The organism is Collinsella tanakaei, from assembly GCF_030373545.1.
GTDB classification, from domain to species: Bacteria; Actinomycetota; Coriobacteriia; order Coriobacteriales; family Coriobacteriaceae; genus Collinsella; species Collinsella tanakaei_C.
In genome coordinates, this window is the sequence record NZ_JAUDCO010000007.1 from 1 (window position 1) to 100618 (window position 100618).

The window sequence follows — 100618 nt, forward strand, 5'->3', positions numbered from 1 at the left end:
CCCGGCGCCGACGACGCCGCGCCGCAGCCTAAAAGCCGTCGCGGCCTGATCGTCGGCATCGTCGTGGGCATCATCGCCATCATCGTCGCCGCGGTGATCGCCGCATCGTTCTTCCTCGGCCAGCCCACCACCGTGGCATACGGCCAGGACGACCCCGTGCCCGTCTCGCTGACCACGCGCATCCGGCCGCAGGGCGTCGGCGGCACGCCGCTCACCACCTATACCGTCTCCCTCGTCAAGCCCGATGCCACCGGCGACGAGGCCGATCTCTCGTCTGCCGCCACCACGCCCTACAAGATCCGCGTCGACGGCGACGGCGGCTTCAGCATGGCCGACTTCGGCGACGTGCCCGACAGCAGCTATACGCTCGTCATCGTCGACGAGAGCGATGACGGCGGCGACATTCCGCGTGAGCTGCCCGTCGACTACGGCGAGGACAACCCCGAGGCCGCCGACGAGATCGTCGTCGCGCCGCCCGCCGATGAGGATTCCGATGGGGATTCCGATGAACAACCCCCGAGCGCCTACGAGCTGTACTGGGACAAGTGCCAAGAGTATCTCGATGCCTATGGCGAGCCGAACTGGATCAGCGCAAAGGATGGGTCGTATATGATGACCGGCCTTTGCGTCGCACAGCTCATCGATTTCGACGGCGATGGCACCGAGGAGCTCGCGCTTGTCTACAACACGCTCGACGACTTCGTGCCCAACACCGTCAACGGCTATCTCGACCAGCAGATGGATGGGTTTATCGTCGAAATCTGGGCATACCGCGACGGCCAGATCGAGCTCGTCTACAACGAGGCCGGCAGCCTGGAGACCGCCAACGGCGGCACCACCTGGTTTACCGTATACAGCAAGGACGGCGAGGTTCCGGCCATGCGCACCGACGTCTTCAACGCCTCGACCATCGAGGGGGCGTCGAACATGAACAGCGAGACCACCACGTACTACGAGTACGACGGCTCTACCTTCGCCCCTGCGCTCACGCTCGATTACCTCATATCGGAAGGGGGCGTGCAGACCTACATCGACGGAAAGCCGTCGGCGCCCGATGACGCGACAGCCGCCGCCGAGCCCTACAGCACGCGCGTCGTTCAGCAGGTGCTCTACTCGCTTTCCATGGGCGGCGGCTCGCTCGACGGGGACTTCGATGCGGTGCGCGCCGCCACGCAGGCAACGCTCGACACCCTTGAGCAGGCCGCCTCGGGAGAGGACGTCGAGACGCCTGCCGAACCGTCCTATTCGATCGAAATCCATGAGGAGGCAGCACCACTCGCCAGCTCGCAGGGTGCAGGCGCCGAGTTCACCACGGATGTCATCTGGCGCTACTCCCAGATCGTCGTCAGCGGCGGCGAGGCCCCGGCGGGCATCGCCAAGATCAACGATGCCCTGCGCACGATGGTCGAGGACGCGCGCACCTTGGCAGAGGCCTGGACGATCGAGTCCGGCGACATACAGGACCAGGGATATACCGCCGACATCGTGTCGATCGAAGACGGCATCGTGTCCGTGCGCACGGACACCTACGGATTCGCAGGCGGCGCGCACGGCACGGAGTTCATCAAGGGCATCTTCTATGACCTGGAAACCGGCGAGGAGCTTTCGGCACCTGAGGCCCTGGGCATCGACGATGCCGAGCTGAAAAACCTCGCCGCCGACGGCATCCGGGCGTTTTTCTCGCGCGCGCCGAGCGACCTGCTCACCACGGACGCCGACGTTGAGGATGCCATCGCATCCATCACGCAAAACGCCGAGAGCTGGCGCTACTACCGCTGCGAGGACGGCATTGCGTTCGTGACGATCGAAGGCGAGCTCGGCTCCGTCGCATTCGGCAGCCACGAGATCGTCATCCAGGGCGCAGACGGCGTATCGGTGGGCAGCGAGACCGATTTCGGGACGTCGCTCGCCTGATCGGAGACGCTTCGGGCAGGAGCGAACCGTTCGTTTTCGCGCCGGTGGTCACGCGTGCACGTTTACTGTCAGATTGAACCTCCCAGGCCCCTCGGAAGCGCCCGATTCGGGCCCCTCCGAGGGGCCATTGCGTAGCCTGCCGGAAACCGGATGTCCGCCGCGCATCGTTTCCGCAGGATTCGTCTCACCCGAAACGGCAGCAGGCGCCCCGAAGGGACGTCCGCCTTGCAGGAATCGTCCTCTCGTGACCACAACGCGCATCACGAACGAGCAAGGCCGCCCAAAAGGCGGCCTTGTCATCATTTGGACGTCGTCTTTTTCGTCGTCGACTTCTTCTTCGTCGTCTTGGCGGCCGTCTTCTTGGCGCCAGACCCCTTGCGCGCGCCCGCGCGGCCGCGGGTCGTCTTCTTCTCCTTGCTGGGGCAATCCATGTTCACGCAGATGCGCCAAGGACCGCGAGCCGTCTGGACCACGACGATGGGCGCGCCGCAGTGCTCGCAGACCTCACCGGTCGCCTCGAGCTTGCCGCGACCGGGCAGCGGATAGGAGACGCCGCACTCCTCGTAGTTGGTGCAGCGGATAAAGCGCTTGCCGCTGCGCTCGGACTTGTGCGCGATGAGGTCGCCGTGGCGCCCCGCCTCGGCGCACACCGAGCACTCCCCCACCTTGAGGTCGGGCTCGTAGTTGGTGGGGCATTTGGGGTTGACGCAGACCTCGTAGGCCTTCTGCCGAAACGGCTGGCACTTGATGCGTGGCGCGCCGCACTCGGGACAAACGGCCGCCTCGCCCTCGAGCGGGCTCACGCGCACGCCGGAGGGGACCGGATAGGTCACGTCGCAGTCCGGCCAGCCCATGCAGCCGATGAAGCTGCCGCGGGTCTTGGCGCTCGTCTTCATGACGAGGTCCTTGCCGCACTTGGGGCAGGTGCCGACCTTGGCGTCAGCGGTCACGGCGTCCGAGATGGCCTCGCCCAGGTCGTCCTTGTGCTCGATCAGCGCGTCGAGCATGCCGGCGAGCAGCGCACGCGAATGGTAGACCACCTGCTCTTGGGTATCGGTGCCCTCGGCCACGTGCGTCATGTCCTCTTCGAGCTCGCTCGTCATATCCGGCGTGGTGATGCGCGGCGCGAACTCGTGCAGGGCGTCGATGATGGCCATGCCCAGCTGGCTCGGCTCGATGGGGCCGCTCGGCGTGCCCTTGAAGTACTTCACCGCGTACAGGCGCTCGATGATGCTCGCGCGCGTGGACTTGGTGCCGAGGCCGCGCTTCTCCATCTCCTGAACGAGCTTGCCCTGGGAATAGCGCGCCGGCGGCTCGGTCTGCTTGGCCTCGAGCTGCATGTCGCGCACGTCGACGGTTTCGCCGGTCTCGAGCGCCGGCAGCTGCTCGTCCTTCTTGAGGCCGAAGGGGTACACGGCGCGAAAGCCCGGCACCTTGAGTACGTCGCCGGAAGCCACGAAGGGCTCGCCCGCGACGTCGATCTCGATCTTGGTGCCCTCGATGACGGCGGGGTCGGACAGCGTCGCCAGGAAGCGGCGGGCGATGAGGTTGTAGAGCTTCCACTGCGCGGGCTCGAGCTTTGTGGGGTCGGCCGCCGCCGTGGGATAGATGGGCGGATGGTCGGTCGTCTCGGTCTTGCCGCGCGTGGCGGTGAGCTTCTCGCGGGACAGCAGCTCGCGGCAGGCGGGCGCGTACTGCGGGACGGACGAGATGGCCTTCACGGTGGCGCGCAGGTCGAGCGAGCGCGGGTAGACGGTGTTGTCCACGCGCGGGTAGGAGATGAGGCCGTCCATGTAGAGGGACTCGGCGATGCGCATGGTGCGCGCGGGGCTGATGCCCTCGGCGGCGGCGGCCGCCTGCAGCGAGGTGGTGTTGAACGGCGTGGGCGGGCGCTGGGTGCGGCTCTTCTTCACGACTTCGGTGACCGTGCCGGTCGTCGCGTTCTCTACGTGGGAAAACGCCGTAGCTGCCGCGGCCTGGTCGGTGAAGCGTCCCTGCGCGTGGGAGATCTTGAAGGCCTCCTCGTCGCCGGCGCCTGCGGGACGCGCCTCGCCGGAGATGATCCAGTAGTCCTCGGGGACGAAGGCCAGACGCTCGCGCTCGCGCTCCACCACGAGCGCCAGGGTCGGCGTCTGCACGCGGCCGGCAGAGCGCACGTTGCCGAAGCCGCCGAACTTGGCCATGGTGAGGTAGCGCGTGAGCGCCGCGCCCCAGATGAGGTCGATGTACTGGCGGGACTCGCCGGCGTCGGCCAGGTTCTGGTCGAGCTCCACGAGGTTGGTGAAGGCATGGTCGATCTCGGCCTTGGTGAAGGCGGAGTAGCGAGCACGCGACACGGGCACGTCGGGCGCCACGTCGCGCACCATGGCCAGGGCGTCCGAGCCGATGAGCTCGCCCTCGCGGTCGAAGTCGGTGCCGATCACGACGGAGTCCGCCTTCTTAGCGAGGTTCTTGAGCGCGCGGATGATCTCCTTCTCGGCGGGCAGCTTCTCGATGGGCGCCCACACGAGATAGGGCAGGCTCGGCACCTTCCATCCCTTGATATCGATGCCGTCCTTGAGGAAGGGCTTGCGCTTGGACTCGTAGGGCGGGCGAGCCAGGCCGTCGGGCACGTCGGCGGGCAGCATCTCGCCCTCCTGGCTCACGGCATACCAGCCGAGCTTCTTGTCAAACTTGAGCTCGGTGGGAAAATCGGGCGCCAGGATGTGGCCGCGCAGACCGATGGTGACCCACTCCTCGCCATCCACGGTGAAGCGGTAGACGGGCGTGTTGTAGACCTTGTCGGCCTTCGGTTTTCCGACGCTGCACAGCAGACGCGCAATCTGCTGGGCGGCGTCGTTCTTCTCGGTGATGACGAGCTTCAAGGCGGCTCCTTACGTATATATGTGCGTCCGCGCGGCGTGCACGGACGGCAAAGTCGTGTACCGCAACGTACCACAAGTGAGCCGCGAGCGCGAATTATTCGCAATGTGCAACGAAGCCGCGCGCCCCGTGGAGCATGACGTCTGACGCATCTTCTCGGCAGCGTGGGCCGGGCCGCACCGTCCCTATTTCCCCATCTGCGCGGCGAGCCACGTCACCCATTCGTCCATGCCGGTGCCGCGTGCCGCGCTGATGGAGAAGCGCGGCGCTGCGGGATTCAGGTCGTCGAGCACGCGCGCGTAGCCAGCCATATCGAAATCGAAGGCAGGGGCGACGTCGATCTTGTTGAGCAGCAGCGCACCGGCATGCTGGAAGATACCCGGGTATTTGAGAGGCTTGTCGTCGCCCTCGGGGACGGACAGGATCATGACGGCGAGGTTCTCGCCCAGATCGAAATCGACGGGGCACACGAGGTTGCCCACGTTCTCGATGAAGATCACGTCGATCGCGTCGAGGCCCACGCCGGCGTCGAGGGCGTCGATTGCCTGCGAGATCATGTTGCCCTCCAGGTGGCACAGGCCGCCCGTGTTGATCTGGATGGCCGGCATGCCGGCCTGCTTCATCTTGACGGCGTCCACGTCGCTCGCGATGTCGCCCTCGATGACAGCGCAGCGCAGGCCGAAGCGGTCACGCAGCAGCTCGTTGGTGGCGAGGATGGTCGAGCTCTTGCCCGAACCGGGGCTCGACAGCACGTTGATCACGTAGGTTCCCGTGCGCGCGAAGCGCTCGCGCAGCTCGGCGGCCAGGCGCTCGTTGCGCGACAGGATCGAGCTGCCGATCTCGATCGTCTTTTCTGCCATAAGGTCCTCCACTCCGCAACGCGTTGCCGACAAGTTTGCACCTGGCACCATCTTGTCGCGCCAGGTGCAACCTTGTCGCTCAGGCGCCATCTTCGATCTCCATCGACACGATGTCCATCTCGCGCCCCGTGATAAGCACGGTGTCGGCGCTCCCGCACGCAGGACAGCGCAGATGGAAGCGGTCGTGCTCGAACTCCTCGCCGCAGTCGAGGCACACGCTGCTCGGATGCACGTAGGCGACCTCCATCGTCGCCTCGACGCACAGCGGGTCGTCCTCGCGCAGCACGTCCCAGGCGAATTCCATGGTCTCGGGATTGACCTCGGCCATGTCGCCGATGCGCAGCGAAACGGAAACGACGCGCGAAGCCCCCGCCTCGCGCGCCGTCTTGCCTACCGTCTCGAGTATGCCGGAAACCAGGCCCAGCTCATGCATGGTCGCTAGTCATCGTCCTCGTCGTCGGACAAAAACGACAGGCGGCTCTCCGTCAGGCCCTTCTTGCCCTCGCGCGCCACGATCACGAAGCGCGTGATGGCAAGCGCGATCTCGTAGAGCGACAGCATCGCCGCATACATGAAGATGAGCGTCACGGGGCTCGCATCCGGCGTGATGGAGGCGGACACCACGAGCATGATCACGTAGATGTAGCGCCAGGCGGCACGGAAGCTCGCGTAGGGCACGATGTGGAACACGGCGAGGTAGAACACGATGAGCGGCAGCTCGAAGGCCACGCCGAAGCCGATCATGAGCAGAAGCTCGATGTTGATGTAGTCCTCGAGGTTCGGGGCGATCTGGCCGATCGTCAACGACTCGCCGATGAGCCACTCAAAGCCCGCGGGGATGATCACGAAGTAGCTGAACAGCGCACCGAGGAAAAACAGGCCGACGGCGGCGAGCACCGTGGGCACGACCCACTTGCGCTCGTTGGGCTTGAGCGCCGGCAGGAAAAACGCCAGGATCTGCCAGACGATCATGGGCGTGCACATGACGATCGCCACCTTGATGGCGATGTTGAAGCGCAGCGCGAAACCGCCCAGCGAGGTGAAGATGTAGAAGTCCGTGCCCTCGGGAAGCTTCGGCAGGATGGGGTCCTTCAGGATGTCGACGAGCACCGGGGTGGCGAAATACATGACCACGGTCGCGATGAGCACCGACACGATGATGATGGTCAGGCGGCGGCGCAGCTCGCCGATATGGTCCATGAGCGGCATGCGCGCGGGTCCGATGGGCATTACTGCTCACCCCCTTCCGCATCGACGGCAACCGAGGCCTCATCGGTCTTGGCAGCGCGATGCTTGCGCGGGCGGCGCGCGTAGAGATCCTCGGTCGTGATCTCGACGGGCTCGTCGTCCTGAGGCTCGGCGGAAGCTTCGGCGGCGGCGGGCTCGGACGCCACGGCGGGCTCGGAAGCTGCCTGCTCGGCGCTTGCCTCGGACGCAGCCTCAACCGGCTGCTGCTCGCCCTCGGCGTCCGCGGCCTCGGCGGCCTCCTTCTGCGCCTTCTCGGCGGCCAGACGCGCACGGCGCTCGGCGAAGGTCTCCTTGCGGCGAGGCGCGGCCGGGGCGGCTTCGCCCTCGGCGATATCGGCATCCTCGTCGTCGACGGCGATATCCGCATCCTCGTCGTCAGCGGCCGCGACGCCCTTCTTGGGCGCGTTCGCGGCTGCGGCCATGGGATCGACGACCTCGGTCTGGACGACGTTGGTCAGCTTCTCCTGCGTCTCGCGGAACTGACGCAGGGCGCGCCCGATCGTGCGGCCCATCTGGGGCAGCTTGTCGGGGCCAAAGAGCAGAAAGGCGAACACGAGGATGATCACCAGCTCTGTTCCGCCGATACTTGGCACGGGTACCTCCCGAAGATCACAAAAAGCGGGCCCGGCGGTCAGCCGGGCGCATACGGTCTATGCACAACTGCAGAAGTATACCGCGCAGGAGCGCGCGCGGGCGCGCCCTGCGCGAAATGCGCATGCAATCGCTGGCGGCGCCTGCGCGGCGCCCGATTCTATGCTGCGGTGATACCGATCTCGGCGTCGACCCCAAGAAGCTGCGCCACGCGCATCACGTTGGGCTGTGCGTTGATGACCTCGAAGCCCTTCTGGCGCTCAGCGGCGTGGTGCGCCGCGCCGACAAGCACGCCGATGCCCGTCGAGTCGATGTAGGACACGTTGGCAAAGTCGAGCGTGAGCTTGGAGGTCGGCTGCTCAAGGGCAAGGTCGATGATGTCGCGCAGGGCGTCGACGTTGGAGATGTCGACCTCGCCCGCCACCGACACGAGGTAGCGCTCGGGCGTAGGCGTTGTAGTGATACCGAGTTCCATAACGGGGCTCTCCTTATTCGTTCGCGTGCCGCATCCGCGGCGTCTGTGAGCGCACCCGCGCAGGCGCGCTCCTAGGCGCGCTGCTCGCGGGCAAGCTCGGCAGATACCAGTTTGACAGCCAACACGAGCACGTCAAGCGCCGCCGCGAGCTCGTCCACACTCGGATAGGTCGGGGCGATGCGGATGTTGGTGTCGTGCGGGTCGTTGCCGCCGGGCCACGTGGCACCGGCCGGCGTCAGCTTGACACCCATCTCGGCGCACAGGGCGCCCACGCGCTTGGCCGAGCCTTCGGGTCCGTCAAGCGACACGAAGTAGCCGCCGTGCGGGTGGGACCAGGTGCCGCAGCCCGTTCCGGCAAGCCCCACCTCGAGCTTCTCCTCGACGCACGCGAAGCGAGGACGCAGGAACTCGGCATGCTTGCGCATGTGCTCGCGCACCGCGTCGAGCGTCGGCAAGAAGCGCGTATGCATGAGCTGGTTGAGCTTGTTGGCGCTGATGAGTCCCACCTTGAGGGTGCTGGCGACCTCGGCGACGTTGGCCGGGCTCGAGCCGAAAAACGCGATGCCCGCGCCCGGGAACGTGATCTTGGAGGTGGAGGCGACACCCAGGATGCGGTCCTCGTTGCCGGCCTCGCGCGCGTAGTCGAACACGTTGGCGAGCTGATCGGGCGTGTCGGTGAAGTCGTGCACGGCGTAGGCGTTATCCCACACGATGCGGAAGTCCGGCGCGGCCTTCATGGTCGCCAGGCGGCGCACCGTCTCGTCGGAATAGGTGACGCCGGTGGGGTTGGAGTACTTGGGAACGCAGAACATGCCCTTGATGGAGTCATCGGCCGCGCACAGGCGCTCGACCTCGTCCATGTCCGGACCGGTCTCGGTCATGCGCACCGGGACGTTCTCGATGCCTAAGTCCTGCGTGATGCCGAAGTGACGGTCGTAGCCGGGCGCGGGGCACAGGAACTTGACGTGCTCGAGCTTGCTCCACGGGGTGTAGCCGGGCACGCCCTTCTCCCAGTAGTGGATGAGGACGGACTGCATGATGTTCAGGCTCGACGAGCCAAGCACGATGGTCTGCTCGGCCGGCACGCCGAGAAACTCGCCGGCCAGGCGGCGCGCCGACGGGATGCCCTCGAAGCAACCGTAGTTGGAGCAGTCGACACCCTCGTCGGTGAGGTCCGCGTCGCTGTTCAGCAGGTCGAGCATGGGGCGCGAGATGTCGACCTGACCGGGCGACGGCTTGCCGCGCGCCATATCGAGCGCGAGATGCTTCGCCTTGACGGCCTCGACCTGCGCGGTGAGGTCGGCGATGGCGGCATCGAGCTCCTCTGTTTCCATCTGCTGGTAGATCGTTTGCATAGCGGCCCTCTTCCCTTCAAGCGATGCGCGGCGTTTTCGCAGCATAGAGGCGATTGCCGGCGCTTCGCGTATCCACATGCTGCATAAGTATACCCATGCGTGTGTTTCGACTGTGTATCCGCGCGTTGGGTTTTTCGAACCGGGATGCCACGACGGCGCCAAGGCGCCCGCGCCGCCGAAATGACGGGTGCGGCCGCGCGCAATCCGCTAGACTGGTCATCTGAACGCGAACGCATGCGAAGGAGGATGTGCCGTCATGAGACTCGGATCGTTTCAGGCAGAGGAATTCGGCGACCTGCAGCGCCTGGTGGACGGCATGTTCGTCGGACGCGAGACCGTCGACCGGCTTGACCTCGTAGTCCAGGCGGAGATCTTGGACCTTGCGCCCGACCTGATGGAGATCGTGGGGCTGCTGCCTCCGGGCGCCTACGATCGGCGGCGCCTGTGCGACCAGCTCAACTCGGCGCTCGCCGCCCACGGATGGGGCAGCACCTACGGGACCGTCGAGTAGGCGAGCTCATCCCATCTCCGACGACGACTCTTTTGGGAGCAATCATGGACGAAGATCGACAGCGCGAAATCGAGGAGGCCGTCCAGGCGGCCGACGAGGCGCTCGAGCACCTGTATCGCGCACGCGACCTCCTGCATTCGGCGCGCAACTGGGGCGCGTTCGACATCTTTGCCGGCGGGTTCATCTCGTCGCTCGTAAAACGCGGCAAGATGAGCGACGCCCAGGACGAACTCGACGACGCGCGCGGCGCCCTCGCCCGCCTATCGCGCGAGCTGCGCGACATCGACGGCATCGGCGGTCTCGACCTTGCCGGTGGCGGGCTTTCATTTGCCGCGGACGTCTTTTTCGACAACGCGTTTTTCGACCTGTACGTCCAAGGGCAGATCGATGACGCCCGCTACCACGTCAACCGGGCCATCAAGCAGGTCGAGGACGTTCGCGGCCAGCTGCTGGCCGCCAGCTAGACAGCGCGCGGTGCTATCGAGCTGGCGGTGGAGCCACCTCCTTGGCAGCCCAGCTCACGAAGTGTGTGTTTCATTTCGAATCTGGCAGATAGCCCGATGGGGCACGCGCGCTGTACCTGCGCATCTTCCAAGCAGAAGCGCGCCTTTACTCGGACATTCCAAAACGAAGCACTCACTTCGTGAACCCCGTTGTTGGTACATATGTTTTATATGTACCAGATATTGTTATACAGTATCCGTCCGGTGAGAAAACCCCACCGGGCGGATACCATCCCCCTGCAGGAAACAGATTGCCGAGCAGCGCCGGCGTGTCCGCCAAGCCGCTATCACCTCTGCGCCGCAGTCCCCTTGTCTCGGCATGCCAGCGCCATGAACGCCAGGCCGATCACCGCCGCCGAAACCGATCCGGCCAGGATGGCCGTCTTTGCGGCCAGCAGCTCGGCGGGGATCTCGGTGAACGCGAGGCCGGCAATCAAGATGGACATCGTGAAACCGATGCCGCCCAGAATGCCCATGCCGACGATATGCGGCCAGCGGACGCCTGCGGGCAGCTCGGCAAGATGGGCCTTCACCATGATGAAGGTCATGCCCGCGATACCGATGGGCTTGCCGAGCAGCATGCCGAAGTACACGCCGAGGGCGACGGGATCGAACAGCAGCGTCGCCGGCTCCACACCCACCAGTCGCACCTGCGCGTTGACGAAGGCGAAGATGGGCAGGATCACGAAGTTCACGGGCGTGGAGATGGCGTGCTCCAAGCGCTGCAGCGGCGGCGTCACGCGATGCATGACGCGCTCGACGCCCGCGACCGCGTGCGTGAAGCGGTGCTGGCCCAGAATATGCATATCGTCGTCGAAGCGGTCATCGAGCTCGGGGAGCTTGGCCTGCAGCCACTCCACCAGACCGCCCGCGTCGATGTCCGAGCGCGCCGGGATGGTGAACGCCAAGATCACGCCGGCGAGCGTGGCATGCACGCCCGACTGGTACAGGCAGAACCACAGCACCAGGCCGAGCAGCATATAGGGCGCCAGACGGAAGTGCCGACGTACATTGAGCAGAACAAGCAGACCCGTCACGACCGCGGCGGCACCGAGCCAGAACATGCTCGGCGCATGCCCGTAGAACAGGGCGATCGCCACGATGGCGAGCAGGTCGTCGGCGATAGCGAGCGTCGAGAAGAACACCTTGAGGGCGGCGGGCACGCGGTTGCCCAAAAGCGACATCACGCCCAGGGCAAAGGCGATGTCGGTCGCCATCGGAATCGCCCAGCCGTAGACCGCTCCCCCGCGGTTCACGAACGCGTAGATCGACGCCGGCACGATGACGCCGCCCACCGCGGCGAGCATGGGCAGCATCGCCTGACGCGGCTTCCGCAGCTGCCCGACGGTCATCTCGTATTTGAGCTCGGTGCCGACGAGCAAAAAGAAGATCGCCATGAGGAAGTCGTTGACGAACAGCTCGAAGCTGAACGAGAACTCCCACCCGGCGATGCCGATCGACACCGGCAGGGCGAACCACTCGTGCAGCGCATAGTACGCATCGGTGTTCGCGCAGATCACCGCGGCGACGGCGGCGAGGATCATCACGCAGGCGGAGATGGTGCCGTTGGAGGCGATTCGGTCGAGCACGCTGCGGCGCTCGATGCGCAGGCGCTGCTCATCGCTCATGAGCGGCACCGGTATGCTCGGAGCATCCAGGGCAAGCGCCTTGCGCTCGACCGCCTTGGCCGTCCGCTGGTTGTGCATGCGCTTACGCTTTGTCATGTCAGCTCCGATCCTTTCTGCACCAAGCGTCCTTCTCACAAAACCGCGGGCGCCGCATCCGACGTCCCGCGGTTCGTAATAAATTATTATTGACTCTCAAGCCCTCATGCGGCAGTTCTTTGGGAACGCGCGGCAAAAGCGGGCAAGCGATCTGTAGGCTCCGGGGAAGCCCCGAATACAGCATCCCCTACCCGTGATAAAAACCCACCGATTTAATAGGCGATAACATGGAACATCCACGGGTCGTGCGCAGGTTCTGCACAGGGCGTTTCACAACAGCGCCCGGCGCTCGCGGGCCCATCGCCACGCCCCCCTCCGCTTTGTTGACGGCGCGACCACAGCACATTGACGGGCCGGCTTCGGCGGGGTATCCTTCACGTCAGAGTACGCAGCGCGTACGAAGGGGCGCACCACCTCGGGTGCGGTGTCCCTTCGTGCGCGCTTTTTTGTTGGCTCGACGCCCCGCTCTTGCAGCGGAGGCGCGGTGGCCGCGGGTGCGTGCTCTTGGCTGGCGACGATTCCGTAACGAGAGGAGGTCCCATGGCACGGGTGAACGGCAAGGAGGATCCGTCGGTCGACGGCCTTACGCTGGCGCAGCTGCTCGACCGGATGGACTTTGAGGGCACGCGCGTGGCGTGCGAGCTCAACGGCGACATCGTGCCGCGCGCGCAGTTTGCCGAACGCACGCTGCGCGCCGACGATGCGCTGGAGATCGTACGGTTTGTGGGAGGCGGCTGATGGACGAGGGCAGCGTGCGCGCCGGAGCGGCAGACCCCCTTGCGGCGCGCATCGGAACGGCGGCGCGCGAGCGCCTGCGCGCGGCCTGCGTAGGCATCGCCGGCGCCGGCGGGCTGGGGTCGAACATCGCGGTCATGCTGGCGCGCAGCGGCATCGGCGCCCTGCGCATCGTGGACTTCGACGCGGTCGATGCGAGCAACCTCAACCGCCAGCATTACTTCCGGCAGCACGTGGGCATGCCCAAGGTCGAGGCGCTAGCCGATCAACTGCGCGCCATCGACCCGAAGATCGTCGTGGACGCCCGGTGCGAACGCGTGACGGCGGCCAACGCACGCGCGCTCTTTGCCGGCTGCCCCCTTGTATGCGAGGCGTTCGACGCCCCGGAGGCCAAGGCGCTCCTGGTCGAGGAGCTTCTCGCCCAGCCTGACGGCCCGGTGGTCATCGCCGGCAACGGCATGGCGGGCCTGGGGCCGGCGGCGGAAATCGTCACACGCCGGATGGGCCGACGGCTTTACCTCTGCGGCGATGGAAGGTCGGACGTGGGCGCGGGCCAGGTGCTCTACGCGCCGCGCGTGGCGCTGTGCGCCGCCCAGCAGGCGCTTCTCGCCCTGCGCCTCATCATGGAAGAGGAAGCACCGGAGGGCTAGGGCGCGTTCCCTCGTCCCTATCGCACGTAACGCAACGACCCTCTGCGCCCCGTCCCAGCGATGGAACAGGCGCGGCAAGGGTCCCAGAAAAGAGAGGAGCATCATCAATGTCAGATCATACGCAAACCGCCTGCCAGGCCCCGGAGGCGGATACCTGGCTGCTGGGCGGCAAGGAGTTCAGCTCGCGCTTCATCCTGGGTTCGGGCAAGTTCAGGCTGGACCTGGTCCGCGCGGCCGTCGAGGACGCCGGCGCCGAGATCGTGACCTTGGCCGTGCGGCGCGCCAACACCGGCCAGGAAGGCAACATCCTGGACGCCATCCCGGACGGCGTGACCCTGCTGCCCAACACGTCGGGCGCCCGCACCGCCAAGGAAGCCGTGCGCATCGCCCGCCTGGCGCGCGAGCTGGGTTGCGGCGACCTCGTCAAGGTGGAGGTCATCCGCGACACCAAATACCTGCTGCCGGATAACGCCGAGACCGTCCGCGCCACCGAGCTCCTCGCCGACGAGGGCTTCACCGTGCTGCCCTACATGTACCCCGACCTCAACGTGGCGCGCGATCTGGTCTCCGCCGGCGCCGCCGCGGTCATGCCGCTAGGCGCGCCCATCGGGTCCAACAAGGGCCTAGTCACACGGGATTTCATCCGCATCCTCATCGAGGAGATCGATCTGCCGGTGATCGTGGACGCCGGGATCGGCCGGCCGTCGCAGGCGTGCGAAGCCATGGAGATGGGCGCCACGGCGGTCATGGCCAACACGGCAGTGGCCACCGCCGGAGACATCCGCCTTATGGCTCGCGCCTTCGGCCAAGCGGTGGAGGCCGGTCGCGCAGCGTACCGGGCCGGCCTGGGCCGCGTGCTGGACACAGGCGAGGCGTCGTCCCCGCTGACCGGTTTTCTTGAGGAAGAGGGGCGGTAGCCATGGCGGACAAGACCGAGCAGGGCGAGAAGGACGCATCGGGCACCGTTCCCGAAAACGCCGCCGCGGCCCTGGCCGCCGGCGACCTCACCACGGCCGACCTTCCGCGCGAAGCGGTGGGCACGCGCGCGTACCGCCTCGCACTGCTGTCCCAGGAGGCGCTCGACGCGGCCATTCACACGGATCGCGCCCTCGATCCGCTCACGTTCCTGCCGGACATGGACGTGCTGGGCGGCGGCATGTTCGACCGGGTGCTCGATGCCGCCGAGACGTACGATCCGAGCGCCGTGACCGACGCCGACGTACGCCGCGTGCTGGCCGAGAACACGGTGGGGCCGGAGGACTTCGGCGTGCTTCTCGCCCCCGCAGCAGAACCGTATCTGGAGCAGATGGCCGTACGCGCCCAGCGCGAGCGCGCGCGGTGGTTTGGCACCAACGTGCAGTTCTTCACGCCCCTCTACATCGCCAACTACTGCGAGAACCGCTGCGTGTACTGCGGTTTCAACTGCGCAAGCGACATCCGCCGCGCGCAGCTGAACGAGGCCGAGATCATAGCGGAGCTCGACGCCGTCGCGGCCACGGGCCAGGAGGAGATCCTGCTGCTCACCGGCGAGGACCCGCAGCGCAGCAGCGTGGACTATATCGCACGCGCCTGCGAGCTCGCGGCGGAGCGCTTCCGCACGGTGGGCGTGGAGGTCTACCCCGCCAACGTGGCGGACTACGCGCGCCTGCGCGCCGCCGGCGTCGACTACGTCACCGTGTTCCAAGAGACCTACGATCCCGTGCGCTACGGCAAGCTCCATCTGCGCGGCCGCAAGCGCATCATGCCGTACCGCTTCGAGGCGCAGGAGCGCGCGCTGCGCGGCGGCATGCGCGGCGTGGCGTTTGCGCCGCTGCTGGGCCTAGCCGACTTCCGCCGCGATGCCCTGGCCTGCGGCCTGCACGCATGGGAGATCCAGCGCGCCTACCCCGCGGCCGAGATCAGCTTCTCGTGCCCGCGCATGCGCCCGGCCAAGGGCGGTGTCGTTCCGCATGCGCCGCACGTGAGCGAGCGCCAGCTCATGCAGGTCATCTGCGCGTACCGCATCTTCATGCCGTTTGCGGGACTCACGGTGTCCTCGCGCGAAAGCGCGCGGTTCCGTGACCACGCGGCCGTCATCACGGCCACCAAGGTATCGGCAGGCGTGTCGACGGGCGTGGGCGAGCACACCCACCAGGCCGACGAGGGCGACGATCAGTTTGAGATAGCGGACACCCGCGACCTCCCCACCATGTGCGCCGCCATGCGACGGATGGGTCTGGAGCCGGTGATGAACGACCACGTGCTGGTGTAGCCGCCGCGCCCGCCCGCAGGCGATGCGCCGATCAACGAAAACTCAGAGAGGAGCGCCATGGTTGACGAGCATATCGTATCCGGTCGATCAATGGAGGTGAGGGCCGTCGGTGCCGCGGGGACGACCGGGGCGGCCAGTCCTGCCGCCATGCAGACGTCCGCCCCGGCTGCCGCCGGCGCTGGAACGGCACCCGCTGGCGCACCGAGCCTTGCCGTGCTCTTCTCATCCGGACAATTCGCTCGCGTGGCGATAACGGATCGGCTCAACTGCACACGCCCGCTTCCCGATCAGGTGGAGCGGCTGGCCGGCAAGGTCGACGCACTGGTCCTGCGCGAGAAGGACCTGGCGCCAGACGCCTACGAGCGCTTGGCGCGCGACGTGCGCGCAGCCTGCGAGCGCGCGCACGTCGCCTTCATCGCCCACTCCTTTGTCGAGCCCGCCCGGCGCGCGGGCGCTCGGAGCCTGCACCTGCCGCTGCCCGTGCTGGCGCGCACGGGCCGCCCGGCGGGCTTTGAGCTGGTGGGCACCAACGTTCACGAGCTGGACGAGGTCGTCGGCGCGGAGGCCCTGGGCGCAGACTACCTCATTGCCAGCCCTGTCTTCGCCCCGTCGTGCAAGCCGCTGCCCGGGCGCGGCCTGGATTTCCTCAACGCGGTTATCGCCCGGGCCCATGTTCCGGTGCTCGGACTGGGCGGCGTCACCGACACCACCGAGCAACAGATCCGCCAGACCAAGGCCGCAGGAGCCTGCCGCATGTCGGGCTACATGCGCCTCTGACGAGGCTTATGCAGGAGGCCGCCTGCATGCGGAGCTATCGCCGCGGCATACGCGATCGGCACGCATCGTTATTCTCAATGTAAACAGGGTATGACCCGCCGATTGCCGTTCAAAGAGGGCGAAGCGACCCTTGGAAAGAGGACGGCAGGCGCGGGCGCTTCATCGGGGATCTCGAATTGATGCCGGCCCCGGGAATAAGGCTGGATTCGCCGCCGGCGGTCGCAGGGGCGCCCAGCTTGTCTTCCGGCACCGTTGCGCGCAGCCGGAAGACAATGCCCGGCACCGCATCACGCGGCGTCGGGCATTGAAGAGACAGCTTGCGATCAGGCTACTCGGCGGCGGCGAGGATCGGCGCGGCCACCTGCTTCTTGCGGGAGAGCACGCCGGGCATCCACACGCCCTCGGGCACGTCGTCGATGCCGAGACCCTTCTGGGCGACATCGGTCTTGCCCTCGAAGAGCACCTGGGAGCCCTCCTCCATGATGTCGGTCAGGCACAGCACGATGCCGTCGGCGCCCTTGGAGACCTGGTAGGCGCGCATGGCCTCGCGGATCTCGGGGATCATGCCGAGCGCACGGGTCTTGTCGACGGTCTCGTACTGGCCGATGAGCAGCTTGTCGGCGCCGACCTCGAACTGCTTGATGTCGTTGCCGACCATCTGCTCGGCCGTGAAGGAGCCGGACGGACGGGTGAGGAAGACCTCCATGCCGAACTTGACCGGGTCGACGCCGAGCTGCTCGCCGAGGCGGGCGGCGACAGCGCGGTCGACATCGGTCGTGGTGGGGCTCTTGAGCATGAGGGTGTCGGTCATCATGGCCGAAAGCAGAAGCTTCGCCTGGATATCGGTAGGCTGCTGGCCGAGCACGTCGAACAGCTTGGCGACGATGCAGCAGGAGGAGCCCCAGGGCAGGGCGACGATGTGCAGCGGCGCAGCGGTGGTGAAGCCGCCGAAGCGATGGTGATCGACCACGCCGACGATCTGCGCGCCCTCGAGCCCGGCGACGGACTGGCCGGCCTCGTTGTGGTCGGTGAGGACAACCTGCTGGCCCTCCTCGACGGACTCGAGCAGGCGGGGCTCGGCAACGCCGGCGTCAGCCAGCAGCTTGGCGGACTCGGCCGGCAGCGGGCCCAGGCAGCAGGCCTCGTAGGTATCGCCGTTGTAGCTGACCTGATTCAGCAGCTGGGTGAGGACCACGGCGCTCATGATGGCGTCGTTGTCGGGATTCTGGTGTCCGAAGACAAGCACGTTGCTCATGGAAATCCTCCAAGGTGCGAAGTGGTTTGCAAACATACCTATCCTAGCACGGCACACCGCCGATGGAATCGAAGCGACAAGTCGGTGCCGGGTTCAACCTTGCGAGTTGGTGCCGGGCGACAAGATGGTGCCAGGTTCAAACGTGTCGCAACATTGTGCCTCCGGGTTTGTCTCACGAAGCGTCCTCTATCTGAGACAAACCCGTGGGCACAATTTCTCGGCCACGGAACAGCCATGGGAACGGGCGCCCCGCGTCAGTTGAAGGTGTTCACCCGGCGCCATTCGCGCGGACACAGTCCGAAGGAACCCTTGAAGGCGCGCGAAAAATGCAGCTGGTTGGGATAGCCCACCGCCCGACCGACCTCGCCCACGGACAGGGCGGTCAGCTTGAGCAGCTGCGCCGCCTTGGTCATGCGGTAGTCGATGAGGTACTGCTGCGGCGACTTGTCGGTGGCGCTCTTGAAGATCTTGCCGAAGTAGCTGCGGTTGAGTCCGGTCTGGCGTGCGACGTCCTCCACGGTGATCCCGTTTTGGTAGTTCTGCTCGATATAGGTCATGGCCTCGCGGATATAGAGGTCCTGCAGCTTGTTCGTCGTCATGGAGCGCTGCGTGAGCACCGAGCGCAGCAAGTAGTCCAAAAACAGGTAGGTGTGCCCTATGAGCTGAAACGCCGAGGCGTCCTGATGGTCCACCAAAAACCGCATCTCCTGCTCCATGGCGTCGCGCAGCTCGACTTTATCGGTGCGATACACCGGCGAGGACTCGGCAAGCCCCACAAGCGACAGCGACTCCTTGACGCGGATCCCGTCGAACTCCACCCAGATGTACTCCCAGGGATCGTCCATATCCGCATAGTAAGTATTCGTCTGGCCGGGGAAGATCATGAAGCCCTCCCCCTGTCCCAAACGATACGTCGTCTGCTTGCCCGTCTCGTCCGTGGCGACGAGCGTGCCGGAGCCGGCGATGATGTAGTGGAACAGGTAGTGGCTCCTGCGAAACGGGCCGAACGCATGCCCCGGCGTGCACACCTCGCGCCCGTACTGATAGGGCATGAGGTCGATGTACTTTCCCCTGGAAAACGTCGAGGAGACGATCTCGTGTGCCGGCATGGACAACCTCCGAAACCCGAATTATCGCAATGTGCCGCTTCGATGTGCGCGTATGTGCAACCTGATATTAGTTTATGCGTTTTTTTACACCCTTATTGGTATATCTATATACATATTTGAGACTTTTCGTCAAAATAGCAGGTAGATAGCTATATGCGCAGGTATTTACTACTATTCGTACAGGATAAAGAAAACCGTTACCGGATCATTCCGCACCGCTGACCGAAGATAGCATGTAATATCGACCCATTGACGATGCACTTTACCTGCTTAATCGCGCATCATGTCAGCTTACATATCCTCATAGATTCTTTTGTACGCATATTGGCAACTTACTATTAAACCCGCAGTACGAACGGCCCGCATGTGAAAAACGGCAGCAGGCGGGCATACAGGAAGGGGTTTCAAGCAATGGCAGAACTCTCTCTTGAACACGTGGGAAAGAAATACCCGAACGGTTATGAGGGCGTTAAGGACTTCAACCTCGAGATCGCCGACAAGGAGTTCATCATCTTCGTCGGCCCCTCGGGTTGCGGCAAGTCCACGACCCTGCGCATGATCGCGGGCCTGGAGGACATCACCTCAGGCACCCTCAAGATCGACGGCCGTGTGGTCAACGACGTCGAGCCCAAGGACCGCGACATCGCGATGGTGTTCCAGAACTACGCGCTCTACCCGCACATGACCGTCTACGACAACATGGCCTTCCCGATGAAGCTGCGCAAGGCCAGCCCCGACGAGATCGACCGCGCCGTCCGCGAGGCCGCGCGCATCCTCGACCTCGAGAAGCTGCTCGACCGCAAGCCCTCCGCGCTTTCCGGCGGCCAGCGCCAGCGCGTCGCCATGGGCCGCGCCATCTGCCGCGCCCCGAAGGTCTACCTCATGGACGAGCCGCTGTCCAACCTCGACGCCAAGCTCCGCGTCCAGATGCGCGCCGAGATCTCCAAGCTCCATGACCGCCTGGGCGCCACCATCATCTACGTCACGCACGACCAGACCGAGGCCATGACGCTCGGCACGCGCATCGTCGTCATGAAGGACGGCGTCATGCAGCAGGTCGACACCCCGACTAAGCTCTACTCCGAGCCCTGCAACCTGTTCGTCGCCGGCTTCATCGGCAGCCCGCAGATGAACTTCATCGACGCCACCGTGGGAGAGGCCGCCGGCAAGGTCACCCTCACCTTCGGCGCCAACACCATCACCCTGCCCGACGCCAAGGGCAAGGCGCTCAAGGACCAGGGATATGTGGGCAAGGTCATCGTGCTCGGCATCCGCCCGGAGGACGTCGTCGACTCGAATGAGCATCCCGCCGACCGCAACCTGTCCGAGACCATCGACGCGACGGTCACCGTCTACGAGCTGCTGGGCTCCGAGGCCATGATCTATGCCGACGTCGACGGCGGCGCCATCTCGAGCCACGTCTCGTCCACCAACCCCGCTCGCGTCGGCTCCCGCATCAAGGTCGCGTTCGATCTGGACAAGATCCATGCCTTCGACAAGCAGTCCGAACTCGCCATCGTTCACTAGTCGCAAAGGAAGGCACCCGATATGCTGAACAAGCCTATTTCACGCCGCTCGCTTCTGGGGCTCGGCGCTGCGGGAGCGGCAACGCTGCTGTTCTCCGGCTGCGCCTCCGAGCGCGCCGACGGCAAGATCGAGGTGGAGATCGTCAGCTACAAGCAGGAGGCCGTGAGCATCTTCGAGCACCTCATGGAGGAGTTCAACGCCACCCACGACGACATCTACCTCAACATCACGAGCCCCGCTGACGCCGTGACCATCATGAAGACGCGCTTCGTGCGCGAGAACTACCCCGACGTCATCGGCATCGGCGGCGACGCCGACTACGCCAGCTTCGTGGACTCGAGCATCCTTGCCGACGTGTCCGACTACGAGGGCATGGCCAACGTGCAGGACGCCTACAAGGACATCCTGAAGAGCGTGACCTACATCCCCATGGATGGCATCTACGGCGTGCCGTATGTGGCCAACGCCGCCGGCATGCTCTACAACAAGGATATGTTCGAGGAGAAGGGCTGGACCATCCCCGAGACCTGGGACGAGATGATCGATCTCTTCGACGAGATCAAGGCCGAGGGCGAGGTCCTGCCCATCTACCTGGGCTACCTCGATACCTGGACCATCCTGTCGCCGTGGAACTCCATCACCATCAACATGGTGCCCGCCGACCACTGCCGCCAGGTGAACGCCGGCACGGCGAAATTCGCCGACTTCTACCGCAAGCCCGCCGAGCGCATGCTGCAGTTGCTCGACTACGCCGAGGACGGCCCGTTCGCCTACAGCTACAACGACGCCTGCACCGCCTTCGCGCGCGGCCAGGCGGCCATGTACCCCTGCGGCTCGTTCGCCGTGCCGCAGATTCTGTCGGTGAACCCCGACATGAACATCGGCATGTTCGCCATGCCCTCGGCCGACAACCCCGACGACCGCATCGTCGTCTCCGGCGTCGACCTGCAGTGGTGCGTGGCCGAGACCTGCGAGCACAAGGACGCCGTCTACGAGGTCCTCTCCTTCCTGAACGAGCAGGAAAACGTGCAGACCTACATCGACGACCAGCGCGCGCTGCCCTGCTCCGAGGGCGACTATGAGCTCGACCCGCTGTTCGACGACATCAAGACGTTTTTGGACGCCGGTCAGGTCCTCGACTACCTCGACCATTCCTACCAGTCCTCCATGGCCTGCGACGCCCAGCTTCAGACGATGCTGCTCAACGGCGACATCGACGCCTTCCTGGAGAAGTGGGACACCGACTGGCAGCGCTACAACCGCAACGTCATCCGCAAGGTACAGGAATACGAGAGCCAGCAGTAAGGAGGACGCGCTATGGCAAGTACGGCCGCAATCGGGTCGAACCGCAGGAAGACCTTCATGGCGATTCTGATCCCGGTCCTGGTGCTTTTCTGCGCATTCAATACGTTCCCGCTCATCACGGGCTTTTTGTACAGCTTCACCGACTCCAAGGGCTACGGCGCCTTCAACATCGTCGGCATCCAGAACTACATCGATATGTTCAGCGATACCCGTATCCTGAACTCCTACCTGTTCACGTTCAAGGTGGCCATCGTCGCCACGCTCGCCACGAACGTCATCTCGCTCATGCTGGCCATCGGCCTTTCGAGCAAGATCAAGTTCAAAAGCGCGCTGCGCGGCGTCTACTTCGTGCCCCGCATCCTGGGCGCCCTGGTCGTCGGTTACGTGTTCAGCTACTTCTTCACCTACATCGTACCGGCCATCACCGGCGGCGAGTCCATCCTCGCCAGCACCGAGTGGGCCTGGGTGGCCATCGTGATCGTCGTCGTGTGGCAGGCCTGCGCGCAGACCACGATCATCTACATCACCGGCCTGTCATCGGTGCCCGAGGACGTCTACGAGGCCGGCGCGCTCGACGGCGCCACCGGCTGGGACAAGTTCCGCTACATCACGTTCCCGCTCATCATGCCGAGCGTCACCACCAACATGGTGCTCGTGATGAAGGACATGCTGATGGTCTTCGACCAGATCGTCTCGATGACCTCCGGCGGCCCTGCCCAGTCCACCGAGTCGATCTCCTACCTCATCTACAACAACGGCCTGTCCGGCGGCCAGTTTGGCTACCAGTGCGCCAACGCGGTGATCTTCTTCATCCTCATCGCCGTGGTCTCCATCCTGCAGACCAAGTTCTTGAACAGTAAGGAGGAGCAGCTCTAATGGCTAAAGACAAAGTTAAAGAGCGGGTGAACTGGCCCGTCACCATCCTGCTCATCATCGGCCTCATCACCATCATCTTCCCGCTGTACATGGCGGTCGTCATCGCCTTCAAGGACCCCTCCGAGATGACGAACGACATCGCCGGCATCCTGTCGCTGCCGAGCTCCTGGAGCCTCGACAACTTCATCCAGGCCATCCAGGTCACCGACTTCTTCCATTCGTTCATGAACTCGCTGATCATCACCGTCGTGGCTGTCGTGGCGTCCATCCTGGTCCACAGCCTCGCCGCCTATGCGATCGGCCGCAACATGGACCACAGCCGCGTCTTCAAGGCGTCCTACTACTTCATCATCGCCGGCATGTACGTGCCCTTCGCGATCCTGATGATGCCGCTCGTCAAGCAGACCGCCGTGATGCACCTGGACAACATGGTCGGCGTCATGCTCCTCTACATCGTGTTCTACATGCCCATGAACATGATGCTCTACACCGGCTACCTGCGTAACATCCCCATCGCGCTCGAGGAGGCCGCGCGCATGGACGGCGCCTCCACCTGGAGCACCTATTGGAAGGTCATCTTCCCGCTCATGAAGCCCATGCACGCCACCGTCGCCGTCATCACCGGCCTGGCCGTGTGGAACGACGTCATGACGCCGCTCGTCATCATGGGAGGCCAGGGCGTGAACACCCTGCCGCTCGCGCAGATGAACTTCCAGACCGCGTTCTCCACCAACTACAACCTGGCGTTCGCCTCCTACCTGCTCGCCATGCTCCCGATGATCATCTTCTACATCATCGCGCAGAAGCAGATTATCGGCGGCGTTACCAACGGTGCGGTCAAATAGCGCTTATGCGACATGACCTGCACATAATGCGACATATGCATAGCAAATGTAGCTTATAACCCCTTCGCCTTGGGTCCCGTTCGCGGGACCCAAGTGCCGTAAAATACCAGCCGCGCGGCTCCGATGTCGCGCGATCCCGAACCCAACCAGAAGGAATCGAGCGAGAACGATGCCCATTCTCTTCGACGAAACCACCCGCACCTTCACGCTGCACACGCGCAACACGACCTATCAGATGCAGGCGGACCGATTCGGCTACCTGCTGCACCTGTACTTCGGCGCCCGCGCCGACGGCACGATGGATTACCTGCTCACCTATGCCGACCGCAGCGGATGCTGCGCGAGCCCGCACGAGGCCAAGACGCGCACGTACTCGCTGGACGTCCTGCCCCAGGAGTTTCCCTTCCAGGGCAACGGCGACCTGCGCAGCCCCGTGTTCGTCATGCGCGACGGCGAGGGCGCGTTCGGATGCGACCTGCGCTATGCGCGCCACGAGATCCGCGCAGGCAAGTACGACCTGCCCGGCTTGCCCGCCGTCTACGCCGACGCCACCGCCGACGGGGCGCAGACCCTGTCGGTGACGCTCGCCGATGCGCGCTGCGGCGTCGAGGTCGAGCTGCTGTACGGCGTGCTGCCCGAGCTCGACATCATCACGCGCGCGGCGATCGTGCGCAACACGGGAGCACAGCGCGTGGTCGTCGAGAAGCTGCAGACCGCCTGCCTCGATTTCGTCCACGGCGACTTCGACGTCATGACCTTCAACGGCCAGCACTGCATGGAGCGCAAGCTCGACCGCCACGAGGTGCGTCCGGGGTCGTTTAGCGTCGGCAGCCGCCGCGGCCAGTCCTCGCACCAGTACAACCCGTTCATGATCGTGTGCGACCGCGACGCGACGGAGACGGCGGGCCGCGCCTGGTCCCTGTCGTTCGTGTACAGCGGCAACTTCAAGGCCGAGGTCGAGCAGACCCAATACCAGCAGGTCCGCATGCAGATGGGCCTGTCCGACGAGCTGTTCTCCTACCCGCTCGCGCCCGGCGAGCAGATCGTGGCACCCGAGGTCATCATGACCTACTCGGATCGCGGTCTTGAGCGCATCTCGCACAACCTGCATCGCTGCATCCGCACGCACGTGTGCCGCGGCGCCTGGCGCGATCGCCCGCGCCCGATTCTGGTCAACAGCTGGGAGGCGCACTACTTCGACTTCACCGGCGACGAGCTGGTGCGCCTCGCCTCCAAGGCCGCCGAGCTCGGCATGGACATGCTCGTCATGGACGACGGCTGGTTTGCCGAGCGCAAGGACGACTACCGTTCGCTCGGCGACTGGACCGTCAACGAGGAGAAGCTCGGCGGCACGCTGGGCAAGCTCATCGAGCGCATCAACGCCCTGGGCATCAAGTTTGGCATCTGGGTAGAGCCCGAGATGGTCAACGAGGACTCCCGGCTCTTCCGCGAGCATCCCGACTGGGCGCTTGCCGTGCCGGGCAAGCAGCCCGCGCTCGGGCGCGACCAGCTCGTGCTCGATTTCTCCCGCGCCGAGGTGCGCGACAACGTGTTCGAGCAGATCTGTCGCGTGCTCGACCAGGGCAACATCGAGTACCTCAAGTGGGACTTCAACCGCAGCCTCGTCGACATCTACTCGCATGCGACCGCCGATCAGGGCCGCGTCGTCTACGATTACTACCTTGGCCTGTACGACGTGCTCGAGCGCCTGGTCCAGCGCTACCCCAACCTGCTCATCGAGGGCTGCGCTGCCGGCGGCGGACGCTTTGACGCCGGCATGCTGCACTACACGCCCCAGATCTGGACGAGCGACAACACCGACGGGCACGACCGCATGACCATCCAGTACGGCACGTCGTTCGGCTATCCGTGCTCCACCATGGGAGCGCACGTCTCGGCCTGCCCCAACGAGGTCAACGGCCGCACCGTGTCGCTGTCGGCGCGCGGCCTTATCGCCATGGCGGGCGGCGGCTTCGGCTATGAGCTCGACCTGCTCGAGCTGCCCGAGCGCGCCTGCGAGCTCATCCGCGAGCAGATCGAGCGCTACCGCGGCATGGAGCGCATCGTGCGCGAGGGTCTGTATTACCGTCTGAGCGATCCTGCGACCGCAGACCTGTACGCGTGGGAGTTCGCCGCCGAAGACGGCTCGGAGGCCGTCGTGAACGTCGTGGTCGCGCGCGCCGAGGGCTACGGCGAGGCCAAGTACGTCGTGCCCCGCGGCCTGGACCGCACCGCGCGCTACCGCGAGGTCAACTCCGGCGTCGTGTACCCCGCAGCCGCGCTTATGGACATGGGCCTGCCCCTGCCCGTCGGCTCGGCGCTCTACATGGCCCGCAGCTACCACTTCGAGCGCGTGGACGAATAGACCGACATGGCGCGCGCCCCGAAGGGCGGGACGCCACATTGTGCCCCCGGGTTTGTCTCACGAAGCGACCTCTATCTGAGACAAACCCGTGGGCACAAGTTGGGGCCGGGTTCAAACGTGTCGCGACACGTTTGAACCCGGCCCCCTTCTGTCGCAACAAAGCGCTCCGTGTCGGGGCATCGAACACGGAGCGCGATGGAGAGAGGGATATGCGAATCGATCAGAGCGCGTCGATGAAGCGCTCCTGCGCCGCGCGGCCGGCTTCGTCCCACTTGAACACGCCGGCGTCGGCGAGCACGTGCCCGAAGACATCGCTCACGCCGTCACGGATGACCTGATCGGCGGTATCGGCGGTGATGTCGGGATGCGCCTCGGCGAGCTCGAGGGCCCATGCGGCGTGCGACGCCGTCAACGGGTCGGCCTCGAGCTCGGCGGCAAGCGCCGCATCGTCAGCGGCGCCTGCGTGGGCCAGCAGATGCTCGCGCACGGCGGCCAGCTCGTCCACCAGGCGGGGCGGCAGGATGGCCAGGCCCATGACCTCGATGAGACCGATGTTCTCCTTCTTGATGTGGTGCCACTGCGCGTGCGGGTGGAACACGCCCAGCGGATGCTCGTCGGTCGTGATGTTGCAGCGCAGCGCCAGGTAGAGCACGTAGGAACCGTCGACCTTGCAGGCCACCGGCGTGATGGTGTTGTGGCGCACCGTCTGACCGTCCTCGGACGTCTCGGCAACGACGCCGACGGCGGCGTCCGAGTAGCCGCGCCACACGTCGAGCACGTGCGCCGCCGCGTCGAGCAGCTGCTCACGGTCGGCGCTCGTCAGGCGCAGCACGCTCATGGGCCAGCGCACGACCTCGCAGGCAACGCGGTCGTAGCCCGGGATCGCAAACGCGCTCGCCGCAGGCGCCTTCATCATGGGGAAGACGTGCCGCCCGCCCTGGAAGTGGTCGTGCGACAGAATCGACCCGCCCACGATCGGCAGATCGGCGTTGGACCCCACGAAGTAGTGGCCGAACAGGTCGACGAAGTCGAGCAGGCGCGCCATGTTCTCGCGGTCGACGTGCATGAGGCGATGCTCGGCGCTCATGGCGATGCAGTGCTCGTTGAAGTACGCATACGGGCTGTACTGCAGGCCCCAGTGCTCGCCTCCCAGCGTGATGGGCAGGATGCGCAGGTTCTGGCGGGCCGGATGGTCACCGTGGGCGTCGTCGACACCGCGGCCCGGATAACCCTCGTTTTCCATGCAGAGCTGGCAGGCGGGATAGACGTCGCCCGTTGCCTTGGCGGCACCGGCCGCCGCGATGGCCTTGGGGTCCTTTTCGGGCTTGGAGAGGTTGATGGTGATCTCGAGCTCGCCCCACTCGGTGGGAGACGTCCAGGCGATGTTCCGGGCGATGGCGGCCTTGCGCACGTAGCGGCTGTCGCAGCTCATCCGGTAGAACCAGTCGGTCGCCGCCGTCGCGCCGTACGCGCGGTACAGGCTCGCAAAGGTACGCTCCACCTCGGAGGGACGGGGCATCAGGATGTTCATGACGCGCGTGGCGATGCGATCGGCCCCCGATGGCGTATCCTGCTCGCATCCGTTGGCGACACCGGCCGCCGCGATCCGTCCGATTACGCCCTCCAGGTCAAAGTCGGCGTCACCGGGAGCGGCGGCGACGGGACTGTCGACATCCAGATGGGACGTGGGCGACGTCGCGTACGCGGCGGCAAGGTAGACCTGCGCATCGGGTGCGGCCGGACCCTTGGCGCCGATCGCCTCGAGCACCGCGTTGTGCGCCCACACCGCATCGCAGGGGTGCAGCAGGCCGCAGCGCACGGCGTAGCGGACGAGCTGCTCGATGTCGGCGGCGAGCGCCGTCGCGTCGTAGGTCGTCTCTACAGCCATGCCGCATACGCCCCCTCGGACGCGATGCGATAGGTGCGGCAGTTGCCCTCGCCCAGCCATGCATCCATGCCGGACACGAAGCGGTCGACCATGTCGAGCGGCACGAAGGCCTGGATGGACCCGCCGAACCCGCCGCCGTGGATGCGGACGGCGCCGGCATCGCCCAGCAGGTGCTCGGCGAGCGCGAGGGCGACCATCGCGGGCTGGTCGTTGCCGCCGCACGAAACGTTTTGCAGGTACATGCCCGAGCTCGCGCCGGAGCGGCGGGTGAGGTCGAGGAAGGTGTCGATATCGCCGGCACAAAGGGCGTTCCAGCGGTCGATGACCAGGCGGTTCTCGATGTAGTAGTGCAGCGCGCGCAGCACGGGGCGGTCGCCCAGCTTGGCGCGCAGATCGACCACGCGCTCGTCAAACGCCTCGACCGGCACGTCGCACAGGCGGGTCTCGCCAAACTCGGCAGCCACCGCCTGCATCTCGCCGGGCACGGCGGCGTAGTCGGCCGTGCTCACGCTGTGGTCGGTGCCCATGTAGGCCAGGCACAGCGCATAGCCCTTGTCGGCAAAATCGAAGTCGAGCTTCTCGGAGACCGGGTGCGCCGGATCGGAGAAATCGATGTGCGCGATACCGCCGAGCGCCTCGGACAGCTGATCCATAAGGCCGCAGGGCTTGCCGAAGTAGATGTTCTCGGCGCGCTGAGCGGACTGGGCCATGGCGGTCGGGGTCACGGGGTCGCCGGGCCACAGCGTCTCCATCACGCGGCCCACGGCGAGCTCGAGCGCGGCGGACGACGAAAGACCGCTGCCGCCGGGGATGTCGCTTTTCATGACGAGATCGAAACCGGCAACCTCGCGTCCGGTCGCCGCGAGCTCGGCAGCCATGCCGCGCACGAGGCCGGCGGTGCTCACCTGCTCCTCGGGGCGCGGAGACACGTCGGACAGGTCGATCTCGAAGGGCTCGTACCCCTCGCTCGCGACGCGGACGCTCGTCGTGCCGTTAAGCGCGGCGACACCCTCGATCGCGACGTCGAGGGCGCCCGCGACCACATGGCCGCCCTCATGGTCGGTGTGGTTGCCGGCGATCTCGCTCCGAGCCGGAGCGTGTACGTACGCCAGCTCGCGTCCTGCGCCGAATTGCTCGGCGAAACGGTCGAGAAGCTTGGGATCGGGCGTGCTCATGGCTGGACTCCCTTCCTGCGGGCGAAGGGCCGCAAGCGGGCTCTCCGCGTCCTCGCGATGCCGCGCAGACGCATGCCCCCGCCCACGCGACCCACCTCGTGTTTCCCATTGTGCGGAAATGTGAGGTTTTGTTATATCGTCTCCTCGACTGTAGCATAGCGCCAACCCGCAGACCCGCATGGTTTTCCCGCTCTTTATAGCGATTGGCGCAGATGAACATCTGGCGTTTGCCAAAACGGTAGACTTATCAATCTACCTGCATTTATAGAAATGTCATCCAGATTCAGCGCACCGAGATTCGAACATTTTGCCACCCCCCCATCTGATTGAACGTGAGCACGGCGTGAAGCGGAGCCGCTTGCAGCGCGAAACCGACCGTTCATCCTCATATTGACCGACTATGTTCAATCATGTTCAAATATGTACGAGGTGATCGAACATGCTCAAGGCACAGCGACAGGAACAGATCGTCCGGCGTCTCGCCCAAGAGGGCACCGAGTCGGTGGGATCGATCGCATCGGCGCTCGGCGTATCCGAGATGACCATCCGTCGCGACCTTGAGGAGCTCTCCGAACGCAAGATGGTCGAGCGCGTCTACGGCGGCGCGCGCCTCCCCCGCACGCTCGCCGACACGTTCGGCGCCGACGGCATCCCCGTTCCGCGCGAGTACAGCCACGCCGAGAAGCGCCATCTGCACATGGAGGAGAAACGCCGCATCGCCCAGCGCGCCGTGCGCCTGATCGATGCGCACGACACCATCTTCCTGGGCGCCGGCACCACGGCCGAGCAGATGGCCGACTGCCTGCCCGCCGTCCCGCTGCGCATCGTCACCAACAGCCTGTCCATCTTCAAGCGACTCGAGCACGACGCCAACGTGGAGCTCTACCTTGTCGGCGGCCTCTATCGCCGGCAGACCGGCTGCTTCGTCGGCGGCATGGCCGAGGACGCCGTCGCCCCGCTCGGCATCGACAAGGCCTTCATCGGCACCAACGGCGTGGCGACCGGCTCGCTGTTCACCGCCGATATCGACGAGGGACGCCTGCAGCGCCTGGTGCTCGACAAGGCCCATCGGCGCTACGCCATCGCCGACGCCAGCAAGATCGGCCGCCGCGACTTCTACGCGTTCTTCCGCCTGATCGACCTATGCGCCCTGATCTGCAGCGGCGAGATCGACCCCGCCCACCGAGCCGAAATCGAGCAGCAGGTCGACATCATCGAGGCCTGATGCCCTAGCCGACCGTCGGCACCAAGAACGGCTCGCGGTCGCGGATGCGCTCATCGGGAACGTCGAAGATGTAGCCGCCGCATGCGTTTATCACGACCGTCCCGCACGGATGGATGAGCGTTCGCGCGACGCGGCCGTAGTTTAAGTGCACGTGCCCGTGAAGCAGGTAGGCGGGGCGCAGCTTGTCCACGTAGTAGTCGAAGCACGCAAAACCCCGATGCGGCAGGTCGTCCAGGTCGCCATAGCCGCGCATCGGCGCGTGCGTGACCATGATGTCCACCCCGCCCGTGGCGCGGGCGAGCAGCGCCAGCTTGCCGGTACGCGCGCGCATCTGCTTCTCGGTGAAGCCGAAGACGCGGTCGTTGTACCTCATCGATCCCCCGACCCCCATGATGCGGATGCCGTGGAAATCGCACAGCTGCCCCTCGATCGAGATGCATCCCTGGGGCGGGCGCCGCTCGTAGTCGGCATCGTGGTTGCCCCACACGTAGAGCAGCGGCACGTTGGCCAGGGTCACCACGTGCTCGAGATAGGTCGCCGGCAGGTCGCCGCAGGATATGATGAGCTCCACGCCCTCCAGGCGCGCACGGTCGTAGCGGTCCGTGAGCCACGACTCCTCGACGTCGGAGATCGCAAGGATCTTCATCGCACGGTCCCGCGGCGCGCCGCCGCGATCGGGTCGATCGGGATGACACCGCTGACCGAGACCTCGTCGAGCGCGCGCTCGGTCAGCTCGCGCTCCTCGGGCAGGCGGCCGACGATGTTTTGGTTGAGCCAGGCCATGCGGGCGATCTCGTCGCTCGACAGCCGCTGCGACCCGCGCGGCTGCACGAGACCCGTCTGGCTGACGAGCTCATCGGCGAACGGATGGGTATGCCCGCCGAGCATGCTCTGCTTGAAGATCTCGACCAGGCTGCGCTGGCGCGCCGGGACGACGTCGGCCACGTGCACGTCCATGACGCCCGACGACAGGCCCCACCAGTAGTTGAGGGCCTTGTCCCGCAGCTCATCGCCCTCGCGGCGCCACGAGTCGTCCCGGATGGAGCGGATGATGCGCTCGTAGTAGCGACCCCACCCCCACACCGGCTCCGCGAGGTGCACATGGGTGCCGTCATGCTCCACCATGTACAGCCCCCAGTCCTCGTCGGGTCGCTGGGGACTGGGCACGTCGCGTGCGCAGACGATGTGGACGTCGGTCTCGGCGAGCTCGCGACGCCAGTCGTAGTCCTTGGCGGAGTACCACTTCAGGTAGACGGTCGCATGGGGATCGATGGTCTGGACACCCACGGCAAACGCGTTGATGCCCGCCACCGTGCCATATACGGGAGAGTCGGCGACGTAGCCCACGCGATGGTTGTCCGACAGGCTCGCCGCGAGCACGCCCAACAGAAACTTGACCTCGTAGGTCTTGGTCGCAAACGTGCGCACGGCGCTATGCGAGAGGCTCACCGAGCAGTTGAGTACCTTGAGCTGCGGATAGGCGACAGCGGCACGCAGCGCTTGGGGCATCTGCGTGGGCACGTTGGTCACCACGAGCGCGTCACCTGCCGCCGCCGCGGCCTTGACGGCGGCATCGAAGGCGGCATCGTCTTTGCAGTCGAAAAACGCCGTCGTCTCCACCATGCCGCCGAACGCCCGCTCCAGCTGGTGCCTCCCCTGCTCGTGCGCGACCGCCCAGCCCGATGTCTCGGGGCTGCGCTCGTAGATGAACGCGATGCGCAGCGGCTTGGCGGGACGGGTCTTTTTGTACAGCCCCTTGAGGTCGGACAGGATCGAGCCGCGTTCCGGCTCGGACGGATGCTCGAGATAGGCGATGGGTTCCGCGCTCGCCGCCACCCGCAGCTCACCCCAGATGCGGGCAAGCCGGTCGGCGATCTCGGCGGGAGAGCCGCATACCGCCAGCTCGTAGCCGTACAGCCTCACGTAGATGAGGAACGCCTCGCCGGCGGTCAGGTCGAGCGCCTCGCCGTTGCGTGCGGCAAAGGCGACAGAGAAGCTCGCGAACGCGGAGTCGAGCGTCCGGACATCATCGTCGGGCCAGGGCGTTTCCAGATCGTGCCCCGCCAGCAGCGCGAGGCGCTCGTAGGAGCCCTCCTGCGCCATATCGATGCCGTAGATGGGGGCGACGCGGTAGAAGCGCAGGAATTCCTGGTAAATGCGCCATTCCTTCGAATCGGCGGGCATGGGCAGCACGCGCGTGACGGACGCGGTGATGGTCGGCGCGCCCACGAACCGCGAGACGGAGACGCGCTTGTTGCCCTCCTGCACGTAGAAGCGCTGAAGGTACTCGTACACGATAATCGGCTCGCGGATGCCCTCGGCGCGCTGCGAATCGATCAGCGCGCTCCACTTGGCGGCAAACTCGGAATCCTCTTCGAGCAGCGGCATGAAGTCGCGCGAGAAGGAGTTCTGGCGACCCTGCGTGCGCGTGCCGGCGATCAGGGCCAAGTCGATCTCGCGAACCCCCAAGGGCACCTCGCCCTGATAACCGCGGTCCTTGAGGATGTCGCTGAGCGCGACGGGATACGGATAGCGGCCGGACGCCACATCGCGCTGAACCTGGCGCTGGCCGAGCTTTCTCGCCTTGCGGTAGTCTTCGATCATGGGGCTTCCTCTCGCCGCGCGCCGAGCGCGCACACGTTTTGCCCCATTATCCGTCCCTCGGCGCATGCGCGGCGCGGGCGCGGGCAGGCCGACAGAACTCCTGCGCATCTCATATCAAAATGATAGGGAAACCCTGCGAAAACCTATCCTTGTGGGTTATTTCCCGTGACCCTATGCGCGGCGCGCAAGGCGCGCGTGGAGCACGCCGACGAGCGCGGCGACGAGCGCGGGCACAATCCAGCCCAGGCCCATGTCAGCCAGCGGCAGGGCGTCGAGGGGAAGCGCGGCGGCCGGAGCGAAGGCGTCGCGCAGGGCGCACACCACGCTCACGACCGCGGTGACCCCGACCGTCCAGGGCCAAACCTGACGCGCGCGATCGCAGGCGCTGTGGAGCATCCCCATGACGACGAGCACGATCGCCACCGGATACAGCGCCCCCAGCAGCGGAACGGAGAACGCAAGGATCGCATCGAGGCCGAAGTTCGAGACGACGCACGAGAAGACGGCGAAGGCGAGCGCGCACCAGCGGTACGGCAGCGCCGGGATCTCCTGCGAGAAATACGTGCCGCAGCAGCTGATGAGGCCGATGCAGACGTTCAGGCACGCCAGCAGGAAGATGGCGGCCACCACGATCGTGCCCACCGCACCGAAATGCGCCGTCGCCGATGCCGTCAGCACGGCGGCGCCATTGGTGGCACCGGCGGCGATCTGCGTCGCGCTCACGCCCACGTACGTCAGACCGCAGTAGATGAGCACCATGAGCACGCCCGCGATGACGCCCGCGCCCGAGATGGCGCGCGCGAGCGGACCGGGTTCGGATACGCCCATCTCGCGGATGTTCGTGGCGATGACGATGCCGAACGTGAGGGAGGCGAGCAGGTCCATGGTCTGGTAGCCCGTCAGGAATCCCTGCACCGCCGCCACGCCGTCGTAGGGCGCCTGGGGAGAAGGCGGCTGGGGCGCACCCGTGACAAGCGCGGCGCCGGTCACGACGACGATGAGGGCGATAAGCGCAGGGCCCGTCACGCGTCCTAGCAGGCGCGTAAGGCGCCCAGGATGCATGGCGAGCAGGTACGCAAGCGCGAAGAACGCCACGGAGAAGGCGAGGCGCGCCGTCTCGAGCGAAATGCCCGCCGGAATCAGCGGAGCGAGCATCTCAAAAGCCGTCGACGAGGTGCGCGGGATGGCAAGACAGGGGCCGATCGCCAGATACACCGCAGCGACGAAGATCGTGGCGAACAGCGGGTGCACGCGGCCGGCGAGCTCGCGCACCGTTCCGGCGAGCGCGACCGCGATGATGCCCAGCACGGGAAGGCCGATACCGGCGACCAGAAAGCCCGCGGCTGCCGGCACGGTGCTCGTACCGGCCTGCAGGCCCAGCAGCGGTGGAATGATCAGGTTGCCCGCCCCGAAGAACATCGAGAACAGCGTGATGCCCACGAGCAGCATCTGTCGCGGATTCAAAGCCTGCTTAGCCATATCGCTCCTTACGAAGAGCCGTCCCGTGCCCCGGGACAACGCGGGTCCGCCCCCGGCGGAGGGCGGACCCGCTTGATGTTGCAGCATATGCACTATGCGCCAAGCGCCGCCCGCACGCAAGGGGTCGACGCGTCAGCGGACCTAGGACTTCTTGAGCGTGTAGTGATCGGTGAACTGATCGTTCCACGTGTTCTCGAAGACGCTCTCCGCATCGATCTCGATGCGCGCGCCATAGGAATAGTCCTCCATGCGGCCCGTAAGGTTTATGCAGGACTCCTCATAGGCGCCCTCGATGTCAAGGCGGACCCCGAACGTGTCCTCCTCCATGTCCCACGTCGCCGTGACGTCGTTGAAGGTGAGCACCTGATCGCCTTCGACGGTATCGGCGTCGGAATCAAGCCCGTCATGGCCGTGATAGACGAGCTTGACGTCGAACTTCATCTGGCCCGTCGTGTCGTTCACGCTTTTCAAGGTGAGCTCGATGGGCTGGTCGGCGGCGGCATAGCAATTGGCGGAACCGTACGTCGCCTCCGTCTTGCTCAGCTCGCCCGTCCAGGTTCCCACAAACGTCTGGGGACGCGAGAGATCGGGCTCCTCATCCGCTGCGGCATCGGCGACCGCGGCGGCATTGCGCTCGGCGTCCTCGTCGGTTCCCACGGTGACGCCCTCGCGCTCGGTCTCGCTATCGGCCTGGGACGCCTCGTCCTGCTGCTTCTCGGCCTCTTCGCTGAGCTCGTCGATGCGGGTGTTGAGCTCTTGGATCTGCTGGTTCATGAGGTACCACACGCCGCCCGCCGTACCGCCCACGAGCACGGCGGCCACGAGCACGGCGGCGATGACCTTGGGCGCCGCGGATTTGCCGGCGGCGCGACGCGCGTCCTTGTACGCCTGCTTGGCCTGCTTCAGATCCGCATTCGCACGAGCGCGGGTATCGGTCCCGAAGCCGTCGGCAGCGGGCTGAGGCTGGGGCTGGACCGGCGCGGACTGCGCGTAGCCGTACGAAGCGGCAGCTGCCTGGTCATGCGGAGCCTGAACGGGCGGTTGAGCGACGGTGCGGTCGACGGGTGCCGGGGCGAGCGAAGCGCCGCACGTCGTGCAGAACTTGGCGTTATCGGCGAGCGCGGCACCGCAGTGGGGGCAATTCATATTCGAGCCTTCCTCTAGCGAACGCAGCGGAAACACCCGCCGCGCCCCTCTCGAATCGATACCGCCCGAGGGGAACGGGCGCAGCTCAATCATACTCGCACCCGAGTGCAGCCATGTTGCACAACTCGGACATCGGCGCGCGCGGTGCGAATATGAAGGCACGCGTCGGCGGCCGACGGCCGGCTTTTCGCACCTTGCGCAACACCGCGGGGAGCACGGCGTCTATCATGCATAGCAAGACATCGGCGCCGCGCAGCGCACGAAGCAACGGAGGACGGCATGCTGAGCGATCGCGACATCGAAAACATCCCCGCGACGTCGGACGACGCGGCGCAGAGCACGCCCCCTGCGGACGATACCCCCTGCACCGTCGTCACCTTCGACACGTTCGACACCGCGTTTCCCGTTCAGACGGGCAGCGAGAGCCAGACGCGGCGTCGTTTCATGACCCTGCTCGTGCCCGAAGACGGCGAGCGCGCCAGCGGAGCGATGGGATACGTGTGCCGCGCGCGCAACGTGCGCGGCGAGCAGTTTGCCCTGAAGCGTCTGCGCAACGTGACCGCCGGAGGAACCTGGGACAACGAGCGCATCACCGCGGGACGCATCGCCGCGTTTCGCGAGGAGTACCGCAACCAGCTCGTCCTATCCCACCTCAAGGGCTTCCCCGGCCTGTACGGATACGGCACGATCGATGGCTCGCCCGCCATCCTCATGGAATGGGTCGAGGGCAAGACGCTCAGATCCGTGCGCCACGCGCTCGAAACCGAGCAGGGCCCGCACGGACCCCGCGTTCCCGCGCGCACGGTCGCCGCGCTCGGCATCGCCGTACTCGACGTGCTGTCCGTCGTCGAGCATCTCGACCAACGGCTCGTGCACCGCGACATCTCGCCCAACAACATCATGCTGCGCACCCGCGAGCTGAGCATCGAGCAGCAGGCGGAAAGCGGCGCCTTCGACGTCTGCCTCATCGATTTCGGCAGCTCGCGCCTGGTGGATCCGGGCGGCGGAAGCACCTTCACCATGGTCACCGACGTCTGGCGCAACGGCACGCCCGAATATGCCGCGCCCGAGATGCTCACGCACGACATCCCCGGCCTCGACGAGCTGCGCGCCTCGCCCTCCATCGATATCTATGCCCTGTGCAGCGTGCTGTTCGAGCTCTACGCCGGCCACACGCCGTTTCGCGTCTCCCAGCGCACGGGCATTTCGCCCTACCTTGTCAAGAAGGATGCCACGCCCGAGCTTCCCGACCTGCGCCGCGTTGCCGACGCCGGCCTCATGAACGCCATCGTGGCGGGCATCAGGCCCGCTCAGGCCGACCGCATCGGTGCCGCCGAGCTGCGAGACCGTCTCGCCGCATGGCTCGAACAACAGGCGCGGTCCGACGGAAGGGCAAGCAGCGAAAGTACCACCGCGCCGGTCGTCGTCGGTGACGGAGCGGCCCCCGACGCCGCGGTCGCCGCCGCGCGCGCCCTCGCGCTTGCCGCTGAGGCGTCGCGGGGCGCCGCACACTGGGAGGCGGCCGAGGACGGGCAGACGGCACCGGCCGCAACGCACGCGCCGGTCCCGAGTCGCCCCGCACCTGCACCGGCCGCAGCACCTCCATCCGCGTCGATGTATACGACGCCGGCGCCGCAACCGGGTACCGGGGCCGTCTACGGCGGTGCCGCCCAACCGACCGGTGCCGACCGGCACCAGCACGCGGTTTCGAACGCGCCTGTCGCCGCGGGCGGCGGACGACCGGTGTCGCGGCGCGTCTTTACCGGCTGCGGCGTCGCCCTTGCCGCCGGCCTGCTGTGCGCGGGCGTCGGCTGGGGTGTCACCCAGGTCCTCTCGGGCATGAGCGGCACGTCTGAATCCCACGACGACGCCGATGCGCCCGATACGGACGACAGCGAGCAGCAGGCGGTCGAGCCTGTCGTCGCAACCGATACCGGCGGCGCGCTGTTCGCCGCCCAGGATGCCGACAGCAAGCTGTGGGGCTTCGTCAACACGGACGGCGCCTGGATCGTCAAGCCGACCTTCGACAAGGAACCCGGGCCGTTCGTCTCCGATCTCGCCTACGCCTTCGATCCCGAGAACGGCTACCTCGGCTATATCGACCGGACGGGCGCATGGGTGATCGAGCCCACCCTTGCGGGTGCCGGAACGTTCGTCAACGGCCTTGCCGCCGCTCGCGAACGCACCTCTCAGCTGTGGGGCTATATCGATACGAACGGAACCTGGGTCATCAGCCAACAGTTTGCCGACGCCGGCGACTTCTTCGATGGCCTCGCGCCGGCCAAGCAGCCCGAGGCGCTTGCCGACGACGACCGCGTGCGCTACGGGCAGCTCTGGGGATACATCGACACCGCAGGCGAATGGGCAATCGACCCGCAGTTCAGCGAGGCGGGCCCCTACACGGCCGACGGCGTGGCCGCCGTCGCGCGCACGATGTCGTCATGGGGCTTTATCGACCGCGCGGGCAACGAGGCGTTCAGCGGCACTTGGAACCGCGCTGACGCCTTCACCGAGGGGCTCGGTGCGGTCATGGACGGCACGACGGAGCTCTGGGGCTACGTCGACGATCGCGGCAGCGAGGTCATCGAGCCCCGCTTTGTCGAGATCGGCCCCTTCAGCGATGGGATCGCCCCCGCCGAGGACGCCGATTCCAACCTGTGGGGCTTCATCGGAGTCGACGGGCAATGGACCGCGGAGCCGACGTTTGCGCGCCTGGGATCGCTTCGCGACGGCGTCGCACCGGCCTGCGATGCCGACTCCAGTCTCTGCGGCCTGGTCGACGCAGAGGGCACCTGGGTCGTCAAGGCGCAGTTTGCCGACATCGCGTTCGATGCGACCGCACTGGTCTATAAGGACAGCGAAGCCTAGCAGACGACGAGGGATACCGAAAGGGGGTGCAGCAAGCTGCGCATTCCCCTTACCGCACCCCCAAGCCAAGCTTCGCGCCGCTACTCCGCCAGCTCGAGCACGAGGAAGCGCGTCGACGCCCCGAGCACGAGCACGTCGCCGGGCAGGATCTCGCAGGGTTCAGGGCGCCATCCTGCGCCACGGCGCCGCCGCGGCGGCTCGATGACGCGCGTGCCCCGGTCGTCGCCGGACACCACGGCGGTTCCGTTGGTCGAGTCCAGCCCCTGGGCGTACCAATGTCCTCCTTCGCGCCAAATGCACAGATGGCGCCGCGAGACGTCGTTCTCGACATCCACGATCGCATCGCCGTCCGCGGCGAGCGAGCCGATCACCGTGCCCTCGGCGCTACACGACAGCGGGTGCACCGCCCCCGTCATCTTGCCGCCCACCACGCGGGCGAGCCCGAGTCTCATGTCGGCCTGCTCGATCGGGCGCTCCCCCAGCCCGAGCTCCACCGTCTGCGTCGAAAAGCCGCTGCCGAGCTTCTCGATCGCGAAGCGCTCGGCAAGCTCCACGGCGCGCACCGGGTCGCCCAGGCATGCGGTCGCCATGAACAGCAGCACATAGAGCGTGCAGCGGCTCTGCTCGCTCGCAAGGCGCACCGAGGAGATGCGGTCGAGCGCGTTGGCGTACAGGGTGTCGTTAATGCCCCACGCGCGCAGCACGGCGCAAAACTCGCCGGCCGTCTCGCGCGCGTAGTGCTCCTCGATCCGTATGCGCGCGCCCGTACCCAAGCGGGCCACCATGCGCCCCGATACGGCCTGGGCCGACACGTCGAAGGGCACGAAGAACGTCGCGGGCAGATACCCCGGATCGGCGTGCACGATCTCACGCGACAAAAACGTGCGCTCGTCGGCGCGGTCGCGCGGCGAGACGCCCTCGAGGATGGGACGGTCGGTGAGCACAATGCGCGCCACATCGCGGTTGCTCAGCCCGGCAAAGCACTTGAGGTCGGCGAACATATACGAACTCGGCGTTGCGGTCTCCACGGCGCGCCCCCTGTTTCTCCTCGTCATGCGGATTTCCCATCCGATTATACGGCCGACAGCGTTGCCCATGCGCCACAGACGCCCTGTCCGCGACATGCGGCGCGCACCCGGCCGCCCCGTCGTGCCATGAAAAAGCGGGCGCGCGCCCCGAAAGAGCGCACGCCCGCCTGGCGTTGCAGCGACACGGTGCCTTACAGCTCGCGTCCCGGATAGTGGCAGTTCACGAAGTGGCCGGGCTTGACCTCCATGGTGGGAGGCACCTCCGCCGAGCACTTCTCCGTCGCATGCGGGCAGCGCGTGTGGAACGGGCAGCCGCTCGGGATGTTCGTGGGGCTCGGCAGGTCGCCCTCGATGAGGACGTGCTTCTTCTCGATCGTGGGATCGGGCACGGGCACCGCCGACAGCAGGGCCTGGGTGTAGGGATGCTGCGGGTTGGAGTACAGCTCCTCGTTGGGAGCGACCTCCATCATGGTGCCCAGGTACATGACGCCGATGCGGTCCGAGATCATCTCGACGACGGCGAGGTCGTGCGAGATGAACAGGTACGTCAGGTTGTAGCGCTCCTGCACGTCGCGCAGAAGGTTCAAGACCTGGGCCTGAATGGACACGTCGAGCGCCGAGACGGGCTCGTCGGCCATGATGAGCTTGGGGTTGACCGACAGCGCGCGGGCGATGCCGATACGCTGGCGCTGGCCGCCGGAGAACTCGTGCGGGTAGCGCTCGCCGTGGGTGGCGGGCAGGCCGACGACCTCGAGGAGCTCGTGGACGCGCTTCAGGCGCTCGCCGGGGCTCATGTTCGTGTGGACCAGCAGGGGCTCGGCGATGATGTCCTGAACCCTCATGCGCGGGTTCAGCGAGCCGTACGGATCCTGGAAGACCATCTGCATCTCGGAGCGCAGCGGGCGCATCTCCTTGGTGGAGATCTTCGCGATGTCCTTGCCCTCGAAGATGATCTCGCCGGAATCGGGCGTGATCAGACGGTCGATCAGGCGGCTCGTGGTGGACTTGCCGCAGCCCGACTCGCCCACGAGCGAGAAGGTCTCGCCGGGCATGATGTCGAAGCTGACGTTGTTGACGGCGTGGACCCACTTCTTGGGCTTACCGAAAAACGTCTTGCCCACGGGGAAGCGCTTGCTCAGGTTCCTGACGGACAGCAGGGGCTCAGTTGCGGTAGCAGCCATCGCTTACGCCCCCTTTCGTGCGTTGGTGTGGAACGGGCAGGCGGCGTAGTGGTTCTCGCTCACCTTGTGGAGCTCCGGCAGCGCCTCGCTGCACGAAGGCTGCGCGTACTTGCAGCGCGGCGCGAAACGGCAGCCCGCGGGCATGGCCGCGAGGTCAGGCACGGAGCCCGGAATGGACGGCAGGCGATGCACGCGGCTGCCGAGCTTGGGCACCGACTCGATCAGGCCCTGGGTATAGGGGTGCTGCGGGTTGGCGAACAGCTCCTTGACCGGGGCCTCCTCGACGATGTTGCCCGCGTACATGACGATGACGCGGCTGCAGGTCTCGGCGACGACGCCCAGGTCGTGGGTGATCATGAGGATGCCCGTGTTGCGCTTGTTGCGGATGTCCTCCATGAGCGCCAGGATCTGCGCCTGGATCGTCACGTCGAGCGCCGTCGTGGGCTCGTCGGCGATGAGCAGCTTGGGCTCGCAGGACATGGCCATGGCGATCATGACGCGCTGGCACATGCCGCCGGACAGCTCGTGCGGGTAGTTGCGCAGCGTCATCTCGGGCTCGGGGATGCCAACGAGCTTGAGCGCGGCCACGCAGCGCTGGTGGAGCTCGTCTTTGGAGAGCTCCTTGTTGTGCAGCGAAATGGCCTCGATGAGCTGGTTCTCGATACGCATGATGGGATCGAGGGCGCTCATGGGCTCCTGGAAGATCATCGAGATCTCGTTGCCGCGGATGGACTGCATCTCGGACTCGGAAAGCTCGAGGATGTGCTTGCCGCCGAAGGAGATGTCACCGGTGATGCGCGTGGACAGCTTGTTGTGCAGACGCATGATGGACATCGAGGTGACGGACTTGCCGCAGCCCGACTCGCCCACCAGACCGACGATCTCGCCCGCGTCGACGTGGAAGGACACGCCGTTGACGGCGGTGATCCAATCCTTCTTTCCGCGCTTGAATTCTGTTCTGAGGTCCTTGACCTCAAGCAAGGTTTCAGCCATGAGGACCTCCGACTAGTTGAGCTTAGGATCGAGCGTGTCGCGCAGGCCGTCGCCGAACAGGTTGAAGGCCAGCACGGTCAGGAAGATCACCAGACCGGGGAACAGGACGAGGTGCGGAGCGATGGCCAGGTAGTTGCGGCCCTGCGACAGGATGGCGCCCCACTCGGCCTGGGTGACGTTGGCGCCGAAGCCCAGGAACGACAGGGAGGACGCCGACAGGATGGCGCCGCCCACGTTCATCGTGAAGTTGACGATGAGCGCCTGCATGGTGCCGGGGAAGATGTGCACGAACATCGTGCGCGCCGGCGTGCAGCCGATGGACTGCGAGACCTCGACGTACAGCTCGCCGCGGACCTCGAGCACCGCGCCGCGGATGATGCGCGCGAACGAGGGCACCGTGAACACGGCCAGGCCGATCATGATGTTGGTGATGCCCGGGCCGATGATGGCCACGATGGCGATGGCGAGCAGAATCGACGGGAACGCGAACATGACGTCGCAGATGCGCATGATGATCGAGTCGATGATGCCGCCGAAGAAGCCCGCGATCAGGCCGAGGACGACGCCGCCGGCCGTACCGAGGATCGACGCGGTGAGCGCCGTGCCGAGCGACAGCTGGGTGCCGGCGAGGATGCGCGAGAAGACGTCGCGGCCGAACTCGTCAGTGCCCCAGATATGGCGCGCGGACGGACCGGCGAGGATGGCGCTGTAGTCATAGGCGTTGGGATCATACGGGACGATCGACGGGCCGATGACCGCCATGATGAGGATGAACACGATGAACGCGAAGCCGAGCACCGCGGTCTTGCGGCGCAGGAACTTCTTGATGAACTGCACCGTGGGGTTTTGCGCCTGGGGCAGCTCCTCCGCCGTGGTGGCGGCAGCAGTTTGCTTGGTATCAGCCATGGTCGCCTCCTATTCGTATCTCACGCGCGGGTTGATGACGGCGTAGAGGATGTCGGCAAGCAGGTTGATCACCATGTACTCAAACGAGAAGAACAGGATGAGCGCCTGCACGACCTCGTAGTCGCGGAAACCGATGGAGTCGACCAACAGACGGCCCATGCCCGGAATCGAGAACACGCTCTCGACCACGACGGAGCCGGCGATGAGGGCGCCGATCTGCAGGGCGGTCACGGTGATGATGTCGATCGAGGAGTTCTTGAAGGCGTGGACCATGATGACGCGCGGCTCGGGCAGGCCCTTGGCGCGCGCGGTGCGGATGTAGTCCTTGCCCAGGTTCTCGATCATGGACGAACGGGTCACGCGGGCGAGAATGGCCATGATGCCCGCGCCCATGGCAACCGAGGGCAGGACGTAGCCGCGCCAGTCCTCAAGGCCGCCGGTCGGGAAGATGCCCAGGTTGACCGAGAAGATCTGCATGAGCTGCAGGCCGAGCCAGAAGTTGGGCAGCGAGATGCCGGCGATGGCGATGAGCATGCCGAGCAGGTCGAGGGCGCGACCGCGGTTGATGGAGGCGATGACGCCGATGATGATGCCCAGGATGACCGACCAGGTGATCGAGCAGATCGTCAGGTAGATCGTAATCGGCAGACGCGGGGCGAGCAGGTCGGCCACCGACGTGTTGTTGGTGAACGAGTGACCCAGGTCGCCCTGGAAGATGCCGGTGATCCACTGGATGTACTGCGGCACGAGCGGCTGGTCGAGGCCGAGCTCGCGACGGATGTTCTCGATCTCGCCAATCGTCGCGGTGGGGCCGCCGATCTGGCGCGCCGGGTCACCCGGAATCAGGCGAACGAACATGAAGATGATGATGGAGATGACAATCAAGAGCGGAATCATGCTCAAGACGCGCTTAACGGCGTATTTCCCCATGTAGCTCCCTCCCTTTCTGTCTTAACCGAGGTGATACGAGGGCTGCCAGCCCCCGCGGCGCGGAAGCTGGCAGCCGACAAACATCCTCGATGTAGGACTCAGGACGTGTGCAAGTTACTAGACGTTCAGCGTCGCGTGGATGACGTCGATGCCCTGCGCCACGTACTTGATGCCGTTGAGGTAAGCCTTGTAGGACAGGAGGGTGTTGTCGCTGGCGAGGAACAGCCAGGGGCACTCTTCCCAAGCGATGTCCTGGCACTTGCCGTAGTGCTCGTTCTGCTCCTCCTCGGTGGGCGCGGCGTTGCCGGCCTCGAGCTCGGAGTCGAACTCGTCGTTCTTCCAGAAGGCGGTGTTGTAGCCGGTCGGCGGCACCATGGCGCTGGAGAGCAGCGAGCGCAGGAAGCCGTCGGGGTCGGACTGCGACCAGTTGACGTACCACATCTGGAGCTCGGTGGTGTCCTCGGGCTCAGCGGCGATCTCGGCGTTGGTGGCAGCCTCGTTGGGCAGGACGTTCACCGTGACGCCGATCTTCTCGAGCTGCTGCATGACGAACGTGGCGCCCTTAGTCTCCTGCGTGGAGTTGTCGCAGATGATGGAGACCTCGAAGCCGTCGGCGTAGCCGGCCTCCTCGAGCAGGCTCTTGGCCTTGTCGATGTCGGTGTCGTACGGCGTCTGCGCCTTGTAGCCGGGAACGAGCTCGGGCAGGCAGGAGGTCGCAGGCGTGGCGGCGCCGGAGTACATGACGTTGACGTACTCGTCCTGGTTGAACGCATAGTTCAGGGCCTGGCGCACGCGGACGTCGGACAGCGGCTCGTAGTTGGTGTTGAGCGTGACGTAGCGCATGGTCGTCGAGGGGATCGAGATCATGTTGATGTCGCCGGCGGAGCGCACCGTGGCGACCTGGTCGGTCGGCATCGGGTAGATGGCCGTGGCCTCACCGGTCTGCAGGGCGGCGATACGGGAACCGGCCTCGGGCACGACGCGGAAGTCGATGCGGTCGATGGAGGGAGCCTCGCCCCAGTAATCCTCGTTACGGACGATGGAGACGTGGTCGCCCTGCGCGTACTCCTCGAGGACGTACGGGCCGGAACCCGCGGACTTCTTGGAGTAATCCCAGCTGGAGTCGGCCAGCGCCTTCGGGGAGATCAGGTAGAACTGCGTGATGGAGTTCATGAACGGCGCATACGGGTTCGGCAGGTGGAACTCGACGGTGTACTCATCGACGGCCGTGCAGGCATCGACGCGCGTGTTCTCGGTGTTCTCGTCGATGGTCTCGATGAACATACGACGACGACGCCAGTTGTTCTCGGGGTTGATGGCGGCCTCGTAGTTGGCCACGACGGCCTCGGCGTTCAGCGGCTCGCCGTCGGTGAAGGTGATGCCCTCGTTCAGGTGGAACGTGTAGGTGCAGGCATCCTCGGAGACCTTGTAGTCCTTGGCGGCACGCGCCTTGTACTCGTAGTTCTCGTCGAGATCGTACAGGGAGTCATAGATGTAGTACACGACGTTGCCAGAGTTGCCGTCGGACCAATCCATGGGGTGCATCTCCTGGAACTCGCCCTCGAAGGCCAGGATGCACTCGTTCTTGGGAGCCTTGCCGTCGGTCTTGGTGGCCTTGACGACGAAGCCGTCGGCGTCGGCCGTGATGGTCTCGACGTTCGACTCGCCGGAGCCGGCAGGCGCGCTACCGGTGGTCTCGCCACCGCCGCCGCAGCCAGCCAGACCAAGGCCGGCAACCGTCGCAGCGGCAGCAGCGGTCGCGCCAACGAACCCGCGACGGGTAACGCTGGAGGCGGTCCAGTTCTTGCTCTGTTTGTCCATATCAGACACCCCTTCCGCACCTCTCTTGTTCAAGAAATGGCGCATTTGATGTATTGGCACCAAAAGCACGAGCGCGCCGCAGTGATGCGGAGCGAAACGGCTATACTACGTGCCCGCCAGAACATAGTAACGCTTAATCGAGCGATAGCGCGATAGACGCCAAAGCGGCCATACCGTTCAGGCACCTGAAATCGACCGTTCACGGCGCGGAAATAATGAATTTCCTGCATACGGCCACAACGGTCACAACAGCAGATGTGGAGGAAACGTTGGCATACCAATTTGACCGCGCCCGCTACAACGAGCGCATGAAGTGGTACCTGCACGACCGCTTCGGGCTGTTCATCCACTTCGGTCTGTACGCCATTCCCGCACGCGGCGAGTGGGTGCGCAGCACCGAGGAGATGCCCGAGGACCAGTACCTGCCGTTCTTTGACGAATTCGACCCGTATGCCTTCGACGCCCGCGCCTGGGCGCGCGCCGCGAAGCGCGCCGGCATGCGCTACGCGGTGCTCACCTCCAAGCATCACGACGGGTTCTGCCTGTACGACACCGCCACCACCGACTTCAAGTCGACCAACACGCCGTTCGGCCGCGACATCGTCGCCGAGTTTCTGGACGCCTTCCGCGCCGAGGGCATCCGCGTGGGCCTGTACTACTCCATCATCGACTGGCACCACCCCGACTTCCCGCAGTACGGCGACCGTCAGGCCCCGCTGCGCAACGATCCGGTCGCCGGCTCCAACGAGCAGCGCGTGTTCGACCGCTACCTCGACTACATGCACGAGCAGGTGCGCGAGATCTGCACCAACTACGGCAAGCTCGATCTGCTGTGGTTCGACTTCGCCTACGACGACCTGCGCGGCGAGGCGTGGCGCGCCACCGAGCTCATGAATATGGTCCGCGAGCTCCAGCCCGACGTGATCGTCGACAACCGCCTCGAGTGCTCCGGCGAGGGCTTCGGCTCGCTCGCCTCCGGCAACCCGACCCCCTATCACGGCGACTTCGTGACGCCCGAGCGCATCCTGCCGCCCCACGGCCTGTTTGACGCCAACGGCGAGCCGCTCGCCTGGGAAGCCTGCATCACGATGAACGACAACTGGGGCTACTGCGCGACCGACACCAACTACAAGCCCGCGCCGCTGCTCATCCACAAGCTCGTCGAGTGCGTTTCCAAGGGCGGCAACATGATCTTGAACGTCGGTCCCGACGCGACCGGCCGCTTCCCCGACCAGTCGCTCGCGATCCTCGACGAGATCGGCCGCTGGATGGAGCGCAACGGCGCGTCCATCTACGGCTGCGGGCGCGCCGCCGGCGGCCCCATCGAGGTCGAGCGCCCCGAATACGGCCGCATCACCCGCTGCGGCAACACCTATTACTACCACCTGTACGAAAACGCCCTCGGCCCCGTGCCGCTGCTCGGCATCCCCAAGGACCGCATTGCCAAGATGCGCCTTTTGCGCGACGGCACCGAGGTGCGCCTCTCGACCAGCTGGGTGCACAGCGACTACCCCGACGTCGCCTTCGCCGACCTTGGCCCTTCGCCCGTGCTGCCCGACCCCGTGGACACCGTGCTTGCCGTGACGATCAAGGAGGACTGACGCGGTATGCCTTTGCTTTCTGAATCCCTGCACGCCTACGCCGACCGCCGACTTGCGGCGCGCCAGGAGCTGCTCGCCCCGCTGGCCGGCGACATCAAGGTCGCGCTCGAGTCGCTCGACGACCGCTGCGAGCAGACGCTGCTCAAGCTCTATCTGGGGACGCTGCCGCTGACCGATGTGTTCGATACGGACCTCGACGTGCTCGTGTCCTACGCGCGCCAGGCCCGCGAGCTGCGCGCGTCGAGCCCGTGGTGCAAGGATGTCCCGGAGCGCGTCTTCGTGCATTACGTCGCCTGCCCGCGCGTGAACAACGAGCCGCTCACCGACGCCTGGCCCGTCTTCCGTGCCGCCCTCGCCGAGCGCGTCGCCGACCTCGACGCCGACCGCGCCATCCTCGAGACGAACTACTGGTGCGCCGAGACCGCGACCTATCAGGCCTCCGACGGCCGCACGCTCGGCCCGCTCGGCGTGCTCGCCTCGGGCGACGGCCGCTGCGGCGAGGAGTCCACCTACCTGGTGTGCGCGCTGCGCTCCTTGGGTATCCCGGCCCGCCAGATCTACACGCCCTGGTGGGCGCACTGCGACGACAACCACGCCTGGGTCGAGGCCTACGCCGACGGCACCTGGTATTACCTTGGCGCCTGCGAGCCCGAGGAGGCGCTCGACCGCGGCTGGTTCACGGCGGCGTCGGGTCGTGCGATGCTCGTGCACACGCGCCTGTTCGGCGACTACGGCTGTGACTTCGAGGGCGATCGCCACCTGCTGTCCCGCGAGGGTAACCAGGTCATCGTGAACCTCACCGGCGCCTACGCCCCCACCACGCTGCTCACCGTCTCGGTGCGCGACGCCGCGGGCTCGCCCGTCCAGGGCGCCTCGGTGCGCCTGCGCCTAGTGAACGAGGCCTCCTGGCGCGACATCGCCCACCTGACGAGCGATGCGAACGGCACCGCCGAAATCGTGGTCGGCAAGGGCACGCTGCGCATCGTCGCCACCACCGCCGACGGCATGGCGGAGCAGATCATCGACACGACCTCGTGCTCCGCGGTTGAGCTCACCTTGGGCGACACCGTCACCGGCGACACGGAGTGGGTCGACTTCGATGTCCACGCCCCCGTTGACCATCCGGCCCCCTGCGGGCATCTGACGCCCGAGCAGGCCGAGATCGGACGCGTCCGCAAGCGCGAGGCCGACCGCATGCGCACCGAGCGCGTCGCGGGCAACGTCGAGCGCGCCCGCGAGCTCGCCCGTACGACCGGCCACGGCGAGGACGCGTGCCTGCCCTTCTTCGAGCAGGCCTTCGCCAACGCCGGCGAGGTCGCCCGCTTCCTTTCTGCCGACGACGGCGCCGACCGCGCCGCGCTGCTCGGCACGCTCACGTCCAAGGACTTCCGCGATCTTGACGCCGACGTGCTCGAGGACCACATCCTCGGCGCCCGCGCCGTCCGCGACGGCGCGCTTGCTTATCTCGCCCGCGAAGGCGTCACCGATGCGGAGGCCGCGCAGGACCTCTACGTGCGCTACGTCCTGTGCCCGCGCGCCCACTTCGAGCACCTCTCCGCCTACCGCGGCTTCATCCGCTCCTTCTTTGACGCCGAGCAGGCCGCAGCCTTTACCGCCGACCCGATGGCCGTGTGGACCTACATCTGCGACACCATGTCGTTCGACTCCGTCGAGAACGTCAAGAAGCTCGTGGGCACCCCGCGCGGCGCGCTGCTGTCCCGCCAGGCCAGCGCCGTCACGCGCCGCTCCCTGTTCGTCGCCATCTGCCGCAGCTTCGGCATCCCGGCGCGCATCAACCCCATCGACGCCGGCATCGAGTTCTTCGCGCACGGGGAGTTCGTCCCCGTCGAGCACGAGGAGCGCGGCGCCCTCGTCGCCTTCGCGAGCGATGCCGACCCCGCGCCCGGCTACTTCCAGGCGTGGAGCGTTGCGCGCTACCTGCGCTTCACTGCCGTCAGCGGCAAGGGGGCGCAGGGCTTCAAGGTGCTCGACTTCTGGGGCAAGGCGCCCTTCGAGGACGGCATCTGCCGCCTCAAGATGCCCTATGGCGAGTATCGCCTGACCACCGCCGTCCGCCTGCCCAACGGCGACGTTCAGGCCTCCGAGCGCGCTTTCGCGGTCGTCGAGGGCGCTGAGAGCGAGCCCATCGAGCTCAAGCTGCGCGAGCCGAATGTCTCCGAGATGCTCGCCGACATCGCGCTCGACGCGTTTGCCGTGCGCGACGAGGCCAGCGCCGCCGTGGACCCTGCCCGCATCGCCCTCGCGGGTGATAGCGATGCGCACCCCGTCATCGTGGCGTTCCTCGAGCCCGGTATGGAACCGACCGAGCACCTGCTCAACGAGATGCGCGAGCAGGCCGACCGCCTCGCCGCGGCGCGCGTGCCCGTCGTGCTCGTCGTGCGCGACGCCGATGCGCTGGCCGACCCGACGCTCGCGCGCACCCTGCCTCAGCTCAGCAACGTCACCGTCGCCTACGACGACTTCTCCGAGCTGCCCGAGCGCCTCGCGCGCCGCATGTTCGCCAACCCCGAGAAGCTGCCGCTCTCCATCCTCGCCGAGGCGGGCGCCGACGGTGCGCTCACCGGCCGCTATGCGGTGGGCGGCTACAACGTGGGCAGCGTCGATCTGATGCTCAAGCTCATCGCGCTCGCCAAGTAAGCGCGCACGGCTCACCTTCGCCGATGCGGTAAGCGGCCGCGGATCCCTTGCGATCCGCGGCCGCTTTTCTTGTGCCGCAAACGGACCCTTGTTCAAAAGAGACCCGATCTTTTGGGGCACATTCATGCACGAGGCCCGGTCGCGCCGATCGCGCGGCCGGGCCCCATCGCATCTTATGGGGTAAATCGGGTCCCTACGCCTCCATCAGGCCGGCGTAGGCGGCGCCGATAAGGCCGGCGTCGTTGCCGAGCGAGGCGATCTCGATCGGGGTATCGGCGCAGACGGACAGCGTGTAGTACTTGAAGCGCTCGACGAGCTTGTCCAGGAACAGGTCGCCCGCAGCGGACAGGCCGCCGCCGAGCACGATGGCCTCGGGGTCGACCGTGCAGGCCAGATTGGCGAGCGCCAGGCCGAGGTACTCGACCATGGTGTCGACGGCCGCGGCGGCAGCCTCGTCGCCCGCCTGATAGGCGCCGAACACGCTCTTGGAGTCGGAGGGGCCGGAGAGCTCGACCGGCTGGGTGCCGCGCTTCTCGCACTCCATCTTGTAGGAGTTCACCACGCCGGTCGCCGAGGCGTACTGCTCGAGACAGCCGCGACGGCCGCAGCCGCAGACGCGCTCCTCGGCCGGGTTCACGCAGGTGTGGCCGACCTCGCCGCCCGCGCCGTTGGCACCGCCGATGACCTTGCCGTCGATGACCACGCCGGCGCCGATGCCCGTGCCGAGCGTGACGAGGGCCATGCTGCGATGGCCGAGCGCCGAGCCGCGCCACATCTCGCCGAGGGCAGCCGCGTTCGCGTCGTTGACGAACGTCACGGCAGCACCTTCGAAGGCAGCCTTGAGCGCAGCGCCCAGACCGGGCAGGTCGAGCGATGCGTTGGCGATCAGCTTGACGTTGCCGTCATCGGGCACGGGGCAGGGCACGGCCAGGCCGATGCCCTTGAGGACGACGTCGCCGTCCTGGGCGTCCAGCAGGCTCTTGATGCCATCGATGACCGCGGCGTAGCCCGCCTCGTCAATCAGCGGCGGCGTGGGAACGCTCAGCTTGGAGAGCACCTCGCCGTTGCGGTTGACCAGGCCTTCCTTGACGGTCGTTCCTCCGACGTCGATGCCCACGAACAGTTCCTCGGCCATATGCGGCCCCCTTTCTGGATATGTATCGGTGCCACCCATGATACCGCGCCGATATGCCGTTTTGGCCGTGTTCGGCGAGCGGCGCGAACGGACGGAAAACGGAGACACCGCGCTCGGCCCAGGCCTATGCGGCGAACCCCGCTGCCAGCTCCTTGTCGAGCGCCGTCCTCAAGTCGTCCTCGTCAAGCTCCAGGTCGACCTCCAGCCGCAGCGGAGCGCTAGAGCCCGTGAAATGAAACACCGTGGGCACCGTCTTCACCCCGTGCCGGTCGCGAAACGCCGCGAGCGCCTCATCCGCATCGGTATTCGTGCTGTCCAGGTAGTAGAGGTCAACGCCGCGGTCGGCGAAGACCTGCGCCATCGACGGCAGCAGCTTGCGACACCAGCGGCACGTCGGACGACCGATGTATAGGTAGAAGTCCTCCCCCGCGTCCTCCTTTGCCGCAGCCTCGCCCGCATCGATCCCGATGAAGCCCGCGGCGGCCTTGTCGTACGCCGCAAGCTCGCGCAGCAGGCGCTCATCCTCGTCGGACGTCGCCGACGCCGGCGTGAGCTCGCAGACGCCGTCGAGCGAGCACGCGCCCGCAACCTGATCCATATCGCCCATGGCAACCCCTTTCGAACGTAGCCGTCGCATCCATCATACCCGCCGCGCCAAGCGAACGGACACCGGCCGTACATGAGCGCATCCCGCACCGCAGGCAGCGATGCGGGGGCAGAGCGGGCGCCCTTGATCAGCCGGAGGGCATGTATAGCTCCAGGGCGCGGTTTTTCGGAGCGATTTCCCCATCGGCCGGAGACGGCCAACAAAGCCGCAGTTGTTTCCTGCGACGTTATCGAGGTGTGTTTCCATAGGTGCAAAAGGGCACCGAAAAATCGCGCCCCAGAGCAGATGACGGCCTCGTAGATCCCCTCGTCTCGCAAAAGTATGCATGAGTCAAAATAGGACCTGCGGCAACATCCCAAAATATGCAGCGACCCGCTTTGGCTGTTTTGCCAGCCAAAGCGGGTCGCCGCCACATCACAGCAAAAGCCGCCCGCATCGTCTGCAGGCGCGCGAGGACACCGCCTATGACAGCTTGACGATGGGGGCGAATCCCTTCATGAGGCGCTTGGTCTGGCCGCTCTTCTCAAACTGGACCTCGATCATGTCGCCTTCCGCGGCGATGACCTTACCCACGCCGAACGTCTTGTGGCTCACCGTGTCGCCGGGCGCGAACACCTCGGCGGCGCGCGCCGCATCAGGACGGCGCTGCTCGACGGCGGATGTTGCAGCCGCACGACCGCGGGGGCGCGCAGCGCCCTGTCCGCTGCCGAACGTCGCAGGCTTCAAGCCCGCATCGGGGCTGATACCGGCATGGCGCGACGTGCCGCCGCCCGTCGAGCGCGTGTACGATCCGAACACGCGCCCGCCGTACATCTCTGAGCCCAAGCCGGAACCGAACGTCCCGCGGCGATCGCCGCGCTTCTCCCATCCGGTCCCCTCGAATCCCGAAGAGCCGATACCCGAAAACTCGATATGGTCCTCGGGAATCTCGTTCACAAAGCGCGAGCGCGGATTGGCCTGCGTCGATCCGTACGTGCGCCGCGTCGCCGCATATGTAAGGAACAGGCGCTTGCGCGCGCGCGTGATAGCCACGTAGGCAAGGCGGCGCTCCTCCTCGAGCTTGGCGGGGTCATCGGCCGAGGCGAATCCGGCAACATGGGGGAAGATGCCCTCCTCCATACCCGCCACGAACACGACGGGAAACTCCAAGCCCTTGGCGGAGTGCACCGTCATCATCGTGATCGCGCTCGTCTGACCCGACAGCGCGTCCAGGTCGGAGCGCAGCGCCAGCCACTCCATGAGAGCGGGCAAGGCAGCGCACGAGAGCGGACCATACGTCTGCTCGATCTCATCGGCCTGCGCGGTGGCCGTCGTCGCCACATCGCCACCTTGAGCGATGGAAACCGCCGGCGCATCCGCCGCGTCGACCACGCCGGCGTCACGCAGCTCCTCGAGGCTCTCGAGCGTGCCTTCGATGTCCTCGTGGGTCTCCTCGAACTCAGCCGCGACGCCCAGGAATTCCTGGATGTTCTCGGCACGGCTCTCGGCCTCCATGGTGCCCTCCGCGCGCAGGGCCTGCAGCAGCCCGGTGCGGTCGACAATCGCGTCGATCACATCTTTGAGCTCGCCGTCCATGCGACGGCCCTCGCGCACGATGTTCACGAAGTCGCCGAGTCCGCGGCGCACCTTGGCCGAGAACATGGACGTCTCCGCGCACGCCAGCTCGCACGCCTGGAAAAACGAGCAGCGGTTCGCGGCGGCGAGGATCTCGATCTTGGAGATGGATGTCGACCCGATACCGCGGCGCGGCGTGTTGATAACCCGCTTGACGCTCATCTCGTCGGCGGGATTCACGACCATCTTGAGATAGGCCATGACATCGCGGATCTCCGCGCGGTCGAAGAAGCGCGTGCCGCCCACGATCTTGTACGGAACGCCCGCGCGCAGGAACATGTCTTCGAGGATGCGCGACTGGGCGTTGGTGCGGTAGAACACCGCCATGTCGTCATAGCCCGTGCCAATGCCGTGGAGCTTCTCGATCTCGGCGGCGATCCAGCGCCCCTCGTCGCGTTCGTCGCTCGCCTGGTAGGCCTGGATCTTCTCGCCGTCGCCGGCATCGGTGAACAGGCGCTTGTCCTTGCGCTGCGAGTTATGGCGCACCACCGCGTTGGCCGCGGCCAAAATGTGCCCCGTGGAGCGGTAGTTTTGCTCGAGCTTGACCACGCGCGCGTCGGGAAAGTCCTTCTCGAAGTCCAAGATGTTGGAGATGTCCGCGCCGCGCCAGCTGTAGATGGACTGGTCGTCATCGCCCACGACCATGAGGTTGTGGTATTTGGCGGCGAGCAGGTTGGCGATCTCGTACTGCACGTGATTGGTGTCCTGGTACTCGTCCACGCTGATGTAGCGGAAGCGCTCCTGGTAGCGGTCGAGCACCTCGGGACGCGTGCGCAAAAGCTCCAGGGCGCGTACGAGCAGATCATCGAAATCCATGGCGTTCGCCGCGCGCAGCCGGCGCTCGAGCTCGGCGTAGACGCGGGCGGCCTTCTCGGTCTTGGGGTCGTCGGCGCGCTGGGCGAGCTCCTCGGGCCCCACCATGGCGTTTTTGGCCGCCGAGATCTTGCCGCGAATCATGTTGAGGGGATACTGCTTTTGATCGATATCCATGCTCGCCATGATGTCGCGCACCAAGCGGCGCGAATCGTCGTCGTCGTAGATGGTGAACTGGCCGGTATAGCCCAAAAGGTCGGCGTCCTCGCGCAGCATGCGCACGCACATGGCATGGAAGGTGCACACCCACATGCCGCGTGTGCCGCCGGGCAGAAGCCCCTGCAGGCGCTCGCGCATCTCGGCGGCGGCCTTGTTGGTGAAGGTGATGGCCAGAATCTGCCAAGGACGGACGCCCAAGTCGGCGATCATGTGGGCGATTCGGTAGGTGAGCACACGCGTCTTGCCCGACCCCGCGCCCGCGAGCACGAGCAGCGGTCCCTCGGTGGCAAGCACCGCCTCGCGCTGGGCGGGGTTCAGGCTGTCGATATCGAGCTGCGGGCGCGGCGGGGCCGCAGGCGCATCGTAGATGTCGAGCGGGACCTGCTCGACGGCCGCAGGCTCTGCCTCGCGCGCGGCCTGCATGTTCTTTTCCCACGGAAGCTGTAGGGGCATACGCGACCTCCGGATATCGAATCGGCGCCTCCTGCGGGATGCGCCATATGTTGAGCCAAATCAGTATAGCCGCCCGCGTGGACACCACAGCGTAAAAACACCTGCGGCGGGGTCGCCCGGGTCAGGGCGCCCGGCGGTTAAAACACCCTAGGGATTATTTTACATGGCGCATGAAGAAACATGCGCCATGTAAAATAATCCCTAGGGTGTTTTAACCGCCGGGCGCCTTATCCCAGAAGCGACCCTGCCGGGCCGGAGGCCTTCACGCTACAGCGACCACAGCAGGCGCATGCCGATCGTCACGAGCGGCACGGTGATGAGCGACAGCGCCGTCGACGTCATGACGAGCTTCGAGGCGAAGGGTGCGTCGGCATGGTACTTCTCGGCGAGCATCGCCGTAGTGCTCGCCGCGGGCATAGCGGACAGCAGCACGCACACCTCGGCGGAGAAGGCGTCGACCGGCAGCAGGTGCAGCACCACAGCCACGATGATGGGGATGGCGATCAGGCGCTCGAAGCTGTAGACAAGCGCCTCGCGGTCGAGCATCTCGCGCAGCGGGCACTCGCTGATGATGGCACCGACCACGAACATGCTGAGCGCCGTGTTGCAGCCGCCGATGAAGTCGACGGCGCCGACGATCGGCTCGGGCAGCGTAAAGCCCGCGCTGTACCAGGCCATCACGGCGAAACCGATGAAAATCGACAGGACGCAGGGGTGCAGCAGCACGCGGCGCACGGCATGGCGGTCCTTGGTGCCCGCGAACATGCTCACGCCGTAGGTCCACATGAGGATACGCTGCGGCAGCAGGAACACCGCGGCACACAGCAGGCCCTGCGAGCCGAAGTAGGCTTCGGCCACCGGCATGCCGATGAGCCCCGCGTTGGACACCATGATGCCGTACTTCAGACAGGCGCGATGGCTCTCCTCGGTCCCACGGAAGAACACGTGGTTCCACAGGGCATAAAACAGCTGCAACGCGCAGGCGATGGCCAGCACGGATATCGTCATCCTGAGAATCTCCGGCGTGATCGCCATCTCAAAGGAGCCGATGATCGAGGCGGGCATCACCACGGCCATGATCACGTCGACCAGATGCGCTCGCGTCATCGCGTCGAGCGTCTTGCGCAGACCGAGGTAGTAACCCACCGCGGTCATGATGAAGATCTCGATCTGGATCGCGATCATCTCCATGCCGACGTCATCCCCCTTTCGCAGAGCGACAAGATCGTACCTGGCACCAACTTGTCGCTACAGGCCCAAAGCGGGAACAAGACCGAGGAAGTACACGAGTACGAGCACGCCGAGCACGATGCGGTACACGCCGAAGCCCTTGAAGTCGTGACGGCGCACGAAACCCATGAGCCAGCGGATGGCGAGCAGCGACACGACGAAGGCGGTAAGGCAGCCGACGACCATGATGCCGATCTCGTTGGAACCGAAGGTGCCGCCGTCCATTACCAGGTACTTGACGAGCTTGAGGGCGCTTGCGCCGAACATGACCGGCACGGCCAGGAAGAACGTGAACTTGGAGGCGACGGTACGGGTGCAGCCCAGCAGCAAGCCGCCGATGATGGTGGAGCCGGAGCGCGACGTGCCGGGGATGAGCGAGAGGACCTGGAAGCAGCCGATGCCGAGCGCCGTCTTCCAAGAGAGGTCCTCGAGCGTGGTGATGCGGCCGAAGTCGGTATCCCCGCTCTCATCCACCGACGGGCGGGCGGGAGCGGCGAAATGCGATCCGGCAGGGCGGCCCACCGTCAGCTCGCCGCTTTCAATCATCTGCTGACGACGGCGGGCGCGCCAGTTCTCGATGACGATGAAGGCGATGCCGTAGACGATGAGCGCGGCGGCCACGACGATAGAGCTGTACAGGTGCTCCTCCATGAAGTCGTCGAGCGGAATGCCGACCGCCGCGGCCGGGATGCAGCCGAGCACGATCTTGCCCCACAGCTTCCAGGTGTTGCGGCGACCCTCGCGGCCCTTGGACGGGCTGAACGGGTTGAGCTCGTGGAAGAACAGGACGCACACCGCAAGAATGGCACCTAGCTGGATGACGACCTGGAACATGTTCCAGAACTCTTGGGAAACGTTCAGCTTGATGAACTCGTCAACCAGGATGAGATGGCCGGTCGACGAGATGGGCAGCCACTCGGTAATGCCCTCGACGACGCCCAAAAACGCTGATTTCAACAGCTCGATGATATCCACAGTATGCCCTTCGCCAGACTGCCGCGGGCGCACCGCGGCGGGAGGTATCGAATCCGATGTTCCATTATCGCCCGCACGGGACACCAAGGCGAAAAAGCCGCATCGTTTACAGATTCATCGCGCGGTCACACACCTTCGAGGGTATAACCAAGGCATCGCGAGCCGGATAGCGCACGCACGGCGCGCGCCGGACGAAGGAGGTAACCATGAACGAAGGCTATTCCAAGGTATTCGTTTCGCTCGACGGCACCGAGCAGCAGGACTTCGTGCTTGCCCGCGCGATCAAGGTCGCAGCGAACAACGGGGCCAAGCTCATCATCGGCCACGTGATCGACTCCACGGCCCTCGAGTCGGCGGGATCCTACCCGGTCGACCTCATCGCCGGCCTGGAAGAGTCGTTCCGCAACTCCATCGCCGAACAGCTCCAGGAGGCCGAGGAGAACCCTGACATCCCCGAGGTCCAGGTCATCGTCAAGGCCGGCCGCATCCGCGAGACCCTGAAGGACGAGATGCTCGACGTCATCCAGCCCGACCTGGTCATGTGCGGTGCACGCGGCCTGTCCTCCATCAAGTACGCGCTGCTCGGCTCGATCTCGACGTTCCTGTTGCGCAGCACGGAGTGCGATATCTTGGTCGTGAAGTAACTGCCGGTCCCTGCGCGGGCGGGTGGAACCCCTTCGCGGACGTCCTCGCCGCGTTGCGGCTGCGGGATGTCCGCGAAGGGGTTCCACCCGCCCGCTGCGTCAGCTGCTTCCCGATTGAACGGGAGAGATGGCTGAAATAGCTGTCAATCCCTGCGGCCTGCCCAGAATCCCCTGAGCCCACGTCCTCGCGCCTGCGGCGCTGCGGGATGTGGGCTCAGGGGATTCTGGGCAGGCTCGATTGCAGCCACCCCGACATTGAACAATTGAGGAATGGCGCGGCGTCTTTGGACGCCGCTTTTTATGGGATTAGGCGGGGTTTTGGGGGATGTGCTCGAAGTAGTGCATCTTGTTGGATGGGAAGGTGAGCGTCACGGCGAAGCCGGCACCCTGCTCGGAGCGCGCCTCCACGCCGATACCCATCTTGTCGCAGAGCCGTTTGACCAGATAGAGCCCGATGCCGGTCGAACGCTTGGCGACGCGGCCGTTGCTCCCGGTAAAACCCCGGTCGAACACGCGCGGCAGGTCGGCCGCCGATACGCCGACGCCGTTATCGCTGACGGTCAGCTCCACGCACTCGTCGGTGGAACCCTCGTGGCGCCGCGCCCCTCGGAACTCAACGGTCGCGCCATCCTCGCGCGCATACTTGACGGAGTTTTGGATGAGCTGCCCCAAGATGAACTCCATCCACTTGTCGTCCGTGAACACCTCCATGTCCAGATCGCAGCGCACCGGCGCCATCCGTGCCGCGATCATGGCGCGGGCGTTCGCCTTGATCGCCGTCGTCACCAGCGAGTCAAGCGAATGCTTGCGAATCAGGTAGTCGCGGTCGAGCGTTTCTGAGCGGGCGAAGAACAGCGCCTGCTCGATATAGCGCTCGACGCGGTCGAGCTCCTCGTCGAGCGCCTCTGCCTTCTTGAGCGCCGCCGTCGAGTCACCATCAGCCGGAATCGATTCGGTCAGGTTCTCGAGCATCAGATGCGCTGCAGCAAGCGGGGACTTCGCCTCGTGCACCCAGGTCTCGATATACTCGCGGTAATCGGCCACCTGCCGCTGGCAGCTCGCGACATCGTCGTTTGCCGATTTGGAAATCGCCCGCAACGCATCGTAGACGACCTCGCCCTCCGCGAAATCGGGGCGATCGACCATCTCGGCAATCCACAGCGGGTGCTCGACACGCGACGCGGCCCGCTCAAGGTCACCGAAAAACGCCCGGCGCTGCAGCCACGACAGGACGTTGACGGCGAGCGCCGCGAGCAGCACCATGCCGCAGACCAGCAGGGCAACGGTCCAGCCGGCACCGGCGACCGTGAGCACAAAGCCGATAAGGCCGGTGGCGACGAGCACGATGAATGCCCCGATGAGCGACGATTTGAGGTACGTGCCGTACGACATCGAAGCCCCCTAGACCGAATAGCCGCGACCGCGATGCGTGGACAGATAGCCGCTCACGCCGATTTTCTCGAGCGTGTTGCGCAGGCGGTTGATGTTGACCGTCAAGGTGTTGTCATCCACGAACGCATCCGAATCCCATAGGTCGCGCATGATAGCCTCGCGCGAGACGATAGTCCCCGCATGCTTGATAAGAAGCGCCAAGATGCGCATCTCGTTTTTGGTGAGCTCCACCTGAGCCCCGTTGGCACGTGCGATCGAGCGGGCCAGATCGAGTTCGAGCCCGTTGTGCGAAACGACATTGCGCTCGGGCGCGACGTTCGCCCGTCGCAAAAGCGCCTGGATGTGGGCGATGAGCACGCGAGAGCTGTACGGCTTGGTCACGAAATCGTCGGCACCCATCGTCATGCTTAAGACCTCGTCGATCTCGGTCACGCGCGAGGTGAGCACGATGATGGGCACACCGGAGCGCTCGCGCAGGTCGCGACAGATCAGCTGCCCATCGGTCCCGGGCAACGTCAGATCGAGCAGTACGAGGTCTGGGTCGGCAGCCACGATATCGTCGACCACGGCGTCGAAGGTCGAGCACGCCGCCACGTCGAAGCCGTTGCGCTCAAGCACCTGTGCCAACTCGGTACGAATGGGCTCGTCATCTTCGACGATGTAGATGAGCGGCATAGTGGCCTCCTCGATACGGCACGGATGCGGCGGACGGCCCGCCACGTTCCCATTATGCCGCGACGCGCGCAAGGCGGCGTCGGCAGCCCGACACGTTGCGACAATGTAAGAGACCGAGAGGCCGCGGCATGTCGCCCAAAACCCACGGGCGACGCGACCGCGATGAGCAGGCGTCCGCCCTCGCCTGCGAGCTTACGAGTACAGTTTGGCCACGCCGGAAGAGAAAAAGCGCAGCGTCTCCGCGTCGGGCGTCTTGACACCCATCGCCTCATCGGAAACGACCACACCGTGCTCGTCCGAGATCAGGGCAACGGGCGCGGCGGCAACGGAATCAACGGAACCGTCGCGGACGATCTCGTAGCCGCGCGTGGATGCCAACTGCTCCACCAGCGTTCCCGTGCCGCAGAGCACCTCGTCGCACTCGGCCGCAACATGCAGCGCCCCGTCGCGCACGCAGCAGAGCAGCTCGGGGGCGACCCCGGTCTTTGCAGCCTCGTCGCGCGCCTGCGCAGCCCGGGAAGCAAGGGCGGCGGCAGACGTATCGGACAGCGGCTCGTACGCACCGACCGTCATCGCGGCATTGCCGTTGACGTCGATCACGAGCATGAGAACGCCGCTCGGATCGTCATAGGCGCCGTCGGCAAGCGACCACTCCACGTGCTGCTTTGCCCACGAGAGCATGTTGCGCGTGAGCGGCTCGCCCATCACCAGGCGCTGCGAAAGCGCGCGGATATGCCGGTTGAGCAGGGGCACCGTGCGCTTTGCCATGCGCCAGCGGCACACGAGCGCCGGCCGATCCAGCTCAAAGGCGGGCGCGGCCTCCTGGTTGGCGCAAAACTCCTCATAGGCACGCCGGTCATCGGCGTTTTGGAACAGCTCGCGTGCGGTCGGCTCCATGCCCCACCCTCTTTTCGACGACATCGGTTCAAACGAAGCCATTGTACCCTTCGGCGCTCCTGGCAACCTAACGGATGTCTCGCCAGGTTCAGTGCCCCGATATCTTCGAAATCGGCAGCAGGAATTACCCCGCTCGGTGGACCCAAGCTCACAGCGGAAGCCGAGCTCCGACAGGCCAACGTCGTCCGTCATAGCGAAGGGGCGCACGCCCGCAGACACGCGCCCCTTCGATTGGCCCTAGAATAAAGGCGATAAGCCGATTTAGTGACGGAAGTGGCGAGCCCCCGTGAACACCATCGCGATGCCGTGCTCGTTGCACGCCTCGATGCTCTCGTCATCGCGCTTGGAACCGCCCGGCTGGATGATGCAGGTCACGCCGTGAGCGGCAAGCACGTCCACGTTGTCGCGGAACGGGAAGAACGCGTCGGACGCGCAGGCGAATCCACCCTTCTCCCAGCCCATGCGATCGCACGCGTCCTCGGCGCGCTCGCAGGCGAGCAGTGCGGAGTCGACGCGGTTGGGCTGGCCAGGGCCCATGCCGATGCCGGCATTGTTCTTGGACACCAGAATGGCGTTGGACTTGACGCCCTTGCAGACGCGCCAAGCGAACATGAGCTCAGCCATCTCCTCGTCGGTCGGCTTGCGCTCGGTCGGGCAGGTGAAGGTCGCCGGATCCTCGGCGACGGTGTCGACGTTCTGCACGAGCACACCGCCGTCAACCGAACGCAGCTCGAAGGCCGCATGGCCCTCGGCGCCGCCCGTGGCGAGCACGCGGAGGTTGGGGCGCTTGGCCATGCGCTCGAGCGCCTCGTCCGTGTAGCTCGGGGCGATGATGACCTCGACGAACTGCTTGTTCTCGTCGGCGAAATGCTCGACGAGCTCATAGGGCACCTCGCGGTTGCAGGCGATGATGCCGCCGAAGGCGCTCTTGGGATCGCACGCGAAGGCGCGGTCGTACGCGGCGGTGATGTCCTCGGCGACGGCGGATCCGCAAGGGTTCTGGTGCTTCAGGATCACGCAGGCGGGACCGTCGAACTCGCGCACGAGGTTCCACGCGGCGTCGGCATCCAGATAGTTGTTGTAGGACAGCGGCTTGCCCTGGATCTGCTCGGCGCCGACCAGCGGGTTGGCCGAGGAGCCCTCGGCGGCGAACCCGTCGGCAAAGCGGTAGATGGCGGCGGACTGCTGGGGGTTCTCGCCATAGCGCAGGTCCTCGACCTTCTCCAGGTGCAGGTCGAGCGCTGCGGGAGCCGCGGCGTCGGCCTCGGGAGCCTGCTGGGCGCCGAGCCATTTCGCGATCGCGGTGTCGTAGGCCGCGGTGGTCTGGTACACCTTGAGCTGCAGGCGGCGACGCGTCTCGAGCGTCGTGGCGCCGTCATGCTCGGCCATCTCGGCGAGCACGCATCCGTAATCGTTCGGGTCGGAGACGACCGTCACCGAATCGGCGTTCTTGGCGGCGGAGCGGAGCATGGAGGGACCGCCGATGTCGATGTGCTCGATGGCGTCGGCAAACGTGACGTCGGGCTTCGCGACGGTCTTCTCGAACTCGTACAGGTTGACGACGACCATATCGATCATGCCGATGCCGTGCTCAGCGGCCTCGGCCATGTGCTGCGGGTCGTCGCGGCGGGCGAGCAGGCCGCCGTGCACCTTGGGGTGCAGCGTCTTCACGCGGCCGTCCATCATCTCGGGGAACCCGGTGTACTCCTCGATGGGCACGACCTTGACGCCGCCCTCTTCCAGGGCGCGCGCCGTGCCGCCCGTGGAGATGATTTCGACCCCGTAGACGGTCTGAAGCTCCCGCGCGAACTCGACGACCCACTTCTTGTCGGTCACCGAGATCAGCGCACGCCTAATCTTGACGTCTGTTGCCATGCGGCCCCTCCTTCTCGTTGGCGCCCGCAGCGGTCATAGCCTTCAGCGGACGCATGTGCACCTTTTAATGTAGCGCATGCGCACGACGGGGATGCGGGGTTCACGAAGAATTTGCCGAGGGGCCGGGCGACCGTGGCGAACGGATAGCGGTAAAGCTATGGCGCCATGAAGGCACCATATTTCGGCGGCGGCGCGGTGGTACAAACAAAGACGACGGCATACGACGCGTGACGGGAGGTGCGCATGGTATCTAGGGTCCTCTACCGGCCCTTCGAGGAGACGGATTTCGACAGCATCGCTTCCGTGCTGCAGCCGATCTGGCACCGGCGGTCGGATAACGACGCCTATAACTTCCTCGAGGCCTGCGAAGACCTCGCGCATGCGCTCTCGGTCTCGTCGTTCTCCCAGGTCGTCGTTATCGACGGCGCACCCTGTGGCATCGTTTTGGCCCGTGCGGCACGCGACGCGAGCGATCCCGGTGGCCGCTGGAAGCGCGCCGAGCGCGACCTTCTCGAGCAAATGGGCACCATCGATCCTCGGGCAGCCCAGCGTCGTGAGGCCTTCAGTGAGCTGGAAGGCCGAGCCGACGACAGGCTTCTGGAGCTTGCCGCACTCGACGACGCGGCCGGCGAGGTCACACTGCTCGCCGTCGACGCCGAGGTGCAGCAGGGCGGAATCGGAACGGTCCTGCTCGACGCCGCGCTCGCCCACCTCTCGGAACGTGGGTCTTCCTGCGCCTACCTCTTCACCGATACGACCTGCACCTGGTCGTTCTACGAGCGCCGCGGATTCACGCGACTGGCGCGCTACCGGCCGGCGAGGGAGGAACGCCGCATCCTGCCGCGCGAGATGTACCTCTACGCGCGCGACCTATCCGCCTAAGGGATGCGCGCCCGGGCCCAGCGATAGCCACGAGCCTGCCGAGGCCCGCCGCGCCCGCTAGAACGTTCCGCCGCCTCCGCCGCCGACGCCACCGCCCCCGCCAACCGAGAAGCCGCCGCCGAAGCCCGCTCCCGAGCTGTCGAGACTCGAGGCGAGGGCGCTGATGGTCTCCGACTGAACGCCCTGCAGCTCGTCCGCGGCGCTGCGATGGCCGATGCGCGGATAGCACCACCAGTAGATCGGATAGTAGTAGCCGCCGTAGGCGTCCTCGCGCATATCGCGCGGCACGGCGTCGGCGAGCTGGCGAAGCACCTCGTCGGACACGCCGAGCGCGACCGCCATCACGAGCAGCTTGTTCCACAGCACGAGGTCGGCGGGCACGGCCTCGCCCAGGCGCGTGAAGTCCTCGAGCCAGCGCTTGAGCGCGACGCACTTCTCGCGCAGCTCGACGCCCTCGCGCGAATACACCTTGAACGTCGCCGCCAGCACGATGGTGGCGACCACGCAGACGATCGAGATGCAAAACGCGGCGACGTTGGCGAAGTCGGTCGCGATGAAGAAGACGAACGAGGCGATGCCCAGCACGACCGCCAGCACGACACCGGCAGCCGTGAACGCAGTACCCCGCGATGTCACGAGCGAGCGCATCTCGAGCGCCGCGGACACGCAGGCCTTGAAATCGTCGACACGGTCCTTGAAGCCCTGGGCGTCGAAGTCGGCGTGCTCCTTGATCTGGTCGAACCTGACGGTATCGACCGCATCGGCGCCCTCGCCGAAATACAGCGCGAGCACCGCGCGATCGATCGGGTCGGCGGCGCGCGTGCGGTCGACCAGCGACATCTGGTACTCTTCGCGCTTCTTGGTGCCAAACAGCCCCGCTTCCTCCACCGTCACGGCGGAAAGCGCGACGACGCGGTCGTCGGTGAGCTTCATGAGGGTGGCGACGAACGCCCGGTCGGGCACCGAGCCGTCCTCCATGAAGGCGGCGATGACCGCCGGATGGTCAGCGGAGGGGACGTCGCGGAAATACGTTTCCTGGAACACCGGCTTGGGGCTGCGTCCGCGCGTGAAGCGGTACCAGGCGACGATGGCGAGCAGCACGCCCGGCACGCCGACCTGCACCACGCTGCCGGCGCCGACGATCACACGCGCCCGCTCGCGGCGAGCGTTCGCCTCATCGGCCCACGCCTGCTCCTCGCCGAGGATCGTGTCGAGCCGGTTCTCGTCGACGCTACTCAGGCCCGCGACCCACGACGTCGGGAACGCGACGCAGACCTCGGCGAACTCGCCCTCCTGAACGCGCGGAACCTCGCAGGTCACCGCAGGCGTCGCCTTGTCGATGTCGACACGGCCGTCCAGCGGCCCGTGCGCCCAGGCGCGCAGGGCGTCGCTGCCGGCAGTGCCGGCGGCGAACTCGACCGTCAGGCTCACATCATTCGAATCGTCCTCCCAGTCGGGACCCACGAACTGCCAGTACAGCTCCGCGGTATCCGCCCACGCCATGACGGCGCCGACGAGCTCATAGGACACCGTCACCGTCGCGGTATCGCCGTCTTCGTGCGGCGTGAACACCTTGAGCTCAAGCCCGTCGCTCGAGGTTTCGGCCGTGTACACGCCCGCATCTCCCGTCACAGCGCTCGACACCGGCTCGTATCGAGCAGTCTGCCCGTCTTCGGACACCTCGACGTCGAGCACCGTGACCGACGACGATGCGCCCTGCTCGTTTTGGGCGGCGGGAATCGTCCAGTACACGCCGTTGACGTCGTCGTCAAACTCGAACGTGCGCGCCTCCTCGACCATCAAGGAGCCGTCGGGGCGCACCGTGGCCTCGATGTCGACCTGCGGCATCTCGACCGCACGGGCAACGGCGGGAGACAGGGCGCACAGCGCGAAAACAAGTGCGGCGAGCAGGCAAGGAACACGCGAACCGAGCGCGGAGATCTGCTTGTCCATCGACGGAGCCCTTCTTTAGGGAAACATGGTGTCCCGCCCATTGTACCCGCCGGCGTCGCCTGACGGCGCATCCCTGTCCGTCCGAATGGGTATACTGGGCAACGACGTGTACCCATGTCGCCTGCCGAGCAGGCGGCGGCGCGAGTGAAGGAGATACGCTATGGCAATCGATCAGAAGGTCGCCGAGGTTCTGGAGGATCAGATCAACAAGGAGCTCTACTCCGCCTACCTCTATCTCACCTTTGCGGACTACTACGAGGACCGCGGCCTCAAGGGCTTCGCCAACTGGTACGAGATCCAGGCCAAAGAGGAGACCGACCACGCCATGGCGCTGCGCCGCTACCTGCTCGACAACGACTACAAGCCCACGATGAAGGCCATCGATCAGCCCGACAAGACCTTCGACAACGACCTCGCCCCGCTCGAGGCCGGCCTTGCGCACGAGGAGTACGTGACGAGCCTCATCCACCACTGCTACGAGGTCGCCCATGAGGCCCACGACATCCGCGCCATGCAGATGCTCGACTGGTTCGTCAAGGAGCAGGGCGAAGAGGAGACCAACGCCCGCGACATGATCACCAACATGAAGCTGTTCGGCGGCGACCCCAAGGGCCTGTACGACCTGGACCGCGAGTACCAGACCCGCGTCTACACCCCGCAGACCGCACTGCCCATGTAGGCAAGTAGGCCTGTAGGCGCGCAGATCGCACACATCGCCCGGCTGTCCTCGGAGGCAGTCGGGCTTTTTGTTTGGCTGCGAGGCATATTCCGGCTTTCTCGGGCGCGGTCCGCGTGGCGTATACTGGTCGCCATGGATACCTTGCACGACTCCCCCGCCCCCGTCTCGCCCGCTCACATGACCGTGGGCCGCTTCGCCCCTTCCCCCTCGGGCCGCATGCATCTGGGCAACGTGTTCTCCTCCCTTGTCGCCTGGCTGTCCGCCCGCGCACAGGGAGGGCGCATCGTCATGCGCATCGAGGACCTGGACCCGCGCACGCAAAGCGGGCCCTGGACCGACCTGCTCCTCGACGATCTGCGCTGGCTCGGGCTGTACTGGGACGAGGGCCCCTTCTTCCAGCACGAGCGCTTCGAGCGCTATCGCCTCGCGCTGGATGCCCTGCGCGAAAGGGGGCTGGTGTACCCCTGCTTTTGCACACGCGCCGAGCTGCACGCCGCAAGCGCGCCGCACGCAAGCGACGGAACGCCCATCTACGCGGGAACGTGCCGAGGCCTGTCGGAAGCCGAAATCGAGCATCGGTCGCAAACGAGGCCGCCCGCGATGCGCCTGCGCGTCCCCGACGCCGACGACCCGCGCGGCGTCTTTGCCTTCGACGACGCCGGCTTCGGCCCGCAGCGCGACGTGCTCGCCGAGAGCTGCGGGGACTTCCTCGTTCGCCGCAGCGACGGCGTCTTTGCCTACCAGCTCGCCGTCGTGGTCGACGACGCGGAGATGGGCGTCACCGAGGTCGTTCGCGGCCGCGATCTGCTCGGCTCGAGCGCGCGCCAGATGTACCTGCAAGACCTGCTGGGATACGAGCATCCCGCCTACGCCCATGTGCCGTTGCTGGTGGCACCCGAAGGCAGGCGCCTGTCCAAGCGCGACCGCGACCTGGACATGGAGGGGCTGCGGGAGCGCTTCAAAACGCCCGACGCCCTGCTGGGCTGGCTCGCCCATACCGCCGGAATCGCCCCCGACGCGCGCCCGCGCAGCGCCGAGGACCTCGTCGACCTCTTCTCCTGGGACGCGATCAGAAGCCATCGCGAGGATATCGTTATCGATGAAAAAGCCCTTGTACAAGCGTGAGCAAGTGCGCTATGATATTGCGGCTGTTACGGAGAGCTGACCGAGAGGCCGAAGGTGCTCGCCTGCTAAGCGAGTATTCCCCACAAGGGAATCTGGGGTTCGAATCCCCAGCTCTCCGCCAGTTCACAGATTGAAGCCCGACGCCCCTGCGGCGCCGGGCTTTTTGCTGTCGAGCGCGCCGGGGATTCGAACCCTTCTGGGCCCCATGCTGTGCAAAGCGCACAAGCATCTTTGCCAGAGTGTGCCACAAGGAGGCCACAGGCCTTCGCGGTAAAATTGATCCCACGTACCCACATGGCATGTACCCACATGGCAAACACGGCCATTCGCTCTCCACGCAAGCTAAGCTTTAAACAAAGCGCCCTCCCGGCTGTCATCAAACCCGAAGGGCGCGCTCATATGACGTCAAGCCCTTCTACATGGCAAACAGCGCAAGAAACCCCTGGACAAAAAAGAGAAAGCCAACAAGTGCAATCACGACCAGACAGGCAACTCTAACTATTGTCTGCGTGTCTCGAGGGGCCGCAATCTCAAGAAACGCAACAACAAGGCACTCAAAACCTGCTGCCAACTGCAACACCGCATGTAACCAAGACCGTGGTGCAACGAATTGCGAAATGGCAAAACACAACAATCCGAGAAGCATCAGGGTGCTTGCAATAGTCCGAGCACGAGGCCCCTCCTTCTTAGGCATGGCTAATAGGTCCCCACTTCATCAAAGTCGTATTCTGCCTTTACAAGCTTGCCGTTCTCATACCAACGTTTCATAACCATAATGACATATATGCCATGATTTGGGTCATCGGGAATCACATAGTTAACGGCCGCAAGAGCAGCGTTAACGCCATTGACAAGCAAAGAAGAACCCGAAACCACGCCGACTGCTGCAAGAATCACACTGATAATAGGCCCGGCGACCGCAATACCTCCAGTCGCATTTTTAATCGATTGCCATGAAAAGTTGAACCTTTCATAGGTCCTAGCTGGTTCATTAAGCCTCGTGAGGGCTGGAAGATCTTCAGTTTCCAAGCTATAGGACACAGCCTCGCCTGTCTCGAGTATGGTCAACGTGCTCGTCGTCTTATCCAGCTCAAACGAAAGCATCTCGCCGCTATCGGGGTAAACAAGAAGGACCGTTCTTTTTTCTTGCGCATCAATAATCGTAATAATCGCAATTTCACCATTGCTATCTATAATACTTAGAGTTTTTTTGGAATTCTCAGATGCTTGCAGCACCGTACAGCCTTGCGACGAAGCATCGACATCGTCGGCTTCCGCATAAGCATTGATTGGAATGACAAACGAACAGGAAGCGACGCCGATAAGGGACAAAATGGATCGCCGCGATAAGGGGATATTCCTCGGAAAGTCGCTCATGATATAACCAATCTCTATTGACTCACTAAGCATCTGATACGCGTCATTTATTAACGCTTGGAAGCCTAAGACGCATTGCATCACGTTGGGACAAAGTCGACCGCCAGCCCCAACACCAGTCAAACGCCTTTGGTGCGCCCTTCTAGAGAATACAAGATACGATATTTAATCAACTCAGAACACCACCGATAGATTATTATTTGTTGTAGCAATGCAATTGTACGTTTCACTTAAAAGTGACAATAAAATATACTATGTACATACTTGTTATTGTTTTTTTGTTTCTATTATATTATTATAAGATGATTCTATCAAGATAAAGCGCTAATCATATCGAGCAGAATAACATGAACGGTATGTTTTATTGTGGCAAACGGCAATTGGAAACGCTGCAGCTAGATCGAAGGCTGAGCTTCGAATCAAAACCATCCCTTAAAATGGTAGCTTGCTCTTAGGGTGTAGCCCTCGGAGTGCTGACACGCGTCTAAAGACGCCGGCCCCACGGTGTTCAGGCCGCATTGCGAATTGACCCATGGCTAACCGGTCAAACCGGCATCAGCCCTTCCGCTTGGGACCCCTCGAGAACGGGTCCTTGTACCCCTTGACGCTCAGCCTGTCGAGCGCTTTGTCCGCCGCCTCCCGCTCCCGCATGCATTTCGCAGCCGTCGCCTCGTTGAGGCCGACGATGGAGACGTAGCAGCCGGACAACCAGAACCTCCTGTTGCCGAACTTGTACTTCATGCCGGCATACCGGTCGAACACCATCAGCGAACTCTCGCCCTTCAGACAGCCTATCACGCTCGCCACGCTGTACTTCGGCGGTATCGCCAGCAGTATGTGCATGCGATTCGACATCTGGCGCCCCTCGATTATCTCAATCCCCTTGTACCGGCACAGCTTCCTGAAGATCACCCAGGTCCGACCCGCTTTGGCTGTACTTTCCTTCTATACTCCGGCGTGAACACGATGTGGTACCGGCACATCCACTTCGCGTAGGACAGGCTGTGTGCCTTCTGGGCCATGAGCCTCACTGCCCTTCTGTTTTGGATTCCTTGTGGCCTGAATAATCGCGAGATTCTGACGGAAGGGTAAGCTTGTAAGGCGGGTGGAATGTGATGCACCGCGCTTCGCGCCGCACAGGCTAAAGCCTAGCTTGAAGCCCGGCACCTGACGGCGTCGGGCTTTTTTCTTCTCGAATTCGGCTGCGGCGCGCAGCTACAGCAGCATGGATCTGCCCACGATGCCGAACTCGTCTTTCCTCCGCATGCGGTACAGCGCAAACGCGCAGCGGCCCGCCAGGTACAAAAAGCCGCTGTCCGCCAGCATGACCGCCGCATCCGCCACCCGGTTGCACACCTCGTCGGTCGGCGGCATCGGAATGCCCGCCGCCTCCAAAACCGATCGCGCCTCCTCAAAGTCCATGGGATCGGTGCGCCCCATGCTCCGCATGAGCTCGGCGGTCTCCTCGCGGGCAGCACGGGATATCTGCTCGCCAGGTGAAACCAAGGTATAGCACGCCAGCGCCGTCGTGTGTTCCTTGAGCCGCCAGTAAGCGAAGGCCAGGCGGTAGAACAGGTACGAAATGGCATCCTGCTCGAACGCGATGCGCAATCCGTGCTTTGCCACCTCGACGACCTCGTCGAACATCTCCAGACGGGCGAGCACGTTGATGAGGGTAAAGTGAGCGGGCATGGATGTCGCGGCGAGGTCGAGCAGATGACGGGCCTCGGGCAGTGCACGATCGTAGGCTCCCATCCGCGCATACAGATTGCAGAGTTCGTATTGCGAGAAGAACAGGGCGTCGGGCGCCCGGTGGATGCGCACGGTCGGGTCGTCGATAAAGAGCGGAAGGATGATCCTGCCGATATGGTTCTCGCAGTATTGCGTCCGCATGGGCGAGGCCGCCATGAGCTCCGCGGCCGCGCACGAGGCCTGAGCCTCCTCGATGAGCTCGTTTAAGCCCTCGACCGCACGCTGCGGGTCCTCGTACAACATCGACCGCAGTTCGTGGAACCGCCTCAGGCCGTCCTCGCTCGCGCCGTCTTCGACCTCGAGCTCGCGCACGTCGTCGGCGAGCAACTTGCTGCGCAGGGCGGCGGGAAGCGCACGATCGTCATCCCGTGGCGGTAGGGTGAGCGCGGGCGGGGAGACGCGTTCGAAGCCTCCCGGTACCTCAAAACGGCGCGTCGTCGCAACCGCGCCGCATCCGGCGAGCGGAATGCCCACGAGCTCCGCAGCGAGCGGCACGACGGACGTCAGGAACTCGACCCGCTCGAAACAACGCGACACGTGCTCTGCCGACAGCTCATCCGCTTCCTCGACGATGCACGAGCGGACATTCAGGCCGGAGGCGAACGCTGCCGCCGCCACAACGAGCGACATGCGGCAACCGTATTCGCGCGCCATGCGCACGCGCTCCTCATCGGCTACGACCCGCCATGCTCCCGCGCGCTCGTCATACACCTCGCTCGGCATCGACTGGGCGGCCGGGCGCACGATCCGAACCGAGATCAGACCGTCAAGCGCGCAGTAGTCAAATCGATATTCCAAGCGCGCTATCAGGTTCTGTTCCTCGCATATGCCGGCAAATGACGAACGGATATCCCATTCGCCTCCGCGTTCGCACGCAACCGTCCCCGGACAGCGAAGATCCGACGCTTCATCACCGCGCGCGCCGATCTTTCCGACGCGGTCGGTCACGCGTTCGAGCGCGGCCCGATCGATTTCGGCACACCCCTCCTCCGAAGGCGAGACGCGCACCGGCGACAGGCCGCATCCGATCGCGTCAAGCACGCTCAGAATCCTGTTGAGCACCGCCTCGACGCTCAGCAGAAACGCTTCGCTCTCCGGACTTATGCCCTCGTGGTTGAAATTGATGTAGAACCCGTTCATCCGCTTGATGTACACGAGCGTCGCGTCGCATGACACCGTCAGCTGGCGCAGACACTGAAGGTCGATGCGCGAGAGCAGCCGGCAGGCGTACCGCTCGATGCCTGCAAGGCGTTCTTTGATGCGAACGCGGTACATGAGCGATTCGATAGCATCGGGAAGCGCCATGTCGGTGAAGCTGTCGAACAGCAAGACGGGCTCACGCAGATCGGTCCATGCGGAGGCGCTCGATGCAGGCGGCTCGCACGCCACCGTCGCGGCGCCGAACAGGCGGTAGCGCAAAAACAGCGTCGCCATGAACTCCCGGTACGGGAGGCTGTGCTCGGTATTCCACGTCGCCTCGTCGCGCACCTCGCGCATCGTTCCGCCAGGCGATCCGGTATAGCCGGTTATGCGAACAAGCTTGCCGCGCGCGTCCCGCGCGTACACGTCACCCAGCCGGCTATCTCGGTCGCGCACGAGCATGAGCTCGATGTCATCCAGCCCGAGCTCGACTGAGCAGGGCGCATCAACGCGATAGACGCGTGCGTTGTTGGTGATGACGCCGAGCACGGACGCCTGCGAGCGATCGAGGAACTCGACGATGTAGCACAGGCCGCCCGGGGGAACCGGCGTGATATCCCACACGATGCCGAAGCTCGAGCCCACCGGCTGGCCGGGAACAGCAGGCAGGCGGCGACGCCTCGTCAGAAATGAAAGCTTGATTGTCGTGCCCGCTGCCATGTCGACGCCTTCTTCGCGCTCGGTGGATGATACCGCTGTCCTCAACTATCCCCATTGTGCTCGGATATGAAGCGCTCGAAGAAACCTTTTCGGCGACAGGCACGCGACGCGCACGGTTCCAGCGAGTTCGAATCCCCGCGGGGTCGCCTAACAAAAAAGGTGCTCCGGGGAGCACCTTCTAAGTTCAACTGGTGCGGCGTACAGGATTCGCGTCCGCCTGCGGCGTCCGCCGCTTCGGGCGCTTCCGCGCCCTCGCACGCTCGCTGGCAAACGCTCGCGCGTTTGCTCAGCCTCGCGACCCCAATGGGTTCGAATCCCGGCGGGGTCGCCTAACAAAAAAGGTGCTCCGGGGAGCACCTTCTAAGTTCAACTGGTGCGGCGTACAGGATTCGAACCTGTGACGTTCTGATTCGTAGTCAGACCCTCTATCCAGCTGAGGTAACGCCGCATCGCGAGGAATATAATGCCACCATCCCCATAGCACGTCAAGCAGAAATCAAAACTTTTTGGAAAGAAAATCGGATAGCTATTCTGAACTGCGAGAACGTTCTCTTTTGACAGCATTTTCCACCCTGTGGCGCACCTCGGCACCCATGTGCTCCTCCCCTCGCGCAGCACCCGAACCGCTCGAAAAACGGTTCTCGAGCGCCGTTTCACGCTGTTGCTACCGACGCATCTCCCCTTCCCGAACCTCGTAATCCAGCTGAAGCGACGCCATGAGCTCGCGGATACGATGTGCGGCATCGATCCCCGCATACAGCAGCTGCAGGACCGCCGGAAGTCTCTGTGCCCCCGTCAGGTTGAAATGGGCGCACAACGCATCCGTCGTTTCGCGCGACGCCGTGGTCTCGATGCGATGGGGATCATCCTCGAAACACCAGGCGCTCCATGGGCCTGAGCTGACCTGGACGAGATGAAGACGCCCGTCCTCCGCAATAAAGCACTCGATGCGCACCACCTCCTCATCCTGCCTGTCATCGAACAGAAGCGCCCGTGCCGTCTGCTCCCGTACCATTGCACCCTCCCTTACGCTGTCCGCTTTGTCCTTATAGGCAGTATACCCTAAATACGAACGTATGTTCGTGAGAATTTCGACAACGCTCGCTCGCGAAACGATGCGTGCGTGCTAGGCTTGAGTCGATCGCGAAAGGAGCACCCATGGAATATCCGGTTTTCGATCTGCACTGCGATACGGCCGACCGCCTGGCATGGCCGCGCATCGATGCCGAAATCAGGCGCATCGCCGGCAACGAACTCTATGATCCCGACGGATGCGACCCGACGCCCTACACCGAGCTCGCCTCCAACGGCTGCCATATCTCACTCGATGCGATGGGCGCCATCCCGTGGGGCCAGTGCTTCGCCTGCTTTGTATATGACGAGTTCACGCCCGAGCTGTCCCAGCGTTTCTTCGACGAGGTCATGGATCACCTCGAGCACGAGGTTGCCGCCAACGAGGACCGCATCTCCTTTGCCGTCCACGCGTCGCAGATCCGTCCCGCTCTTGAGCACGGCAAGCACGTTGCCGTCCGGACGGTGGAAAACGCGCGCTTCTTCGCACTCGGTCACGACGCCGTCGCTCAGACGGCCGAGCGCGGCGTCCTCATGGCGTCGCTGAGCTGGAACGCACGAGGACCGCTCGCCAGTGGATGTGATGCCCCCGAGTCTGGCATCACGCCCGCGGGCGCCGATGCGATCCGTGCGATGGAGGACGAGCGCATGATCCTCGATGTCTCGCATCTCAACGACGTGTGCTTCGCCGACGTCGTCCGCCTGGCAACGCGCCCGTTCGTGGCGAGCCACTCCAACAGCCGCGCCGTCTGCGGGCATCCGCGCAACCTCACCGATGCGCAGTTCGTCGAGATCCGTGATCGCGGTGGCCTGGTCGGCCTCAACTACTGCCCCGACTTCCTGCGCGACGACGCCCAGGCGGTACCGCCCACCGAGGACGACCTGTGCCGCCACATCGAGCACTGGCTCGATATGGACGGTGAGGACGTCGTAGCGCTCGGAAGCGATTTCGACGGCACCGACCTGCCCGCGTGCATCTCGTCGGCCGCCAAGATGCCGCAGCTGCAGGATGTGTTCGTGCGCCGCTTCGGCGCCGACATCACCCGCAAGCTGTGCTACGACAACGCCGTGACGTTCTTCGAGCGCTGGGGACGTTAGCTGCTCCGACAAGCCCCCGCCGAGCACCCTTCCCTTCATCCAGACACACAGAAAGCGGCGGCCGGTACGAAACCGGCCGCCGCTTCTCATACAGCAGATGTCGCGTTTTCCTATGCGCGCGGCTCGATGCGCTCGCGTCCGCCCATGTAGGGACGCAGCACCTCGGGGATGGTGATGGAGCCGTCAGGGTTCTGGTAGTTCTCCATGATGGCGGCCATGGTGCGACCGGTGGGCAGGCCGGAGCCGTTCAGCGTGTGCACGAAGCGCGTGCCCTTGAAATGCTCGGGGTCGCGGTACTTGATGTTTGCGCGACGCGCCTGGAAGTCACCGCAGTTGGAGCACGAGGAAATCTCCTTGTAGCTGTTGTAGCTCGGCAGCCACACCTCGATATCGTAGGTCTGGCGCGCCGAGAAGCCTAGGTCGCCCGTGCACAGGCTGATCACGCGGTAGGGCAGCTCGAGCAGCTGCAGGATGTGCTCGGCCTCGGCGACCATGGACTCGAGCTCGTCGTCGGAGGTCTCCGGCGTGGCGAACTTCACCATCTCGACCTTGGTGAACTGGTGCTGGCGGATGATGCCGCGCGTATCGCGGCCGGCAGAGCCCGCCTCCTCGCGGAAACACGGCGTGCCCGCGGTGTACCACAGCGGCAGGTCGGCGGCGTCGAGCACCTCGCCGGCGTGCAGGTTGGTGAGCACGACCTCGGCGGTGGGGATCAGGAACTGATCGTCGCCCACGTGATAGGCGTCGTCCTCGAACTTGGGCAGCTGGCCCGTGCCGTACATGATCTCGCGGTTCACGACCACCGGCGGAATGAACTCGCGGAAGCCCGCGGCAAGATGCGTGTTGAGGAAGAAGCTCTCGAGCGCGCGGTCGAGCGTCGCGCCGTCACCCGACAGCACGGTGAAGCGGCCGCCGGACAGCTTGGCGCCGCGCTCGAAATCGAGGATGCCCAGGTCGGTGCCCAGGTCCCAGTGCGGCTTGGCCTCGAAGCCCTCGGCAGCGAAATCGCGCGGGGTGCCCCAGCGACGGCGCTCGGGGTTCTCGGTCTCGTCCACGCCCACCGGCGTGGCCTCGTAGGGCAGGTTGGGCAGATGCGCCATGAAGTCGGTGAGCTGAGCCTCGAGGTCCGAACGACGGGATGCAAGACCGTCGATCTTTTCGTTGACCTCGCGCACGGCCTCCTTGGCGGCCTCGGCCTCGTCGCGCTTGCCCTCGCGCATGAGGACGCCGATCTTCTTGGACTCGGCGTTGCGCGTGGCCTGCAGCTCCTCGACCTCGGTGATCACAGCGCGGCGCTCGTCGTCGAGCGCGAAGAACTTCTCGCGATCCCACGAGGTCTGACGATTTGCCATGGCGGTATCGATCGCGTCGGGATTCTCGCGAACGTACTTAATGTCAAGCATGGTACCTCCGGTTGCTGCGCCCCCGTCCGCATGCGCTTGATGTGCAATTGGGACGAGCGGCATGACTGTGCTTTCGCCAGTATATACTTGTGAGAGTTTTTCCTAGACCGAGAAGGCGAGAAGGCATCACATGGACGCGTTTTTTTCCTTTTTGTTTGGCACCCGTGAGGGCGTTGCCGTGCTCTTCATAGCGGGCGTCGCCATCTTTGCGATCGTCGCGTTCGTGCTCGAGAAGCGCACGCACAAGATCTATGTCGACCGCGGACCGAGCGAGGACGGCGACGACGACTTCTGGGGCTAGGGACGGCAGCCGGAGGGCCGGCATCGCGCGCACGCATCCGAAGGGCGGCACCGCTGGGCGGGGCCGCCCTTCGTCGTCAGAGGAGATCGTGAAAGAGGGCGCTGCTGCTGGTGAGCCACGACCGCGCGTTCCTGCGAGCCTGCACCTCGGGCGTCTGGGACGTCCGCGACGGACGGGTCGCGTGCCATGCGTGACGCGCGCGGGCACCGATCCGCCCGGACTCCCGTCACCTTGCGCACGCATGGGTTGCAACGACCCCGGTCCATGAGTTGAAACGACCCCGTCCCCAAATGACCCAAATGAACCGAAACGACTCCGTCCCCAAATTCACCAGAAACGAACCCGTCCCCAACCGACCCATCAGATCCCGGGGTAGAGCGGATGGGCCGCGAGGAGCTCGGCCACCCGGGCGCGCACCGCGTCGAGCGCCGCGGCGTCGCCCGCATGGAACACGACGCGCGCGATCAGGCCGCCGATCTCGCGGAACTCGTCCGCGGTGAAGCCGCGCGTCGTGGCCGCCGCCGACCCCACGCGGATCCCGCTCGTGACGAAGGGCGACCGCGGCTCGCCGGGGATCGCGTTCTTGTTCACCGTGATGCCCACGTCCTCGAGCAGGCGCTCGGCGTCCTTTCCCGTCACATCCGCGGGCGTGAGGTCCACCAGGCACAGATGGTTGTCCGTCCCGCCGGAGACCAGGCGGAGCCCGCCCTCGGCAAGCCCCTCCCCCAGCGCCGCGGCGTTCTCCACCACATGCTCTATATATGTTGCGAACCCGGGCGTCAGCGCCTCGCCGAACGCGGCCGCCTTGCCGGCGATCACGTGCATGAGCGGGCCGCCCTGGGTCCCGGGGAACACCGCCTTGTCGATGGCCCGCGCCAGGCCCTCGTCGTCCGTCAAGATGAAGCCCCCGCGCGGGCCGCGGAGGGTCTTATGGCTCGTCGAGGTCACGACATCCGCCACGCCCACCGGCGAGGGGTGCGCGCCCGTCGCCACGAGGCCGGCGATATGGGCCATGTCGACCATGAGGCGGGCGCCCACCGCATGGGCGATATCTGCCAGGCGCTCGAAGTCGATGGTGCGCGGGTAGGCCGAGGCGCCGCCCACGATGAGCGCCGGGCGCTCGGCGCGCGCCAGGCGCTCGAGCGCGTCGTAGTCGATGGTCTCGGTCTCGAGGTCCAACCCGTAGGGGACGAAACGGTACAGCCTGCCCGAGAAGTTGACCGGGCTGCCGTGCGTCAGGTGCCCGCCCTGGTCGAGGCTCATGCCGAGCACCGTGTCGCCCGACTCGATGAGCGCCGCGTAGGCGGCGAGGTTGGCGTTCGCGCCCGAATGGGGCTGGACGTTGGCAAAGGCGCAGCCGTACAGCTCGCAGGCGCGGCTCCGGGCGAGGTCCTCGACCGCGTCGACCCGCTCGCATCCGCCGTAATACCGCCGGCCGGGATAGCCCTCGGCGTACTTGTTGGTGAGCACGCTGCCGACCGCCTCCATGACGGACGGGCTCGTGAAGTTCTCCGAGGCGATGAGCTCGATGGAGTCGCGCTGGCGCGCGAGCTCCGCATCGATCATGCCCGAGAGCACGGGGTCGGTTTCCTGGAGCCGTTCGAACGCCATGGAGCCTCCTTCATCCGGGGTGCGCGGCGGGCGCGCGGTCCTCCCAGCCTACGCCGGAACGCGGCGGGATACCAGAGGCATTCGACAGCCGGCGCGGAAACCCGCGGCGCCTCAGCGGGCGGCGGACTCCCCGACGACGCGCGCGATGTGCATGGCGAGGTAACCGACCTCGAGCTCGCTCACCGGCTCGCCGAAGCGCTGCTCCATCTCGGCGCACACGGCCGCCGCGGCGCGGTAGCTCTCGGGCGCGCTCGCCCGGATGGTGCCGTTCACGTCGATGCTCAACCGCTCGCCGCGCAGGATGCGCGTCGCCATGTACTTCACATGGGTCATGAGGCGGTTGTAATCGTAGGAGGCGACATCGATCGAGCTGCCGGTGATGCGCTCGACCGCGTCGATGCACGCGCGCGTGAGCTGCGCCACCTCCATGGCCTGGCTCACATGGACCGCATCGAGGGAGGAGTGGACGTGCAGCGCCACGAGCCCCATCTCGTCATCGCCCAGATGCACGCCGAGCGCGCGCTCGAGCGCCTCGACGCCGCGGCGGGCCACCTCGAACTCCCGGGGGAACAGCGCGCGGATGTCCTCGGTGAGCGGGTTCGCCAGCGCACCGCCCTCGCGGGCCCGCGCGACCGCGAAGGCGAGGTGGTCGGCGAGCGGCAGCAGCATCTTGGGGTCGACGGCGCCGAACGCGGCGCGCACGTCCTCGCAGATCCCCTCGGCCGCGTCGAGCACCGCCGGGTCGATCCGCTCGACGAGCTCGCGCGTCGTCCCCCGGCCCTCGGCGGGCTGGGAGAGCAGGTAGAACTGCACCTCGCCCGGTTCCCCCAAGGCCTCGGCGCGCTCGCCCGGACGCCGACCGAACCCCACGCCGCGCCCCACCGCCAGGTACTCGCGCCCGTCCTCCGTGTTGAAAGCGAGCAGCGCGTTGTGGTTGAGCGGCTTGGTGACTCGGTACATGGGCGCACCCCTTCTGCGGTCCTCAGGGTCTGGGCGGACGGTAAGGCGCCCGCCGGACGGTCGCTCATGCGCATCCGGCGGGCGCGGGCACACGGTCGGCGCGCGGGCCTACGACTCGAACACGTCGACGGCGAGCAGGTCGTCTCCCGGCTCCACGCGGCCGAACGCCAGCTGGCGCACCGCGCGGTCGGAGCCCATGTCGGTGACGAGCACCGGCGTGGAGATGCTGGGCGCATGGCCGCGGATGAAGTCCAGGTCGAACGTCAACAGTGTATCACCGCACTTGACCTCGTCGCCCTGCCCGACGTGAGCGGTGAAGCCCTCGCCGCCGAGCTTGACGGTGTCGATGCCCACGTGGCAGAGCACCCCCGTGCCGTCCGGCAGCTCGAGGCCCACGGCGTGCTTGGTCTCGAACACGAAGGCGACCTTGGCATCGCAGGGGGCCACGAGCTCGCCGACCGCCGGGACCACGCAGGCGCCGTCGCCCATCATCTTCTCGGCGAAGACCTGGTCGGGGCAGGCGGTGATGGAGAGGGCCTCGCCCGCGAGCGGGCTCTTCAGCACGATGGTACGCACCGGCTCGCGCTTCTCGGCGGGCGCGTCGGCACCGGCCGCGGGGGCGTCGGCCTCGGGAGCCGCCGGGGTCTCGGCGGGCAGGGCGGTGAGATACGCCTCGAGGTTCGTCTTGATGACGTTCACCTGCGGGCCGTACACCACCTGCACGCCCTCGCCGCGACGGATCACGCCCGCGGCGCCGCTGGCCTTGAGCAGGCCCTCGTCGACCTTGCCGCCGTCATGCACGGTCACGCGCAGGCGGGTGGCGCAGCAGTCCACGTCGCGGATGTTGGCCGCGCCGCCCAGACCCGCGGCGATCTGGGCCGAGCGCTCGTCGTCGGCGGAGCCGGCGGGCGCGCCGTCGGCGGAGGCGCCCTCCTTGCGGGCGTTGTAATCGGCCTTGGTGTAGAGCTTCGTCTCGGCGTCGCCCTCCTCGCGGCCGGGCGTCTTGAAGTCGAACCTCTTGATCAGGAAGGTGAAAAGCAGGTAGTAGACGGCGAAGAACGCGAGGCCCAGCGGGATGATGAGCAGCCAGCTCGTCTTGTCGTTGCCCTGCAGGATACCGAACATGAACAGGTCGAGGAAGCCGCCGGAGAAGGTCAGGCCCACGGTGATGTTCAGGATGGAGCACAGCATGTAGGCGAGGCCCGCGAACACCGCGGAAATGCCGAACAACACGGGGGCCACGAAGAGGAAGGAGAACTCGAGCGGCTCGGTGATGCCGGTCAGGATCGAGGTGAGCGCCGCGGAGAGCAGCAGGCCGCCCACGGCCTTCTTGCGCTCGGGGCGGGCGCAGCGATACATGGCGAGCGCGGCGCCCGGGAAGGCAAAGATGTACAGGACGAACTCACCGGTGAAGCACCAGGTGCCAGCGGTCGAGAAATGGGTGACGGTCGGGTCGGCGAGCTGGGCGAAGAAGATGTTCTGGGCGCCGTAGACCATCTGGCCGGCGACCTCCATGGAGCCTCCCACCGCGGTCTGCCAGAACGGCAGGTAGAACACGTGATGCAGGCCGAAGGGGATGAGCAGGCGCTTGATCATGCCGAACAGGAACACGCCCACGGGGCCGGCGCTGGCCACCGCGTAGCCGAGCGCGTTGATGCCGTCTTGGACGGGCTGCCATACGAAGAACATGGCGATGCCCACGAAGGTGAAGACCACGGTGGAGATGATGGGCACGAACCGCGACCCGCCGAAGAACGACAGGGCCTGCGGGAGCTGGATCTTGTAGAAGCGGTTGTGCAGCGCCGAGGTCCCGAGGCCGACGATGATGCCGCCGAAGGCGCCCATCTGCAGCGAGGTGATGCCGAGCACGCTCGCCGTGGCGCCGTCGATGAACTGGTCCACGCCGCCGGTCACGTCGATCATGGCGGAGATGGCCGAATGCATGACGAGGAACGCCACCGCGGCCGAGAGCGCCGCGACCTCCTTCTCGGCGCGGGCCATGCCGATGGCCACGCCCACGGCGAAGATGAGCGGCAGGTTGTCGAAGATCACGCCGCCGCACGCGGACAGGACGGTGAAGACGTCCCATGCGACGGTGCCCGGGCCCATGACCCCGAGCAGGTTGTAGGTCGCGAGCGTCGTCTCGTTCGTGAACGAGCTGCCCAGGCCCATGAGCAGGCCCGCTACGGGCAGAACCGCGATGGGGAGCATGAAGCTGCGCCCCACGCGCTGAAGGATGCCGAAGATCTTGTCCTTCATGTACGCCTCCTAGCGTCCATGCGCCCTGATGACGGGCGCGGATGATTCCGGGATGACCCGGACCGAACGTCGCTGGCTTGGAGGAGGCGAAAGAGTTGCAAGATGCGCTGGGCGGAAGCGATATGCCGGCATGAAAAAAGCACCGACCGACGACATGTCCGCGACGCTTGCGCCGCCTCGAAAGCCGAAGGTTAGTGCCTGCCTACCAGTAACACGCCTTACGTATGCGATTAGGTGTCATTCTGCCGTGCTCGGATAAACCAACGGAAGAGACAGCACGGCGAACGGCGGAAATTCGGAGGTGAACGGCATCGTAGCCATTTTGAGTTGCACGCTCGGAACCTACTTTCGCTTCGTGTGCTCGCCGTCCTTTCCCCTGAAAGCAACGAGCTCCAGAAGCAGGGCGAGGACGGCGAATGCCGGCCAGGTGCCCGGAACGCCACATGCGGCGATCACTCCTGCACCCGCCGCCGACGCGAGCGCGCCGCCGCCGCGCAGCGAAAGGGATTGGACGGAGGCCATGCTCGCGCGCTCCTGCGACGGCACGGCGTTGTGCAAGACCGTCTGCTCGATAACGCTTCGCGCGGCGATGCACACGTAGTACAGCGCGTACCCGACAACAAAAGGGCCGATGCCGGGGGCTGCCCCGAGGACCAGCAGGCAAAGGGCGGCCGCGGCGTGCAGCAGCAGATAGAGCCTGCATCGACCTCCGTGGCCCAGCGCCTGCGAGAACGCAGATCCCGCGCGCATCGCCGCGGCACTTCCCGCCGCTGCGGCGACCATGCCCACGCAGTTGACCGGCCCGAGCATCCACACGCTCCCCGAGCCTGCCAGCTGCTGGAACGAAAGCTGCCAATATGTCTCGACCGTCAGCATGATCACGCCGGCGGACGCCGACAGCACGAGCACCAGCCGGACATCCCCGGGCACGGCGAGCAGGCCCCGCATATCCGCCAGCACCTGCCTGGCGCTGTGGTGCGTCGCGGCCCGTCCGCTCTCGTCGGAAGGATAGAGCAGAAGCGCACCCGCGAGCGCGCAGGCGCTGACAAGCACAACGCACCAGATAAGAAGCACGTAGCGCGCATCGAGCGATGCCAGCAGCCCTCCGGCAAGCGCCCCGATGCCGCACCCGGCGGACTCGAGCAGGGCGAGCCTTCCGTTCAGCGCATCCAGTGCCGTGCACCGCTCGGTCGCGTCGGTATGTCGCTCCACCGCACGATCTATCTCGATCGCCTCGAGCGTACCCGTGCGCGCGGCGAGCGCGAGGCCGCGAAGCGCGCTCGACACCGCGACGACGACGATGCTCGCCGGCAGCAACAGCACAAGATGCGCTGCAATCTGCAGGGCCATCGCCCAGCAGAACAGCCTGCGGCGACCCCAGGCATCGGCGGCGATCCCACTCGGCACCTCGCAGACGGCGGTCACCACCAGCGTGACGCCCATCACGAGCGGAAGCGTCCCCAGCGTCGCACCGCGCGCGAGCAACATGAGCGCAAGCACCGGGGTCTCAAGCCCAACACTTGCGTTGAGCAGCAAGAACACCGCGGCGTGTGACCAGGGTAAAACGGGAGTATGAGGGCGTGCCGCTGCTCTGCGCCTCCGGATCCGGCCCTGTCGTATGCGCTGGTTTTTCATAGCAAACCCCTCTCCGCCCTGCGCGAGGCGCACGGCGCATGGACGAATTGCTCTTTGGTTGATGGTCGGCGCGCCACCTACGGACGCCCGGAGCTTATTGCTCCGTTTGGCGATGTGGGAAGAACATCAGGCCGAACTCCCAGGGCACCGCACCCTCCTTGGGTGATTCGTGTGCCTCCAGAAACGAAGCAATCTGGTCCTGGAGCTGCCGCGCCTCTTCCTCGGTGAGGTAGACGAAACCGTCGCGCAGGTCGCCGTGCGTGAGGCCGAGCTTCTGCTCCCGCTCGATCTCGGGCGAGGCGATGTAGGAGCGCAGGGCGTCGTAGGTGCGCTGGTGGAGGTAATCGACCAAGAAGGCCTTCTCCTCCTGCAGGTCATCGCGCGCGCTGGCGCGGACGTTCACCGCGGTCGGGATAAAGCGCCAGTACTTCGCCGTGATGCCGCGGATGAGCTCGGTGTGGTCGAGCTCGACGAGGCCGAGCGTATCGAGCTTCTTCATGTGATGCGTAACCGACGAGGCCGAGATTCCCATGGCGTCGGCGAGCTGCTTGCAGGTGGCCGGCCGCGCCATCACCTGCATCGCGCGCAACAAGCGCTGACGCTGGGGGTTCATGTAGATGTCGAGCTGTTCGCGCGTGGTGATATCGAGGCTCGCCTGAGGCATGGTCCGCTCCTTCCTGCTTGTTGCACAGTATGGTACGTTACAGATTGTGCAACGTCAAGAAATCAGTTTCCCGATCGCCCAAGACTGGGGCGACCGACCCGGCTACACCGCCTCTCACCTGCAGGGCAACCGGCAGTTGACACCTCTTGGCGTCCTGTTGGTATGCCACGCGAGCGCTGTCGGTAGAATCTAGGTGACACGTCATTCGCTTTCAGGGAGGCACCCATGGCATCCCTCCGTAAGCCAGCGCACAACCTGGCCCAAGCCCTTCGCGCCGCACGGCAATCCCACGGCCTCACGCAAGGCCAGCTCGCCGTTCGCTTGGGCGTGACACGGCAGGCGATCTCGAAATGGGAACACGGGCAGTCGCAACCCGACCTTGGCAACCTCAGGCAACTCGCCGAGGTATACGGTTGTACCGTCGATGAGCTGTTGGGTCCCTCCGGTCATGTTCCAGCGAGCGCCGTTTTGAACGACGGCGTGCCCGCGGCTCAGGCCACACCCTCCGAAGGCGCACGCATCATGCGCGATCGCTCGCTCGTGTGGAAGCACGCCCTGGCCTCTGGCTGCCTGCTGGGCGCCGGACTGGCAGCGGTGGATGCTCTGGGCCGCGCCTACGACCCGGAAACGTCGCCCTGGCTGCTATTCGTCTATTGCGCTGTGGCGCTCTTCTGCACGGCCAAGCTGTTCGGGTACTACGCGGAGTACGGCCAGCGTGGCGGAACGCGACTCGCACCGGCTCTCACCTGCGCGCTCATCGCATTCGCCTCGGTGGTACCGCTCGTTTTCGGTGCTTCGTCCACCGTCATGGCCCTTTGCGCGCTCGCCGGCTTCGCATGCATCTTGTGCTCCAACCGCATATTCGCCTGGCGTCTGCTCTACCAGCGCACATGGGATCCGCGCGAAGATTTCCGCGACCCGTGGGGCCGCAAGAACCACGCGTAGCGATAGCGGCACGCCGCGCCCCGCTGCAGACGAGGACGCGGCGCGATCCATCGGGCTTTGGTGTTACCGCTCTACCGCTGACGGCCCATGAAGAGGCATCGGGCGTTATATCGCGTGCGTTTCGCTACTCGCCGATGACGTCGAGACCCTCGATGCCCAGGCGGTCGACCGTCTCGCTCGTCATCCACAACTCATCGCGGTTGCGCGAGATGAAATCTCGGCTGCCCTCGGTGATCTCGTGGGCGGGTGTGGAGTCGATCGGCAGCTCGTAGAGCTCCTCCTCGATGGTGACGACCTCGTAGTCATCACCGGAAAGCGTCACGCTGCGCAAGGTGACCGCGTCGTTATCGACGCCCTCCGGAACGCTGCTGCCGAGCGAGTTGAAGAAAAAGACGCCGATCGCCAAAAAGATAACCAGCAAAACAATCGCGACGGTACGCCCCTTGCCAGGTGCTGCCATGATGCCTATCTCTCAATCATTGGTTGAACATTATAATTATGCGGGAGATTCCCCAGCTCGTCGGCTACATAAACCAACTTTTCAGCCCGACGTACCGGGTATATCGACCGGCGCGCTGGAGGATGGCTATCACGCACGAAAGATGTTAAAAAATCCCTAGGGTGTTTTTACATGGGAGAGAGACCGTATGCCGAGGTTTGAGCGAGAGAACGTTGTGAAGATCGGATCGCCGGGAAGCGATGAGCTGCTCTGTGAGGCGGCGGGGCTGCGCTGGCTCGTCGAGGCGGAGGACGGCGGCGGCATCCGCATCGCTCATGTGCGTGAAGCATCACGCGAGCGCCTGGTGGAAGAGCGCATCGAAACAGGCGCGCCCACGCGCGCGGCGGCGCGGCGCACCGGATCGTCCCTCGCCCGCATGCATGCCGCCGGAGCGCCCTGGTGGGGCTGCCCGCCGCCCGGCACACCGGATAGCGCTGCGGGCATCGGCCGTGCACTGACGCCCTGGGCCCCACGCGGCGCCGCATCGAGCTGGGGCGCGTTTTTCGCCGAATACCGCGTGATGTTCTACGTGCGCCTGCTGCGCGACGACGGCTCGTTCGGGCCGCGCGAAACCGCCTTGCTGGAGCAGGTCGCCTCACGCGTCGCAGCCGGCACCTTTGACGCGCCGCAGCCCGCCCTCGTGCGCGAATCGGGCGCGCCGTGCGCCCGGCTGCACGGGGACCTGTGGGCGGGCAACGTCCTCTATCTCGCTGATCCAGGCGCCCCGACCGGCGGCGCTCTCATCGATCCCATGGCCTACGGCGGGCACGCCGAGACCGATTTGGCCATGCTCCAGCTCTTCGGCTATCCGTTCCTCGAGGACGTGCTCGCCGGCTACGACGAGGCGTCCCCGCTTGCCGACGGCTGGCGCGAGCGCGTGGGCCTGCACCAGCTGGCACCGCTCTTGCTCCATTGCGTGCTGTTCGGCGGCGGCTACATCCCTGAAACCCTCGCCATCGCCCGCCGCTACGCCTAGCCGACAAGAGGGCGCCGGATACAAGCCTGTCGTGACAAGTTTGTACCTGGCATCATCTTGTCGGCTATACTGAGGGCGTCGACCGAGTGGGGTACCGGGCCCCGCAGCGCGCGTGGCGGCGCCATCGGATCGGCAGAAAGGCAGGACACGGTGCGGATTCGCTAGACAGCTCATCGTTTGACGAACCCTGCGCATGCAGGGAGGCCACCGCGGCGCGTGCCGCGTGTCACCAGGAGTATGTCTATGCAGCTTATGCTATCCGGCGTGTCGTTCGCCTACCCCTCCTCCCTCGAACCCATCCTCTCAAACGTGACCGTCGCCTTCCCCGTCGGCTGGACCGGCCTGCTCGGCGATAACGGTTGCGGCAAATCCACGCTTGCGCGCATCGCCTGCGGACAGCTCGAGCCCGACACGGGATCGGTCACGCACGGCCTCGTCTGCACGATGTGCGACCAGGAGGTCGACCGCGCCCCTGACGGTCTGTACGATTTCGCCGCGGATTACGGTCGCGAGGCGCGCGAGCTCAGGCGCATCTTCCATATCGAAGACGACATGCCGTGGCGCTTTGACGAGCTCTCCTTCGGCGAGCGCAAGAAACTCCAGATCGCCACGGCGCTGTGGCAGCATCCCGACGTGCTCGTTGCCGACGAACCGACCAATCATCTGGACGTTGATGCCCGCGCCCAACTCACCGCGGCGCTTGCGCGCTTCCGCGGCATCGGTATCCTCGTCTCGCACGACCGCGATCTACTCGACGCGCTCGTCGACCGCTGCGTTTCGTTTGAACCGGGCGGACGCCTTGTCGTGCGCCCCGGCGGCTACACGGCGGCGCACGGCCAGGCGGAGTTGGAGCGCGCCACGGTGGCACGCGAGCGCACGCAGGCAAAAGAGCAGCTTGGCCGCCTTGCCGCCGAGCAGGACCGGCGCGCCCACGAAGCGGCGCGCGCGGCCGCGCGGCGCAGCAAGCGCCATATCGACTCCAAAGACAAGTCGGCAAAGGCCAAGATCGACCTTGCGATCTACACGGGACAGGATGGAGCCGCCGGCAAGCAGGCGGTGCAGATGAACGCTCAGATCGCCGCCGCCAAAGCCCGCGTCGACGCCGCCTTCGTCCACAAGCGCTACGACGGCGACCTGTGGCTCGACGCGCGGCCCAGCCCACGCAAAACCGTGGCGCACATCCCCGCGGCCCGCATCCCCTGCGGCCCCGGAGAGCTCATGATCCCCGAGCTCTACCTCGGCAACACCGATCATGTGGGGATCGTCGGCCCCAACGGCGCCGGCAAGTCGACGCTGCTCGCCCACGTGCGCACGCTGTTCGCCGCCGATCTTGAGGTCCTCGACATCCCGCAGGAGCTGGATGCCGAACAACGTGCGCAGGTCGTCGGTGCCGTTCGCGAGCTTTCGCCCGCCGGACGCGGCCAGGTCCTCTCGACTGTGGCACAGCTCAACTCGGACCCCGACCGCATCCTGGAGGGCGGCCGCACAAGCCCTGGCGAGCTGCGCAAACTCATGCTCGCCCTCGGCATGCTGCGCCATCCCGTCCTCATCATCATGGACGAACCGACCAACCACTTGGACCTGCATTCGACCGAGGCGCTCGAGCGTGCGCTTGCCGCCTATCCGGGCTCGTTGCTACTCGTGAGCCACGACCACGCTTTCCTGGATGCGTGCACCTCACGCACCTGGGAAGTTCGCGACGGCGCCGTGCGGGAACGCTAAGCATCACCCGACAAGTTTGCACCTGGCACCATCTTGTCGCTATCGTGCTGCGAGGTAGCGGACCTCGAAGGGCGCGAGCTCGAGCGTACCGGTGAGCTCGACGGACACGGCATCCGCATCGAGCAGGTCCGCGAACGTGCCCGCAAGCTCGCCCGCCTGCAGCACGAACGGCTCGTCGACGGCGTTCACCGCCACGAGCACGCGCTCGGCGGGCTGATCGCCGTATGCCTCGACCGCGCGCTCGAACAGCAGCTGCTTGTTGGTAATCACCACGTTGCGGTACGTGCCGTAGTTAAGCGCGCGGCATCCACGGCGTGCCGCGATGAGGCCGTGCAGCCAGTCCGTCAGCTCGTTGGGCTCAGGCTCGACAAGCTCGGGGCGCAGGTCGTAGTCGTCGTGATCCCCCTTTACGCCCGTCTGCCCCCACTCGCTGCCGTAGTAGATGCACGGGATGCCCGGCATGCCGAACAGCACGCCGTACGCCGGCCGGATGCAGCGCGGCTCAGTGAGAATGCTCGCCAGGCGCGTGACGTCGTGATTGTCCGCAAAGCTCAGCAGATGCAGTCCTCGATAGATGCACCAAGGATCGCCGCCGAACTGCCGATGCAGCGAATGGGCGATCTCGAACATGTTCTGCGAGTTGAAGCTCGAATACAGGCCCTTGTAGCACTCGTAGTTGGTGCACGAGTGCAGCATCTGGTCGTTGACGAGCTGGCTGTAATCGCCGTGCAGGGTCTCGCCGATCAGCACGAACTCGTGCTCGGGTCCGGACGCCGCCGTGAGCTCGCCCGCCACGCCGCGCAGACGCCGCATGAAATCGTGGTCGAGCGAGTAGGCCACATCCAGCCGCAGCCCGTCGATCATGAACTGCGCGCGCCACCTGCGCACGCAGTCGAGCAGGTACTCCACCACCTCGGGGTTGCGCAGGTTGAGCTTGACGAGGTCGAAGCAGCCCTCCCAGCCCTCGTACCAAAAGCCGTCGTCAAACGCGGAATTGCCGTCAAAGTTGGTGAAGAACCAATCCCGATAGGGCGAGTCCCAGCGCTTCTCGCGCACGTCCTGAAACGCCCAGAACTCACGGCCCACATGGTTGAACACGGCATCGAGCACCACGCGGATACCGTGCTCGTGCAGCACGCGCACGACCTCGGCGAAGTCCTCGTTCGTGCCCAGACGGCAGTCGATGCGATGCAGGTCGCGCGTATCGTAGCCATGTGCGCTCGACTCGAACACGGGGTTGAGCAGCACGGCGCCCACACCGAGCTTTTGCAGGTAGGGAGCCCACTCGGCCACACGTTGGATCCGATGCGCCTGCACGCCGTCGTTGTGCAGCGGCGCGCCGGTGAAGCCGATGGGATAGATCTGATAGAACGTGGTCTCGTATGCCCACATGGCAGCCTCCTTGCCATCGAATGGTCCGAGGCAAGTATACCCGCCGGGCAACGGCCGGGACGGGCGGAGGCCGAGGTTGGCGACGACCGTGGGAAAATAGGGACAGGCACTTTTTCCCAGGCGGGTTCCCAGGCGGCACAATGGTGCCTGTCCCTAATTTCCCTAACCCATCAGCGACCCGTTGAAATGGATGATTGCCACCAGCATGAACACGAGACCGAAACCGAACGCCGCGGCGCCTGTAGCCGTGAGCACCTTGGTCCACCGCGGCACGGGACGCCACCGCGAGCCAAGCAGCGCGCCGACGATGCTCGCGGCAAGGCCCGTACCCATCACGATCATGCCGGCACCCTCCCACCGCGCCAGCGCGGCATAGTTCCCGGGAGCGACATTCACCAGGTGATAGCTGTGCAGGGCCGACGGGTCACCCGAAGCGATCATCATCGCGCCCGGCACGACCGTGACGGCGCAGCCGATCACGGCGACCACGACGCCGAGCCCCGTGACGAGCGCCCGCGATGAACCCTCGGATGCGCGCGCATCGCCACCGGCGCCCGCAAACGAGAACAGCGACCCATTGAAATGCATGATCGCGCCGAACGTCAGGGCAAGACCCGCCACGAGCAGCACGATGCCGACGATGGAAAGCCACTCCGGCATCCCTGTCGCGGGAGCGAGCAGCGCACAGCCGATGCCGCACGCCAGCATGCCGGCGCCCGACCAACGGGCAAGTGAGGGCATCTTCGCAGGCGGCGTCGCGGTGTAATGATAGCTATGCATGATGCGGGCGTTGCCCGTCACGAGCATATACACCCCGCACGCACCGACCAGCAGCCCAACCAGTAAACAGGTGATGAACCCACCCGTCTGCGCGTCCATGGCACGCCTCCTTGGAGCCGAACCGACACCTCGTTTTCGAGGGTTGCGTCATGATAGCGCGGTCAGCGCGGGATGCAAGAGCCTATCGCGTGCGCCGCCGAACGGACGCCGCGCGGCGGCCAGCGGCATTGGCGGGACAAAGGTGCCTGTCCCCATTTTCCCGCCGGTGGGAAAAAGGGACAGGCACCTTTGTCCCACTTGCCCCTATATTCCCATCGCGCGGATGGGGGCTGCGGTCTTGGGCAGCCAGAACTGCACGAGCGGACCGGTGCAAAACGCCGCGACCACCGTGCCCACGCCCACGGTACCGCCGAGCACGAAGCCCGCGGCCACGAAGAACAGGTCGCAGCCCACGCGCACCCAGCGAAACTCGATCTTCTCCAGCTTGTCGGACAGGATGATGGCGACGAGATCGTTGGGGCCGGTGCCCGCGTTGCTGTTGATGACGATCGACATGCCGAGGGCGAGCACCGCGCAGCCCACGAGCATGCTGATGACGCGCAGCGCCATGGGAGAGGCCTCGTTGATGACGCCCTGCAGCATCCAGGTGAACAGGTCGATGATGGGGCCGCCGCAAAACGCGCAGACCACGGTACCCGGCTTGACGTAGCCCTTGGTGGTGAGCAGCATGAGCACCATGAGGATGCACAGCACGATCACGTGGACCGTGCCGACCGTCAGATGGAAGACCCGCGACAGGCCCTGAATGAACACCGTGAACGTATCGGTGCCGAGCGCCGACTGCAAGAACAGCGTGACGCCCAAATGCGCCACGGTCAGGCCGATCAGAAGGATGATCAGGGCCTTTGCCCAGTCGCCCAGGCTCCGCCCGGACGTATCGCTCGCAAACTGCGCCATCGCGCCCCCTCTCCATGGAATCTTTGATACTAAAGCAAACGACCCCCTGATGGAACGGGGTAAGCGCGAAGATAGATACGGGGATGCGAAAACGCGTCTCATGTTTTCGCATAAACGAAAGGAGCCGTCATGCAGATCTCGACTCGCTTCAGCATGGCCGTCCACACACTGCTCGCCATCGGGCACTTTGCACCGGAACAGCGCGCGACCTCGACGTTTATCGCGAAAAGCGTGAACGCCAACCCCGTTGTCATCCGTCGCGTTCTCGGCCAGCTCAAAGACGCTGGGCTCGTGGAGGTCGAGATGGGACTCGGCGGCGCCACCTTGGCGCGCGATGCCGAGCAGATCACGCTACTCGACGTGTATCGCGCGGTCGAAAGCAGCGAGGAGCACCTGTTCAACTTCCATGAGGGCCCTAACCCCGCCTGCCCGGTCGGGCGCAACGTGCACGCGGTGCTCGACGGCGAGCTCGACGCGGCGCAGGCCGCCCTGGAAAACCGTCTCGCGCAGACTACCCTCGCCGACCTGCTCAACCGCATCGACACGCTCGTCGCCGAGCAGGACAAGTGAGTAGGCGATGCCACGTCTCTGATTTGTGCCCATGGGTTTGTTTCAGTTACGGGCATCTACATGAGACAAACCCATGGGTGAAATGAGTGACCGACTCCGCCCGGCGTTAAATCACCCCAGGGGGTTTCTACATTGCCGTGGGAAGCCCCACGGCAATGTAGAAGCCCCCTGGGGTGATTTAACGCCGGGCGGCCTTCCGCATCCAGATGGGTACAAACCTCCATGACCGCACACGACGAAGGAGGCCGTATGAACACACTCGAAGCTCTGAACACCCGCCGCAGCGTCCGCGCCTACAAGCCCGACGCCGTACCCGCTGAGGCTCTCGACAAGATCCTCGAGGCCGGCACCTACGCGCCGACCGGCATGGGACGCCAATCCCCCATCATCGTCGCCATCACCGACAAGGAGGTGCGTGACCGGCTATCCGCCCTCAACGCCAAGATCATGGGCGCCGACACCGACCCGTTCTACGGCGCGCCGGTCGTGCTCGTCGTACTCGCGCGCAAGGACATCCCCACCCACGTCTACGACGGCAGCCTCGTGATGGGCAACCTCATGAACGCCGCCCATGAGCTGGGGCTTGCCAGCTGCTGGATCCATCGCGCCAAGGAGGAGTTCGAGCTGCCCGAAGGCCACGAGCTGCTGGCCACGCTCGGTCTGGACGCCGACGACTACGAGGGCATCGGTCACTGCATCCTCGGCTACGCCGACGGAGACGAACCTGCGCCTAAGCCGCGCAAAGAGGACTACGTCTACCGCATCGCATAAGCCCGCGGCCGTTCGTGTCGCAAGATTTGGTCACGAGAGGACGATAACTGTCCATTCCAGCAATTAATGAACACCCTGTCTGGCTGTCTGCGGGGTATCCACCTTCCTTCAAGGCGAGATCGGGACAAGAAAACCGCAGGAACGAGAGGGCCTTCGCCGAATGACGCGGCGGAGGCCCTCTGTTTTGGACTCCGCGGGGCTCCAGATGGACCGTCGCACAGCCCCTCGCTGACAATTATCGTCGTCTCGTGACCACATCGACGAAAACGAACGGCCGAAGGCGGCCGTGCCAACTTTGGTACCCCAGGAGACGCTGCCGTAGCCCGCGCTTTCTCCCTAACAGCCGAACAGCTCGGCCGCACGGGCCATCTTGTCCGCGATCTTGACCCCGAACGGACAGCGGCTCTCGCATGCCCGGCAGGCCACGCACGAAGCCGCCGTCGCGCCCAGCGCACGATAGTGCTCGCGCAGGGAATCCGGCACATCGTCATACATCGTCGCCAGGTCGTAGAACTTGTTGACCGTCGCGATGTCGATGCCGCTCGGGCACGGGGCGCAATGGCCGCAATACGTGCACTGGCCCACGTACGCATGGCGCGGCGCGCCGGCAAGCACCCGCGCGTAGTCGCGCTCGTCGGCCGAGGCCGTCTCGTACGCAACCGCCTCGTCCACGTGCTCGGGCGTGGTGAAGCCCACCATCACGCTCGCCACCGCGGGCCTGGTGAGCGCGTACTCCAAACATTGCACCGGCGCGAGCGCCACGCCGAACGGCGAGGTCTTCGCATCGAACAGGCGCCCACCCATATAGCCCTTCATGACCGTGATACCGGTGCCCGTCTGCTCGCACAGGGCATAGAGCTCCGCGCGCTCCGGCGTCATACCGTCGACCGCGCTTTGCTCGCCCGCCTCGCCGAACAGGTCGTCCAGGTTCTCGGTCGCGGGCATCATGTCAAAGGCCGGGTTCACGGAGAACAGGATCATCTCGATCGCAGGCTCGGCCGCGGCGAGCTTTGCCACCTGCGGGTTATGCGTCGACATGCCCACATGGTGCACCGTGCCCGAACCCTGCAGCTCACGCACGTATTCCATGAACGGACCGGCCATGATCTGCTCGAACTCCGCCACCTGGTCCACGTAGTGGACCATGCCGAGGTCCATATAGTCGGTGTGAAAGCGCGCGAGCAAGTCCTCGAACGCCGGCTTGACGTGCGCCAGGTCGCGCGTGCGCACATACTGCTCGCCCTGCCAGGTCGACCCCAGATGCCCCTGGATCACCCAGCGTTCGCGCAGGCCAAGGTCGCGCAAGGCGTCGCCCAGATTGGAGCGGCGCGTGGGATCGGGCATCCATACGTCCAGGATGTTGATGCCGGCATCGTGCGCGCGCTTAACCACCGCCCGCGTCGCTTCCGGCGTGCCGTCCATCCACTCGCCACCGAATCCGATCTCGCTGACCTGCAGCCCGGTCTTTCCCAGTTCGCGATAGCGCATGGTCCCTCCTGACGACGAACAGCCACCTACGTGTTACGGTTCCAGCGTATCAGCCGACATCGCCCACGAGCAAACGAAATCTTTCAAATAGTTAGATACTTATCGAACTGTTAGGGGTATACTGCACGGCGAGAGGAGGACACGATGGCAGGCGACGGATTCAAGGCGCTCTCCGACCCCACGCGGCGCAAGATCCTCGAGCTGTTGGGCTCGGGCGACCTCACCGCCGGCGAGCTCGGCGAGCATTTCGACATGACCAAGGCGACTCTCTCGCATCACCTGGACGTGCTGCGCGAGGCGGGCCTCGTCAGCTCCGAGCGCCACGGACGCAACATCGTGTACAGCCTCGAGACGACGGTTCTGCAGGACATCATCGCGTGGTTCTACAACATCACGGACAAGGAGAACTGACCATGAAACGCAACCTTTCGGCGGGCGAACGCGCCGTCTGGATCGCCATCGCGCTCATCGCGGTCGGAAATCTTGTAGCCTTTCTCTGCCTGCTGCCCACCATGCCCGACCAGCTTCCCAGCCATTGGGGCATCACGGGCGAAATCGACAAGTGGAGCAGCAAGGAGAGCCAGATCGTCTTGGCGGCCCTGCCGCTCGCGATGTTCGCACTCTTCCTCGTCCTCCCGCGCATCGACCCCAAAGGGCGCAACTTCGACCGCTTCGCCGGCATCTATCGGACGTTTACCGCGGCGCTCGTCATCTTCATGGTCGGCGTGACCTGGATGGGACCGCTCACCGCATGGGGGCTTCTCTCGAGCGAGAAGAGCCCGGTGAGCGCGTTCGTTCTCGGCTTCCTCGGGCTTCTGCTGATCGGCCTGGGCAACTACCTGCCGCGCGTCAAGCCCAACTACACCTTCGGCATCCGCACGCCGTGGACGATCGCCAGCGAGGAGGTCTGGCGGCGCACGCATCGCATGTCGGGTCCGCTGTTCGTCGCCGCTGGCATCGCGACCCTTGTCGCAGCGTTCGTCGCCCTGACGGCGCCCGAGGTGTCGTTTGCGATCATGCTCGTAGCGATTCTCGGCGTGACCGCCATCGCCGGCGTGTACTCCTACGTCATCTGGAAAAAGCTCACGCCCGCCGAGTAGCCGCAAAGACGCGCCCGGATCAAAGAAGCGCCGCGTGCGTCGGCTGGCCTCGCGGAGGAATGGGTACCATGGTCTACGAGCGTCTTTGCTCGACCCTTCGTCCAGAAAGGACCGATGACCATGGCGAACACCTTCAATCTCGACCATATCGACGTACTCGTGCACAGCTGCATCCGCATCCAAAGCGAAGCGGGCACCGTCATCTACTTCGACCCGTTCAAGGTCGACACCGAACCGCACGATGCCGACTACGTCCTTGTGACGCACGCCCACTACGACCACTTCTCGCCCGAGGACATCGCGCGCGTGGCCAAGGCAACCACCGAGCTTGTCGCACCGGCGACCATGAAAGACGAGGCTCCCAAGGCCGCGTGCTCCGCCGTCCACCTCATGCAGGTAGGTGAGCGCATCGAGTTTGCCGACATCTCCGTCGAGGCCGTTGCCGCCTACAACGTCGAGCCCGAGCGCCTCGGCTTCCACCCGCACGACAACGCCTGGATCGGCTACGTCGTCACCGTCGACGGCACGCGCATCTACGTCGCGGGCGACACCGACCCCAACCCCGATACCCTGCAGGTCTCCTGCGACATCGCGCTCATCCCCATCGGCGGCACCTACACCATGGATCCGCGCCAGGCGGCGGGCTTCATCAACACCATCCAGCCGCGCACGGTCATCCCCACCCACTACGGCTCCATCGTGGGCTCCATGGACGACCCGCACGCGTTCGCCGAGCTCGTGAATCCCGATATCGAGGTCGTCCTCAAGCTCTAGCGGCGACGCCGCACCCGCGGCAGGAGCCCCCGTCCGCAACGAAAACGGCCCGGCGCAGCGCCCGGCCTTGACGCGAAAGAAAAGCAAGCGTCAAGATCGGGCACCGCACCGGGCCGAACAGGTTAGATGAACCCTATCAGCTGCAGCCGGTGGTGGTACCGCAGTCCATGCAGACCTTGCAGGTGCCGTTTTGCACCATGCGCGAGCTGCCGCAGTTGGGGCAGGTGCTGCCGTCGTACAGGCGCTCGCCGTGGATCGCGGTATCGTGTACCGCCTCGTTCACGAAGGCCATGGTGTAGGCGTCACCGCTGTCGAAGGCGCCGGTTTCCTCGAGGACCTCGTCCTGCTTGACGGCCGTAAGGCGCGTCAGCTCCTCGTCGCTCACGGCCGGCTCGTCATCGAACAGCGGATCTGCCGCCGCGGGGGCCGCCGCAGCGGGCGCGGGCACGGCGCCCGCCACCTGAGACCACCCTTCAGGCTTGATCTGCACGCGCGTGAAGTCCCCGAGCTCGATATCGATGACCTTGGAGATCAGGTCCGAAATCGAATTGACGTACTTGATGTAGGGATGGCTCTGCACGAAGCCGTAGGGCTCGTACATCTGGCCGCGCAACATCTTGGAAATCCGCTCGGCGGGGATGCCGTACTGCAGCATGACCGAGATCGTCTTGGACAGCGAGTTGAGCAGGCCCATGATGGTCGTGCCCTCGCGGTCGGTGGTCACGAACAGCTCCGAGATCTCGCCGTCCTCGTTGCGGTTCACCGTGGTGTAGATCTTGACGCCGTCGATCTGCGCCAGGTGCGTATGGCCGCTACGGATGCCCATGATGCGCCGGCGCTGAGCGGGCTGGCGCGCGCTTGCCAGCTGCTGCTGGGCGCCCTGCGCGTACTCGAGCAGCGCAGCGTAGGACAGTTCTCCCAGATCCTTATCGCCGGCGTCCTCGGTCAGCGAGTTGTTGAGCGGCTGCGCGTTCTTGGAACCGTCGCGGTAGAGCGTGATGCCCTTGCAGCCCGTCTTCCAGGCGAGCATGACCACGTCTTTGAAGTCCTGCACCGTCGCGGAATTCGGCAGATTCACCGTCTTGGAGATGGCACCCGAGATAAGCGGCGTCATCGCGGCGACCATGAGCACGTGCCCGCGCGGGTCGATGTAGCGCTCGCCTGATCCACACACGTTGGCGGTGTCGAACACCGGCAGGTCCTCGTCGCGCAGGTGCGGCGCGCCCTCGATCTTGCCGTCGACGATCATGCCGGCGTCGTCGGTCGCCTGCACGTAGGCCAGAATCTCCTCGACCTCATCGTCGGCGTAACCCAAATGGCGCAGGGCGTCGCCGATCACGGGATTGGCGATGGTCATGAAGCCGCCGCCGGAGAGCTTCTTGTAGATCATGTGGCTGAAGAACGGCTCGATGGACGTGGCACCGCAATCCATGGCAAACGAGATGGTGCCCGTGGGCGCCATGACGCTCACCTGCGCGTTGCGGAATCCGTGCTCTTCGCCCAGGCGCTCTGCGTCGCGCCAGGACTCGACGAGCGCACCGGCGAGCTCGGACGCGCCCACCTGCTCGAGCAGGCCGAGGTCGACCGCGGGTGGCTGGACCGTCAGATTCTCGTATGCGTCGTCGCGTGCGCCGGCGACGCGGGCGTGGTTGCGGATCACGCGCGCCATGTGGTCCCGGTTGATCTCGTAGCAGTCAAACGGCCCTACCTTGGCGGCCATGAGCGCAGACACGGCATAGCTGCGGCCGGTCAGCGTGCCCACGAGCGCCGCGCCGAGCGCACGCGCCTCGGGCGAATCGTAGGGCACGCCGCTCGCCATGAGCAGGCTCGCCAGGTTGGACAGGCCCAGGCCCGTCGTGCGGAAGCGATACGTCCGGCGCGCGATGTCGCGCGTGGGGAACTGCCCCCACGCGATGGAGGCCTCGAGCGCCAGCTGGGCGATATCGATCGCATGCTCGTAGCCCTCGACATCGAAGGTGCCGGTCGCAGGGTCGAAGAAGCGGTAGACGTTGATGGAGCCCAGATTGCAGCTCGAGTCGTCCAAAAACGCGTACTCGCCGCAGGGGTTCGTCGAGTTCAGCCTGTTGTAGGGGGCGCCCACCTGGCCGTCCTCGCCGGCGGGGCACGTGTGCCACTCGTTGAACGTATCCGAGAACTGCGGCGCGGGATCGGCGCAGCGCCAGGCGCTCTCGTTGAAGACGTCCCAGATATGGGCGACCGACACCTCGGCGTCCTTGGAGGGGTCCACGCGCCCACGCAGGCGGTACGTCGCATCGGGATCGTCCGCGAGGTTGTCGACCTTCTTCATGAACTCGTTGTCGATGCGCAGCGAGTTGTTGGAGTTCTGGCCGGACACGGTCGCATAGGCCTCGCCGTTGATGTCGCCGTCGTAGCCCATCTTCATGAGGGCGAGCGCCTTGTCCTCCTCGCGCGCCTTCCAGGTGATGAACTTCTCGATATCGGGGTGGTTGATATCCAGACACACCATCTTGGCCGCGCGCCGCGTGGTGCCGCCGCTCTTGATGGCGTCGGCGTTGCGGTCCAGACCGCGCAGGAAGCTCATGACGCCGGAGGACACGCCGCCGCCCGACAGATGCTCGCCCTCGGCGCGCAGCGCGGAGAAATTGGAGCCGGTGCCCGAGCCGCCCTTGAACAGCTTGGTCTCGGTCACGAACTCGTCGGAGATGGAGTGGTCGCCGAGCAGCTTGTCCTCGACGCTCACGATGAAGCAGGCGCTCGCCTGCGTGCGCGTGTACTGGTCAGCCGACTCCACGACCTTGCCGGTCGCTGGGTCGACATAGAACATGCCCTGGGGCTCGCCATGGATGCCATAGGAGCGCCCGAGGCCCGTGTTGAACCACTGCGGCGAGTTGGGCGCGAAGCGCTGGTCCAAGATCATGTAGACGAGCTCGTCGTACAGGACCTGCGCCTGCTCGCCCTCCTCGACCAGGCCCTCCTCGACCAGGGCGGCGACCCAGAAGTCGACCATGCGGTGCGCCACCTGGCGCATCGACGTCTCGTGACCCGTCTCAGGCACGCCGGCGCGGCGGAAGTACTTGGACGCGATGATGTCCACGGCGTTTTGCGAGTAGCGCTCCGGGAACTCGAGGTCGTGCATGTCGCACAGGACCTTGCCGGTCTTGTAGTCGGTCAGATGCACGTCGCGTTTTGCCCACGTGAACAGATCGTATACGGTCTTTCCGGCGTTTTCGGGCTTGTCGAGCTCTGCGGTGAAGCGCCGCGTGATGAGTTCGTCGATTGCTTGGACCATGTGCTACCTCGCTCTCATCGGGTAGGGTAAATATGTCACGTTGCGTGGACATGTTTTCAGGCCGGCACGGCATTGCGGGAGCCAGCGATACTGATTCTATCAAGTTCACCTTGAAGGTTTATCAATATATTGTTCGCTTCTGTAAACGGTATCACTATATCTTGTGTTTCAGAACGATAAACGCGCAGGCTGCATGGTTGAGCCGCAGCTCAGGCGAGTACAGTATGTTGACCCGGGAGCGGGCGCGGAACCGTTGACGGAACCGCGCCCTCAATCGTCATCTGAATGCAAGGCTGACGCGAAAAACATCCGGTCCGATGTCACGCCGCGGCCCGACGTCACGCGAGCTCTTCGGCGATGTAGCGGCCGGTGATGCTGTCGGGGCAAGCGGCGACCTGCTCGGGCGTACCGGCGCACACGATGCGCCCGCCGCCCTCGCCGCCGCCCGGGCCCATGTCGATCACGTAGTCGGCGTTGGCGATCATATCCAGATCGTGCTCGATCACCACCACGGTAGCCCCGTTGTCGATCAGCCGCTGCAGCACGCGCAACAGCACCTCCACGTCGAGCGGATGCAGGCCGATCGTGGGCTCATCGAAGACGAACAGGGCGTCTGTCTGGCTGCGCGTAAGCTCGCTTGCGAGCTTGAGGCGCTGCGCCTCGCCGCCCGACAGCGCCGGCGTGGCCTCGCCGAGCGTCAGGTAGCCGAGCCCCAGGTCGTGTAGAACCTGCAGCTTGGCCTTTGCCGTGCGCAGATTCGTCTCCGCCAGCACCTCGCGCGCCTGTTCGACGGTGTAGGACAGCAGCTCCGGCAAGGGGATGTCGCCCGCAAGCCTGATGGCGTCGGCCGCCTTCGCGTAGCGCGTTCCGCCGCAGTCCGGGCACGGGATGTCGACGTCCGGTAGAAACTGCACATCGAGTGAGATCTGCCCGGTGCCGTCGCACGTGGGGCAGCGCAGGCTGCCCGTGTTGTACGAGAACGCCCCCGCCTTAAGGCCGCGCTCGCGCGCCTCGGGCAGCTTGGCGTACGCGCGGCGCAAATCGTCGAGCACGCCCGAATACGTCCCCACCGTGGAACGTACGTTGGCGCCGATGGGCGTGGCGTCGATGAGGTTCGCGCGCAGGATGCCATCCGCCTCCACCGCGCGCACGTGCGCCGGCAACGGCTCCCCCGCAATGGCGGCCCGCAAGCCGGGGATGAGGCTCTCCAGCACCAGCGTCGTCTTACCCGAGCCCGACACGCCTGTGACCGCCGTGAGCCGCCCGCGCGAGATATCGACCGACAGCGGCTTTACCGTATGGATGGCATCGGTATCCAGGTGAATGGCGCCGCCTTCGAACACCTCGTCTGCCGCCGCGCGCTCGCGCACGCGCACGGAACGCGCGCCGGACAGAAACGGCCCGATGCGCGTCTCGGGCGAAGCCTCCACCTCGGCCACCGTGCCCTGCGCAACGATGCGCCCGCCGTCCGCACCCGAACCGGGGCCGATCTCGATCAGATGGCCCGCGCTTCGCAGCACGCGCACGTCGTGGTCCACGAGCACCACCGAGTTGCCGTCGGCGAGCAGATCGTCCACCACACCGAGCAGGCCCTCGACGTTGGAGGGATGCAGGCCGATCGACGGCTCGTCCAGCACGTAGAGCACCCCGCACGTGCGGTTGCGCACGGCGCGGGCCAGCTGTACGCGCTGGCGTTCGCCGGTCGAGAGCGTCGAGCTCGCGCGGTCGAGCGACAGATACCCCAGACCCAGCTGCTGCAGCCGCTCCATGGGTTCGGCCATCTCGGCGCAGATCGCCTGCGCCATGGGCCGCATGTCCTCGGCAACGAGCGCGGGCACCGTCGGTACCCAGGCCGCCAGCTCATCGAGCGTCATGGCGGCAACGTCCGCGAGCGTCATGCCGTCGACAAGCACGCTGCGCGCCCGCTCGGACAGGCGCGTGCCGTGGCAGTCGGGACACACGTCCTCGCGTAGGAACTTGGACACGCGCGCCAGGCCCTTCTCGTCCTTCGCCTTGGACAGCGCGTTTTCCACCGTGTAGACGGCGTTGAAATAGGTGAAGTCCAGCTCGGCGAAGTCGTCGCCCTTCTTGGGGTGGTACAGGATGTGCTTCTTGACCGCCGGCCCGTGGAACACGATGTCGCGCTCCTCGGGCGTGAGCTCGCAAAACGGCACGTTCGTGCGCACGCCCATCGCGCCGCACACCTGCTTCATGAGGTCCCACATAAGCGAGCCCCACGGTAGCACCGCACCGTCGTCGATGGAGATGCTCTCGTCGGGTACGAGCGTCGCCTCGTCAACGGTGCGCACGATACCCGTGCCGCCGCACGTCGGACAGGCGCCCGCGCTGTTAAACGCCAGGTCCTCCGCGCCCTGCCCCATGAACTGCACGCCACAGACGGGGCAGGTCGTCATCTGTCCGAGGGCAACGTCCATGGAGGGCACGACGCGATGCCCGTTGGGACACACGTGGCTGCCCACGCGCGAGAACAAAAGGCGCAGGTAGTTGAGCAGCTCGGTCGAGGTACCGAAGGTCGAATGCACGCCGGGAATGCCCGGGCGCTGGCGCAGGGCGAGCGCGGCAGGCACATGCAGGACCTCGTCAACCGTGGCGCGGCCGGTCTGCGCGATGCGGCGGCGCGTATAGGTGGATAGCGCATCCAGGTAGCGGCGCGACCCCTCCGCGTAGAGCGTGCCGAGCGCCAGCGAGCTTTTGCCCGAACCGGACACGCCGGCGATGCCCACGAGCCGGTTCAGCGGGATATTGACGTCGATGTTCTTGAGGTTGTGCACGCGGGCTCCGCGCACCTCGATGCGGGTCGGCTGCCTGTATCCTTTGCGCTCCATGGGCTCCCCTTTCGCAATGAATCAAGTATAGGGTGCATAGAGGGGTTGGTTGGGGACGTGTTCGTTTCAACCCATTTGGGGTTGGTTCAACCCCAAATGGGTTGAAACCTGTCTCTTATACACATCT

Annotated in this window: 79 protein-coding genes, 2 tRNA genes and 2 pseudogenes; 32 read left to right on the plus strand and 51 right to left on the minus strand. The window is 65.4% G+C overall.

Going from position 1 to position 100618, the window contains the following annotated elements; genetic code table 11:
* A pseudogene (locus tag QUW00_RS07040) lies at positions 1-1914 on the plus strand (hypothetical protein); the annotation flags it as partial.
* Positions 1915-2213: 299 nt separating this feature from the next.
* Here the strand turns inward: QUW00_RS07040 and QUW00_RS07045 are convergent.
* The 7 genes from QUW00_RS07045 to QUW00_RS07075 form a co-directional block, all read right to left on the minus strand.
* Complete coding sequence (locus tag QUW00_RS07045) at positions 2214-4778, minus strand: DNA topoisomerase I (protein WP_289613679.1); 2565 nt, start codon at positions 4776-4778, stop codon at positions 2214-2216.
* A gap of 183 nt (positions 4779-4961) precedes the next feature.
* Complete coding sequence (hypB, locus tag QUW00_RS07050; protein ID WP_289613680.1) at positions 4962-5636, minus strand: hydrogenase nickel incorporation protein HypB; 675 nt, start codon at positions 5634-5636, stop codon at positions 4962-4964.
* Positions 5637-5715: 79 nt separating this feature from the next.
* A complete protein-coding gene (locus QUW00_RS07055; protein WP_289613681.1) occupies positions 5716-6069 on the minus strand; it encodes a hydrogenase maturation nickel metallochaperone HypA in 354 nt (117 codons plus the stop codon).
* Between the two features lie 5 nt (positions 6070-6074).
* Positions 6075-6866: a twin-arginine translocase subunit TatC gene (gene tatC, locus QUW00_RS07060; RefSeq protein WP_289613682.1), complete on the minus strand. Its 792-nt coding sequence runs from the start codon at positions 6864-6866 to the stop codon at positions 6075-6077.
* Positions 6866-7477: a twin-arginine translocase TatA/TatE family subunit gene (locus QUW00_RS07065; protein WP_289613683.1), complete on the minus strand. Its 612-nt coding sequence runs from the start codon at positions 7475-7477 to the stop codon at positions 6866-6868. Before QUW00_RS07065 ends, tatC begins: the two co-directional genes overlap by 1 nt.
* A gap of 158 nt (positions 7478-7635) precedes the next feature.
* Positions 7636-7950, minus strand: a complete 315-nt coding sequence (locus QUW00_RS07070) for an STAS domain-containing protein (RefSeq protein ID WP_289613684.1) — start codon at positions 7948-7950, stop codon at positions 7636-7638.
* 71 nt (positions 7951-8021) lie between these two features.
* A complete protein-coding gene (locus QUW00_RS07075; protein WP_289613685.1) occupies positions 8022-9305 on the minus strand; it encodes an aminotransferase class I/II-fold pyridoxal phosphate-dependent enzyme in 1284 nt (427 codons plus the stop codon).
* A gap of 256 nt (positions 9306-9561) precedes the next feature.
* Here QUW00_RS07075 and QUW00_RS07080 point away from each other — a divergent pair, with 256 nt between their 5' ends.
* Together QUW00_RS07080 and QUW00_RS07085 are read left to right on the plus strand one after the other, a co-directional pair.
* Complete coding sequence (locus QUW00_RS07080) at positions 9562-9816, plus strand: hypothetical protein (protein WP_289613686.1); 255 nt, start codon at positions 9562-9564, stop codon at positions 9814-9816.
* Positions 9817-9860: 44 nt separating this feature from the next.
* Positions 9861-10280, plus strand: coding sequence for a hypothetical protein (locus tag QUW00_RS07085; protein WP_289613687.1), 420 nt, complete (start codon positions 9861-9863; stop codon positions 10278-10280).
* Between the two features lie 326 nt (positions 10281-10606).
* Here the strand turns inward: QUW00_RS07085 and nhaA are convergent, their stop codons facing one another.
* Positions 10607-12043 carry a Na+/H+ antiporter NhaA gene (gene nhaA / locus QUW00_RS07090; RefSeq protein ID WP_436232160.1) on the minus strand — a complete coding sequence of 479 codons (1437 nt, stop codon included), beginning with the start codon at positions 12041-12043 and terminating at the stop codon, positions 10607-10609.
* A gap of 540 nt (positions 12044-12583) precedes the next feature.
* Between nhaA and thiS the strand changes: the two genes are divergently transcribed.
* The 5 genes from thiS (at position 12584) to QUW00_RS07115 (ending at position 16456) form a co-directional block, all read left to right on the plus strand.
* Positions 12584-12781: a sulfur carrier protein ThiS gene (thiS, locus tag QUW00_RS07095; RefSeq protein WP_066828748.1), complete on the plus strand. Its 198-nt coding sequence runs from the start codon at positions 12584-12586 to the stop codon at positions 12779-12781.
* Entirely contained in the window at positions 12781-13428 is a 648-nt protein-coding gene (gene thiF / locus QUW00_RS07100) for a sulfur carrier protein ThiS adenylyltransferase ThiF (protein ID WP_289613688.1), read from the plus strand. The genes thiS and thiF overlap by 1 nt, the downstream gene beginning before the upstream one ends.
* A gap of 107 nt (positions 13429-13535) precedes the next feature.
* Positions 13536-14345 carry a thiazole synthase gene (locus QUW00_RS07105; protein WP_204618583.1) on the plus strand — a complete coding sequence of 270 codons (810 nt, stop codon included), beginning with the start codon at positions 13536-13538 and terminating at the stop codon, positions 14343-14345.
* 2 nt (positions 14346-14347) lie between these two features.
* A complete protein-coding gene (gene thiH / locus QUW00_RS07110) occupies positions 14348-15679 on the plus strand; it encodes a 2-iminoacetate synthase ThiH (protein ID WP_289613689.1) in 1332 nt (443 codons plus the stop codon).
* 57 nt (positions 15680-15736) lie between these two features.
* The gene (locus QUW00_RS07115) at positions 15737-16456 is read left to right on the plus strand and encodes a thiamine phosphate synthase (RefSeq protein ID WP_289613690.1); all 720 of its coding nucleotides are present in this window, start codon (positions 15737-15739) and stop codon (positions 16454-16456) included.
* Between the two features lie 328 nt (positions 16457-16784).
* Here QUW00_RS07115 and QUW00_RS07120 read toward each other — a convergent pair whose 3' ends face one another.
* Positions 16785-17711, minus strand: a complete 927-nt coding sequence (locus tag QUW00_RS07120) for a DHH family phosphoesterase (RefSeq protein ID WP_289613691.1) — start codon at positions 17709-17711, stop codon at positions 16785-16787.
* A 254-nt stretch (positions 17712-17965) separates the two neighbouring features.
* On the minus strand, positions 17966-18820 hold the full coding sequence (locus QUW00_RS07125; protein ID WP_289613692.1) for an AraC family transcriptional regulator: 855 nt from the start codon (positions 18818-18820) through the stop codon (positions 17966-17968).
* A gap of 411 nt (positions 18821-19231) precedes the next feature.
* Here QUW00_RS07125 and QUW00_RS07130 point away from each other — a divergent pair, with 411 nt between their 5' ends.
* From QUW00_RS07130 to QUW00_RS07150, 5 genes are all read left to right on the plus strand, one after another.
* A complete protein-coding gene (locus QUW00_RS07130; protein ID WP_289613693.1) occupies positions 19232-20347 on the plus strand; it encodes an ABC transporter ATP-binding protein in 1116 nt (371 codons plus the stop codon).
* 21 nt (positions 20348-20368) lie between these two features.
* Positions 20369-21652, plus strand: a complete 1284-nt coding sequence (locus tag QUW00_RS07135; RefSeq protein WP_289613694.1) for an ABC transporter substrate-binding protein — start codon at positions 20369-20371, stop codon at positions 21650-21652.
* Positions 21653-21664: 12 nt separating this feature from the next.
* Positions 21665-22528: a carbohydrate ABC transporter permease gene (locus QUW00_RS07140; RefSeq protein ID WP_289613695.1), complete on the plus strand. Its 864-nt coding sequence runs from the start codon at positions 21665-21667 to the stop codon at positions 22526-22528.
* Positions 22528-23373, plus strand: a complete 846-nt coding sequence (locus QUW00_RS07145) for a carbohydrate ABC transporter permease (RefSeq protein WP_289613696.1) — start codon at positions 22528-22530, stop codon at positions 23371-23373. The genes QUW00_RS07140 and QUW00_RS07145 overlap by 1 nt, the downstream gene beginning before the upstream one ends.
* A 169-nt stretch (positions 23374-23542) precedes the next feature.
* Positions 23543-25738, plus strand: a complete 2196-nt coding sequence (locus tag QUW00_RS07150; RefSeq protein ID WP_289613697.1) for an alpha-galactosidase — start codon at positions 23543-23545, stop codon at positions 25736-25738.
* Positions 25739-25958: 220 nt separating this feature from the next.
* On the opposite strand, the gene QUW00_RS07155 is transcribed toward QUW00_RS07150, so the two are convergent.
* Complete coding sequence (locus QUW00_RS07155) at positions 25959-27626, minus strand: UDP-glucose--hexose-1-phosphate uridylyltransferase (RefSeq protein ID WP_289613698.1); 1668 nt, start codon at positions 27624-27626, stop codon at positions 25959-25961.
* Positions 27617-28801: a galactokinase gene (locus QUW00_RS07160; RefSeq protein ID WP_289613699.1), complete on the minus strand. Its 1185-nt coding sequence runs from the start codon at positions 28799-28801 to the stop codon at positions 27617-27619. Before QUW00_RS07160 ends, QUW00_RS07155 begins: the two co-directional genes overlap by 10 nt.
* A gap of 439 nt (positions 28802-29240) precedes the next feature.
* Between QUW00_RS07160 and QUW00_RS07165 the strand changes: the two genes are divergently transcribed.
* A complete protein-coding gene (locus QUW00_RS07165; protein WP_289613700.1) occupies positions 29241-30026 on the plus strand; it encodes a DeoR/GlpR family DNA-binding transcription regulator in 786 nt (261 codons plus the stop codon).
* A 4-nt stretch (positions 30027-30030) separates the two neighbouring features.
* Here the strand turns inward: QUW00_RS07165 and QUW00_RS07170 are convergent, their stop codons facing one another.
* From QUW00_RS07170 to QUW00_RS07185, 4 genes are all read right to left on the minus strand, one after another.
* The gene (locus tag QUW00_RS07170) at positions 30031-30672 is read right to left on the minus strand and encodes a metallophosphoesterase family protein (protein ID WP_289613701.1); all 642 of its coding nucleotides are present in this window, start codon (positions 30670-30672) and stop codon (positions 30031-30033) included.
* Positions 30669-32630: a BMP family ABC transporter substrate-binding protein gene (locus QUW00_RS07175; RefSeq protein WP_289613702.1), complete on the minus strand. Its 1962-nt coding sequence runs from the start codon at positions 32628-32630 to the stop codon at positions 30669-30671. The genes QUW00_RS07170 and QUW00_RS07175 overlap by 4 nt, the downstream gene beginning before the upstream one ends.
* Before the next feature lie 171 nt (positions 32631-32801).
* Positions 32802-34109: a branched-chain amino acid transport system II carrier protein gene (brnQ, locus tag QUW00_RS07180; RefSeq protein ID WP_289613703.1), complete on the minus strand. Its 1308-nt coding sequence runs from the start codon at positions 34107-34109 to the stop codon at positions 32802-32804.
* A 141-nt stretch (positions 34110-34250) separates the two neighbouring features.
* Positions 34251-35255: a zinc ribbon domain-containing protein gene (locus tag QUW00_RS07185; protein ID WP_289613704.1), complete on the minus strand. Its 1005-nt coding sequence runs from the start codon at positions 35253-35255 to the stop codon at positions 34251-34253.
* A gap of 279 nt (positions 35256-35534) precedes the next feature.
* Between QUW00_RS07185 and QUW00_RS07190 the strand changes: the two genes are divergently transcribed.
* Entirely contained in the window at positions 35535-38123 is a 2589-nt protein-coding gene (locus QUW00_RS07190; RefSeq protein WP_289613705.1) for a WG repeat-containing protein, read from the plus strand.
* An 80-nt stretch (positions 38124-38203) separates the two neighbouring features.
* On the opposite strand, the gene QUW00_RS07195 is transcribed toward QUW00_RS07190, so the two are convergent.
* The 6 genes from QUW00_RS07195 to QUW00_RS07220 form a co-directional block, all read right to left on the minus strand.
* On the minus strand, positions 38204-39151 hold the full coding sequence (locus QUW00_RS07195) for an FHA domain-containing protein (protein ID WP_289613706.1): 948 nt from the start codon (positions 39149-39151) through the stop codon (positions 38204-38206).
* A gap of 191 nt (positions 39152-39342) precedes the next feature.
* A complete protein-coding gene (locus tag QUW00_RS07200) occupies positions 39343-40332 on the minus strand; it encodes an ABC transporter ATP-binding protein (RefSeq protein ID WP_289613707.1) in 990 nt (329 codons plus the stop codon).
* A gap of 3 nt (positions 40333-40335) precedes the next feature.
* Positions 40336-41325, minus strand: a complete 990-nt coding sequence (locus QUW00_RS07205; protein ID WP_289613708.1) for an ABC transporter ATP-binding protein — start codon at positions 41323-41325, stop codon at positions 40336-40338.
* Between the two features lie 12 nt (positions 41326-41337).
* Positions 41338-42231: an ABC transporter permease gene (locus QUW00_RS07210; protein ID WP_289613709.1), complete on the minus strand. Its 894-nt coding sequence runs from the start codon at positions 42229-42231 to the stop codon at positions 41338-41340.
* A 9-nt stretch (positions 42232-42240) separates the two neighbouring features.
* Positions 42241-43161, minus strand: coding sequence for an ABC transporter permease (locus QUW00_RS07215; RefSeq protein WP_235422096.1), 921 nt, complete (start codon positions 43159-43161; stop codon positions 42241-42243).
* A gap of 117 nt (positions 43162-43278) precedes the next feature.
* Positions 43279-44982: an ABC transporter substrate-binding protein gene (locus QUW00_RS07220; protein ID WP_289613710.1), complete on the minus strand. Its 1704-nt coding sequence runs from the start codon at positions 44980-44982 to the stop codon at positions 43279-43281.
* Between the two features lie 269 nt (positions 44983-45251).
* On the opposite strand from QUW00_RS07220, the gene QUW00_RS07225 reads away from it, so the two are divergent.
* Both QUW00_RS07225 and QUW00_RS07230 read left to right on the plus strand, forming a co-directional pair.
* Positions 45252-46583, plus strand: coding sequence for an alpha-L-fucosidase (locus tag QUW00_RS07225; RefSeq protein ID WP_289613711.1), 1332 nt, complete (start codon positions 45252-45254; stop codon positions 46581-46583).
* 6 nt (positions 46584-46589) lie between these two features.
* Positions 46590-49241, plus strand: a complete 2652-nt coding sequence (locus QUW00_RS07230; RefSeq protein WP_289613712.1) for a transglutaminase domain-containing protein — start codon at positions 46590-46592, stop codon at positions 49239-49241.
* A 193-nt stretch (positions 49242-49434) separates the two neighbouring features.
* Here the strand turns inward: QUW00_RS07230 and QUW00_RS07235 are convergent, their stop codons facing one another.
* The 5 genes from QUW00_RS07235 to QUW00_RS07255 form a co-directional block, all read right to left on the minus strand.
* Positions 49435-50376, minus strand: a complete 942-nt coding sequence (locus tag QUW00_RS07235; protein ID WP_289613713.1) for an ROK family protein — start codon at positions 50374-50376, stop codon at positions 49435-49437.
* A gap of 124 nt (positions 50377-50500) precedes the next feature.
* The gene (locus QUW00_RS07240; protein WP_289613714.1) at positions 50501-50983 is read right to left on the minus strand and encodes a hypothetical protein; all 483 of its coding nucleotides are present in this window, start codon (positions 50981-50983) and stop codon (positions 50501-50503) included.
* A gap of 462 nt (positions 50984-51445) precedes the next feature.
* Positions 51446-54082, minus strand: coding sequence for an ATP-dependent helicase (locus QUW00_RS07245; protein WP_289613715.1), 2637 nt, complete (start codon positions 54080-54082; stop codon positions 51446-51448).
* A 267-nt stretch (positions 54083-54349) separates the two neighbouring features.
* Positions 54350-55273, minus strand: a complete 924-nt coding sequence (locus QUW00_RS07250; RefSeq protein ID WP_289613716.1) for an AEC family transporter — start codon at positions 55271-55273, stop codon at positions 54350-54352.
* Between the two features lie 57 nt (positions 55274-55330).
* Positions 55331-56287, minus strand: a complete 957-nt coding sequence (locus tag QUW00_RS07255; RefSeq protein ID WP_289613717.1) for an undecaprenyl-diphosphate phosphatase — start codon at positions 56285-56287, stop codon at positions 55331-55333.
* Positions 56288-56493: 206 nt separating this feature from the next.
* On the opposite strand from QUW00_RS07255, the gene QUW00_RS07260 reads away from it, so the two are divergent.
* Positions 56494-56931 carry a universal stress protein gene (locus QUW00_RS07260; RefSeq protein WP_289613718.1) on the plus strand — a complete coding sequence of 146 codons (438 nt, stop codon included), beginning with the start codon at positions 56494-56496 and terminating at the stop codon, positions 56929-56931.
* A gap of 306 nt (positions 56932-57237) precedes the next feature.
* Here the strand turns inward: QUW00_RS07260 and QUW00_RS07265 are convergent, their stop codons facing one another.
* The 4 genes from QUW00_RS07265 to purH all read right to left on the minus strand — a co-directional run bounded on the left by QUW00_RS07265 (position 57238) and on the right by purH (position 61770).
* Positions 57238-58323, minus strand: coding sequence for a sensor histidine kinase (locus QUW00_RS07265; RefSeq protein ID WP_289613719.1), 1086 nt, complete (start codon positions 58321-58323; stop codon positions 57238-57240).
* Positions 58324-58332: 9 nt separating this feature from the next.
* Positions 58333-58998: a response regulator transcription factor gene (locus QUW00_RS07270; RefSeq protein ID WP_289613720.1), complete on the minus strand. Its 666-nt coding sequence runs from the start codon at positions 58996-58998 to the stop codon at positions 58333-58335.
* A gap of 192 nt (positions 58999-59190) precedes the next feature.
* Positions 59191-59895: a hypothetical protein gene (locus QUW00_RS07275; protein WP_289613721.1), complete on the minus strand. Its 705-nt coding sequence runs from the start codon at positions 59893-59895 to the stop codon at positions 59191-59193.
* 261 nt (positions 59896-60156) lie between these two features.
* Entirely contained in the window at positions 60157-61770 is a 1614-nt protein-coding gene (purH, locus tag QUW00_RS07280; protein ID WP_289613722.1) for a bifunctional phosphoribosylaminoimidazolecarboxamide formyltransferase/IMP cyclohydrolase, read from the minus strand.
* 243 nt (positions 61771-62013) lie between these two features.
* Here purH and QUW00_RS07285 point away from each other — a divergent pair, with 243 nt between their 5' ends.
* Complete coding sequence (locus QUW00_RS07285) at positions 62014-62652, plus strand: GNAT family N-acetyltransferase (protein WP_289613723.1); 639 nt, start codon at positions 62014-62016, stop codon at positions 62650-62652.
* 57 nt (positions 62653-62709) lie between these two features.
* Here the strand turns inward: QUW00_RS07285 and QUW00_RS07290 are convergent, their stop codons facing one another.
* Positions 62710-64605, minus strand: a complete 1896-nt coding sequence (locus tag QUW00_RS07290) for a DUF2207 domain-containing protein (protein ID WP_289613724.1) — start codon at positions 64603-64605, stop codon at positions 62710-62712.
* A gap of 160 nt (positions 64606-64765) precedes the next feature.
* On the opposite strand from QUW00_RS07290, the gene QUW00_RS07295 reads away from it, so the two are divergent.
* From QUW00_RS07295 to QUW00_RS07305, 3 genes are all read left to right on the plus strand, one after another.
* Complete coding sequence (locus QUW00_RS07295; protein WP_289613725.1) at positions 64766-65284, plus strand: ferritin; 519 nt, start codon at positions 64766-64768, stop codon at positions 65282-65284.
* A 132-nt stretch (positions 65285-65416) separates the two neighbouring features.
* A complete protein-coding gene (gene gluQRS, locus QUW00_RS07300) occupies positions 65417-66409 on the plus strand; it encodes a tRNA glutamyl-Q(34) synthetase GluQRS (protein ID WP_289613726.1) in 993 nt (330 codons plus the stop codon).
* Between the two features lie 30 nt (positions 66410-66439).
* Positions 66440-66530: transfer RNA gene (locus tag QUW00_RS07305), tRNA-Ser, on the plus strand.
* 294 nt (positions 66531-66824) lie between these two features.
* Here the strand turns inward: QUW00_RS07305 and QUW00_RS07310 are convergent.
* The 6 genes and pseudogenes from QUW00_RS07310 to QUW00_RS07335 all read right to left on the minus strand — a co-directional run bounded on the left by QUW00_RS07310 (position 66825) and on the right by QUW00_RS07335 (position 72413).
* Positions 66825-67103 (minus strand): hypothetical protein, encoded by a 279-nt coding sequence (locus QUW00_RS07310; protein ID WP_289613727.1) that lies wholly within the window; start codon positions 67101-67103, stop codon positions 66825-66827.
* A gap of 2 nt (positions 67104-67105) precedes the next feature.
* Entirely contained in the window at positions 67106-67786 is a 681-nt protein-coding gene (locus QUW00_RS07315; RefSeq protein WP_289613728.1) for a hypothetical protein, read from the minus strand.
* A gap of 555 nt (positions 67787-68341) precedes the next feature.
* Positions 68342-68808, minus strand: a pseudogene (gene tnpA / locus QUW00_RS07320) (IS200/IS605 family transposase).
* 193 nt (positions 68809-69001) lie between these two features.
* Positions 69002-71398 carry a tetratricopeptide repeat protein gene (locus QUW00_RS07325; RefSeq protein WP_289613729.1) on the minus strand — a complete coding sequence of 799 codons (2397 nt, stop codon included), beginning with the start codon at positions 71396-71398 and terminating at the stop codon, positions 69002-69004.
* 371 nt (positions 71399-71769) lie between these two features.
* A tRNA-Arg gene (locus QUW00_RS07330) sits at positions 71770-71846 on the minus strand.
* 216 nt (positions 71847-72062) lie between these two features.
* The gene (locus QUW00_RS07335) at positions 72063-72413 is read right to left on the minus strand and encodes a hypothetical protein (RefSeq protein ID WP_289613730.1); all 351 of its coding nucleotides are present in this window, start codon (positions 72411-72413) and stop codon (positions 72063-72065) included.
* A gap of 143 nt (positions 72414-72556) precedes the next feature.
* On the opposite strand from QUW00_RS07335, the gene QUW00_RS07340 reads away from it, so the two are divergent.
* Positions 72557-73567, plus strand: coding sequence for a dipeptidase (locus QUW00_RS07340; RefSeq protein WP_289613731.1), 1011 nt, complete (start codon positions 72557-72559; stop codon positions 73565-73567).
* A 110-nt stretch (positions 73568-73677) separates the two neighbouring features.
* Here the strand turns inward: QUW00_RS07340 and serS are convergent, their stop codons facing one another.
* Positions 73678-74970: a serine--tRNA ligase gene (serS, locus tag QUW00_RS07345; protein WP_289613732.1), complete on the minus strand. Its 1293-nt coding sequence runs from the start codon at positions 74968-74970 to the stop codon at positions 73678-73680.
* 130 nt (positions 74971-75100) lie between these two features.
* Here serS and QUW00_RS07350 point away from each other — a divergent pair, with 130 nt between their 5' ends.
* On the plus strand, positions 75101-75271 hold the full coding sequence (locus QUW00_RS07350) for a DUF6724 family protein (RefSeq protein WP_289613733.1): 171 nt from the start codon (positions 75101-75103) through the stop codon (positions 75269-75271).
* A gap of 360 nt (positions 75272-75631) precedes the next feature.
* Here QUW00_RS07350 and glyA read toward each other — a convergent pair whose 3' ends face one another.
* The 5 genes from glyA to QUW00_RS07375 form a co-directional block, all read right to left on the minus strand.
* Positions 75632-76882: a serine hydroxymethyltransferase gene (gene glyA, locus QUW00_RS07355; protein WP_289613734.1), complete on the minus strand. Its 1251-nt coding sequence runs from the start codon at positions 76880-76882 to the stop codon at positions 75632-75634.
* A 111-nt stretch (positions 76883-76993) separates the two neighbouring features.
* Positions 76994-77842: a PRD domain-containing protein gene (locus tag QUW00_RS07360; protein WP_289613735.1), complete on the minus strand. Its 849-nt coding sequence runs from the start codon at positions 77840-77842 to the stop codon at positions 76994-76996.
* Between the two features lie 108 nt (positions 77843-77950).
* On the minus strand, positions 77951-80101 hold the full coding sequence (locus tag QUW00_RS07365) for a PTS transporter subunit IIABC (RefSeq protein WP_289613736.1): 2151 nt from the start codon (positions 80099-80101) through the stop codon (positions 77951-77953).
* Positions 80102-80443: 342 nt separating this feature from the next.
* Positions 80444-81637 carry an MFS transporter gene (locus QUW00_RS07370; RefSeq protein ID WP_289613737.1) on the minus strand — a complete coding sequence of 398 codons (1194 nt, stop codon included), beginning with the start codon at positions 81635-81637 and terminating at the stop codon, positions 80444-80446.
* A gap of 193 nt (positions 81638-81830) precedes the next feature.
* Entirely contained in the window at positions 81831-82400 is a 570-nt protein-coding gene (locus QUW00_RS07375) for an ArsR/SmtB family transcription factor (RefSeq protein WP_289613738.1), read from the minus strand.
* A gap of 225 nt (positions 82401-82625) precedes the next feature.
* Here QUW00_RS07375 and QUW00_RS07380 point away from each other — a divergent pair, with 225 nt between their 5' ends.
* Entirely contained in the window at positions 82626-83345 is a 720-nt protein-coding gene (locus QUW00_RS07380; RefSeq protein WP_289613739.1) for a helix-turn-helix domain-containing protein, read from the plus strand.
* Between the two features lie 124 nt (positions 83346-83469).
* Here the strand turns inward: QUW00_RS07380 and QUW00_RS07385 are convergent, their stop codons facing one another.
* Positions 83470-83805 (minus strand): hypothetical protein, encoded by a 336-nt coding sequence (locus QUW00_RS07385; RefSeq protein WP_289613740.1) that lies wholly within the window; start codon positions 83803-83805, stop codon positions 83470-83472.
* Between the two features lie 187 nt (positions 83806-83992).
* Between QUW00_RS07385 and QUW00_RS07390 the strand changes: the two genes are divergently transcribed.
* Together QUW00_RS07390 and QUW00_RS07395 are read left to right on the plus strand one after the other, a co-directional pair.
* Positions 83993-84820, plus strand: coding sequence for a fructosamine kinase family protein (locus tag QUW00_RS07390; protein ID WP_289613741.1), 828 nt, complete (start codon positions 83993-83995; stop codon positions 84818-84820).
* Between the two features lie 243 nt (positions 84821-85063).
* The gene (locus tag QUW00_RS07395) at positions 85064-86542 is read left to right on the plus strand and encodes an ATP-binding cassette domain-containing protein (protein ID WP_289613742.1); all 1479 of its coding nucleotides are present in this window, start codon (positions 85064-85066) and stop codon (positions 86540-86542) included.
* A 39-nt stretch (positions 86543-86581) separates the two neighbouring features.
* On the opposite strand, the gene QUW00_RS07400 is transcribed toward QUW00_RS07395, so the two are convergent.
* The 3 genes from QUW00_RS07400 to QUW00_RS07410 form a co-directional block, all read right to left on the minus strand.
* A complete protein-coding gene (locus QUW00_RS07400) occupies positions 86582-87934 on the minus strand; it encodes an alpha-amylase family glycosyl hydrolase (RefSeq protein ID WP_289613743.1) in 1353 nt (450 codons plus the stop codon).
* A gap of 162 nt (positions 87935-88096) precedes the next feature.
* On the minus strand, positions 88097-88813 hold the full coding sequence (locus QUW00_RS07405; RefSeq protein ID WP_289613744.1) for a hypothetical protein: 717 nt from the start codon (positions 88811-88813) through the stop codon (positions 88097-88099).
* Between the two features lie 204 nt (positions 88814-89017).
* Positions 89018-89671 (minus strand): YczE/YyaS/YitT family protein, encoded by a 654-nt coding sequence (locus QUW00_RS07410; RefSeq protein WP_289613745.1) that lies wholly within the window; start codon positions 89669-89671, stop codon positions 89018-89020.
* Positions 89672-89800: 129 nt separating this feature from the next.
* On the opposite strand from QUW00_RS07410, the gene QUW00_RS07415 reads away from it, so the two are divergent.
* Together QUW00_RS07415 and QUW00_RS07420 are read left to right on the plus strand one after the other, a co-directional pair.
* On the plus strand, positions 89801-90241 hold the full coding sequence (locus QUW00_RS07415; protein WP_289613746.1) for an Rrf2 family transcriptional regulator: 441 nt from the start codon (positions 89801-89803) through the stop codon (positions 90239-90241).
* Between the two features lie 249 nt (positions 90242-90490).
* A complete protein-coding gene (locus QUW00_RS07420) occupies positions 90491-91012 on the plus strand; it encodes a nitroreductase (protein WP_289613747.1) in 522 nt (173 codons plus the stop codon).
* 336 nt (positions 91013-91348) lie between these two features.
* On the opposite strand, the gene QUW00_RS07425 is transcribed toward QUW00_RS07420, so the two are convergent.
* Positions 91349-92500 (minus strand): aldo/keto reductase, encoded by a 1152-nt coding sequence (locus tag QUW00_RS07425; protein ID WP_289613748.1) that lies wholly within the window; start codon positions 92498-92500, stop codon positions 91349-91351.
* Positions 92501-92644: 144 nt separating this feature from the next.
* Here QUW00_RS07425 and QUW00_RS07430 point away from each other — a divergent pair, with 144 nt between their 5' ends.
* The 3 genes from QUW00_RS07430 (at position 92645) to QUW00_RS07440 (ending at position 94374) form a co-directional block, all read left to right on the plus strand.
* A complete protein-coding gene (locus tag QUW00_RS07430; protein ID WP_289613749.1) occupies positions 92645-92911 on the plus strand; it encodes an autorepressor SdpR family transcription factor in 267 nt (88 codons plus the stop codon).
* A 2-nt stretch (positions 92912-92913) separates the two neighbouring features.
* Positions 92914-93600 carry an SdpI family protein gene (locus QUW00_RS07435; RefSeq protein WP_289613750.1) on the plus strand — a complete coding sequence of 229 codons (687 nt, stop codon included), beginning with the start codon at positions 92914-92916 and terminating at the stop codon, positions 93598-93600.
* Positions 93601-93720: 120 nt separating this feature from the next.
* Positions 93721-94374: an MBL fold metallo-hydrolase gene (locus QUW00_RS07440; protein WP_289613751.1), complete on the plus strand. Its 654-nt coding sequence runs from the start codon at positions 93721-93723 to the stop codon at positions 94372-94374.
* A 136-nt stretch (positions 94375-94510) separates the two neighbouring features.
* On the opposite strand, the gene QUW00_RS07445 is transcribed toward QUW00_RS07440, so the two are convergent.
* Entirely contained in the window at positions 94511-97645 is a 3135-nt protein-coding gene (locus tag QUW00_RS07445; protein ID WP_289613752.1) for a vitamin B12-dependent ribonucleotide reductase, read from the minus strand.
* 338 nt (positions 97646-97983) lie between these two features.
* The gene (locus QUW00_RS07450) at positions 97984-100491 is read right to left on the minus strand and encodes an excinuclease ABC subunit UvrA (protein WP_289613753.1); all 2508 of its coding nucleotides are present in this window, start codon (positions 100489-100491) and stop codon (positions 97984-97986) included.
* Between the last annotated feature and the right edge of the window lie 127 nt (positions 100492-100618).

Excerpts from the sequence above, each read along its gene's own strand:
- hypB (WP_289613680.1), bottom strand. The coding sequence starts at position 5,636 with ATGGCAGAAAAGACGATCGAGATCGGCAGCTCGATCCTGTCGCGCAAC.
- QUW00_RS07295 (WP_289613725.1), top strand. The coding sequence starts at position 64,766 with ATGGCAATCGATCAGAAGGTCGCCGAGGTTCTGGAGGATCAGATCAAC.
- QUW00_RS07335 (WP_289613730.1), bottom strand. The coding sequence starts at position 72,413 with ATGGTACGGGAGCAGACGGCACGGGCGCTTCTGTTCGATGACAGGCAG.
- QUW00_RS07115 (WP_289613690.1), top strand. The coding sequence starts at position 15,737 with ATGGTTGACGAGCATATCGTATCCGGTCGATCAATGGAGGTGAGGGCC.
- QUW00_RS07105 (WP_204618583.1), top strand. The coding sequence starts at position 13,536 with ATGTCAGATCATACGCAAACCGCCTGCCAGGCCCCGGAGGCGGATACC.
- QUW00_RS07245 (WP_289613715.1), bottom strand. The coding sequence starts at position 54,082 with ATGCCCCTACAGCTTCCGTGGGAAAAGAACATGCAGGCCGCGCGCGAG.
- QUW00_RS07080 (WP_289613686.1), top strand. The coding sequence starts at position 9,562 with ATGAGACTCGGATCGTTTCAGGCAGAGGAATTCGGCGACCTGCAGCGC.
- QUW00_RS07405 (WP_289613744.1), bottom strand. The coding sequence starts at position 88,813 with ATGGACGCGCAGACGGGTGGGTTCATCACCTGTTTACTGGTTGGGCTG.
- QUW00_RS07075 (WP_289613685.1), bottom strand. The coding sequence starts at position 9,305 with ATGCAAACGATCTACCAGCAGATGGAAACAGAGGAGCTCGATGCCGCC.
- QUW00_RS07390 (WP_289613741.1), top strand. The coding sequence starts at position 83,993 with ATGCCGAGGTTTGAGCGAGAGAACGTTGTGAAGATCGGATCGCCGGGA.
- purH (WP_289613722.1), bottom strand. The coding sequence starts at position 61,770 with ATGGCAACAGACGTCAAGATTAGGCGTGCGCTGATCTCGGTGACCGAC.
- QUW00_RS07415 (WP_289613746.1), top strand. The coding sequence starts at position 89,801 with ATGCAGATCTCGACTCGCTTCAGCATGGCCGTCCACACACTGCTCGCC.
- QUW00_RS07420 (WP_289613747.1), top strand. The coding sequence starts at position 90,491 with ATGAACACACTCGAAGCTCTGAACACCCGCCGCAGCGTCCGCGCCTAC.
- QUW00_RS07290 (WP_289613724.1), bottom strand. The coding sequence starts at position 64,605 with ATGGACAAGCAGATCTCCGCGCTCGGTTCGCGTGTTCCTTGCCTGCTC.
- QUW00_RS07310 (WP_289613727.1), bottom strand. The coding sequence starts at position 67,103 with ATGCCTAAGAAGGAGGGGCCTCGTGCTCGGACTATTGCAAGCACCCTG.
- QUW00_RS07425 (WP_289613748.1), bottom strand. The coding sequence starts at position 92,500 with ATGCGCTATCGCGAACTGGGAAAGACCGGGCTGCAGGTCAGCGAGATC.
- QUW00_RS07055 (WP_289613681.1), bottom strand. The coding sequence starts at position 6,069 with ATGCATGAGCTGGGCCTGGTTTCCGGCATACTCGAGACGGTAGGCAAG.
- QUW00_RS07285 (WP_289613723.1), top strand. The coding sequence starts at position 62,014 with ATGGTATCTAGGGTCCTCTACCGGCCCTTCGAGGAGACGGATTTCGAC.
- QUW00_RS07120 (WP_289613691.1), bottom strand. The coding sequence starts at position 17,711 with ATGAGCAACGTGCTTGTCTTCGGACACCAGAATCCCGACAACGACGCC.
- QUW00_RS07145 (WP_289613696.1), top strand. The coding sequence starts at position 22,528 with ATGGCTAAAGACAAAGTTAAAGAGCGGGTGAACTGGCCCGTCACCATC.
- QUW00_RS07165 (WP_289613700.1), top strand. The coding sequence starts at position 29,241 with ATGCTCAAGGCACAGCGACAGGAACAGATCGTCCGGCGTCTCGCCCAA.
- QUW00_RS07360 (WP_289613735.1), bottom strand. The coding sequence starts at position 77,842 with ATGTACCGAGTCACCAAGCCGCTCAACCACAACGCGCTGCTCGCTTTC.
- QUW00_RS07385 (WP_289613740.1), bottom strand. The coding sequence starts at position 83,805 with ATGGCAGCACCTGGCAAGGGGCGTACCGTCGCGATTGTTTTGCTGGTT.
- QUW00_RS07215 (WP_235422096.1), bottom strand. The coding sequence starts at position 43,161 with ATGGGGAAATACGCCGTTAAGCGCGTCTTGAGCATGATTCCGCTCTTG.
- tatC (WP_289613682.1), bottom strand. The coding sequence starts at position 6,866 with ATGCCCATCGGACCCGCGCGCATGCCGCTCATGGACCATATCGGCGAG.
- thiF (WP_289613688.1), top strand. The coding sequence starts at position 12,781 with ATGGACGAGGGCAGCGTGCGCGCCGGAGCGGCAGACCCCCTTGCGGCG.
- QUW00_RS07230 (WP_289613712.1), top strand. The coding sequence starts at position 46,590 with ATGCCTTTGCTTTCTGAATCCCTGCACGCCTACGCCGACCGCCGACTT.
- QUW00_RS07410 (WP_289613745.1), bottom strand. The coding sequence starts at position 89,671 with ATGGCGCAGTTTGCGAGCGATACGTCCGGGCGGAGCCTGGGCGACTGG.
- QUW00_RS07140 (WP_289613695.1), top strand. The coding sequence starts at position 21,665 with ATGGCAAGTACGGCCGCAATCGGGTCGAACCGCAGGAAGACCTTCATG.
- QUW00_RS07070 (WP_289613684.1), bottom strand. The coding sequence starts at position 7,950 with ATGGAACTCGGTATCACTACAACGCCTACGCCCGAGCGCTACCTCGTG.
- QUW00_RS07240 (WP_289613714.1), bottom strand. The coding sequence starts at position 50,983 with ATGGGCGATATGGATCAGGTTGCGGGCGCGTGCTCGCTCGACGGCGTC.
- QUW00_RS07395 (WP_289613742.1), top strand. The coding sequence starts at position 85,064 with ATGCAGCTTATGCTATCCGGCGTGTCGTTCGCCTACCCCTCCTCCCTC.
- nhaA (WP_436232160.1), bottom strand. The coding sequence starts at position 12,043 with ATGACAAAGCGTAAGCGCATGCACAACCAGCGGACGGCCAAGGCGGTC.
- QUW00_RS07365 (WP_289613736.1), bottom strand. The coding sequence starts at position 80,101 with ATGAAGGACAAGATCTTCGGCATCCTTCAGCGCGTGGGGCGCAGCTTC.
- brnQ (WP_289613703.1), bottom strand. The coding sequence starts at position 34,109 with ATGGCTAAGCAGGCTTTGAATCCGCGACAGATGCTGCTCGTGGGCATC.
- QUW00_RS07150 (WP_289613697.1), top strand. The coding sequence starts at position 23,543 with ATGCCCATTCTCTTCGACGAAACCACCCGCACCTTCACGCTGCACACG.
- QUW00_RS07220 (WP_289613710.1), bottom strand. The coding sequence starts at position 44,982 with ATGGACAAACAGAGCAAGAACTGGACCGCCTCCAGCGTTACCCGTCGC.
- serS (WP_289613732.1), bottom strand. The coding sequence starts at position 74,970 with ATGCTTGACATTAAGTACGTTCGCGAGAATCCCGACGCGATCGATACC.
- QUW00_RS07175 (WP_289613702.1), bottom strand. The coding sequence starts at position 32,630 with ATGATCGAAGACTACCGCAAGGCGAGAAAGCTCGGCCAGCGCCAGGTT.
- QUW00_RS07125 (WP_289613692.1), bottom strand. The coding sequence starts at position 18,820 with ATGCCGGCACACGAGATCGTCTCCTCGACGTTTTCCAGGGGAAAGTAC.
- QUW00_RS07445 (WP_289613752.1), bottom strand. The coding sequence starts at position 97,645 with ATGGTCCAAGCAATCGACGAACTCATCACGCGGCGCTTCACCGCAGAG.
- QUW00_RS07190 (WP_289613705.1), top strand. The coding sequence starts at position 35,535 with ATGCTGAGCGATCGCGACATCGAAAACATCCCCGCGACGTCGGACGAC.
- QUW00_RS07160 (WP_289613699.1), bottom strand. The coding sequence starts at position 28,801 with ATGAGCACGCCCGATCCCAAGCTTCTCGACCGTTTCGCCGAGCAATTC.
- QUW00_RS07130 (WP_289613693.1), top strand. The coding sequence starts at position 19,232 with ATGGCAGAACTCTCTCTTGAACACGTGGGAAAGAAATACCCGAACGGT.
- QUW00_RS07375 (WP_289613738.1), bottom strand. The coding sequence starts at position 82,400 with ATGCCTCAGGCGAGCCTCGATATCACCACGCGCGAACAGCTCGACATC.
- QUW00_RS07315 (WP_289613728.1), bottom strand. The coding sequence starts at position 67,786 with ATGAGCGACTTTCCGAGGAATATCCCCTTATCGCGGCGATCCATTTTG.
- QUW00_RS07325 (WP_289613729.1), bottom strand. The coding sequence starts at position 71,398 with ATGGCAGCGGGCACGACAATCAAGCTTTCATTTCTGACGAGGCGTCGC.
- glyA (WP_289613734.1), bottom strand. The coding sequence starts at position 76,882 with ATGGCGTTCGAACGGCTCCAGGAAACCGACCCCGTGCTCTCGGGCATG.
- QUW00_RS07235 (WP_289613713.1), bottom strand. The coding sequence starts at position 50,376 with ATGGCCGAGGAACTGTTCGTGGGCATCGACGTCGGAGGAACGACCGTC.
- QUW00_RS07210 (WP_289613709.1), bottom strand. The coding sequence starts at position 42,231 with ATGGCTGATACCAAGCAAACTGCTGCCGCCACCACGGCGGAGGAGCTG.
- QUW00_RS07350 (WP_289613733.1), top strand. The coding sequence starts at position 75,101 with ATGGACGCGTTTTTTTCCTTTTTGTTTGGCACCCGTGAGGGCGTTGCC.
- thiH (WP_289613689.1), top strand. The coding sequence starts at position 14,348 with ATGGCGGACAAGACCGAGCAGGGCGAGAAGGACGCATCGGGCACCGTT.
- QUW00_RS07340 (WP_289613731.1), top strand. The coding sequence starts at position 72,557 with ATGGAATATCCGGTTTTCGATCTGCACTGCGATACGGCCGACCGCCTG.
- QUW00_RS07435 (WP_289613750.1), top strand. The coding sequence starts at position 92,914 with ATGAAACGCAACCTTTCGGCGGGCGAACGCGCCGTCTGGATCGCCATC.
- QUW00_RS07205 (WP_289613708.1), bottom strand. The coding sequence starts at position 41,325 with ATGGCTGAAACCTTGCTTGAGGTCAAGGACCTCAGAACAGAATTCAAG.
- QUW00_RS07260 (WP_289613718.1), top strand. The coding sequence starts at position 56,494 with ATGAACGAAGGCTATTCCAAGGTATTCGTTTCGCTCGACGGCACCGAG.
- QUW00_RS07200 (WP_289613707.1), bottom strand. The coding sequence starts at position 40,332 with ATGGCTGCTACCGCAACTGAGCCCCTGCTGTCCGTCAGGAACCTGAGC.
- gluQRS (WP_289613726.1), top strand. The coding sequence starts at position 65,417 with ATGGATACCTTGCACGACTCCCCCGCCCCCGTCTCGCCCGCTCACATG.
- QUW00_RS07135 (WP_289613694.1), top strand. The coding sequence starts at position 20,369 with ATGCTGAACAAGCCTATTTCACGCCGCTCGCTTCTGGGGCTCGGCGCT.
- QUW00_RS07270 (WP_289613720.1), bottom strand. The coding sequence starts at position 58,998 with ATGCCGCTCATCTACATCGTCGAAGATGACGAGCCCATTCGTACCGAG.
- QUW00_RS07440 (WP_289613751.1), top strand. The coding sequence starts at position 93,721 with ATGGCGAACACCTTCAATCTCGACCATATCGACGTACTCGTGCACAGC.
- QUW00_RS07170 (WP_289613701.1), bottom strand. The coding sequence starts at position 30,672 with ATGAAGATCCTTGCGATCTCCGACGTCGAGGAGTCGTGGCTCACGGAC.
- QUW00_RS07380 (WP_289613739.1), top strand. The coding sequence starts at position 82,626 with ATGGCATCCCTCCGTAAGCCAGCGCACAACCTGGCCCAAGCCCTTCGC.
- thiS (WP_066828748.1), top strand. The coding sequence starts at position 12,584 with ATGGCACGGGTGAACGGCAAGGAGGATCCGTCGGTCGACGGCCTTACG.
- QUW00_RS07265 (WP_289613719.1), bottom strand. The coding sequence starts at position 58,323 with ATGTCGTACGGCACGTACCTCAAATCGTCGCTCATCGGGGCATTCATC.
- QUW00_RS07450 (WP_289613753.1), bottom strand. The coding sequence starts at position 100,491 with ATGGAGCGCAAAGGATACAGGCAGCCGACCCGCATCGAGGTGCGCGGA.
- QUW00_RS07155 (WP_289613698.1), bottom strand. The coding sequence starts at position 27,626 with ATGGCTGTAGAGACGACCTACGACGCGACGGCGCTCGCCGCCGACATC.
- QUW00_RS07430 (WP_289613749.1), top strand. The coding sequence starts at position 92,645 with ATGGCAGGCGACGGATTCAAGGCGCTCTCCGACCCCACGCGGCGCAAG.
- QUW00_RS07185 (WP_289613704.1), bottom strand. The coding sequence starts at position 35,255 with ATGAATTGCCCCCACTGCGGTGCCGCGCTCGCCGATAACGCCAAGTTC.
- QUW00_RS07400 (WP_289613743.1), bottom strand. The coding sequence starts at position 87,934 with ATGTGGGCATACGAGACCACGTTCTATCAGATCTATCCCATCGGCTTC.
- QUW00_RS07250 (WP_289613716.1), bottom strand. The coding sequence starts at position 55,273 with ATGGAGATGATCGCGATCCAGATCGAGATCTTCATCATGACCGCGGTG.
- QUW00_RS07085 (WP_289613687.1), top strand. The coding sequence starts at position 9,861 with ATGGACGAAGATCGACAGCGCGAAATCGAGGAGGCCGTCCAGGCGGCC.
- QUW00_RS07275 (WP_289613721.1), bottom strand. The coding sequence starts at position 59,895 with ATGGAGCCGACCGCACGCGAGCTGTTCCAAAACGCCGATGACCGGCGT.